At 59.1% G+C, this 115,343-nt stretch carries 91 protein-coding genes and 3 pseudogenes (1 of these 94 running past the window's edge); 39 read left to right on the top strand and 55 right to left on the bottom strand.

The window, feature by feature from the left end:
* Nucleotides 1-620 carry the 3' portion of a TRAP transporter substrate-binding protein gene (locus WA845_RS13735; protein WP_064263026.1) on the top strand. The gene continues 379 nt to the left of window position 1, outside the view, so 620 of the gene's 999 nt are visible here — the last part of the coding sequence; the start codon falls outside the window, past its left edge; the stop codon is at nt 618-620.
* A 54-nt stretch (nt 621-674) separates the two neighbouring features.
* On the opposite strand, the gene WA845_RS13730 is transcribed toward WA845_RS13735, so the two are convergent.
* Nucleotides 675-2,186, bottom strand: a complete 1,512-nt coding sequence (locus WA845_RS13730; RefSeq protein WP_004438778.1) for an aldehyde dehydrogenase (NADP(+)) — start codon at nt 2,184-2,186, stop codon at nt 675-677.
* A gap of 246 nt (nt 2,187-2,432) precedes the next feature.
* On the opposite strand from WA845_RS13730, the gene WA845_RS13725 reads away from it, so the two are divergent.
* On the top strand, nt 2,433-2,783 hold the full coding sequence (locus tag WA845_RS13725; protein ID WP_337322413.1) for an antibiotic resistance protein VanZ: 351 nt from the start codon (nt 2,433-2,435) through the stop codon (nt 2,781-2,783).
* Between the two features lie 26 nt (nt 2,784-2,809).
* Here WA845_RS13725 and uxuA read toward each other — a convergent pair whose 3' ends face one another.
* The 7 genes from uxuA to WA845_RS13690 all read right to left on the bottom strand — a co-directional run bounded on the left by uxuA (nt 2,810) and on the right by WA845_RS13690 (nt 10,004).
* Nucleotides 2,810-4,018 (bottom strand): mannonate dehydratase, encoded by a 1,209-nt coding sequence (uxuA, locus tag WA845_RS13720; protein WP_337322412.1) that lies wholly within the window; start codon nt 4,016-4,018, stop codon nt 2,810-2,812.
* Complete coding sequence (locus WA845_RS13715; protein ID WP_022563701.1) at nt 4,015-5,082, bottom strand: L-idonate 5-dehydrogenase; 1,068 nt, start codon at nt 5,080-5,082, stop codon at nt 4,015-4,017. The genes uxuA and WA845_RS13715 overlap by 4 nt, the downstream gene beginning before the upstream one ends.
* Before the next feature lie 69 nt (nt 5,083-5,151).
* Nucleotides 5,152-6,558, bottom strand: coding sequence for a TRAP transporter large permease (locus WA845_RS13710; protein WP_337322411.1), 1,407 nt, complete (start codon nt 6,556-6,558; stop codon nt 5,152-5,154).
* A gap of 4 nt (nt 6,559-6,562) precedes the next feature.
* Nucleotides 6,563-7,135: a TRAP transporter small permease gene (locus WA845_RS13705; RefSeq protein ID WP_035208172.1), complete on the bottom strand. Its 573-nt coding sequence runs from the start codon at nt 7,133-7,135 to the stop codon at nt 6,563-6,565.
* Between the two features lie 60 nt (nt 7,136-7,195).
* On the bottom strand, nt 7,196-8,170 hold the full coding sequence (locus WA845_RS13700; RefSeq protein WP_337322410.1) for a sialic acid TRAP transporter substrate-binding protein SiaP: 975 nt from the start codon (nt 8,168-8,170) through the stop codon (nt 7,196-7,198).
* A gap of 62 nt (nt 8,171-8,232) precedes the next feature.
* Entirely contained in the window at nt 8,233-8,949 is a 717-nt protein-coding gene (locus tag WA845_RS13695) for a FadR/GntR family transcriptional regulator (protein ID WP_004438798.1), read from the bottom strand.
* A 368-nt stretch (nt 8,950-9,317) separates the two neighbouring features.
* Nucleotides 9,318-10,004 (bottom strand): HAD family hydrolase, encoded by a 687-nt coding sequence (locus WA845_RS13690; protein ID WP_337322409.1) that lies wholly within the window; start codon nt 10,002-10,004, stop codon nt 9,318-9,320.
* A gap of 405 nt (nt 10,005-10,409) precedes the next feature.
* On the opposite strand from WA845_RS13690, the gene minC reads away from it, so the two are divergent.
* Genes minC through minE form a run of 3 tightly spaced genes read left to right on the top strand, consistent with a single transcriptional unit; the run spans nt 10,410 to nt 12,246 of the window.
* Complete coding sequence (minC, locus tag WA845_RS13685; protein ID WP_034498167.1) at nt 10,410-11,138, top strand: septum site-determining protein MinC; 729 nt, start codon at nt 10,410-10,412, stop codon at nt 11,136-11,138.
* A gap of 35 nt (nt 11,139-11,173) precedes the next feature.
* Nucleotides 11,174-11,989, top strand: a complete 816-nt coding sequence (gene minD / locus WA845_RS13680; protein ID WP_004438810.1) for a septum site-determining protein MinD — start codon at nt 11,174-11,176, stop codon at nt 11,987-11,989.
* The gene (gene minE / locus WA845_RS13675; RefSeq protein ID WP_004438814.1) at nt 11,986-12,246 is read left to right on the top strand and encodes a cell division topological specificity factor MinE; all 261 of its coding nucleotides are present in this window, start codon (nt 11,986-11,988) and stop codon (nt 12,244-12,246) included. The genes minD and minE overlap by 4 nt, the downstream gene beginning before the upstream one ends.
* Before the next feature lie 38 nt (nt 12,247-12,284).
* Here minE and WA845_RS13670 read toward each other — a convergent pair whose 3' ends face one another.
* The 3 genes from WA845_RS13670 to WA845_RS13660 form a co-directional block, all read right to left on the bottom strand.
* Nucleotides 12,285-13,187, bottom strand: coding sequence for an amino acid ABC transporter substrate-binding protein (locus WA845_RS13670; protein ID WP_034498166.1), 903 nt, complete (start codon nt 13,185-13,187; stop codon nt 12,285-12,287).
* Nucleotides 13,188-13,269: 82 nt separating this feature from the next.
* Complete coding sequence (locus WA845_RS13665) at nt 13,270-14,163, bottom strand: amino acid ABC transporter substrate-binding protein (RefSeq protein WP_312608516.1); 894 nt, start codon at nt 14,161-14,163, stop codon at nt 13,270-13,272.
* Nucleotides 14,164-14,192: 29 nt separating this feature from the next.
* Complete coding sequence (locus WA845_RS13660; protein WP_337322408.1) at nt 14,193-16,535, bottom strand: sensor domain-containing phosphodiesterase; 2,343 nt, start codon at nt 16,533-16,535, stop codon at nt 14,193-14,195.
* A gap of 301 nt (nt 16,536-16,836) precedes the next feature.
* Here WA845_RS13660 and WA845_RS13655 point away from each other — a divergent pair, with 301 nt between their 5' ends.
* Nucleotides 16,837-18,195: an amidase gene (locus WA845_RS13655; protein WP_337322407.1), complete on the top strand. Its 1,359-nt coding sequence runs from the start codon at nt 16,837-16,839 to the stop codon at nt 18,193-18,195.
* 263 nt (nt 18,196-18,458) lie between these two features.
* Here WA845_RS13655 and WA845_RS25285 read toward each other — a convergent pair whose 3' ends face one another.
* Both WA845_RS25285 and WA845_RS13645 read right to left on the bottom strand, forming a co-directional pair.
* On the bottom strand, nt 18,459-18,887 hold the full coding sequence (locus WA845_RS25285) for a HEPN domain-containing protein (protein WP_443111967.1): 429 nt from the start codon (nt 18,885-18,887) through the stop codon (nt 18,459-18,461).
* Nucleotides 18,888-19,405: 518 nt separating this feature from the next.
* Entirely contained in the window at nt 19,406-20,059 is a 654-nt protein-coding gene (locus WA845_RS13645; RefSeq protein ID WP_337322405.1) for a hypothetical protein, read from the bottom strand.
* 117 nt (nt 20,060-20,176) lie between these two features.
* Between WA845_RS13645 and WA845_RS13640 the strand changes: the two genes are divergently transcribed.
* The gene (locus tag WA845_RS13640; protein WP_197539763.1) at nt 20,177-20,449 is read left to right on the top strand and encodes a helix-turn-helix domain-containing protein; all 273 of its coding nucleotides are present in this window, start codon (nt 20,177-20,179) and stop codon (nt 20,447-20,449) included.
* 957 nt (nt 20,450-21,406) lie between these two features.
* Here the strand turns inward: WA845_RS13640 and WA845_RS13635 are convergent.
* From WA845_RS13635 to WA845_RS13625, 3 genes are read right to left on the bottom strand one after another with little or no spacing between them, the layout of a single operon-like run.
* The gene (locus WA845_RS13635) at nt 21,407-22,048 is read right to left on the bottom strand and encodes a ThuA domain-containing protein (RefSeq protein WP_006697239.1); all 642 of its coding nucleotides are present in this window, start codon (nt 22,046-22,048) and stop codon (nt 21,407-21,409) included.
* Nucleotides 22,049-22,065: 17 nt separating this feature from the next.
* Nucleotides 22,066-23,166 carry a Gfo/Idh/MocA family protein gene (locus tag WA845_RS13630; RefSeq protein ID WP_006697240.1) on the bottom strand — a complete coding sequence of 367 codons (1,101 nt, stop codon included), beginning with the start codon at nt 23,164-23,166 and terminating at the stop codon, nt 22,066-22,068.
* 51 nt (nt 23,167-23,217) lie between these two features.
* The gene (locus tag WA845_RS13625) at nt 23,218-24,417 is read right to left on the bottom strand and encodes an ROK family transcriptional regulator (RefSeq protein ID WP_004438840.1); all 1,200 of its coding nucleotides are present in this window, start codon (nt 24,415-24,417) and stop codon (nt 23,218-23,220) included.
* A gap of 196 nt (nt 24,418-24,613) precedes the next feature.
* On the opposite strand from WA845_RS13625, the gene WA845_RS13620 reads away from it, so the two are divergent.
* The 6 genes from WA845_RS13620 (at nt 24,614) to WA845_RS13595 (ending at nt 31,258) form a co-directional block, all read left to right on the top strand.
* Nucleotides 24,614-25,915: an extracellular solute-binding protein gene (locus WA845_RS13620; RefSeq protein WP_220359962.1), complete on the top strand. Its 1,302-nt coding sequence runs from the start codon at nt 24,614-24,616 to the stop codon at nt 25,913-25,915.
* 66 nt (nt 25,916-25,981) lie between these two features.
* Complete coding sequence (locus WA845_RS13615) at nt 25,982-26,920, top strand: carbohydrate ABC transporter permease (protein ID WP_004438845.1); 939 nt, start codon at nt 25,982-25,984, stop codon at nt 26,918-26,920.
* Entirely contained in the window at nt 26,913-27,761 is an 849-nt protein-coding gene (locus tag WA845_RS13610) for a carbohydrate ABC transporter permease (protein WP_022563716.1), read from the top strand. The genes WA845_RS13615 and WA845_RS13610 overlap by 8 nt, the downstream gene beginning before the upstream one ends.
* A gap of 17 nt (nt 27,762-27,778) precedes the next feature.
* Complete coding sequence (locus WA845_RS13605) at nt 27,779-28,852, top strand: ABC transporter ATP-binding protein (protein ID WP_006697244.1); 1,074 nt, start codon at nt 27,779-27,781, stop codon at nt 28,850-28,852.
* 144 nt (nt 28,853-28,996) lie between these two features.
* A complete protein-coding gene (locus tag WA845_RS13600; RefSeq protein ID WP_004438853.1) occupies nt 28,997-30,049 on the top strand; it encodes a sugar phosphate isomerase/epimerase family protein in 1,053 nt (350 codons plus the stop codon).
* Between the two features lie 21 nt (nt 30,050-30,070).
* Nucleotides 30,071-31,258, top strand: a complete 1,188-nt coding sequence (locus tag WA845_RS13595) for a Gfo/Idh/MocA family protein (protein WP_337322404.1) — start codon at nt 30,071-30,073, stop codon at nt 31,256-31,258.
* Between the two features lie 88 nt (nt 31,259-31,346).
* Here the strand turns inward: WA845_RS13595 and WA845_RS13590 are convergent, their stop codons facing one another.
* The 4 genes from WA845_RS13590 to WA845_RS13575 all read right to left on the bottom strand — a co-directional run bounded on the left by WA845_RS13590 (nt 31,347) and on the right by WA845_RS13575 (nt 34,606).
* Complete coding sequence (locus WA845_RS13590; protein WP_006697246.1) at nt 31,347-31,598, bottom strand: hypothetical protein; 252 nt, start codon at nt 31,596-31,598, stop codon at nt 31,347-31,349.
* A 115-nt stretch (nt 31,599-31,713) separates the two neighbouring features.
* Entirely contained in the window at nt 31,714-32,985 is a 1,272-nt protein-coding gene (locus tag WA845_RS13585; RefSeq protein WP_022563718.1) for a glycerate kinase type-2 family protein, read from the bottom strand.
* Between the two features lie 4 nt (nt 32,986-32,989).
* Nucleotides 32,990-33,343: a DUF1304 domain-containing protein gene (locus WA845_RS13580; RefSeq protein WP_035208332.1), complete on the bottom strand. Its 354-nt coding sequence runs from the start codon at nt 33,341-33,343 to the stop codon at nt 32,990-32,992.
* Nucleotides 33,344-33,667: 324 nt separating this feature from the next.
* Nucleotides 33,668-34,606: an AraC family transcriptional regulator gene (locus tag WA845_RS13575; protein ID WP_006697249.1), complete on the bottom strand. Its 939-nt coding sequence runs from the start codon at nt 34,604-34,606 to the stop codon at nt 33,668-33,670.
* Nucleotides 34,607-34,790: 184 nt separating this feature from the next.
* On the opposite strand from WA845_RS13575, the gene WA845_RS13570 reads away from it, so the two are divergent.
* Nucleotides 34,791-36,008: an MFS transporter gene (locus WA845_RS13570; RefSeq protein WP_022563720.1), complete on the top strand. Its 1,218-nt coding sequence runs from the start codon at nt 34,791-34,793 to the stop codon at nt 36,006-36,008.
* A 65-nt stretch (nt 36,009-36,073) separates the two neighbouring features.
* Here WA845_RS13570 and WA845_RS13565 read toward each other — a convergent pair whose 3' ends face one another.
* The 5 genes from WA845_RS13565 to ytfQ form a co-directional block, all read right to left on the bottom strand.
* A complete protein-coding gene (locus WA845_RS13565) occupies nt 36,074-36,808 on the bottom strand; it encodes a FadR/GntR family transcriptional regulator (RefSeq protein WP_006697251.1) in 735 nt (244 codons plus the stop codon).
* Between the two features lie 17 nt (nt 36,809-36,825).
* Nucleotides 36,826-37,806, bottom strand: coding sequence for a galactofuranose ABC transporter, permease protein YjfF (yjfF, locus tag WA845_RS13560; protein ID WP_006697252.1), 981 nt, complete (start codon nt 37,804-37,806; stop codon nt 36,826-36,828).
* Nucleotides 37,803-38,843, bottom strand: coding sequence for an ABC transporter permease (locus tag WA845_RS13555; protein WP_006697253.1), 1,041 nt, complete (start codon nt 38,841-38,843; stop codon nt 37,803-37,805). The genes yjfF and WA845_RS13555 overlap by 4 nt, the downstream gene beginning before the upstream one ends.
* Nucleotides 38,843-40,366, bottom strand: coding sequence for a sugar ABC transporter ATP-binding protein (locus WA845_RS13550; RefSeq protein WP_022563722.1), 1,524 nt, complete (start codon nt 40,364-40,366; stop codon nt 38,843-38,845). The genes WA845_RS13555 and WA845_RS13550 overlap by 1 nt, the downstream gene beginning before the upstream one ends.
* Nucleotides 40,367-40,666: 300 nt before the next feature.
* On the bottom strand, nt 40,667-41,626 hold the full coding sequence (gene ytfQ / locus WA845_RS13545; RefSeq protein WP_004438884.1) for a galactofuranose ABC transporter, galactofuranose-binding protein YtfQ: 960 nt from the start codon (nt 41,624-41,626) through the stop codon (nt 40,667-40,669).
* Nucleotides 41,627-42,151: 525 nt separating this feature from the next.
* Here ytfQ and WA845_RS13540 point away from each other — a divergent pair.
* Nucleotides 42,152-43,963: an IlvD/Edd family dehydratase gene (locus tag WA845_RS13540; protein WP_004438887.1), complete on the top strand. Its 1,812-nt coding sequence runs from the start codon at nt 42,152-42,154 to the stop codon at nt 43,961-43,963.
* Nucleotides 43,964-44,142: 179 nt separating this feature from the next.
* On the opposite strand, the gene WA845_RS13535 is transcribed toward WA845_RS13540, so the two are convergent.
* The 7 genes from WA845_RS13535 to WA845_RS13505 form a co-directional block, all read right to left on the bottom strand.
* Nucleotides 44,143-44,331 carry a hypothetical protein gene (locus tag WA845_RS13535; protein WP_003506556.1) on the bottom strand — a complete coding sequence of 63 codons (189 nt, stop codon included), beginning with the start codon at nt 44,329-44,331 and terminating at the stop codon, nt 44,143-44,145.
* Nucleotides 44,332-44,495: 164 nt separating this feature from the next.
* Nucleotides 44,496-45,614, bottom strand: coding sequence for a pyridoxal-phosphate-dependent aminotransferase family protein (locus WA845_RS13530; protein WP_282454893.1), 1,119 nt, complete (start codon nt 45,612-45,614; stop codon nt 44,496-44,498).
* A 9-nt stretch (nt 45,615-45,623) separates the two neighbouring features.
* Nucleotides 45,624-46,403, bottom strand: coding sequence for an ABC transporter ATP-binding protein (locus WA845_RS13525; protein WP_006697255.1), 780 nt, complete (start codon nt 46,401-46,403; stop codon nt 45,624-45,626).
* The gene (locus WA845_RS13520) at nt 46,400-47,200 is read right to left on the bottom strand and encodes an ABC transporter ATP-binding protein (protein WP_282454892.1); all 801 of its coding nucleotides are present in this window, start codon (nt 47,198-47,200) and stop codon (nt 46,400-46,402) included. Before WA845_RS13520 ends, WA845_RS13525 begins: the two co-directional genes overlap by 4 nt.
* Nucleotides 47,197-48,027 carry an ABC transporter permease gene (locus tag WA845_RS13515; RefSeq protein ID WP_337322403.1) on the bottom strand — a complete coding sequence of 277 codons (831 nt, stop codon included), beginning with the start codon at nt 48,025-48,027 and terminating at the stop codon, nt 47,197-47,199. Before WA845_RS13515 ends, WA845_RS13520 begins: the two co-directional genes overlap by 4 nt.
* On the bottom strand, nt 48,024-49,013 hold the full coding sequence (locus WA845_RS13510) for an ABC transporter permease (RefSeq protein WP_077986375.1): 990 nt from the start codon (nt 49,011-49,013) through the stop codon (nt 48,024-48,026). Before WA845_RS13510 ends, WA845_RS13515 begins: the two co-directional genes overlap by 4 nt.
* Before the next feature lie 9 nt (nt 49,014-49,022).
* On the bottom strand, nt 49,023-50,630 hold the full coding sequence (locus WA845_RS13505) for an ABC transporter substrate-binding protein (RefSeq protein ID WP_174151555.1): 1,608 nt from the start codon (nt 50,628-50,630) through the stop codon (nt 49,023-49,025).
* 375 nt (nt 50,631-51,005) lie between these two features.
* On the opposite strand from WA845_RS13505, the gene WA845_RS13500 reads away from it, so the two are divergent.
* Entirely contained in the window at nt 51,006-53,705 is a 2,700-nt protein-coding gene (locus tag WA845_RS13500) for a DNA translocase FtsK (protein WP_174151554.1), read from the top strand.
* Between the two features lie 91 nt (nt 53,706-53,796).
* On the opposite strand, the gene WA845_RS13495 is transcribed toward WA845_RS13500, so the two are convergent.
* From WA845_RS13495 to WA845_RS13470, 6 genes are read right to left on the bottom strand one after another with little or no spacing between them, the layout of a single operon-like run.
* Nucleotides 53,797-54,846: a carbohydrate ABC transporter permease gene (locus tag WA845_RS13495; RefSeq protein ID WP_006697261.1), complete on the bottom strand. Its 1,050-nt coding sequence runs from the start codon at nt 54,844-54,846 to the stop codon at nt 53,797-53,799.
* 2 nt (nt 54,847-54,848) lie between these two features.
* Nucleotides 54,849-55,844, bottom strand: a complete 996-nt coding sequence (locus WA845_RS13490; protein ID WP_034498130.1) for a carbohydrate ABC transporter permease — start codon at nt 55,842-55,844, stop codon at nt 54,849-54,851.
* Between the two features lies 1 nt (nt 55,845).
* Nucleotides 55,846-56,949 carry an ABC transporter ATP-binding protein gene (locus WA845_RS13485; RefSeq protein WP_282454891.1) on the bottom strand — a complete coding sequence of 368 codons (1,104 nt, stop codon included), beginning with the start codon at nt 56,947-56,949 and terminating at the stop codon, nt 55,846-55,848.
* A complete protein-coding gene (gene pglB / locus WA845_RS13480; RefSeq protein ID WP_282454890.1) occupies nt 56,949-58,301 on the bottom strand; it encodes a polygalacturonase PglB in 1,353 nt (450 codons plus the stop codon). The genes WA845_RS13485 and pglB overlap by 1 nt, the downstream gene beginning before the upstream one ends.
* A gap of 5 nt (nt 58,302-58,306) precedes the next feature.
* On the bottom strand, nt 58,307-59,401 hold the full coding sequence (gene bglB / locus WA845_RS13475) for a beta-galactosidase BglB (RefSeq protein ID WP_174151551.1): 1,095 nt from the start codon (nt 59,399-59,401) through the stop codon (nt 58,307-58,309).
* A gap of 13 nt (nt 59,402-59,414) precedes the next feature.
* On the bottom strand, nt 59,415-61,937 hold the full coding sequence (locus tag WA845_RS13470) for a hypothetical protein (RefSeq protein WP_337322402.1): 2,523 nt from the start codon (nt 61,935-61,937) through the stop codon (nt 59,415-59,417).
* Nucleotides 61,938-62,132: 195 nt separating this feature from the next.
* Here WA845_RS13470 and WA845_RS13465 point away from each other — a divergent pair, with 195 nt between their 5' ends.
* Nucleotides 62,133-63,413 (top strand): ABC transporter substrate-binding protein, encoded by a 1,281-nt coding sequence (locus WA845_RS13465; RefSeq protein ID WP_337322401.1) that lies wholly within the window; start codon nt 62,133-62,135, stop codon nt 63,411-63,413.
* A gap of 205 nt (nt 63,414-63,618) precedes the next feature.
* Nucleotides 63,619-65,601: a phosphatase PAP2 family protein gene (locus WA845_RS13460; RefSeq protein ID WP_337322400.1), complete on the top strand. Its 1,983-nt coding sequence runs from the start codon at nt 63,619-63,621 to the stop codon at nt 65,599-65,601.
* 55 nt (nt 65,602-65,656) lie between these two features.
* Here WA845_RS13460 and WA845_RS13455 read toward each other — a convergent pair whose 3' ends face one another.
* From WA845_RS13455 to WA845_RS13435, 5 genes are all read right to left on the bottom strand, one after another.
* Nucleotides 65,657-66,880 carry an MFS transporter gene (locus WA845_RS13455; RefSeq protein WP_337322399.1) on the bottom strand — a complete coding sequence of 408 codons (1,224 nt, stop codon included), beginning with the start codon at nt 66,878-66,880 and terminating at the stop codon, nt 65,657-65,659.
* Nucleotides 66,880-69,309, bottom strand: coding sequence for a TonB-dependent siderophore receptor (locus WA845_RS13450; protein ID WP_174151546.1), 2,430 nt, complete (start codon nt 69,307-69,309; stop codon nt 66,880-66,882). The genes WA845_RS13455 and WA845_RS13450 overlap by 1 nt, the downstream gene beginning before the upstream one ends.
* Before the next feature lie 109 nt (nt 69,310-69,418).
* Entirely contained in the window at nt 69,419-70,387 is a 969-nt protein-coding gene (locus WA845_RS13445) for a FecR family protein (protein ID WP_045534443.1), read from the bottom strand.
* Nucleotides 70,388-70,471: 84 nt separating this feature from the next.
* Entirely contained in the window at nt 70,472-70,978 is a 507-nt protein-coding gene (locus WA845_RS13440) for a sigma-70 family RNA polymerase sigma factor (RefSeq protein ID WP_006697272.1), read from the bottom strand.
* 194 nt (nt 70,979-71,172) lie between these two features.
* Nucleotides 71,173-72,321: an ROK family transcriptional regulator gene (locus tag WA845_RS13435; RefSeq protein WP_174151633.1), complete on the bottom strand. Its 1,149-nt coding sequence runs from the start codon at nt 72,319-72,321 to the stop codon at nt 71,173-71,175.
* A gap of 207 nt (nt 72,322-72,528) precedes the next feature.
* On the opposite strand from WA845_RS13435, the gene WA845_RS13430 reads away from it, so the two are divergent.
* Nucleotides 72,529-73,425, top strand: coding sequence for a glycerophosphodiester phosphodiesterase family protein (locus tag WA845_RS13430; protein ID WP_174151545.1), 897 nt, complete (start codon nt 72,529-72,531; stop codon nt 73,423-73,425).
* Between the two features lie 133 nt (nt 73,426-73,558).
* On the opposite strand, the gene WA845_RS13425 is transcribed toward WA845_RS13430, so the two are convergent.
* On the bottom strand, nt 73,559-74,308 hold the full coding sequence (locus WA845_RS13425; RefSeq protein ID WP_337322398.1) for an SDR family oxidoreductase: 750 nt from the start codon (nt 74,306-74,308) through the stop codon (nt 73,559-73,561).
* Between the two features lie 95 nt (nt 74,309-74,403).
* On the opposite strand from WA845_RS13425, the gene WA845_RS13420 reads away from it, so the two are divergent.
* Nucleotides 74,404-75,354: an AraC family transcriptional regulator gene (locus WA845_RS13420; RefSeq protein ID WP_174151543.1), complete on the top strand. Its 951-nt coding sequence runs from the start codon at nt 74,404-74,406 to the stop codon at nt 75,352-75,354.
* A 113-nt stretch (nt 75,355-75,467) separates the two neighbouring features.
* On the opposite strand, the gene WA845_RS13415 is transcribed toward WA845_RS13420, so the two are convergent.
* Nucleotides 75,468-76,601 (bottom strand): ROK family transcriptional regulator, encoded by a 1,134-nt coding sequence (locus tag WA845_RS13415; protein ID WP_108081245.1) that lies wholly within the window; start codon nt 76,599-76,601, stop codon nt 75,468-75,470.
* Nucleotides 76,602-76,889: 288 nt separating this feature from the next.
* On the opposite strand from WA845_RS13415, the gene WA845_RS13410 reads away from it, so the two are divergent.
* From WA845_RS13410 to WA845_RS13395, 4 genes are all read left to right on the top strand, one after another.
* Nucleotides 76,890-77,882 carry an ABC transporter substrate-binding protein gene (locus tag WA845_RS13410; protein WP_337322397.1) on the top strand — a complete coding sequence of 331 codons (993 nt, stop codon included), beginning with the start codon at nt 76,890-76,892 and terminating at the stop codon, nt 77,880-77,882.
* Between the two features lie 109 nt (nt 77,883-77,991).
* Nucleotides 77,992-79,077 carry an ABC transporter ATP-binding protein gene (locus WA845_RS13405; RefSeq protein ID WP_337322396.1) on the top strand — a complete coding sequence of 362 codons (1,086 nt, stop codon included), beginning with the start codon at nt 77,992-77,994 and terminating at the stop codon, nt 79,075-79,077.
* Entirely contained in the window at nt 79,074-80,759 is a 1,686-nt protein-coding gene (locus tag WA845_RS13400) for an ABC transporter permease (protein ID WP_337322395.1), read from the top strand. The genes WA845_RS13405 and WA845_RS13400 overlap by 4 nt, the downstream gene beginning before the upstream one ends.
* A gap of 80 nt (nt 80,760-80,839) precedes the next feature.
* The gene (locus WA845_RS13395; protein WP_337322394.1) at nt 80,840-81,796 is read left to right on the top strand and encodes a hypothetical protein; all 957 of its coding nucleotides are present in this window, start codon (nt 80,840-80,842) and stop codon (nt 81,794-81,796) included.
* Nucleotides 81,797-81,952: 156 nt separating this feature from the next.
* Here the strand turns inward: WA845_RS13395 and WA845_RS13390 are convergent, their stop codons facing one another.
* The 5 genes from WA845_RS13390 to WA845_RS13370 all read right to left on the bottom strand — a co-directional run bounded on the left by WA845_RS13390 (nt 81,953) and on the right by WA845_RS13370 (nt 88,986).
* Nucleotides 81,953-82,516 (bottom strand): flavin reductase family protein, encoded by a 564-nt coding sequence (locus tag WA845_RS13390; protein WP_337322393.1) that lies wholly within the window; start codon nt 82,514-82,516, stop codon nt 81,953-81,955.
* A gap of 11 nt (nt 82,517-82,527) precedes the next feature.
* Nucleotides 82,528-82,863: a ferredoxin FdxA gene (gene fdxA / locus WA845_RS13385; RefSeq protein WP_337322392.1), complete on the bottom strand. Its 336-nt coding sequence runs from the start codon at nt 82,861-82,863 to the stop codon at nt 82,528-82,530.
* 103 nt (nt 82,864-82,966) lie between these two features.
* The gene (locus tag WA845_RS13380; protein WP_004438975.1) at nt 82,967-83,566 is read right to left on the bottom strand and encodes a superoxide dismutase; all 600 of its coding nucleotides are present in this window, start codon (nt 83,564-83,566) and stop codon (nt 82,967-82,969) included.
* A 190-nt stretch (nt 83,567-83,756) separates the two neighbouring features.
* Complete coding sequence (locus tag WA845_RS13375) at nt 83,757-88,244, bottom strand: putative Ig domain-containing protein (RefSeq protein WP_337322391.1); 4,488 nt, start codon at nt 88,242-88,244, stop codon at nt 83,757-83,759.
* 172 nt (nt 88,245-88,416) lie between these two features.
* Complete coding sequence (locus WA845_RS13370) at nt 88,417-88,986, bottom strand: TetR/AcrR family transcriptional regulator (RefSeq protein ID WP_337322390.1); 570 nt, start codon at nt 88,984-88,986, stop codon at nt 88,417-88,419.
* A gap of 47 nt (nt 88,987-89,033) precedes the next feature.
* Here WA845_RS13370 and WA845_RS13365 point away from each other — a divergent pair, with 47 nt between their 5' ends.
* Nucleotides 89,034-89,561: a dihydrofolate reductase family protein gene (locus tag WA845_RS13365; RefSeq protein WP_044459928.1), complete on the top strand. Its 528-nt coding sequence runs from the start codon at nt 89,034-89,036 to the stop codon at nt 89,559-89,561.
* Between the two features lie 40 nt (nt 89,562-89,601).
* Here the strand turns inward: WA845_RS13365 and WA845_RS13360 are convergent, their stop codons facing one another.
* On the bottom strand, nt 89,602-90,669 hold the full coding sequence (locus WA845_RS13360) for a linear amide C-N hydrolase (RefSeq protein WP_337322389.1): 1,068 nt from the start codon (nt 90,667-90,669) through the stop codon (nt 89,602-89,604).
* A gap of 140 nt (nt 90,670-90,809) precedes the next feature.
* Between WA845_RS13360 and WA845_RS13355 the strand changes: the two genes are divergently transcribed.
* The 4 genes from WA845_RS13355 (at nt 90,810) to WA845_RS13340 (ending at nt 100,919) form a co-directional block, all read left to right on the top strand.
* On the top strand, nt 90,810-91,610 hold the full coding sequence (locus tag WA845_RS13355; protein WP_337322425.1) for a hypothetical protein: 801 nt from the start codon (nt 90,810-90,812) through the stop codon (nt 91,608-91,610).
* Nucleotides 91,611-91,988: 378 nt separating this feature from the next.
* Complete coding sequence (locus WA845_RS13350) at nt 91,989-93,899, top strand: ShlB/FhaC/HecB family hemolysin secretion/activation protein (RefSeq protein WP_337322388.1); 1,911 nt, start codon at nt 91,989-91,991, stop codon at nt 93,897-93,899.
* A gap of 18 nt (nt 93,900-93,917) precedes the next feature.
* Nucleotides 93,918-94,370 (top strand): hypothetical protein, encoded by a 453-nt coding sequence (locus WA845_RS13345; RefSeq protein WP_337322387.1) that lies wholly within the window; start codon nt 93,918-93,920, stop codon nt 94,368-94,370.
* Nucleotides 94,371-94,406: 36 nt separating this feature from the next.
* A complete protein-coding gene (locus WA845_RS13340; RefSeq protein WP_337322386.1) occupies nt 94,407-100,919 on the top strand; it encodes a hemagglutinin repeat-containing protein in 6,513 nt (2,170 codons plus the stop codon).
* Between the two features lie 697 nt (nt 100,920-101,616).
* Here WA845_RS13340 and WA845_RS13335 read toward each other — a convergent pair.
* Nucleotides 101,617-101,784, bottom strand: a pseudogene (locus WA845_RS13335) (IS5 family transposase); the annotation flags it as partial.
* Between the two features lie 58 nt (nt 101,785-101,842).
* Here WA845_RS13335 and WA845_RS25280 point away from each other — a divergent pair.
* The 4 genes and pseudogenes from WA845_RS25280 (at nt 101,843) to WA845_RS13320 (ending at nt 103,339) form a co-directional block, all read left to right on the top strand.
* Nucleotides 101,843-102,635: pseudogene (locus WA845_RS25280) on the top strand (IS5 family transposase).
* Nucleotides 102,636-102,651: 16 nt separating this feature from the next.
* Complete coding sequence (locus WA845_RS13325; RefSeq protein WP_174151535.1) at nt 102,652-102,969, top strand: hypothetical protein; 318 nt, start codon at nt 102,652-102,654, stop codon at nt 102,967-102,969.
* A gap of 44 nt (nt 102,970-103,013) precedes the next feature.
* The gene (locus WA845_RS25275; protein ID WP_174151631.1) at nt 103,014-103,139 is read left to right on the top strand and encodes a toxin C-terminal domain-containing protein; all 126 of its coding nucleotides are present in this window, start codon (nt 103,014-103,016) and stop codon (nt 103,137-103,139) included.
* 2 nt (nt 103,140-103,141) lie between these two features.
* Complete coding sequence (locus WA845_RS13320; protein ID WP_044459931.1) at nt 103,142-103,339, top strand: hypothetical protein; 198 nt, start codon at nt 103,142-103,144, stop codon at nt 103,337-103,339.
* Between the two features lie 174 nt (nt 103,340-103,513).
* Here WA845_RS13320 and traA read toward each other — a convergent pair whose 3' ends face one another.
* On the bottom strand, nt 103,514-107,209 hold the full coding sequence (gene traA, locus WA845_RS13315) for a Ti-type conjugative transfer relaxase TraA (RefSeq protein WP_337322383.1): 3,696 nt from the start codon (nt 107,207-107,209) through the stop codon (nt 103,514-103,516).
* Between the two features lie 429 nt (nt 107,210-107,638).
* Here traA and WA845_RS13310 point away from each other — a divergent pair, with 429 nt between their 5' ends.
* The 4 genes from WA845_RS13310 to WA845_RS13295 all read left to right on the top strand — a co-directional run bounded on the left by WA845_RS13310 (nt 107,639) and on the right by WA845_RS13295 (nt 111,849).
* Nucleotides 107,639-108,553 (top strand): nucleotidyltransferase and HEPN domain-containing protein, encoded by a 915-nt coding sequence (locus WA845_RS13310; protein WP_337322382.1) that lies wholly within the window; start codon nt 107,639-107,641, stop codon nt 108,551-108,553.
* Nucleotides 108,554-108,686: 133 nt separating this feature from the next.
* Complete coding sequence (locus WA845_RS13305) at nt 108,687-108,995, top strand: mobilization protein (RefSeq protein WP_337322381.1); 309 nt, start codon at nt 108,687-108,689, stop codon at nt 108,993-108,995.
* A complete protein-coding gene (locus WA845_RS13300; RefSeq protein ID WP_337322380.1) occupies nt 108,992-110,656 on the top strand; it encodes a type IV secretory system conjugative DNA transfer family protein in 1,665 nt (554 codons plus the stop codon). The genes WA845_RS13305 and WA845_RS13300 overlap by 4 nt, the downstream gene beginning before the upstream one ends.
* Nucleotides 110,657-110,898: 242 nt before the next feature.
* Nucleotides 110,899-111,849, top strand: a complete 951-nt coding sequence (locus WA845_RS13295) for a bile acid:sodium symporter family protein (RefSeq protein ID WP_337322379.1) — start codon at nt 110,899-110,901, stop codon at nt 111,847-111,849.
* A gap of 48 nt (nt 111,850-111,897) precedes the next feature.
* Here the strand turns inward: WA845_RS13295 and WA845_RS13290 are convergent.
* Nucleotides 111,898-112,952, bottom strand: a pseudogene (locus WA845_RS13290) (aldo/keto reductase).
* Between the two features lie 184 nt (nt 112,953-113,136).
* Here WA845_RS13290 and WA845_RS13285 point away from each other — a divergent pair.
* Nucleotides 113,137-114,042, top strand: a complete 906-nt coding sequence (locus WA845_RS13285; RefSeq protein ID WP_337322378.1) for a LysR family transcriptional regulator — start codon at nt 113,137-113,139, stop codon at nt 114,040-114,042.
* A gap of 80 nt (nt 114,043-114,122) precedes the next feature.
* Here the strand turns inward: WA845_RS13285 and WA845_RS13280 are convergent, their stop codons facing one another.
* Nucleotides 114,123-114,908 (bottom strand): 2-keto-4-pentenoate hydratase, encoded by a 786-nt coding sequence (locus WA845_RS13280; protein ID WP_337322377.1) that lies wholly within the window; start codon nt 114,906-114,908, stop codon nt 114,123-114,125.
* A 192-nt stretch (nt 114,909-115,100) separates the two neighbouring features.
* On the opposite strand from WA845_RS13280, the gene WA845_RS13275 reads away from it, so the two are divergent.
* Nucleotides 115,101-115,343: AGE family epimerase/isomerase (locus tag WA845_RS13275; protein ID WP_337322376.1), on the top strand; the 243-nt coding region annotated here is incomplete at its 3' end.

The following is a 115,343-nucleotide window of genomic DNA, read 5'->3' as shown; positions in this document are numbered from 1 at the left end:
TGGTAACCGGCGAGACTGGCAACGAGTTGAAGACGAAGCTTGCCGCCCAGCAATTCATCGCTGCCGATTTCATCAATTACGGCGCGCGCCATCTGCTGACCAAGGAACCGGTAACACGCCCCGAGCAGCTGGAAGGCAAGAAGATCCGCGTCATCCAGAGCCCGCTGCACACCAAGCTGTGGAGCGCCTTCGGCACCACGCCGGTCGGTATTCCGATCACAGAGACCTATAATGCGCTGGCGACAGGCGTGGCCGACGCCATGGACCTCACCAAATCCGCCTATGCCGGCTTCAAGCTTTACGAGGTCGTGCCCTATCTGACCGAAACCGGCCACATCTGGGCTTCAGGCGTCGTTTATTATGGCGCGACCTTCTGGAACCAGCTGGATGACGAAGAAAAGAAGGTGCTGTCGGAGGCTTCCAGCGAAGGCGCGAAGTACTTCAACCAGCTGATCGTTGAAGATGAAACGAAGTCCGTTGAGCTTGCGTTGTCCAAGGGTGGCAAGGTGCTGCAGCCGGAAGCGCTGGATGAGTGGCGCAAGGGCGCTCAGGGCGTCTGGCAGGATTTCGCCGGCATTATTGGGGGTATCGAGAAGATACAGGCCGTGCAATCTGCCTGAGACTACGGGTCAGACGAAGAACAGGGGAGGCGTGTGAGCGCCTCCCCTTTTTTATTAGCGAATGTCTTCCGGCAGAACGTCCGAGGGAATATTCTGATAGGAAACCGGGCGCATGAAGCGGCGGATCGACATGGTGCCGACAGAGGTTGCGCCGAAGTTCGTGGAGGCCGGGTAGGGGCCACCGTGAACCATGGCTTCGGAAACTTCCACGCCGGTCGGGAAACCGTTGGCGAGCACGCGGCCGGCCTTGCGTTCCAGGATCGGCAGCAGCTTGCGGGCGAGTTCGGCGTCGCCTGCATCGAGATGCATGGTCGCCGTCAGCTGGCCTTCGAAGCTCTTGGCAACCTCAAGCATTTCTTCGGTGCTATCAACAGTCACGATCAGGCCAAGGGGTCCGAATACTTCTTCAGCAAGCGCATGGTTGGCAACCCAGTCCTTGCCTGCGACCCGATAGAGATACGGCGTTGCATTGCGCAGGTTGCAGGTGGTGGTCAGCACGTCGCGCACGCCGTTGCCGGCAGCGATACGATCACGGCCATCACGATAGGCGGCGGCGATGCCGTCGGTCAGCATGACCTGAGGGCCGACTTCCGACAGGGCCGCACGTGCGGTTTCAGCAACCGCATCCGCCTGCTCGGAGAGAATGACGGCAATGCCCGGGTTGGTGCAGAACTGGCCCGCACCCATGGTGAGCGAACCGGCCCAGCCCTTGGCAATGGCTTCGCCGCGGTTGGCAACGGCTTCCGGCAGCAGGAACATCGGGTTGACCGAACCCAGTTCGCCGAAGAAGGGGATCGGCTCGGGGCGCTGGGCGCAGAGATCGAACAGTGCGCGGCCGCCGGCGAGCGAACCGGTGAAACCGACAGCCTTGATGCGCGGATGCTGCACGAGCGCGGAACCGACATCGCGACGGCCGCCCTGGATCAGCGAGAAGACGCCGGGATGCAGATTGTGCTTCTTGACGGCGGCAAGAACCGCTTCGGCAACGATTTCACCGGTGCCGGGATGGGCGGAGTGACCCTTGACGACAACAGGGCAACCGGCAGCCAGAGCCGCCGCGGTGTCACCACCGGCCGTGGAGAAGGCGAGCGGGAAGTTCGACGCGCCGAAAACGGCGACAGGGCCGATCGGACGCTGCATCAGGCGAATATCCGGGCGCGGCAGCGGCTGGCGATCCGGCAGTGCTTCGTCGTGGCGACGATCGAGATAGTCGCCCTTGCGGATATGCGAGGCAAACAGGCGGAGCTGACCGACGGTGCGGCCGCGTTCGCCCTGCAGGCGGGCAGCGGGCAGGCCAGTTTCGGAGGAACCGATTTCGGTGATGGCGTCGGCGCGGGCTTCGATCTCATCGGCGATGGTGTCGAGGAATGCGGCGCGCTCTTCGCGGGTGGTGTAACCGTAGCTCCAGAAGGCTTCTTCAGCTGCCTCACAGGCGGCATTCACCAGATCGACGGTGCCGACCGAGAAATCGAAAGCTTCGCCATGTGCAGGCTCGCTGCGGAATTTTGCTTCCGTTGCGACCCATTCTCCTGCAACCAGATGTTTGCCGTGCGGCTTGAAACTCATTGTGCTCTTCCCTGAAAACTGATCCTGTGTGGAAAACCCACCCGACACCGTGACGTTGCACCGAAAGGCGACAGCGCAAGCGCCATCAGCCGCGATCCTCGCCCGGTTGCCTTCTGCCTTAGCCCGTGTAGGGCGTGAGCGAAAGCCGGTTTTTCAACTATCTGATCAAAAAGTGTGATTAATTGGGCGAAGCTTGAAAAAGACCTGCTTCCGTTTACGCACACGACGCTCTAATGTGACGCCATGATGACAAACAGATTTCCGAAATATGTTGCCTGGTCGCTTCTTCTGTTGATTGTAACTGTGACTGTCAGCCCCATTGGGCTGAGGCCCCACACATTGACGACGGTCGGCATCGACCGCGCAGGTGCCTTCGCCCTCTGTTCGGCCGCCTTCGTGCTCGCCTATCCGCGTTACTGGCTTGCCATCATCGTCGCGGGCATTGTTGCGGCTTTTGGCATCGAGGCGCTGCAATTCCTGTCGCCGACACGCCATCCGCATCTGACCGACGCAGCCGTGAAGGCCGCTGGGGCTGTTACCGGCGGATTGGCCACCTATTCCTACCTCATGTTTCGGGCGAAGATGGCCGCAGGCTGACACATCCCCTGCGGTCAGATTTCCGATTAGCCATTCCCATTCGCGAGACCGAAGTGGCTGTGTGACAGCGTACGCTCGATGCCGCGCAGCTCAGCCAACCCCTTCAATCGCCCAATGGCGGGGTAACCGGGCTGGGCGCCGCGCGTGAGGTCGTCGAGAATTTCCTGCCCGTGATCCGGCCGCATCGGAATGGTGTGGTCTTCACGGCCCTCCGCTCGCCGGCGGGCTTCTTCGGTGAGGAGGGCGGCAATGACGGCGACCATGTCGGTTCCGCCTTCCAGATGTTCGTCCTCGAAGAAGGAGCAGGGCACCGTGTCCGTGTCGCGCGTCACGTTGCGCAGATGCACGAAATGGATTCGATCTGCAAAACGGCTGGCGATAAAGGGCAGGTCGTTATCCGCGCGCGCACCGAGAGAGCCGGTGCAGAGCGTGACGCCGTTGGCGCGGCTGTCGACCTGCGACAGCATATGGGCGTAATCCGTCTCCGTTGAGAGAATACGCGGCAGGCCGAGAAGCGGCCAGGGCGGATCATCGCCATGGGCGCAGATGTTGATGCCGACGTCTTCGGCAACCGGCGTCACCTCGGAGAGAAAGTCGATCAGGTTCCGCTGCAGCCTTTCGCGATTGACGCCATGGTAGGAACGCAGCTTTTCGATGAGTTCCGGCAGGGTATAACCATCCGCCGAGCCGGGCAGGCCAGCGCCGATATTGCGCGATAGCGCGACGATTTTTGTGTCGGGCATCCCGGTGAACCGCTTTGCCGCATCCTCCAGCAACCAGTCAGGATAATCCCGCGTCGCGTCCGGGCGCTTGAGAATGTGAATATCAAAGGCAGCGAAATCGGTAAGGTCGAAGCGCATCGCTTTCGCGCCGTGTTTCGTTTCCCAGCGCAGGTCGGTGCGGGTCCAGTCCAGCACGGGCATGAAGTTGTAACAGACGGTGCGGATGCCTGATACCGAGAGGCGGCGCAGCGTTTCCTGCCAGTTGGCGATATGGGTTTTCCAGTCGCCCGTCTGGGTCTTGATGTCCTCGGAGACGGGCACGCTTTCCACCACGTCCCAATAAAGCCCGCCGGCCTTGATGGCCTCATGCCGCCTGGTTATTTCGTCCACCGGCCAGACATCGCCGGTGGCGATGTGGTGCAACGCGCTGACAATGCCTTCCGCACCCGCCTGAGCCGCATCCTGAACCGTGACCTTGTCGACCGGGCCGAACCAGCGCCATGTATGTCTCATCTTTCGTCCTCAAAAATTCCGTCTGCGGAAAAAGTCAGTTGCACCTTGCAGGCGGCCGAGCGGTCTCCGGCCTGCTCGAATGCGGCCTTCGCCTCATCAAGCGGGAAGCTGTGGGAAATGATCGGCCGCACATCGATCTTGCGCGTTGAGATCAGCCCGGCGGCGATGGCGAATTCATCATGAAAGCGCTGCGAACCGCGCCAGAGGATTTCTTTGCCAACCAGCGCATTGAGCGGAATGGTAATGTCACCGGTTACGCCCACCTGTACGATGGTGCCGCGCGGGCGCACGCAGGCAAAGGCGGTGCGGAGCGCGGGGGCTGCCGCGGAGCAATCGAAAATGACGTCGAAATAACCCTTGTCATCCTGGTAGGGCAAAAGCGCCTCGGCGTCCTTTGCGACATTGATCGTGCGGCCCGCACCCATGGCTGGTGCGCGTTCCAGCGCCGCATCGGTCAGATCGGTTGCAACGATGAAACTTGCGCCCGCATGGCGGGCGGCGGCGATGGTCAAGAGGCCGATTGGGCCGGCTCCCGTTACCAGCACCTTAGCGCCGGTGAGATCGCCCGCCTGGGCGACGGCATGCAGACAGACTGCAAGCGGCTCGGTGCAGGCCGCTTCAGCAGCTGAGGTATCGGCTGGAAATGGCGCGCATTGTTTGGCTGTAACCACCAGCCGGTCGCGAAACATGCCCTGTTCGTGCGGCAGGCGCATGGCGCTGCCCATGAAGCGCATGTCGAGGCAATGGATCGGCTGGCCCTTCAGGCAGAACTGGCAATGGCTGCAGGGTTGCGAGGGATTAACGGCGACGAGCTGGCCGATGGCGAGCCCGCTGACGCCTTTCCCCAGCGCCCGCACATGGCCGGATGCCTCATGCCCGGAGATGATCGGTTCGCGCACCCTGACCGGGCCAAAACCGCCATCTTGATAATAATGGAGATCGGAGCCGCAGATGCCACCCGCTGCCATGGCGAGCAGCACCTCGCCGGGTCCCGGCTCAGCGAGATTCTCTGTTTCGACGCGAATGTCCTTTTCGCCGTATAGACGTGCCACGCGGGTCTGCATGACCATGCCCTCATGTCTCGATATGGAATGATGACCCCGCGCGGCGAACCGCGCGGGCAGGGTGCCTCTTCAGCGGATCAGGCCCATTTCGGTCGGCAGCCACAGGGTGATTGCCGGAACGAACGTGATCAACAGCAGCGCCACGAATAGCGGCACCAGCCAGGGCAGGATGGCCATGGTCGTGCGTTCGACGGAGAGTTTCGCCACGCGCGAGAGCACGAACAGCACCATGCCGAGCGGCGGATGCAGCAGACCGATCATCAGGTTGAGCGTGATGATGAGGCCGAAATGCACCGGATCGATATGAAACTGCAGCACGAGCGGCAGAAGGATCGGCACGAGGATGGTGATGGCCGCAATCGTATCGAGGAAGCAGCCCACGAACAGCATCAGGAGATTGACCAGCACCAGGAAAATCCATTTGCTGTCCGTGATCGTCAGGATCGCCGCCGACAGAAGCTGCGCTGCCTGGCTAACGGTCAGCAGCCATGCGAAGACCGAGGCCGCCGCAACGATGAAGAGCACCGATGCGGTGGTTTCGATCGTGTCGAAGGTCGATTTCGCCAGCGTCTTGAAGGTCATCGTGCGATAGCGGACGAGGCCGAGGAACAGTGACCAGAGAACGGCCGCGACGGCTGCCTCCGTCGGTGTGAACCAGCCCATGGTCATGCCGCCGATCAGGATCACGGGCGTCATCAACGCCATCACGGCTGAGAAGTCGAAATACCAGTCGCAGGCGAGCAGGATGACCAGCACGATCAGGATCGACAGGTTGAGGGAAAGACCAAGCGACGTGAGGATATAGATGCCGAGCGGCACCATCATCACCACGAAGACTTCAATCGATGCGCCGAAGATCGTTCTGAGGCTGAACGGTGTATCGGAGCCCCAGCCCTTGATATAGGCGAAGACCGCAACCGTGATCATCATCAAAAGCGTCATGACGACGCCGGGAATGATGCCGGCCATGAACAATGCTCCGATGGAGACATTGGCCATCATGCCGTAGATGACGAAGGGCAGCGATGGCGGGAAGATCGGGCCGAGCGTTGCGGAGGCGGCGGTGACGCCGACGGCCGCTTCGACCGGATACCCGTGGTCCTTCATGGCCTTGATCTCGATGGTGCCGATACCGGCCGCATCGGCAAGCGCGGTCCCCGACATGCCGGAAAAGATCACCGAACCGATGATGTTGACCTGGGCGAGACCACCCTTCATCCAGCCGACGAGCGCGACGGCGAAGGAATAGATACGTCCCGTCACGCCGGCCGTGTTCATGAGATTACCGGCAAGGATGAAAAATGGCACGGCCAACAGCGGGAAGCTTTCCACACCCGCGATCAGGCGCTGCGCCGCTATGATATCGGGCGCGACATTATAAAACACGATGTAGAGCAGAGAAGCCGAGGCCATGGAAATGGCGACCGGCAGGCCGATCACCATCAGGAGAAGAAAGGAGCCGATGAGAAGCAGCATGTGATCAATCCCCCGCGCTCTGGAATTCTTCGGGCCGCTCCAGAACGGAATAACCGCGCTGCATATTGGCGATGAAGACCTGTACCGACCGGAAGAACATCAGAACGAAAGCGGCCAGAACCGTATAAAAGACGATGCTGCGCGGCAGGGCGACGGTGACCATCTCCTCATCCGCGACGATTTCCATGTAGCGCCACATCAGCCAAGAGGTGTAGGCGAAGAACAGGATCCGCAGCACATCGACGAGGATCGACATGGCGCGGGCCACCTGCGGCGGCACATAGTGATAAAGCACATCCACCTGGATGTGGCGCGACATGCGCACGCACATGACCGAACCTAAAAAGACGACGCCGATCAGGCAGTTGACGGCGATTTCTTCCGTCCAGGCGTAGCTGTCGTTGAGCACGTAGCGGGTGAAGAACTGAAGGAACACGCAACCTGTCATCAGCCAGAAGAGGCCAAGCGTGACCCAGTCTTCGAATGAATAAACCTTGAGATCGACCTCCGGCGGCGCCTCGTCGAACGTATGGGCGAGTTCCTCAGGCGTGACCTGAGTATGAATTTCCTGCGACATTGAGATATCCCGTCTGGAGAAAAAGGGCGGTGCGGCAAGAGGGCCGCACCGGATCTTGCTTCACTTGACGGCGCGAATGGCTTCCCAGTCGGCCTTGTCGTAACCGAAGTCCTCGAACTTCACTTTTTCGAGGACGTTCTTCTCGAAGTCGGCCTTGTCGACTTCCGCGACGGTCAGGCCGCGCTTCTTGAAGTCTTCGACGAGGCTTTTCTCGCGGCCTTCGATGGTCTTGGTGGTGCGCTCGGCAGCCTGCTGCATGACTTCGGTGAAGATTTTTTTGTCTTCATCTGAGAGCCTGGACCACAGGTTCTTCGAGATCACCGTGTTGAGGTGGTCGACGATATGGCCTGTCAGGACGATGTTCTTCTGCACTTCGAAGAACTTCTTTGCCTCGATGGTGGTGAGCGGGTTTTCCTGCGCATCGACGGTGCCGTTCTGCAGCGCCAGATAGACTTCCGCAAATGCAATCGGGGTCGTGTTCGCGCCGCAGGCGCGTGGCATGGCGAGGTAGGCCGGAACATCAGGCACGCGCATTTTCAGCCCGCCCATGTCGGCGCAGGTGGCAATCGGCTTGTTCGATGTTGTGTGGCGTGTGCCGTAATAGCTGACGGCAGCGATATGGTTGCCGGTCTTGTCTTCGTAACCCTTGGCGAGCCGCTTGAAGATATCGCTTTTGGTATAGGCGATCAGATGGCTCGGATCGCGGAAGATGTAAGGGAAATAGGTGACGCCGATCGGCTTGAAGTCACGCGCGGCAAAGCTCGAGCCGGAAATGATGATATCAACCGTGCCGATCTTCAGGCCCTGATTGATATCGGCTTCCTTGCCGAGCTGCGAGGCCGGAAAGACATCGATCTTGTAGCGGCCATCGGTTCGCTTGGCGATCTCTTCCGCGGCCCAGACCGAATCCGTATGGAACGGCTCCGAGGTCTCGTAGACATGTGCCCATTTCAGTGCGGTCTGCGCCTGCGCCGCAAGCGCCGAGAGCAGGATGGCCGCTGTTGCGCCCATCAAAGTCGACAATCTGATTTTCATTCTTAACTCCTCCCGAATTAAAGCCAGATTTCCGTTTTTCCCGTCGCCGGTTGCGGCGGCGGTTATTCTTCTCCGAGCGTTTCCTCCCCGAAACTTTCGGAAAATCTCTTCTGCGACAGCGTCAGATGCTGCCGCATCGCCTCCCGGGCACCTTCCGGATCGTTCGCGGCAATGGCGTCGCGGATGACCCGGTGTTCCTGCACGGCGAGGTTCCAGGTGTGCGGACCTTCGAAATAGCTGGCGAGCTTTTCGAAAAAGGGTGACAGGCTGCGCTCGTCATAGATCAGGCCGGTAAAGCGGTTGAGCGCCGAGTTGCCGATGATGTCGGCGATGGCGGTGTGAAAGGCCCGGTCGAGATTGAGCGCCTGCGGTGAATTGTCGAGTGCGCCGGCCATGCGCTCGATGATGTCATCAAGTTTGACGATGCATTCCGGCGTGGCGAGCCGTGCGGCTTCCTCCGCGATAGCGCTTTCGATGATGCAACGCGCCTGCAGGATTTCGAAAGGCCCATGCGCATCCGGCACTGTTGGCTTTTCTTTCCCCTGTTTGCCGGTTGCGTTTACATAAACGCCCGAACCCATGCGAATATGGATATGGCCTTCCACTTCAAGAACGATAAGCGCTTCCCGCACCGTGGGGCGTGATACGCCGAAGCGTTCCGCAAGGTCGCGTTCCGCCGGCAGGCGCTGACCGTCCGTCAGTTCCCCGCTTTCGATGAGCAAGCGAATTTGTTCCGCAACCAGCCGGTAAAGGCGGCGCGGCTCAAGAGCCACAAACATGATGTCCTCCCAGCGCGAAAGTCTCCCCCAATCGCGCAAGCGGTAAGATTGTCTTACCAATTTCATTAGGGCGCATTTGGGCGACGCTGTCAATTAGACGTTAATGAAAAATATACGGAGGTCGTCAGGAGGCTCAGCGGGGCGGTATTGTCACGCTCCCCGGGGCTCTGGCTCCCGGGGGTTCTGCCATTTCCTCATTCTGGCCGCGAGCTGGCCGGGCAGCCGGATTCCTTGGGTGGAGAACGACGGCAAAGTCGCAAACTTTGCCTCTCTCAATGTTTTGGATGATGTCGGGGCGCGATGGCTTGCCAGCAGTTCGCGACATCGGCTGGCAAGCGATCGCTTCTTTCCCTTTGAGGGCAGGCTTTTCAGCCCCTGCCCGTCGCCAGCTTCAGGCCGTCTTTACCGTCGATAATTACATTCACCTCACCATAGCCGCCAATGGAAAGGTGTGGCGTCTCGATAGGATGCGAATGGGTGGCGTTGATGACCACCACTGACGCCCCCATGTTTTCCCCCGCCTGGATGCCGGCGGGGGCGTCCTCGAAGACAATGCAGTCTTGCGGTGATACGCCGAGCTTTTCGGCGGCTTTTCGATAGCCTTCAGGATCGGGTTTGCCGTTCACCACGTCTTCCGCACAGATCATGACAGGCGGCGGTGCAATGCCCGCCGCAGCGAGCCGGCGTTCAGCCAGTTCGCGTACGGCCGAAGTCACGATAGCCCACTTGCCCGCCGGCAGCGACTTGAGGAAAGCGCCGGCGCCCGGTATCTGAACAATGCCATCCACATCATCCATCTCTGCACGAAGGATCATTTCGGCCTGCTCATCCACGTCAAGACCCGGAATGGCCTCACGGCGGATAACTTCCGAGGCTCGTATGCCGTGAATGCGCTGCAGGAAGGCATTCGGCTCGATGCCATTCGCCACTGCCCACTCCCGCCATACGCGCTCGACGACGGCGATCGAATTGACGAGTGTGCCATCCATGTCGAACAGGAAGGCCGCAAACTGTTGCGAAAAAATCTGGTTTTGCGGCGGGACTCTGCTGTGCATCTCATTCTTCCGTTGAACTGTCGGCCTCGCCTGTCTCTACAGTATTGTCAGGCATAACGGAATCGTTTTTCAGCCACCAAGGGCCGATGGTCATCTGCCGCGGGTAGGGGATGTTGTCCCGGAATCGGACGCGGTCAGACTCACGCGAGTCGAGGTCGTCGGCAGGCAGGGCGGCGGTGAACAGAGCCACACCGGGAGTCAGCCTGCAGCAAGGATGCGCTGTTATCCTTTGTCTTCATATGTCAGGGAATGGCCAGATTCAAAGGGATAACAGATGTTCTAGAAGGTTCTGCATGAGAGTTTCGAACGCGGAATTTTCTTAACGATTTCCCTCTCTTGAGGGTGGCGTTAACCATTTGTTAACCATATTCGAGGTACCTAATTGTCAACGATTTGTTTACCAAGATGACCAAAGTGCTAACAGACCAGCGTTCCATCCGCATCAAAGGCCGCTCCTTCCTCGCAGTCGTCCTGTCCCCCGAAGCTCCGGTCGATCAATGGCTGGAAAGGCTCGATGATCTCGCGGCGCGTTCGGCGGGCTTCTTCCTGTCGCGGCCGGTGGTCCTCGATGTTTCGGAACTGTCGCTCGACAAGGCGGGTCTGAAGGAACTGCTGGCGGCGCTCAGGGAGCGCAATGTCGGCATCATGGGCATCGAGGGCGTTCGTCCCTCGATGATCGAGCCGGGCATGCCCCCATCGCTGAAGGGCGGAAAGCCGGCTTCCGATGTCGAGGTCGAGCCGGTCGCCGTGGTTGCCGAATTGCCGGAGGAGAAGCCCCGTACATCGGGTGAAATCCGCGCCGTCGTGCAGTCGCTCGTCATCAACGAGCCCGTGCGCTCCGGCCAGTCGATCATGTTTCCCGAAGGTGACGTGACCGTCATCGGCTCGGTCGCCTCGGGAGCGGAGATCATCGCTGGCGGTTCGATCCATGTTTATGGCGCGCTGCGCGGGCGGGCCATGGCCGGTTCGCTCGGCAATGTCTCTGCGCGCATCTTCTGCCGCAAGCTGGAGGCCGAGCTTCTGGCAATCGACGGCGTCTACAAGGTGGCTGAGGACATTGACGACAAGCTGCGCGGGCAACCCGTTCAGCTCTGGCTGGAAGACGATACGATCAAGGCCGCAAAACTCGGCTGATAACAGATAAACACGCACGAACAGGAGAGAGCCATATGGGGAAGGTAGTCGTTGTAACTTCCGGCAAGGGCGGGGTCGGCAAGACCACCTCGACCGCAGCGCTTGGCGCCGCACTGGCGCAGAATAAAGAGAAGGTCGTAGTCGTCGATTTCGATGTCGGTCTGCGCAACCTCGATCTCGTCATGGGTGCTGAACGCCGCGTGGTCTACGATCTCGTCAACGTTATTCAGGGCGATGCCAAGCTGACGCAGGCGCTGATCCGCGACAAGCGCCTGGAGACGCTGTTCCTGCTGCCCGCCTCGCAGACGCGGGACAAGGACAATCTGACGCCGGAAGGTGTCGAATGGGTTATCAACGAGTTGAAGAAGCACTTCGACTGGGTGATCTGCGACAGCCCCGCCGGCATAGAACGCGGCGCGACGCTGGCCATGCGCCATGCGGATGTGGCTGTGGTCGTTACCAATCCTGAGGTCTCCTCGGTGCGCGACAGCGACCGCATCATCGGCTTGCTCGATTCAAAGACGCTGAAGGCCGAGCGCGGCGAGCGCATGGAAAAACACCTTCTCATTACCCGCTATGATTCTGCGCGTGCGGAGCGGGGTGATATGCTGAAGGTTGACGACGTTCTCGAAATCCTGTCGATCCCGTTGATTGGCATCATTCCCGAGAGTTCGGATGTGCTGCGCGCCTCCAACGTCGGTGCGCCGGTCACGCTCGCAGATGCCCGTTGCGCGCCGGCCATGGCCTATTTCGACGCTGCCCGCCGCCTATCGGGGGAAGATATTCCGGTGGTCATTCCGGGCGAAAAGCGTGGCATCTTCTCCAAGATCTTCGCAAGGAGGGCTGCATGAGTCTCTTCAATCTTTTTCGCAAACAGAAGTCGGCACCGCTTGCGCGTGAGCGCCTGCAAGTGCTGCTCGCCCATGAGCGGGCCTCATCGGGCTCTGATCTTGTCGCCATCCTGCGGGAAGAAATTCTCGGCGTCATTGCCAAGCATGTACAGATCGACGGCGACCGTGTGCACGTGAAGATGGATCGCGACGAACATTTCTCGATTCTCGAGATCGACGTCGAAATTCCGCTCGGCGCAGATCTCCGCGCCGCGTGACATAGGCATGAAAGACGCCGCCCCAACCGGGCGGCGTTTTATTGCGCGGTCGTATCCACGGGGTTTCGAAACGCGTCAGCGAGATCGTCCGGAAGCGGGCGCTGAAGGTTCATCCCGTTCGGCGGGATCGGAGCGTTGAACCATTTCTCGTAGATTTTCTCGATTTCACCGCTCGCATAGATTTCACCCAGGGCCTCGTTGACGGCATCTCTGAAACCGGTATCGCCGTGGCGAAGCATCAGGCCGTAGGGTTGGGGTGGCGCAAGATATTCATTTGAAATTGCGTAATCCTCAGGCCTGCCTGTTTCGGCGACGAAGGATCGCAGAAGAATATCGTCCATGACGAAAGCCGAAGCACGGTTTTCCGTCACCATCTCGAAACCGCCTTCGGTGCTGTCATTTTGCAGCACGGCGATGTTTAGCCCCAGTTTGCGATTGAGCACGTTCAACTGGCTGATATTAATGGTTCCCGTCGTTACCACCACGGTGCGCCCGGCAAGATCCGCGACGGTATTCAAGCCGCTCGATTTCAGCGCCACGTATCGCGTACCGGTGATGAAGTGGCTGTAAGAGAACCATACGGCCTTGCGCCGTTCTTCCGTGTTCGTGCTCGCCACACATTCCATGTCGATCGTGCCGTCATTGAGAAGCGTGATGCGATTGCTGGGCGTACGTTTGACGAAGTCGACCTTCAGTCCCGGCAGATCCAGTTTTTCCCTGATGGAATCCACCACCTTGAGGCAAAGCTCGATGCTGTAGCCGATCGGCTCCGGGCCGGTGCCGAGATACGAGAAGGGGATATTGCGATCGGCATAACCCAGCCGGATGATACCGGTTCTAGCAATGGTCTCGAGTGTCGGCGGCTGCACTTCCTGCCCGGCCGCATAAGTGGATAAAAGGCTAAAAATTCCTAATGCAAGCCATAACGTCGATCTCTGCATCGCGCATCTCCAGCTAAAGTATCTGTCAAAACGTGTCTTCATGACGTGTCTTCATGAAAATGGAGGCGGGGGTGCGAGCACCTTAATCCCGATATTCTTTCGGATGTTCGTAGGCCTGTCTCAGAGCTGCTGCCATCGGCAGGTTCAGATTCATGCCGTTTGGCGGAATGGGTCTGGTGAACCATTTTTCATAGAGATCATGAATGGCGGGGCCAGTGAAAATCCGTTTCAGACTGTCGTTGACGACCGCCTTGAAGGCCGGGTCGTCGCGACGGAAGACCAGCCCATAGGGTTCGGGTGCGCTCAGCGTCTCCTCGGAAAGCGCATAAAGATCCGGATTTTCAGAAGTCGCCGCCAGCGCCGCCAGCAGAATACCATCCATCACGAAAGCCGAAGCCTTGCCGGAAACGACGAGGGCGAAGGCTTCCTCGTTGGTTTTCGTCGGCATGACGGAGATATTGAGGTTCTTCTCACGGTTCACGGCATTGAGCTGCTCAATATTGACGGTTCCGGAGGCGGATGTGACTGACCTGCCTGCCAGATCGGCGAGGCTTTTCAGATTGTCCTGCTTGCGCGAGAGAAACTGTGTTGCCGTCATGAAATTCGGATAGGAAAAATCCACGATCCTGCGACGGTCGCTATTATTGGTGGTGGCTGCGCATTCGATATCGATCTGACCGCCGCGGACAAGGATGAAGCGAGTGGCGGGCGTGGCCTTGACATATTCGACGTCGAGCTTGTCGAGTTTCAGGGACTTGCGAATGTCCTCGCTGATCGTCTTGCAGAGATCGGTTGAGAAACCGGTCACCTCTCCGTTCGGCAGCTGATAGGAAAAGGGGGGTTCAGCCTCACGATAGCCGATGCGGATTTTTGCGGTCCTGGCGATCTGCTGAAGCGTGTCGCCTTCACCGGCAGCCTGCAGCGGGGTGAGGGGGGCAAAGCATGTGAGGAAAAGGCAATAGACTGCAATACGCATTTATGTCCTCTTGGCCGGCGGCCGGTTTCTCAAATCGCTTTTTGTGAAGGGCAATAGGTGTCCTGTGTCGGTCGTCCGGCATCGTGGCCCGTCTGCGCGGCTCGATCGGCGATTTCGGTTTTTCCCACTTGGACGATGACCGCACGGCTCCTGAGAATCTGCGCAAGCGGTGCAGGCTCGGCGAAATAATAGCCCTGTGCCTCGTCGCATCCGGAAAGTTTGAGCACCTCGACCTGCTCCCCGTTTTCCACCCCCTCGGCGGTCACCTTCAGGCCGATCTGTTCGGCCATGTCGATGACGGTGTTGACGATAGCCGAACACATGGGATTGGTCGGAAGGCCGGAAACGAATTCGCGGTCGATCTTGATCTTGTCGAAGGCGACGTGGGTGAGCGTGCTGAGCCCCGCATAACCGGTGCCGAAATCATCAAGCGCCAGGCGGACGCCTCTTTCCTTCAGCATTTTTAGGACGCGCGTGCTGCTGTCGCGCTCAAGCATAGCCGTTTCCGTCACTTCCAGCTCAAGCCGTTCCGCCGGGAATCCGGATGCTTCAAGCGCCCGGTCCACAATGGGGACGATATCGTCATTGCAAAGCTGAACGGCGGATAGGTTGACGGCAAGTCTGATATCCTTCGGCCAGGTCATTGCATCCATGCAGGCCTGGGCCAAAACCCACTCGCCCAACGGCCTGATGAAGTTGTTTTCTTCCGCAAGCGCGATGAAGCGGTCCGGAGAGATCAGGCCAAGCTTGCTGTGGCGCCAGCGGGCAAGCGCTTCATAGGCGACGATGCGGCCGCTCTGCAGATTGACCACGGGTTGGTAATGCAGCTCGAACTCATGGTTTTCGAGGGCGGATTTCATATCTATTTCCAGCGCGTGCTTGTGCTGCGCAGCCATGTCCATGCCTGGCTCATAGAAGACGAAATAGCCGCAACCCATGGATTTCGCCCGGTAAAGGCCGAGATCGGCATGTTGCAGCAGCTGCGTGGCCGATGTGCCGTGACCGGGCGCACAGGCGATGCCGATGCTGGTATCGATGCTGATGTCGCTGCCTTCGAGCGCGAAACTGCGCGACACGGCATGCACGACCCGCGCTGCCAGCATCGCCGCATCGCTCTCAAAGTCGCCGCTTGTCGACTGTATGATCGCGAATTCATCGCCGCCCAGGCGGCTCACCATGTCGTTTTCTCCGAGGACGGAGGAGATCCGCGAAGCGACAGCCACCAGCAGGGCGTCGCCGGCCGCGTGCCCGAGCGTGTCATTAACGGCCTTGAAACGATCGAGGTCCAGCAGCATGACATTGAACAGTTGGCCGGACGCGGAGAGATGCTCAAGGCGATTTTCCAGCGTCTTCATCAGCAGCACCCGGTTTGGAAGCCCGGTCAGTGCATCGTGATGGGCCATGTGCTCCATTTGCTGCGCCATGTCGCGTATCTGCCGCAGGCGTCCGCGTTCCAGAACGGCTTCGCGCAGCGTCTCGATGGCGGTTGCCATGTCGCCGATTTCATCCCGTCGATCCTGAAAGGGGGTTGCGACATCGGTTTCCTCGCGGGCGATCCGCAGGGTCGCCTGCACCAGCGCCGGTACGGGTTTCAGGAAATGCCGCGCGATGACCGTTACCAGAACACCTGTCACGGTCAGCACCACGATCAGCGCCATGAGCGAATTGTAGATCAGTTTGCGCTGCGCACCATAAAGCGCATCCGAACCACCGATGCTGACGGCGACCGCGCCGATCGGCTTTTTCGTCTCCGTACTGATGATCGGCAGCAGGCCAATATAGTGGCTGGAGTCGCCTATGGTTGCAAACCCCGTCGCGAAGCGCGCCGCCACGGCATCTCTGGCGAAGATCGGGTCGGTAGCGAGCGGTTTTTCATCATCGTCTGTGGCGTTGTCGAAAGCGGCTGCGATCTGCCTGAAACCGGAATCGTCGTCATCATAGCGGAATAGCCAGACGGCATTTTTCGTCTGGGCGCCTATGAGCGCGAGAACATCGCTTGGATTGAAGCCCGTAACGAGAATGGATTCATCGTCGCCGATAGGCTTGTCGGTCAAAATGCCGTTGACCTGGCCATCGGCATCCGCTGTGACGCTGACATAGGTGTAGATGCTTCGAAGGGTGGCGCTGGCAATCTGGGAGTTGACGCGGGCCTGATTGAGCCACTGTTCGCTGGCGGCGGCAACGAACATGTACCAGCCCACAAGCGCGCCGATGCTGTAGGCGAAGATCACCCCGCCCAGGAAAATCAGGGTTATCTTGCTGGCGAGCGAGCGCCGCCGCGACGACCGGCCCTTTTCCGGCGGCGTCGTTGAGCGAAGCATGTGGCCGGGCTCTACCTGTCTATCCATCCCCCGATAGGCAGTCTCTTCCATTCGCGATAGTCCCCCGCGATGTCGCGTTTTGATTGTTTTATGGAATTTTTATAGGGCATGCACTTCAATGGTGTCTGCTAAATAATTCAACAAAGTTTAGATGCGATTAAGAATTAATCCGTCTTTTTACAGTCGCTGCTTATATAAACGGTCCGTCTTTGCACTTCAGGTTGAGAAATAGACTCTGGCAGCCGAGTTACAGCGGCGGCAACGGCCGTCCGGGAAAACCCGCGACCGGCCTTGCCAAGCCTTGCATAAACGGCATGTTGGGCATGATACGCCGATTTTAGGGAATTTCGTCATGGCTCACAGGGGCAAGAACATCGCGCAGCTTTCCGCTCTCATCCAGGGTGGCCGCCTTGATCCGCGCGCCCTGGTGGAAGAGACAGTCGATGCGATCCGTCAGGAGGCCGATCAGGCCATTTTCATAGGGCTGACGGCGGAGCGGGCCGCCGCCGAAGCGGAGGCCGCATCGACACGCATTCGCGAAGGCCGTTCCCGCGGGCTTCTCGAGGGCATTCCCGTGGCCTGGAAGGATCTTTTTGATCTGGAGGGAACGGTGACCACGGCCGGATCGACCGTGCTTGCGGATGATGAGCCTGCGTCGCGGGACGCTGATGTGGTGACCGCGCTGAAACAGGCCGGCATGATCTGCATCGGCCGAACGAATATGAGCGAGTTTGCATTTTCCGGTCTCGGCATCAATCCGCATTACGGCACGCCTCGCAATCCCCTTTCCACGGATGGACACCGTCTGCCCGGCGGTTCCTCCTCCGGTGCGGGCGTGGCCGTGGCGGCCGGTCTGGTGCCGGTGGCGATCGGCACGGATACGGGCGGATCGGTCCGCATTCCCGCCGCTTTCAATGGCGTGGTAGGCTACAAGGCCAGTCGCGGCCGTTATTCGATGCGCGGCGTATATCCATTGGCGAAGAGTCTCGATTCGCTCGGGCCCCTCACCCGCACGGTTCAGGATGCGGTCTGGGTGGATGCCGCCATGCGGGGTAGGACTGCCGCCGATGTGCAGCGCGTCCCACTTTCCAGCCTCTCGCTTGTTGTGCCCGAGACCGTATTTTTCGACGGAATCGAGGACGAAGTCGCGGTCGCTTTCGAGCAGGCGGTGGACCGTCTTGTCCGCGCCGGTGCCTCGGTGCGACGACAGGCATTCCCGATTTTTTCGGAACTGTTCGAGCTTATCAAGGAAAAGGGTGCGCTGGTGACCGCGGAGGCCTTTGCCCTGCACAAAACCCGGCTGGAAGGTGCTGATGCCGCGCGCATGGACCCGCGCGTTGTCGCACGAACGAAGCTGGGGGCCAATATTTCAGTGCCGGATTACATAGCCATCATCGATGCGCGTGAACGCATGACTGCGGCGTTTTCGGGAATGATCGGGAAAGGCGAACTGCTGATGTCGCCGACATTGCCGCATGTTGCGGCCAGGGTCGCGCCGCTTCTCCAAAGTGACGATGCTTTTTTCGCCATGAATGCAAAAACCCTGCGCAACACGCAGATCGGTAACTTCTTCGATCTCTGCGGTGTTTCGATCCCCTGTGAAACGGGCGACGCAGGCATGCCGGTCGGTTTGCTGCTTTCAGGCCTGGACGGTACGGATGACCATGTGCTGGGGGCGGCGATGGCGGCGGAAGAAATCGTTCGGGTTTGAGGGGTTCATTTCCGGCTTGTTGATAACGTAGAACCTGTCTTTCGTCATCCTCGGGCAGGTTTTGACCGTGACAGATATTTGCTGACTATAGAGACTTAATCCCCTGACGTGCCCTAAGTTCTATCCAGTTTGAGTTCGCTCCAGCGGCTTTGGGTTGCTGTAATCGAGGCGGTAGCGGCTGGTTGCGGTGCGGAGCCTCTCCGGCTGCGCAACACCGCATCACGTCACGTCTCGTCTCGTCTCGTCTCGTCTCGGCTCAGTCTTTACGTCCTTGCGCGGTTGAAAGCATCAAGGTGCGCCGAGCAGATTGCAGCGACAGTTTTCCTCAGAGCCTCCACACGCTCAGTCAGCCAGGCCAGTTCTTCATCGCTGATTTCATAGCCGCGCGAATAGCGGCCCTCCACATAGGCCCGTTCAAGGCGGGTAAAGCATTGCCTCGCAAAACGGCTATCGCTGGGCCAGACCGTAGTGAGCAGGGGGGCGACCCTTTCGGCGTGAGCACGCAGAAATGTCAGCCGGTGGGTTTTGGGGCTATAATGTGCCAGAACCTGCAGGATGCAATGATAAAGCCGTTCAACGGTTTGATGCAGATCGAACGCAGCTTCCCTGCAATAGCCGCGCCCGATCGCCTCCTTCGCTAACTCGAAGCGATGCGAGGCGCTTGGAAACCAATGGTCGAAAACGCCACGCATCTCGGTTTTGGCGACTTTGGGGTCCAGCGCCCTGGGCGTGACGAGCGGAAAGCCCGGCATTTCGTCGAGCATGATGCCGTCGCGGACAATGTCCACGAAGTAGGGGCGGTCGTGCGCGAGATGGTCATTGAGGTCCATAATAGAATGAACGATGAAGTTCACCGGCGTAGCCAGGCGTCCGGTGACCGTCAGTTCTCGTAGGAGGCCTTCTGCAGCATTGTTCCAGAAGCGGGGCGCGGCAAAGTTTTTGGTGTTGACGACCACTAGGAGGTAATATTCATAGCGACAATCGCCCCTGCAGTCTCCCGTGGGCGTTTCCTGTGCGCAGGGGCCAAAGAGAACAAGTTTAAGAATACGGCCACCCTTGTTTTTTGCCGATAGTTTTCCCTTCTGCGCATTAACGAATTCGTCGAAGAGGATTCGTGCGATCCGTTGCAGTTCCCAGCGCCTGTTATCGGGAAGGTGACCGACCCTGTCGCGCAACGTCTCATATTGAAACCCGCATACACCGGGGACGTTCACAGTGCGCCATCTTTGGCGAAGGATTCTTCTAAACGCCTGATGTCGTTGAGCGCAGAGCGTATATGAGGCCATGGAAACTCGGAGCCGTCTTCCCAGATATTGCCTTCGTGCAGCACGGCGTCGAGCTTGGCTGCCACACCCGAAAGTGTTGTGGCAGATGTGGTGGCCATGGCATGGAGCAGGTTTTCTGCCCGGGCACCAGCCTCCCGCTCAGCCTGCACTGCGGCTGAATATCCGATTTCCCGGTCGGCCCTGTCCCACCGCAACTGATGAGCCGCGAACTCGGCTTCAGCTTTGGCGCAGGCTGCAGTCTGCTGAGGCGCGAGACGGAACACATCATGGATTGCCTCGCGGGAATAGGCCGCCAACGGTTCTCCATCGGACAGGTGGATCTTAGCGAAAGGAAAGCCAACGGTCTCTGCAAGCTGCCGTTCGAGGCTCTGCTGCTGGGAACGAAGGCGCTCCGTGAGCTTGTGGGCACCCCGCCACTGGTGCCACAGGGGCACGACAGGATCGAAGGGCGCATCTCCCTTGATTTCGTTGCGGGCGAAGGCGTCGGAATTCAATGCGCCGACTGCAATGGCGCTACCCGCCAGCAACTTCCTGCGGGTGACGCAAGTCAAAGTCGTGCTATTGTCAGAATCAGCCATGATCTGAGCTCCATACAGCTTGGGTCTGGTCAGGCCGAGTGAGATGGAGCAAGCATCTCGCTCGGCTGCGGGCGTTGCTGCACGCAATGTCTGTTAATTTAACAATGATTTGTCAAAATGTCAAAACTGGATCAACATTTGCCTTCGAGTAAAATTTCTGCCGCGCAATGTAGGGGAGCGAGAGCCATGTTGGGCCTAAGCCAAAGTCAGCTAGCCGACGCAGCGAAGGTATCCCGGCCCACCGTCGTTGATTTTGAACGGGGTGTCCGTCTACCCCACGCCAATAACCTTCAAGCGATCCGCACAGCACTAGAAGCTGCTGGAATAGAGTTCATCCCGGAGAACGGTAGTGGGCCGGGCGTACGACTGGCGAAGAAGACCACGCTTTGATGAGTCTGGATTGCAGTCCGTCACAGTATAGATCTTGGCCCGACCAAGGTCCCGGACTCCAGGTTTTCCTTTTTCCGCCATATCTACACCCCTTGCGACGCGGCTAAATATCTTTTGCAAAACGGTAATTTGCTGCCCTGACTGGCTGTGAATGACAGCCCTACGCCGATGCACAGAAAAACTGCGGCAAGACCAATTCTTGAAAGACTTTTTTGCTTGAAAGAAACCGCCCCCTTAAGGCCGCTCCGCTTTCCGCTGTGGCACATCCCGCGCCAGCCTTGACCGGACGGCTCCGTACCGGCACGCCACGTTGCCAAACGATGGAGAAGTCAAATATGACGCGTGTCGCCCTTTCTGCCCGCAATTCCTCTGACACCAGCGTGACGCTTCGATCGAAGACCAGTTGCGCCGGTGTCGCGAACCTGCCGCCCGCGAAGGCTGGACGGTCGTGAAGACCTAGTCCGACCGCGCTATTTTCCGCGCATCTCTCATCCGCTCAGGCATCCAGTGGTTGGCATCGCGCCTGTCCGACCTGCTCACGAAACTGGAGGTCAGACAGGAGAGTCTTGCCACGCGTCTTTCCGATATCCCTGAGACGTTCCCGATCTTCATCCGGGCATCGCGGGAACCTACCGACGCAGGATCGAGCGTTTGACCGAGACGCTGTCCCATCCCGATCAGGCACTCGAGGCTGCCGAACGCATCCGCGAGGTCATCGACCGCATCGCCGTGGCCTAAGCCGACAAGGGGGCGACGATTCCATCATCCTGCAAGGTGAGCGTGGCACTGTCTCGACTGGATCGACCCTACCGGCAAACCCGGCTACAAGCCAAAACCGGACAACGTATGATCCCGTTTGTCGGTCTCGGTAGGTGCTCGGGCCTGTCCCGAGGATTTGCTGCCGATCCTCGGCGCGAGGCCGAGGATGACGTTGCGAGGGAGAGGCTCCCGATAACCTCAACGCGCCGCCCAATGGGCGCCGCGGCGAAACATGGTCTTCATCTGCGGCACGGAAAATTCCTTGGCCTGGTGGCCGAGCGCCGAATAAAACACGCGGCCCTTGCCGTATTTGCGTTTCCACACCACCGGCATCACCACGCCGTCGATCCACCAAGCGTGATCGCCGGTGAACGTCGTTGTCGCCAGAACCTCGTTGGAGGGGTCGACATGCATGTAATATTGCTCTGACGTATAGGGAAAATCGGAAATCCCCTCCATCAGCGGATCGTCAGGGCGGGTGATGTTGACCGTGTAGTCAATGATATTTCCAGGATGGGCGACCCATTGCCCGCCGATCATGAACTGGTATTCCACGCATTCGCGAAAACTGTCGCCCGCGCCACCATGAAAGCCGGCGATGCCGACGCCGTTTTCAACCGCCGCCGTCAGGTTCTTGATTTCTTCCTTCTCGATCTTTGACATGGTCACAATAGGCACAACAAGGCTGAGATCGTGCACCGACGGATCGGCGAAAGCCTCGGTGCTGTGCTCGACATAGACCTTGAAACCGTCCTCCTCCAGAATGTCCTTGACGATGGTGGCGCATTCCTGCGGCTCATGGCCGCTCCAGCCGCCCCAGACGATGAGTGCTTCGCGCATTTATTTCCTCCTCGGGATTATTTGCCGAGCTGGCCGTCGACCAGCGATGTTTCAAGCGGAGCAGGACGTTCCGCCTTGGTGGTGATGGAAACGGTCGTGCCGCTATCTGACGCCGTCTGGAAGGCTTCCATGACTTCCAGCACGTGGAGGGCAAGATCGCCATTGGCGCGGTGCGGACGGTTCTCGCGGATGGCGTAGGCCATGTCGGCGACGCCAATCGAACGGTAATTTCCGTCTGCATAGGGCGAAGACAGGGTCTGCGGCTCGAACTGTCCGCCCTTCTTCAACAATTGCACTTCGCCGCCAAAATGGTTGGGGTCGGGCACGATCAGCGTACCTTCCGTGCCGTAGAGTTCCAGCGGCACATGTTTGTGGCCGGCGACATCGAAGCTCATGCCCACCTGCACAACAGCGCCATTCTCGAAGGCCAGCACGCCGGACACATGGGTGGCGACATGAACGGGGATTTTTTCGCCGTTCTTTGGCTCACTTGTAATGAGGCGTTCGTTGCGGGGCGCAATGGCAAAGCCCGCCACCCTGGCGACCGGTCCAAACAGGTTGACGAGATCGGTAATGTAATAGGGTCCCATATCCAGCATCGGCCCGCCACCAACCTCATAATAGAAAGCTGGGTTGGGGTGCCAGCGTTCATGGCCGGGGCACATGAAGGTGGCGGTGCCGCCCACGGGCTGGCCAAGCACACCCTCGTCGATCAACCGGCGCGCTGTCTGGTGCCCGCCGCCGAGGAAGGTGTCCGGAGCCGAACCGATGCGCAGGCTCTTTGCCTTTGCCGCGTCCGCAAGGCGTTTGCCTTCGGCGAAATTGATGCCCAACGGTTTTTCCGAATAGGCGTGCTTGCCGGCGTCCAGCGCGCGCAGACCCACTTCCACATGCGCCCTGGGGATCGTCAGGTTGACGATGATCTCCACCGAGGGATCGGCGAGAAGTGCGTCGATGCTTCTCGCCTGGAGGCCGAATTCGTCGGCGCGGGCCTTTGCCGCCTGCTCGTTCATATCCGCAAGACCGCGAATGTCGAGAATGGGAAACGAAGCCATGGCCTTGAGATAGGCGCTGGAAATGTTGCCGCAGCCGATGATGCCGATGCCGACTTTGTTCATAAAATCCTCCCGTAAATCAGAAATGCCTTGGCCTGTGCTCACCCCTGCGGGTTAGAGCGCTGGCCCGGTCGTGTTCCATGGCGATTCGTAAAGTTCGTAAAGCGCAACGGCCGCGGCCCCCTGCGCCCACAATTCGTCGCTCGCAACATCGAAAACCAGTTCCGCCACACCGGCCAGAGATGGCGGCACTGCGGCATTGTAGCTGTTGCGAATGCTGGCGATGAACGGCTCGCCAAGTTCGAGGCTGGAGCCGGTGATGATGACCCGCGGCGGTGCAAACAGCGTGACGATATTGGCTAGTGTCAGGCCGAGGGCGGCACCGGCTCGCAAGGCGGCCGTGATGAGGTCGTGATCTTCGGCCGCAATCAGCGCATGAGCATGTTGCATGCCACGGCCGAGCCGGATCGCTTCGGCAAAACGCCCATCCGCCGGGCGGGAGCCCAAAATCGCGTTTTCCCCGGCCTGGCTCGCCAGCCGCACCGTGCCTTCATTGGCAAGGCCGATCACGAGGTCACCCAGATTGTGGCTGAGACCTCCCGCGCCACGGAAGAGCTGGTTCTGGTGCAGCACGCCAAGGCCGAGCGTCTGTTCCAGCGAAATCAGAACCATGTCTTCGAGATCGCGCGCATGGCCGAACCAGTGATGGGCAAGCGTGATCGCGTGGGCGTCACTTTCGATAATGGTCGGCGAATTCAGCCGTGCCGTCATTTCCTCAGCGAAATTAACATTCACTTCCCGCAAAATCGGGCTGCTTCGGATCTTGCCGGTGCGATGTTCGATGACGCCGGGCAGGCCGAGACAGACCATGTCCACATCCTCAAGCGATAGACCGGCATCGACGACGCAACGTCTTACGCCGTCCTCCACGAGATCGGCGATGACGCCGATGGGCTGGCGGTCTACCCGGATCGGCAAGGCAAGGGTGGAGAGTACATTGCCGCAAAAATCGGTGACGACAAAAACCATGCGGTTTGCGGCAATCTTGGCGCCCACAACGCGGGCGGCATCCGGGTTCAGCTCCAGCATCACACGCGGTCTGCCGCGCCCACCTTCGGTGCGGATATCGCCCAGGTGCCGGGTCAGGATGAGCCCGTCATCCAAAAGTGAGGCGGTAATGGCGGAAACGGTCGTGGTGGAAAGCTGGGTGCGTTCGCTGATCTCAACGCGGGAAATGGGCCCATGTCGGCGGATGCTGTCCAGCACGCTCAGCCTGTTGATCGCGCGCATTAGTTCGGGGTCTGCGGTCTTCATGGGGTCCTGCTGCGATCAATGCCGGTTCGAGAGCCGATTTACGTCGGGTTGCGGATTAAATAACGGTGTAGGGGAGGGGTGTGTCAAGCTGTTCGCGCAAAAAATCGGCATAGTGCCTTGACATTGGGCGAGGGCTAATGTGAATTAATCCGTATTGGGGAATAAATGAGGAAATCCCCGAGGGAGGATCACCATCATGACGATTTGGCACGCAGGCGCAAGCCTGAGCGGCAGGCTGACAGGCTTTGCCGCAACGACAAGCATTGCTCTCATGCTCGGCGCAGCAAGCGCCTCGGCCGCGACGGTCGTTAAATGGATGCATGTTGAGCTGGACCCGAAATCCGTGGCTGTCTGGGAAGAAATTGCCAAGGAATACGAGGCCAAGCACCCCGATGTGGATGTTCAGCTGCAGTTCCTCGAAAACGAAGCCTTCAAGGCAAAATTGCCTACCTTGCTGCAATCGAACGATGTTCCGGACTTCTTCTATAGCTGGGGCGGCGGCGTTCTTGAGGAACAGTCCAAAACCGGTGCGCTGAAGGATCTGACCGAGGTTTTCGACGCCGATGGCGGCAAGCTGCGCCAGGCCTATAACGCATCCGCAATTGACGGCCTGTCTTTCGACGGCAAGGTCTGGGCCGTACCTTATCGTGTCAGCCTCGTCAGCTTCTTCTATAACAAGGAGCTTTTCGCCAAGGCCGGTGTAAAGGCCGAAGACATCAAGACGTGGGCTGACTTCAGCGCGACGGTGAAGAAGATCAAAGACGCCGGCATCGTGCCGATTGCAGGTGGCGGCGGTGAGAAATGGCCGATCCACTTCTACTGGAGCTATCTCGTGATGCGCAATGGCGGCCAGGCCGTGTTTGACGCAGCCCGCAAGGGTGAAGGCGAAGGCTTTATGGATCCGACGATCATCAAGGCCGGCGAACAGCTGGCCGAATTTGGCAAGCTGGAACCCTTCCAGCCCGGTTATCTCGGCGCTACCTGGCCGCAGGCTCTTGGCGTCTTCGGGGATGGCAAGGCAGCGATCATTCTCGGCTTCGACAATACCGAAGCGAACCAGCGCAAGAATGCCGGCGACGGCAAGGGGTTGGCCCCTGAAAATATCGGTCGCTTCGCTTTCCCAGTTGTCGAAGGCGGCGCAGGCAAGGCTACAGACACTCTGGGCGGCCTGAACGGCTGGGCGCTCACCAAGAACGCCTCCAAGGAGGCTGTCGATTTCGCCACCTTCCTCACCAGCAAGGAAAGCGAAGAGAAAATGGCGACCGCCGGCATGATCCTGCCGGTTGCCACAGGGGCTGCCGGTGCGGTGAAGAACCCGCTGCTGGCGGATTCCGCCAAGCAGCTTGCTGCTTCCACCTGGCACCAGAACTTCTTCGACCAGACGCTCGGCGCTGCCGTCGGTCGTGTCGTCAACGATATCTCGGTTGAGATCGTTTCCGGCCAGATGACTGCCGAAGAGGGTGCCCAGCAGATTCAGGACGCATTCGAACTGCGCTGATCTGGTTTTCATGGCGGCGCCGCGATGCGCGGCGCTGCTTATCTGCCTCCATGAAAGCGGATAGAGATGACGGATATTTCCATGACTTCTGCGTCCATACCGGCGCGCGGCGCGGCAAAGGCCAGGCGCAAGCAAAGTTCGGTCGCGCATGACCGGGCATTGACCCTTCTGGTCTTCCTGCCGCCCGCACTTCTGCTCTTTACCCTGTTTGTCATCCTGCCCATGGGCGAGGCGGCGTGGTACAGCCTTTACCGCTGGAACGGCTACGGCACGCCGACCGATTTTGTCGGCCTGAAGAATTTCCAGGTGCTTTTCGGCAATGCCGCATTCTCGCAGGCCCTGATCAATAACGGCCTCATCATCCTCATTTCGATCCTGATCCAGATTCCGCTGGCCATCTGGCTCGCCATGATGCTGGCGCACCGCATTCCCGGTGTCGTCGCCTTCCGGCTGGTATTCTTCCTGCCTTACGTTTTGGCTGACGTCGCTGCGGGTCTGATCTGGCGGTTCGTTTATGATGGCGATTATGGCCTGTTTGCCGCCATTTCCAATTTCTTCGGTTTCGCCAATCCCTATGTGCTGGCTGACAAGGACGTGGCGATCTATGCCGTGCTCGGCGTCATCGTCTGGAAATATTTCGGTTTCCACATGATGCTGTTCATCGCCGGCCTTCAATCCGTCGACAAGAACGTGTTGGAAGCGGCCGAAATCGACGGCGCGTCCGGCTGGCAGAAATTCCGTTACGTTACGCTGCCGATGCTGGGCTCCACCGTGCGCCTTTCCGTCTTCTTCGCGGTCATCGGCTCATTGCAGCTGTTCGACATGATCATGCCGCTGACCGGCGGCGGCCCGTCCAACTCCACGCAGACCATGGTCACGTTCCTCTACACCTACGGGGTCATGCGCATGCAGGTCGGGCTTGGCAGTGCGGTTGGCGTCGTTCTCTTCGTCATCTGCGTGACGCTCGCCTTCGGTTACAAAAGGATTTTCATGCGCCATGACTGACACATCCACTTCCGTCCGCATGCCGCTGCAAACCAAGCTTTATCTCTATATTTCATTGAGCCTGATTGCAGCCATCGTGCTCATCCCGCTTCTGACGACGGCGCTCGGCGGCTTCAAGACGCTGGGAGACCTGCGCGTCAACCCGTTCGGAATTCCGGCCGAATGGCAATGGGCCAATTACGGCGATATCCTGCTTGGCAAACGCTACTGGCTGCAGATTTTCAATTCGCTGGTTATCGCGCTGCTGACGGTGTTCCTGACGCTGACAGTTTCGGCCATGGCGGCCTTCACTTTCGCGCATGTGAAATTCTTTGGCTCGTCTTTCCTGCTCAATTATTTCCTGCTGGGGCTGATGTTCCCGGCGGCCACCGCCATCCTGCCGCTTTTCATCCGCATTCGCGATCTTGGCCTGCTCGATACCTATTGGGGCGTGGTGCTGCCGCAGGTGGCCTTTGGCCTCGGCATGAGCATTCTCCTGTTCCGCAACTATTTCCGCAATTTGCCGGATGAGCTGTTTCAGGCGGCCTTTGTGGATGGCTGCGGCTATCTGCGCTTCTTCTGGCATATTTCCGTGCCGCTCTCACGGCCGATCGTGGCGACCGTTGGCATCGTTTCCTTTGTCGGCAGCTGGAACAGCTACATCCTGCCGCTCATCATGCTGAATTCGGAATCGAAATATCCCTGGCCGCTCGGCATCATGGTTTATCGCGGCGAATTCGGCACGGAGTGGCAGCTCGTTCTCGCCTTCATCACGCTGACGATCCTGCCGACCGTCATCGTCTTCTTCCTCGCACAGAAACACATCATCGCGGGCCTGACGGCCGGTGCCGTCAAATCGTGACGTGAAAGGAGCAAAATATGGCTTCCGTCGAACTTAGAGAGATCCGCAAGTCCTATGCCGCGCTCGATGTCATTCACGGCATATCGCTCGATATTGCTGATGGAGAATTCATCGCGCTGGTCGGCCCTTCCGGTTGCGGCAAATCCACCCTGCTGCGCATGATCGCCGGGCTGGAAGAAATCACCGATGGCGATATTCTCATCGGCGACAAGGTGGTCAATGGCATGACCCCGCGTGAGCGCAACATCGCGATGGTGTTCCAGTCCTACGCGCTTTACCCGCATATGACGGTGGCTGAAAACATGGGCTTCAATCTGAAGCTTGCCGGCCAGCCGAAAAACGTCATTGAAGAGCGTGTTGCCGAAGCTGCCCGTATGCTTGATCTCGGCAAGCTTCTGGACCGCAAGCCTTCGCAGCTTTCCGGCGGTCAGCGCCAGCGTGTCGCCATGGGTCGCGCTGTCGTTCGCAACCCCGCCGTCTTCCTGTTCGACGAGCCGCTTTCCAACCTGGATGCCAAGCTGCGCGTGCAGATGCGCAGCGAAATCAAGGCGCTGCACCAGAAGGTCGGCACGACCTCCATCTATGTGACCCATGACCAGATCGAGGCCATGACGCTGGCGGACCGGGTGGTGGTGCTTAATCACGGCCGCATCGAGCAGCAGGGTACTCCGCTTGAGCTTTATAAGACACCCGCCAATCTCTTCGTCGCCGCCTTCATCGGATCGCCGGCCATGAACCTCATCGAAGGTGTGGTCGATGGGGAAGGCGACCAGCCCGCCGCCCGGCTGAAGGACGGAACCGCGATCCGCATTGCCGCCTCCCGCAAGGTCAAGCGCGGCCAGCCCGTGACGATCGGGCTTCGCCCCGAACATATCGGTTCTGCGATTGGGGGAGATATCTCGCTTACCGGCAGAACGGTGCTGGTGGAGCCAACCGGCGCGCAGACCCATGTGGTCTTCGAATTGGCGGGCGATCAAGTTACGGCAGTGGTGGATGGTGAGCAGCCGGTGAAGGTCAACACGCCCTTTGCCGCCACCGTGCACCATGAGCGCGTGCACGTCTTCGACAGGGCGAGCGGACTGGCGCTTTAAGTGCCCAGATGTTCTTGATGAAATGCTGAAATTTTCTTGCCCCTTCGCTTTTGGGGCTTGTCTGAAAATCACGAGCGGTTAGCTTGGCGATTGGGAACAAAGCGGGGTTACCGCGCAACTGTATCGATGCAGGAGGAGATTTTTATGAGAACGATCAAGGGACCGGGTCTTTTTCTCGGTCAGTTCGCCGGTGATGCGGCCCCCTTCAACAGCTGGGACAGCATTACCAAATGGGCGGCGGAAAAAGGCTATGCCGGCGTGCAGGTGCCGACCTGGGCCGGGCAGCTGATCGATCTCAAGAAAGCGGCGGAATCGAAGGACTATTGCGACGAGTTCGCCGGTGTCGCGCGCCAGAACGGTGTGGAAGTGACCGAGCTTTCCACCCACTTGCAGGGCCAGCTTGTTGCGGTTCATCCAGCCTATGACGAGGCTTTTGACGGTTTTGCCGCACCGGAAGTGCGTGGCAACCCGAAAGCGCGTCAGCAATGGGCGGTGGAGCAGGTGAAATTTGCGCTGAAAGCCTCCAGAAATCTCGGCATCAAGGCGCATGCGACCTTTTCCGGCGCGCTCGCCTGGCCTTTCGTCTACCCGTGGCCGCAACGCCCGGCCGGTCTTGTAGAAACAGCCTTTGACGAACTTGCCAAACGCTGGACGCCGATCCTCGATTATGCCGATGAGCAGGGTGTGGATGTCTGCTATGAAATCCACCCCGGTGAAGATCTGCATGATGGCGTCACATTCGAGATGTTCCTGGAACGGGTGAAGAACCACCCCCGTGCCAACATGCTCTACGACCCCTCGCATTACGTGCTGCAATGCCTCGATTATCTCGATAATATCGATATCTACAAAGACCGCATCAAGATGTTCCATGTCAAGGATGCGGAGTTCAACCCGACCGGACGGCAGGGCGTTTACGGCGGTTATCAGGGCTGGGTGGAACGGGCCGGCCGCTTCCGTTCGCTGGGCGACGGGCAGGTCGATTTCGGTGCGATTTTCTCGAAAATGGCCGCCAATGATTTCGATGGCTGGGCTGTGGTCGAGTGGGAATGTGCGTTGAAACATCCTGAAGATGGTGCCCGCGAAGGGGCTGAATTCGTCAAGGCGCATATCATCCGCGTCACGGAAAAGGCCTTTGACGATTTTGCATCTGGTGGCACCGACGATGCGGCCAACCGCCGTATGCTTGGGCTTTGAGAGCATTGCAGAGGAAACATTATGGCTATTGAAGGAAAGACAACCGACAAGGCGAACAAGCGGATTCGCCTCGGCATGGTGGGCGGTGGTTCTGGTGCCTTTATCGGTGGTGTTCACCGCATGGCGGCGCGGCTCGACAATCGTTTCGATCTCGTGGCAGGGGCGCTGTCTTCGACCCCGGAAAAATCCCTCGCCTCCGGCCGTGAACTGGGGCTCGATCCCGAGCGTTGCTACGGCTCGTTCGAGGAGATGGCCGAAAAGGAGGCGCTACGCGAGGATGGCATAGAGGCGGTGGCGATCGTCACGCCCAACCACGTGCATTATCCGGCGGCGAAGGCGTTTCTGGAGCGTGGCATCCATGTCATCTGCGACAAGCCGCTGACCTCCAATCTGGAAGACGCGAAGAAGCTGAAGGACGTCGCCGACAAGGCCGATGCGCTGTTCATCCTGACGCATAATTACACCGGCTATCCGATGGTGCGGCATGCACGGGAACTGGTGGAATCGGGCGCTCTCGGCACGATCCGTCTGGTGCAGATGGAGTATCCGCAGGACTGGCTGGCGGAACCCATCGAGCAGACGGGTGCCAAACAGGCTGTCTGGCGCACCGACCCGGCCCAATCCGGTGCGGGTGGTTCCACAGGCGATATCGGCACGCATGCCTATAATCTCGGCTGCTTCATTTCCGGTCTGGAAGTCGACGAACTGGCGGCAGATGTGCATACCTTTGTCGAAGGCCGCCGGCTGGACGACAATGCGCATGTGATGCTGCGTTTCAAGCCGAAGGGTGGCAAGCAGCCGGCAAAGGGGCTGCTCTGGTGCAGCCAGGTTGCGGTCGGCCACGAAAACGGGCTGAAAGTTCGTGTGTATGGTGACAAGGCCGGCATCGAATGGACGCAGGCCGACCCGAACTATCTCTGGTTCACGAAGCTTGGCGAGCCGAAGCAGTTGATCACCCGCGGCGGTGCCGGGGCAGGGGCTGCCGCAGCACGCGTCACCCGCATCCCTTCCGGCCACCCGGAAGGTTATCTCGAAGCCTTCGCAACGATCTATACCGAGGCGGCGCATGCCATCGAAGCCCGCCGCACCGGCTCGGTGCTCGACAAGGCCGTGATTTACCCGAGCGTCGATGATGGCGTAAAGGGTGTCGCCTTTGTTACGGCCTGCATCGAGTCCGGCAAGAAGAACGGTGTCTGGGTGAAGCTCTGAGGCGAGGTTTCAGCGTATTTCTTCTCCCCGCCCCGGGGAGAAGAAAAAAGCTGATGCGCCAGCCCCTTCGTGGGCGGGGGCACAAGACTTAGTGATAAGCGCTGGACGATATCGACTCCACGCGTTGCGTCACGGGGCAGCCGTCCTGGATTTTGGTCCAGGAGGAAACGTTGAGTTTCATCTCGCAGCGGGCCAGATAGGACCCGCCATCGACTCTTAGGCAGGACGTCTGGCCGAGCTGAAACATGACACCGCGATTTCGGCATTTGCAATTATGGGCATCCGCCAAAGCTGGGATAAGGGCGATGGCCAAGCCAAGTATGAGCACTCCAGGACGCATGGCTGAGGCTCCAAAGGATATCTCGCCAGATTACTCCTGTCCGAGAGCATAGTCAAAACGTGCTCCTCTACGAGCACGTGCCGGAAGCTCAGTGGTCTCTGCCAATGCCCCGCTATCAGCCGATCAAAATCGCCCTGATGTCATTGACATTCGTGAGCGTTGGGCCGGTCACGACAAGATCTCCTGCCGCCCTGAAAGCCGTATAGCTGTCGTGGCTCACGAGTGACTGGCGCGGATCGACGCCGGCTGCGCGCATACGGGCAAGTGTGTCCGGCGTCACCACGGCGCCCGCGGCATCCTCCACTCCATCTATGCCGTCGCTATCGCCGGCAATGGCCCATATGCCATCAGCACCTTTGAGCGTCAGCGCAAGGCTCAGCAGGAATTCCGTGTTGCGGCCGCCCTTGCCGGCCGGCCCCTTGCCGATCGTAACCGTGGTTTCGCCGCCGGAAAGCAAAACGGCCGGGCCTTTGAGTGGCAGGCCCTTGCGGCGGGCGGAAATCGCGATACCGGCCATGACCGCGCCGACATCCCTGGATTCACCCTCCAGCGAATCCCCGAGGATGAGCGGCGTTAAGCCAAGCTTCACCGCCTCATCCGCTGCCGCCTGCAAGGCGAGCGAGGGGGCGGCGATGAGCCGGATATCTTCCGCGATATCGCCGGCCTTCGGGGTTTCCTCGCCCTTTTCCAGCACTTTGCGCACATTTTCGGGAAGATCGAGCGCATAACGGGAAACGATTTCCCGCACGGTTTCAATATCGCTCGGATCGGCGACCGTCGGGCCCGAGGCGATTTCCGAGGGATCGTCGCCCGGCACGTCGGAGATCAGCAGGGAAACGACCCTGGCCGGTTTGGCGGCCAGCGCCAGTCGCCCGCCCTTGATGCGGGAGAGGTGCTTGCGCACGGCGTTCATTTCGGAAATCGTGGCGCCGCTGGCAAGCAAAGCGCGGTTGACCGCCATCTTGTCCGCAAGCGTCATTCCCTCGGCGGGTGAGACCATCAGCGCCGAACCACCGCCGGAAATCAGCGCGATGACCATGTCGTCTGCAGTCAACCCTTCAACGGCGGCGAGAATGCGTTTTGCGGCTTCGGCGCTCCTGTCGTCCGGCACCGGATGCGAGGCTTCGATGATTTCAATGCGCCCGGTCGGGACGGCATGGCCGTAACGCGTCACCACCACGCCGGAAAGATCGACATTTGGCCATGCCGCTTCAAGCGCTGCGGCCATTGCGGCGGAAGCCTTGCCTGCGCCAACCACCACACACCGCCCTCTAGGCGGGGAGGGCAGGTGTTGTTGCAACACTTTAGAGGGATCGGCGCTGGCGACTGCGGTCATGAAGATGCGGTTGAGAGCGTCTCTTGCGGACGTATCGTTCCATGCGGTCATTTGTTCATACTCCGATCCAGAGGAAGCCGAGCGCAAACAATGCCGGCAATGCCTGAATGAACAGGATTTTGATATTGGCTGTCACGGCGCCAAAAATACCGGCCACCAGCACACAGCTCAGGAAGAAGACTTTGAAGTTCAGCCCGTCGTCACCCTGCGTGAGCCCATAGGTCAGCCCCGCTGCGAGAAAGCCATTATAAAGACCCTGATTGGCGGCCAGCACTTTCGTCTGCCGGGCAAAATCCGCGGAAAGACCGAAGGCCTTGCGACCGGCAGGCTTCTCCCAAAGCAGCATTTCCAGGATGACGATGTAAATATGAATTGCCGCGATCACGGCGATCAGAAAGCTGGCGATCATCATCGGTTCCTCCAAACCCTGATGCCCGTCGCCCGGTCTGTCAGGGTAACAGGTGGCAAACGGATCATTCCGTTTTAACGGTGCAACAGATAGCCGCAAGGCCAGAATCCTCTCTTCCCGTACGAACTGGTGAAGAGCGCCAACTGCTGTTTGACTCTTTGCGGCCAATAGGAACAAATCAAGAAAAAAAGATGAATAACCGGATCACCGCACAATCGAGGAAAGACCGCCGCCGGCCGCCCATGAGGAAGACGCGGTGGAGCGGATAAAGATCCTTTCCCATAATTTCCGCCAAGTCTGTGATATCCGCCGAGAGGGCGCGTCTTAAGCCGCATCCTCCAGCCCTGCCGCATCTTTCCTGCGGAACTGGCTGGGTGGTGCGCCGATTACCCGTTTGAAGGCGCGGCTGAAAGAGGCCTCGGAATCGTAACCGAGCTTTTCGGCTGCCTGCGTCACCCGCATTCCCTCTCGCAGCCACAGCCGCGCCTGATGCATGCGGACCCGAACCACATAACGCGCGGGGCTTTCTCCTACCACGCGGGTGAAACGTTCCGCGAAACTTGAGCGGGATGCGCCCATCAGGGAGGCGAGTTCTTCCACGCTCCAGTCCTTTTCGGGGTTGAGGTGAATGGCGGCGAGCACGCGGCCGAGTTCGGGATTGCGCACGGCGGCAAGCCAGCCGCTGGAATCGCCGCAGCCATATTCCACCCAAGTACGGATCAGCGTTGCAGTCAGCACATCGGCCAGCCGCGCCAGAATGCCACCCGCGCCGACGCGGTTCAGCTCGACCTCCCGCGTCATGGCTTCCAGAAGATGGGGAATGGCCGGATCGCTTTTGGCCAGATCGCTGGTCAGCATCACGTCAGGCATCAGCTGCAGCAGCGGATGCAGGTTATCCATGTTGAAACGCATCGAAGCGGTGAAAGCCACGGTATCGCCACCCGCACTTGCGCACTCCATGTCGAAAATGCCCTGACACACTTCCTTCTTGCCGAACCGGTCGAAGGGGGAAGGGGCCACCTTTTCACCGCTCGCCAGCACATGTGCATGCCCGCGCGGCAGAAGCACGGCGTCGCCACATGTCAGGGTCAGCCATTCACCCGAGGGTTTTTGCAATTTCGCCTGCCCCACGCCGATGAAATGAAACCGCGCCGCCTCCTGTTCGGGAAAAGCCGTCGCCCAGGGGGTGGCCATGCGGCAGCGGCCATATTCCACACCGTCAAGCCTAAGGCCACGCAACATTTCCGTCAGGGCATCGTTCATGGTATCTCGCATATTCGGACGATTGGTTAAGGAATGCGGATTTTCTAGCATGGAAACGCCGGGCTGTCACGCATAGCCTGCTTGCATCGATTTGCAGTCGTCGAAGCGGGGCTCCCAACCGGCTTCCTCGCCTTGCCCTTTCCGTTTCACGACGCGTTCCGGGAATGCGCATCAGGAGGTTTTCATGAATAGCCGGACCATAAACGAACTGGAATATACGCCGCGCAGACACGAGCCGGATGCGAAATGGGCCGCTGTGGTTTCACTTTCGCTCGGCGTTTTCGGATTGGTAACGGCGGAATTCCTGCCCGTCAGCCTCCTGACGCCGTTATCGGCCGATCTCTCCATTAGCTCCGGCATTGCCGGACAATCCATAACCGTCACGGCGCTGGTCGCTGCGGTTGCGGGCCCGGGTGTCGTCATCGGCACACGCGGCATTGACCGGCGCTGGACCCTGCTGGGGCTGACCACGCTGCTGATAATCTCCAGCACACTGGCCGCCTTTGCCAATGGGCTTTTCATGCTCTTTGCCTCGCGCGTCCTGCTGGGCATCGGTCTTGGCGGCTTCTGGGCCATGTCGGCGGCGCTGGCGTTGCGGCTCGTGCCGATTGAAAAAATGCCACGCGCCATGGCCATCATCCTTACCGGGGTCTCCGTCGCAACCGTGTGTGCGGCACCGGTGGGCGCGTGGATTGGCGCGACGCTCGGCTGGCGATCGGCCTTCGTCGTTGCCGGCGTGCTCGGCGTCATTGCGCTCGCCGTGCAATTGCTCACCGTGCCTTCGCTGCCGCCGGCCGGTGCCCCCGGCCTTTCCACCATGTTCCGGCTGCTTCAGCGAACGCAGGTCCGGATCGGTCTTTTGACGACGCTATTTATCGTTGCGGGCCACTTTGCCGGCTTCACCTATGTCCGACCGTTCCTGGAAGACGTGCCGCAGCTTGGCGTGGAGGCGATTTCGCTTGTTCTGCTGATTTACGGTATCGGCGGTTTCTTCGGCAATCTTTTCGGTGGTTTCCTTGCAGAAAAGAACACGGCCTGGGCGGTGACCTTCGCCGCAACGCTGATCGCCGCATCGGCTTCCATCCTGGTGATTGCCGGCGCATCTCCCGTTGTTGCGGGCCTTGCCATCGCCTCCTGGGGTTTTGCCTTCGGCGCATTGCCCGTCAGCGTGCAGAGTTTCATCACGCGTGTTGCCTCGGATGAGGCCGAGAGCGCGGGTGCGCTGCTGCTTACGACATTCCAGATCGCTATTTCCAGCGGTGCGGTTCTTGGCGGCCTGCTGATCGATCTCCAGGGCGCAACCATGGTGTTCGTCTTCGTGGCCATCGCAGCTCTTCTCGGCGCCTCGCTGATGGCGTCGCGGCGCGGCGTGGTGCCGCAGGTAGAGGCATCGCAGGGCTGAGGACCTGGCGAGAGGAATGGGCCTGCATTCTTGTGGGCCCGCCTTCGCTACGACTGGTTTCGGGTTTAAACCGTCTTGATCGCCTTCTGCGTCCGGTCCTTGCCCACTTCGATCACATGCCGCATGGCCTTCACCGCCGCATCCGCGTCCCGCGCCGCGATGGCGTGGACAATGCGCAGGTGGTTGGATGCGATCTCCGCGATGGTGCCGGGCGAGGCGGCCGGTGACGAAAGCTGGAATGAGATGGCAAGCGCCGCCTCGATCAGCCCGCTTGCCGAACGCATGAAGGGATTGCCGGACATATGCGCGACGGCAAGATGGAACTCGAGATCCACCTTGGCGATGCTCTCCGGCGTATGCTGCGGATTGTCGAATTTTGCGGCGATGACGTAAAGCGAGACAATGTCTTCATTGGAGGCCTGGAGAGCTGCTGCCGCCGCCGCCGCCGGCTCCAGCGCCAGCCGAATTTCGGCCAGGTGCTTCACAAATTCCTGGTCGATGCCGGCTTCGCAGCGCCAGCCCAGCACATCCGGATCAAAGAAATTCCAGCTCGAACGGTCGAGCACCCGGGTACCCACCTTCGCCTTCGGTTCCACCAGCCGCTTGGCCGCCAGCGTCTTCATGGTTTCGCGCAGCACCGTGCGCGAGACGCCGAAACGCATGGAGAGCTCCGCATCGTTGGGCAGCAGAGAGCCTTCGGCGATCCTGCCCGAGACGATGGCGCTGCCGAGTTCGGAAACCACATGCGCGTGGCTGTTCCGGCGTTTTCGCCCGCTAATCGTCGTTTCGAGCAGCCCCAAGCAAGCCTCCGTTTGCGTTATGCCGGATGCGGTCCGGCCAGTCTCCTGTTTGAATACCAGATGATTGCGCGCTGCAACACGATGAACACGAAAAGCAGCACGCCGATGACGATTTTCGTCCACCAGGAGGACAGGGTTCCATCAAAAACGATGTAGGTCTGGATCAGGCCCTGGATCAAAAGCCCCACAAAGGTTCCCGCAACCAATCCCGTGCCGCCGGTCAGAAGTGTACCGCCGATGACGACGGCAGCGATCGCGTCCAGCTCCACGCCCACCGTCGCCAGCGAGTAACCTGACGAGGTGTAAAGCGTATAAACGATACCAGCGAGGCCGGAGAGAAAGCCGGAAAGTGCATAGATGCCAATGGTGGTGGTCCCGATCGGCACGCCCATCAGCTCGGCAGATTGCGGATTGCCGCCCAGCGCATAGACATTGGCGCCGAAGCGGGTGCGGCTTGCGATCAGCATGCCGGCGGCGAAGACGAGAAGCATGAGCATGGCGAGCGCCGTCAGCCTGCCGCCGCCTGGAAAGCGGAAATAAAAGCCCTGTATCGCATCGATGAAAGGATGTGAGATCGGCACCGACTGGGTGGAGATCAGATAGGCAGCCCCGCGCGCCAGGAACATGCCCGCGAGTGTCACCACAAAAGGCGGGATGGAGAGAAAGCGGATCATCGCGCCCATGAGGCAGCCAAACAGCGTGGAAATCAAAAGCACGATGGCGAAGGCAAGCAGCGGATGGATGTTATAGGTGCCGACCAGGACGGCCACAAAGACGCTGGTGAAGGCAATGACCGAACCAATCGAGAGATCGATGCCGCCTGACAGGATGACGAAAGTCATGCCGACGGCGGCTATGCCGAGAAAGGCGTTGTCGGTAAGAAGATTTCCGATCACCCGCGTCGAAAAGATCGCCGGATATTGCATCACGCAAAGAAGATAGGCGACGACGAAAATCGTCAGCGTGGTGAGGAAGGGCAGGTTGCGGCTGTGGATCATCGCGCGGTTCCTTCCTTGGTCATACCGTTGGTGGCGGTTTTGGCGTGCTGCTTTGGCGCTTTCACGAAACCGAGGACGGCCATGATCGCCGGAGATTGCAGCGTCAGCACCACCATGATGATGCCGGCCTTTATGATGAGGTTGAATTCCGGCGGAAAGCCCGAGACGAGGATGCCGGTATTGATGGTCTGGATGATGAGCGCGCCGATCAGCGATGCGGTGATGGAGAAGCGGCCACCATTTAGTGAAGTGCCCCCGATGACCACCGCCAATATGGCGTCCAATTCCAGCCAAAGACCGGCATTGTTGGCATCCGCACCACGAATATCCGCCGTCACGATCATGCCGGCGATCGCCGCGCAAAGACCGGAAACGGCATAGACGAAGAAAAGCAGAAAGCGCGCCCTTACACCTGCAAGAGCCGCTGCGCGGCGATTGATGCCGGTCGCTTCGATCAGGAAACCGAGTGCGCTCTTGCGAACGAGAAAGCCTATCAGGAGCGCGGCCGTTATCCAGATGATGACGGGCAGGGGCACACCGGCAAATGCGCCGGAGCCGATCGCGGAAAAGCTGTCATTGTTGAACGTGAGGATGACGCCCTCGGTGATGAGCTGCGCGATGCCGCGCCCTGCCACCATGAGGATCAGCGTGGCGATGATGGGCTGTATGTCGAGAAGGGCAACCAGCACGCCGTTCCAGAGGCCACAGACAATTCCCACGCCAAGCGAAATGGCGATGACGGAGGGAATGGAATGTCCATTGCTGATGAGCGTGGCGGCGACGGCGCCGCAGATGGCGATGACAGCACCAATGGAAAGATCGATGCCCTTGGTCGCGATGACCAGCGTCATGCCGATGGTGAGCAGCGCCACGGGGGCGGCGCGCACAAGAATATCCACCAGACTGCCATAGAGCCTGCCATTTTGAAACGACACATTGAGGAAGCCGGGCGAAATGATTGTAATCGCTGCGAGAATGATAAAAAGCGCAGCAAGCTGCGGTGCAAGTCTTCTAAGACGCCGATTGACTGCCGTCATCATGCCGCCTCCGTTCTGGCCGCATCTGCGATCGCACGCATGATATTGTCGGCCGTCACTTCGCCGCCTTTCAGCTCGCTGACATGCCGGCGGTCGGAAAGCACGACGACACGATGCGCCACGGCGGTGAGTTCTTCCAGTTCGGAGGATATGACGACAAGCGACATGCCCTCGCTGCAGAGTTTTTCGATCATTTTGAGAATTTCCGCGTGGGCGCCGATATCGATGCCGCGTGTCGGCTCGTCGAGGATCAGAAGCCGGGGATGGGTGGCCAGCCAGCGGGCCAGGATGGCCTTCTGCTGGTTGCCGCCGGACAGGAACTTGATCGGCCGGTCGGGGTCGGCCGGGCGGATATCGAGGGATTTGATGAAACCTTCCGCCAGCTCCGCCTTTTGCCGGCGCGACAGCGGCCGCGCCCATCCCTGCCGGGCCTGAAGGGCCAGCGCGATGTTGTCGGTAACGGAGAAATCAGCGATGATGCCGTCCGTCTTGCGTTCTTCGGGACAGAAACCGAAACCGGCCGCAATCGCCGCCTCGGGAGAAGAGATCGTCACCGCCTGCCCGTCGATCGTGGCTTTGCCCGTGTCGGGGCGGTCTATGCCGAAGAGCAGGAATGCCGTTTCGGTCCGGCCGGAGCCGAGAAGCCCTGCCACGCCGACGATTTCCCCGGGGCGTATCCCGAGATCGAAGGGAGAGACGCTGCCGCGTTTGCCATATCCTTCGAAGCGAATGCTTGGCTCGCCTTCGGCGATTGTTTCTTCGGTCGCCTGATGGTCATGGGTAATCTGTTGAAGTTCCCGGCCGAGCATCATCGATATCAACTCGGAACGCGGCAGGCTGCCGATTTCGCGTGTGCCGACAAGCCGGCCGTTGCGCAGCACCGTCACCCGGTCGGCGATATCGTAGACCTGATTGAGGAAATGAGTGATGATTACGATACCGATACCGCGCGCCCGCAGCTTTTTCAGTACGCCGAACAGCATTTCAACCTCATGAGCGTCGAGGCTGGCGGTCGGTTCGTCCAGCACCAGCACCTTGCCGGAAAGATCGACGGCGCGGGCGATGGCGATGATCTGACGGATGGCGACGGAATAGCTGGAGAGAAGGGCGTTGACGTCAATGGAGAGCCCGTACTGGGCAAGCAGCGCCTGCGAATTCTTTTGCATCGTGCTGCGGTCGATCAGCCCGAAGCGCCGCGGCTGGCGGCCAAGGTAGAGGTTCTCCGCAACGGTGAGGTTTTCGAGAAGGTTGACCTCCTGATAGACGGTGCCGATGCCAAGGGCCTGCGCCTCACCCACATTGGCGGGCGAGATTTCGCTGCCTTCCAGAAAGACTGATCCGCTGCCGCGGCTGTAGACGCCCGTCAGGATTTTGATCAGCGTCGATTTGCCCGCGCCGTTTTCGCCGAGCAGGGCATGGATTTCGCCGTGCCCAAGCAAAAAGTCGACGCCATCCAGCGCCGTGATCCCCAAAAAGGATTTGCCGATGGCGCGTGCTTCCAGAAGTGGTGCCGTTTCGGACATTGAGCAGTTTCCGTATTGCAATGGGTTTTGGTAGAGCACTCGGCGGGGAGCGGCGTATTTCTTCATCCCCGCCGGGGATAAGGTGGGCCGAAGGGTCGGATGAGGGGGCAAGCTCTCCTGACATCTCCAGGCTTGCCCCCCTCATCCCGCTGCCGCGGACTTCTCCCCGGACGGGGAGAAGAAACAAGTGGCATGTGCTCGCTCCATACGAGATCATTCTGCAGACTGGATCGGAGAGGTTTCGCTCTCCTCAACAGAAAGAGACGGCGCAATCCACGCGCCGTTTCTGCAAAGAATGGCTTAGTAACCCAGGCCCTTCTTCGCCTCGTAGACCTTCATCGGGTCGTCAGATGCCGTGTAGAGCTTGGATTCGGTCTGAATCCACTTCGCCGGAGCCTTCTTGTCTTTCAGATAGGCTTCGAGCGCGTCGAATGCCGGGCCGGCCATGTCGGGCGTCAGTTCCACGGTGGCGTTGGCTTCACCGGCTGCCATGGCCTTGAAGATGTCAGGCACGGCGTCGATCGACACGACCTTGATGTCGGTTCCGGGCTTGAGGCCGGCTTCCTTGATCGCTTGGATCGCGCCAACGGCCATGTCGTCATTGTGGGCATAGACGGCACAGATGTCCTTGCCGCCGCCTTCCGCCTTGATGAAGCTTTCCATCACTTCCTTACCCTTGGTGCGGGTAAAGTCACCCGTCTGCGAGCGGACGATCTTGATATTGGCGTGCGAAGCGATGGCTTGCTCGAAGCCCTTCTTGCGGTTGATGGCGGGCGAGGAGCCGGTCGTGCCCTGCAATTCCACCACCTTGCAATCCTTGGAACCGACGTCCTTCACCAGCCAGTCACCGGCAACCTTGCCTTCGTGGACCTGGTCCGAGGTAACTGCGGTCAGGTAAAGATCATCGGGAGCCTCGATCTGGCGATCGAGCAGGATGACAGGGATTTTCTCTTCCTTGGCTTCCTTCAGGACAGCATCCCAGCCCGTTGCGACGACCGGTGCAATCAGGATTGCGTCGACGCCCTGCGCGATGAAGCCGCGAACGGCCTTGATCTGGTTTTCCTGCTTCTGTTGCGCGTCGGCGAACTTAAGCGTGACGCCGCGCTTCTCGGCCTGCTGTTTGGTAACGGTGGTTTCAGCCGCGCGCCAGCCGGATTCCGAACCGATCTGCGAGAAGCCGACGGTGAGCGATTTGGCGGAAACACTTGATGCAAGGCACAGCGAAACGGCGACAGTAACTGTCGCGAGAGCTTTTCTCATCTTAATCCTCCCAGAGATGATGTCAGCGTGACATGATCACTATGAGCATATAGTAATACTCTTGAAAAGCGATTTTTTAGCCTTTCCGCAATTTGGTTTCGGTGAACTGCGGTGAATATTCGCCATAAAATACGATGAATCAATGGGTTGAACGAAAGAAAGCCTCATTCTTCCGCTTGCGGAACTGGCTTGACGTGGCCTCAGAGGCGACTTGACAGAAGGTGATTGTCTCTAATAGTAATACAAATAAAGAGACTTTATAAAAGGCGGAGCGGGGAGCCGAAGAGCTAGCCGCATTCCCGCAAGGCATGGGAGGGAGAGGCCGTTGCGCGACACCGGTATCACCATAAATACCGAAAAATATTCGGCTAAATCCGAAGAACGGCTTCAGGTCACTCGTCTGGCGCTGCTCTGTCGGTTATGCGTGTTCTCCGAAAGCTGATTCCATTTTCCTTGCGCACAACATAAGCTTGTCGCATTTCGTAATATTTTACCGTTGGCCACTTCCGGCTGGAGACCTGCATCATGACTACATCCGACAAACTGCCTGCAACACAAGGCAAGCTTCGCTCGCGCGCCTGGTTCGACAACCCCGCAAATGCGGATATGACCGCGCTTTATCTCGAGCGTTACATGAACTTTGGTCTGAGCCAGGCCGAGCTTCAGTCCGACCGCCCGATCATCGGCATCGCGCAGACGGGTTCGGACCTTTCTCCTTGCAACCGTCACCATCTGGAACTGGCAAACCGCCTGCGCGAAGGTATCCGTGAAGCTGGCGGCATCGCCATCGAATTTCCGGTTCACCCGATCCAGGAAACCGGCAAGCGGCCGACCGCAGGTCTCGACCGTAACCTCGCCTATCTCGGCCTCGTGGAAGTGCTTTATGGCTATCCGCTCGACGGCGTCGTTCTGACCATCGGCTGCGACAAGACCACGCCTGCCTGTCTCATGGCGGCGGCCACCGTCAACATTCCGGCCATCGCCCTTTCCGTCGGCCCGATGCTGAACGGCTGGTTCCGCGGTGAGCGCACCGGCTCCGGCACCATCGTCTGGAAGGCGCGCGAACTGCTGGCGAAGGGTGAGATCGATTATCAGGGCTTCGTCAAGCTTGTCGCTTCCTCGGCTCCGTCGACCGGCTATTGCAACACCATGGGCACGGCGACGACCATGAATTCGCTTGCCGAAGCGCTGGGCATGCAGCTTCCCGGCTCCGCCGCCATCCCGGCGCCTTACCGTGATCGTCAGGAAGTCTCCTACCTCACCGGCTTGCGTATCGTCGAAATGGTCAAGGAAGACCTGAAGCCATCGGACATCATGACAAAGGATGCGTTCATCAACGCCATCCGCGTCAACTCGGCGATTGGCGGCTCCACCAACGCACCGATCCACCTGAACGGTCTTGCACGTCACGTCGGCGTCGAGCTGACAGTGGATGACTGGCAGACCTATGGTGAAGACGTACCGCTGCTCGTTAACCTGCAGCCGGCCGGTGAGTATCTCGGCGAGGATTATTACCATGCCGGCGGCGTTCCTGCTGTCGTCAACCAGCTGATGACCCAGGGGCTGATCATGGAAGATGCCATGACGGTCAACGGCAAGACCATCGGCGAAAACTGCCGTGGCGCGATCATCGAGGACGAAAAGGTCATTCGCCCCTATGAACAGCCGCTCAAGGAGCGCGCCGGCTTCCGCGTTCTGCGCGGTAACCTGTTCTCCTCCGCCATCATGAAGACGAGTGTGATTTCGGAAGAGTTCCGCAACCGTTACCTTTCCAACCCGAACGATCCCGAAGCTTTTGAAGGACGTGCCGTGGTGTTCGACGGTCCGGAAGACTATCATCACCGCATCGATGATCCGTCGCTGAAGATCGACGCCAACACCATCCTGTTCATGCGCGGTGCCGGCCCGATCGGTTATCCCGGCGCGGCAGAAGTCGTGAACATGCGCGCTCCGGATTATCTGCTGAAGGAAGGTGTCAACTCGCTGCCCTGCATCGGCGATGGCCGTCAGTCAGGCACTTCGGGCAGCCCGTCCATCCTCAATGCTTCCCCTGAAGCAGCAGCAGGTGGCGGCCTTGCCGTTCTGCAGACAGGCGACCGCGTCCGCATCGATGTGGGCCGCGGCAAGGCGGATATCCTGATTTCAGGAGAAGAGCTTGCCAAGCGTTATGAAGCGCTGACGGCTCAGGGCGGTTACAAGTTCCCTGACCACCAGACGCCATGGCAGGAAATCCAGCGCGGCATCGTCAGCCAGATGGAAACCGGCGCGGTCCTGGAACCTGCCGTGAAGTATCAGCGCATCGCCCAGACCAAGGGCCTGCCGCGCGACAACCACTAACAGCCATCACAAGACTATGCGGCCCCGAGGACAACCTGGGGGCCGCTTTCGTTTCTTTTAACGGTAAACTAGAAATATTGAGGTCTATGGACCGACCAACGCTATCATGCGCCCCGCGCCCCCCATCATGAGGCCACGGAGGGTCAATGTGTCGATGGCTTGGAGCGTGCGGCAGACGCTCAGATCACCGGGTAAAGCGACCAGAAAAACAGTTCATATTCCTGATCGCGATCGTCATCATGCGATTCGTCGTCGGGTCTGCGCGGTGTTTTGTCCTGAAACTCGGTCTCCACCCGCTCATTGACGACGGGCATCCTTCGGCCGATGCCAAAGAGGTCAAAGGAGAGCATGTTGAACCCTGCTACCATGGCCGTTTCCCTTCTTCACGCGAGTTAACGTAGCGTTAAGTTTCGCGCGTTGCCATGATTTCGTCAAGATTGGCGGAGGAATTTGTCTACCATTTTTAACAACAATGTCGTGAGCGGCGTTCCATCGCGAGCGGATTTTGCGCAATGAATGTTCTTCGACACCGTTAAACGCCATCCGCAGGTGCGTCTAAATAGGTTTTTTCTGCGGCTTCCAGCGCGAAATCGGTATTTGCAGCGTGGCCGAGGCTTTTCAGGGCGCCGGAGAAGGCCAGGATATTGGCTTTCACGGCATCCCGATGCGCTCTCCGACCGGTGTGATTAAGCCTGATCAACCGTTCCGCGCCGGGGCCGACGCCACCGGAAATGTCCGCGCCTTGCTTCTGGGACACAGCCGCGAGGAATGCCCTGGCTTCGAGGGTATCAGGCAGGATCGCCGTGGAGACGAGGGCGGAAGCGTGCGCCTCTTCCACCCAGGTTGGAATGCCAAGCGCCCTGAGGCCGTTTCGGGTGGCCGTCGCTGCCGTTTTGTGGCGTCGATTGGCGGATGCCAGCCCTTCTGACTCGATCCTGTCGAGGGCGGCCTCCAGCGCGTAAAACTCCAGCGGGGCGGGCGTTCCGGGCAGTGCGCCGCGACCGGCATCGAGCCAGAGTTTTTTCTGGTCCATAAGCGAGAGCATGGAGTTGTCAGGAGCGCCGTCATGCGAAAGAAGCGCCCAGGCCCTTTCGCTGACGGAAATGGCGGAAATGCCGGCCGGGCCGGCCAGCGCCTTTTGCGGGCCGATGACGGCGATATCGATACCTAAACGGTCGACGTCGAAAGCATGTCCGCCAATGGACGCGACGGCATCCACAAGGGTCACGATGCTCCGTTCCCGGGCGAGCGCGGCGATGGCGGGCAGGGGGTTGAGGATGCCGCTTGCCGATTCCGCGTGGACGATGGCGAGAAGGTCGAAATCCGGCCCTTCGTCCAGCGCCCGTTCCACTTCCTCCAGGGTGACCGGCCTTGCCGGGCTGGCGGTCAGATTGCGCACGGTCGCGCCGCCCTTTTCCAGCCAGCCGCCAAACCACGTACCATAAGGGCTGGTGACAATGTTGAGCGCTTTCAGGCCCGGTCGCGCAAGGCTGGTGGCTGCGGCTTCGAGCGCCAGCACGGCTTCCGCCTGTATCAGCAGCACGTCGTTGCTTGTGCTCATCAGCGCGGCCAGCCGGTCGGCAAGGGCAGCATAACGCTCGGCAGGAAAAGCGGGTGGGTCGAGCAGCAATGCATAATCCGGAGCGGGCATGTCTTTTCCTTACGTGGTGATGGTCAGGCGCGGTGCGGCGTCGATCAGGGTTCTGGCGGTCGAGGATTGCGGCGCCGAGACGATATTTCCTGTCGGGCCGATTTCAACGATCCTTCCTGCTTCCATGATAGCGACGCGGTGGCAGACGGCGCGAATGACCGCGAGATCATGGGAGACGAAAATACAGGAAACAGCCGTCTCGCGCTGTATTTCCACCAGCAGTTTAAGGATTTGCCGGCGAACCGAAACATCGAGCGCGGAGACGGCTTCGTCCAGGATGAGAAGTGACGGCTTGAGCGCAATCGCCCGTGCGATCGCGACGCGCTGCCTTTGGCCGCCGGAAAGCTCGAAGACCGAGCGGCCGGAATAGCTGGCGGGCAGGCCAACGCGGTCGAGAAGGCGGCGGACTTCCGCCGCACGCTCGCGTCTTGCGACCGTGCGATGAATGCGCAACGGTTCGCCGATGGCATCTTCGACGCTGGCGCGTGGATTGAAAGCGCCATGCGTATCTTGAAACACCATCTGCATGTGCTGGCGGGCGGCGCGAAGCTTGCCGCCGTCCAGTGTCAGCCAATTGTGGCCTCTGAAAAGGATCGTGCCTTCGTCGGCCGGGATCAATCGCATGAGAATGCGCGCAAGCGTGGATTTTCCGCAGCCGGAGGGACCGGCAAGTCCCAGCGTCTCACCGGGCCGAAGCGAAAAAGAGATGTCGGAGAGCGCCGCCACCCTTCTTGCGCCGGTGCGGTAGGTCTTGGACAAGCCGTCGACGGTGAGCAGGGCATCGTTCATGACGCGGCCTCGCTGACCAGCGGCGGCGTGGACAGATCGAGGTAATCGGCAAGCAGCGCACGCGTATAGTCATGGACGGGTGCGGACAGCACCCGCCTCGTCGGGCCATGTTCCACCAGCAATCCCGCGCGCAGAACGGCAATCTCGTCGGCAAGGCTGGATGCAAGGCCGATATCATGGGTGATGAAGACCAGCGTCTTGTTTTCCTGCCGCACCAGATCGTCGAGCAGCGTGGCGATGGCGGCCTGGCTAACCGTATCGAGCGCGCTCGTGGCTTCATCGGCAATCAGGATTGAAGGACTGGCTGCAATGGCGGCGGCAATCGTCACGCGTTGCCTCTGGCCGCCGGAGAGCTGGTGCGGATAGGCCCGGACGAGGTGGGAAGGGTGCGGCAGCCGAACCCGCTCCAGAAGATCGCGGGCAAGATCGCGCGCTTGCCGCCATGAGAGGCCTAGATGCCGGACAGCCCCTTCCGCCACCTGTTCGCCGATGGCGAGAACCGGATTCAGCGTTGCGCCGGTGTCCTGAAAGATCGTGCCGATATCCCGCCCTGGCAGCGGCCTGCCGTGGAACAGGCTGTCGCGACTCCACGAAATATCACCGGAAACCTTCGCATGTCCGGGAAGAAGCCCCGCAATCGCCTTGCCGAGCGTCGATTTCCCCGAGCCGCTTTCGCCGATGATCGCCAGCCTCTGGCCTTGCCGGATCGTCAGCGAGACATTCTGCAACGCCGGCGCATCTCTTGCCGCATACCAAACGCTGAGGTCGTCGATCCGGCACAGTGCATTTCCGCTCATGGCGCTCGCCTCCCTGTCGCCATCGCCTTGTTGATGCCTTCACCAAGAAGATAAACGCCGAGAACCGTAACCAGAAGGCCGATGCCGGGAATGACCGACAGAAACGCGGCCGAGCGAAGGACATTGCGTCCTTCTGCGATCATCGAACCCCAGGTAACGATATTGGGATCGCCGAGCCCTAGGAAGGATAGGGCGGCTTCGGTCAAAATGGACGCGGCGACGATGATGGCGGCAAGCGCCATGACCGGCGGCAGGGCATTTGGCAGGATCTGCCTGAATGCGATCTCAAGCGGGTGCATGCCGATGGCGCGGGCGGACTGAACATAATCGCGCTCGCGGATGCTCAAGACCTGCGCCCGCATCAACCGCGCCGGATCCGCCCATGCGCCAAGCGCAATGGCGAGTATGACAATCGGCATGGAGGGCCCGATTGTACTGACGAAGGCGAGCGCTAGCAGGAAGTTCGGGACGATCTGGAAGGCGTCGGTGACGCGCATCAATGCTTCGTCCACAACGCCGCCGGCAAATCCGGCAATGGTGCCGATGACGGTGCCGATAATCAGCGCGGCTGTGGCGGCGCCTATGCCGACGAGCAGGGAGGCCTGCGCACCATGGGCGAGCTCGGCCAGCACGTTGCGGCCCAGCCGATCGGTGCCGAGCGGTAGGGCCGCATCCGTAAAAGGTGTAATCAGCGGTTCGCCAACGATAGCCAGCGGGTCACCTGGAAAGACGGCGGGTGCGGCAAGCGCCGTCAGGGAAAGCAGCACCAGTATGACGGTTCCCGTCATGCCTTCGAAACTGCGCAGGAGCCGGAAAGCGAAACTCATGCGCCTTGTTCCCCGCTGCCAATGCGCGGATCGAGCACGGAATGGACAATGTCGACGGAGAGGTTGACCAGGATGACAAAAACCGCGCTCGTCAGGATGATGCCCATCAACAACGGGGCGTCTCGGCCAGTGACGGCCTCCTGCGCCAGCCGACCAAAACCGGGAATGGCAAAAACGCTTTCGATGACCACGCTGCCGCCCAGCATGGTGGCCGCCTGCAGGCCAAGCACGGTGACAAGCGGCAGGGCGGCGTTGCGGGCGACGTGGCGCAGCACGATCCGTCGTTTTGAAAGCCCCTTGGACTGGGCAAAGAGCACGAAATCCAGCGGCCAGATCGCCGCCATGGCGGTGCGCATCACGCGCAGGAAAAGCGCCAGATAGATCAGCCCGAGACTGGCGACCGGCAGTACGAGATGGCGGCCGATATCCATCGCCCTCGCCATGCCGTGCTTGCCCGAAGCGATGGTTTCGATGCCGGAGGTAGGCAGCCATCTGAATTTCACCGCGAAGACGATGGCGAGCACGAGCCCAAGCCAGAAGCCGGGCGTGGCGTAAAGCGCGAGTGAGAGTGTGGAAAGCGCGCGGTCTGTCGCCCCGTCCGGACGCGCGCCCGCCACGATGCCGAGTGCTGTGCCGAGGATGAAGGCAAGCGTTGTCGCACTGCCCATCAGAAGAAGCGTGTTCGGCAGCCTTTCCAGGATCAGCCCCAGCACAGGCCGGTCGAAGGCAAGCGACCAGCCGAGATCAAGCCGCAGCACCGAACTCGCATAGAGCCAGAAACGGGCCAGCACGGAGCCGTTCAGACCATATTGTTCACGCAGCGCATCGCGCAGCCCGGCATCGCCGCCGCCGATGGAAACGAGATAGGCGTCGACCGCGTCACCCGATGCGTTTTCAAGCAGCAGGAAGGTGAAGACGAGCACGATCAGCAGCACCGGAATGGCGGTGAATGCCCTTCGCCGCAGCAATTTCGCCGCACGTCTCACGGTGTTGCCTCAGGTATCCACCGCCGTATCCGCCCAGTTGGACACCGCCCACCGAGGATTACTGGCGACATGTTTGACCGTATCGCGCGCCACAGTGATGAAACCCCACTCGGCGACGTTGATCAGCGGCAGATCGGCCGTGACCTGCTTCTGGAAGTCCTTGTAAAGCGCCGTGCGCGCGGCGGCATCCACTGTTATCGCCGCCTTGTCGATCAATTCGTCCAGCGTCTTGTTCTCGTAGCCGCCCTGATTGGAGAAGCCGACGCCGGCCGGAATGCCGGAACGGACCAGAATCGTGGTCGATATTGCGGGATCACCGCGGAACACCGGCGGGGCGATGGCGAGATCGAAGGCGTGGTCGGTGTAAACGGCCTTCTGGTGCGCCGCGGCGTCATTGTTCACCAGTTCTGCATCAATCCCGATTTCCTGAAGCGCCTGCCGCAGATAAGAACCGAACTGGCGGGTCTCATTGAAGTAGGGCGCGGGCAGAAGCTTCAGCGAAAGACGTGTTCCATTCGCACCACGCGGATAACCCGCCTCATCCAGAAGAGCGTTGGCCTTGGCGACGTCGAAATCATAGGTCTCAACGTCATTCGTGTAAAATTCCGGCGCATTCTTCGGTACGGGGCCGGTCGATGCAGTGGCGTAACCGAGAAAGACCTTGTCGATGACGAATTTCCTGTCGATGGCGTGCGCGATCGCCTTTCTGACCTTGAGATCCGCCAGTTCCTTGCGGCGATGGTTGATTTCCACCACCAGCTGATAGGTCAGTGCCTCATAGCCATCCGCAATAACCTTTATGCCGGGCTCCTTGGCGATGCGGGCGAGATCGGCTAGCGGCACGGCTGAAAACGCGGCAAGCTGGATTTCTTCGGCCTCCAGCGCAGAGGCCGCGCCGGCCCGATCGGGAAGGACGCGATAGATGATTTCCTCGAGCTGCGGCTGACCTTTGCCCCAATAGTTCGGGTTCCGCGTCAGGCGGTAATATTCGCCAGGTTTATATTCGGAAAAGACAAAAGGCCCAGTGCCCACCGGTTTGGTATTGGCCGGATTTGTGGCGATGTCGGTACCTTCATAGAGGTGTTTCGGCACGACGCTGGTAACCACCGGCAGCGCATTGCGGATGAGCTGGAACGGCGTGGGTTTGGAAAAGCGGAAAATCGCCGTGTGGTCATCAGGCGTTTCCACCGTCTGGAGATTGGCAAAGACCAGCCGCCCGAGATTTTGCAGCGGTTTCCAGACGGAAAGCGCCGAAAACGCAACGTCCGCCGAGGTGAATGGCTTGCCGTCATGCCATGTCACACCCTCGCGCAGCTTGAAGGTGGCGCTGAGCCCGTCATCGGCTCCCTGCCATTCCGTCGCAAGTCGTGGCTCCAGCCCATCGGTGCCGTTGAAGGAGGCCTCGGCCAGGGGCTCGACGATCTTGCTGGCGATGTAAAACACGCCGTTGGAGGCAACGATGGCCGGATTGAGGTTTTTCGGTTCCGAATCGGCGGCGACGATCAGTCGCCCGCCGGATTTCTCCTGTGCGACGGTAATTCCCGCCAATCCCGTGGTTGCGGCCAGCGCGAGCGAGGTCTTGAGAAGCGAGCGGCGGGAAAGCTGGACAGGCGACATGAATTTCACTCCGGAATGAGGGCGAGGCGGGCTTTTCCGCTTGGCCCGCGGCGCGCCGATCTTAAGGCTGCAACCTCGGCAGTGTCCACGTTAATTCGCGCCCTTTACAGCAATGATTTTACGTTGCGGAGAGCTTTGCGGAAACAATATGCCCCGTCTCGGAAAATTCGGTTCTCCAGTCCGCCATCAGCGGCGAATTCGCGGCGGAAAACTCGACATAACCGAATGAAACCAAGCGTTTGATATGTGTTTTGCGAGGCAGCGGATGGCGCTGCGAACCTGTGGAGCGTTTGAAAATCCGTCGGTACGACCCCGTTTGGAAAGGGGTAATTAACCTTTATTTTTTATTTCAAGGAGACCGAAATATGTACGTTTATGATGAGTGTGCACGCTGCCATGAGCTTCTCCCGATCCAGATTTCAGAATTCGTCCAATAGCGTAGGGGAGGGGAGCGAAAACGCCCGTCATGCCGGTGTCCAGACGCCTGCGGGGCAGCGGACGATCGTGACAGCTGCAGGTGCAGCGCCGCGGCAGAACGCTGACGTGATCGCAGCCGATGCCATCGAAGGCCGTGCCGAGATGCCCGGCTGGCAGAATGCCTTCGTGCTTGGCCCGAATGTCCGCTTTACCCGCACGCCGGAGAGCGTCTTTAACCGGCGTATGCCGGTGGAGACGCCGAATATCCCGGACGAGGAGGCGCCCGCTGCCTCCGTACCGGCTGCCGCAGAGCCCGAGACGGCGGTTCGCCAGGATGCGCCGGCACCCCAGCCCGCCGCGAAGCCGGCCGAGCAACGCATGGCGCCGCCGCGCATGCCGTTTCTGCCGCAGCCGCCCGACGCCCGCGGTGCTCGCGCCTTGACTTACAAATTGCGGCTGGAGCTTGCCCGTAAACAGGCGGAAGAGGCTGCCGCAGCCGTGCGGGATCCATCTTCATCGACGTCTGCCGCGCCCGATGCGGAACCCGCAGCGCCGCAGACGATTGAGCCGCAACCTGCCGCGCAGCCGGAAGCTGAGACGCAGACTTCCATTCCCGCCTTTGCCGCCCATCTGCCGGATGAGCTGTTCTGGGAAGTGATGACGCTTGATCTGCCCGGCGATGCGGCTGAAGCTCTTACCGCCGAGGTGCGGAGCGCATTTTCCGTTTCCGCGCCCGCAGCTCCGGCGCCTGTAAACACCGTTCTGACAGCGCCTTCATCCGCAGTGGCTGTCGCTCCCGTCTCGCCCGCAGCCGCCCCGGTTGTCCTTTCGACCGAGCCACCTGTCGTCACCGTACCCGGTGGCTCCGCCATCCGGCTCTATCGGGAAATTGGCGTACGGCAGGCATTCATTCCAGCCGCCGGCGTGGCTGCCGAACAGGAGTTCGCGTCGCAGCCGATAGCGGAAGCTGCCATGGCTGTCGCGCCGCAGCAGCTTGCAGAGCAGATTCAGCCGGTCGAAAGGATCGTTGCCGAGCCGCGTTTTACGCCGCGAGCGCCTATCCCGTCTTCTCAGCCCATGTTCCGTGAAGCACCTGTCTTCGCCGATGGGGAATATGAGTATCCTTCGATTGACCTCCTGCAGGAAGCCCGCGTCCAGCAGACCACGACCATGACACCGGAAGCCCTGGAACAGAGCGCCGGTCTACTCGAAAGCGTGCTGGAGGATTTCGGCATCAAGGGTGAGATCATCGATGTCCGTCCTGGTCCTGTCGTCACGCTCTATGAATTCGAGCCCGCCCCTGGCGTCAAGTCCTCGCGTGTCATCGGTCTCTCTGACGATATCGCGCGCTCCATGTCGGCGCTCTCGGCTCGCGTTGCCGTCGTGCCCGGCCGCAATGTCATCGGCATCGAGCTGCCGAACCCGGTGCGCGAGACGGTTTACCTGCGCGAACTGATCGAGGCGCAGGATTACGCCGAGACACGCCAGAAGCTTGCCCTTTGCCTCGGCAAGACCATCGGCGGCGAACCGGTTATCGCCGAACTTGCGAAGATGCCGCACCTTCTGGTCGCTGGCACGACCGGTTCGGGCAAGTCCGTCGCCATCAACACCATGATCCTGTCGCTGCTCTACCGCCTGAAGCCGGAAGAATGCCGCCTGATCATGGTCGACCCGAAGATGCTCGAGCTCTCGGTCTATGACGGTATTCCGCATCTCCTGACGCCTGTCGTCACCGATCCGAAAAAGGCGGTGATGGCGTTAAAGTGGGCGGTGCGCGAAATGGAAGACCGCTACCGCAAGATGTCGCGTCTCGGCGTGCGCAATATTGATGGTTACAATGCCAGGGCCGCTGCTGCCCGTGCCAAGGGCGAGACGGTGTTCTGCAATGTGCAGACAGGCTTCGATCGCGCCACTGGCGAAGCGGTCTATGAACAGGAGGAAATGGACCTGACGGCGATGCCTTATATCGTTGTCATCGTCGATGAAATGGCCGACCTGATGATGGTCGCCGGCAAGGAGATCGAAGGTGCGATCCAGCGTCTGGCGCAGATGGCGCGCGCCGCCGGCATCCATCTCATCATGGCAACCCAGCGTCCCTCGGTCGATGTCATCACGGGCACTATCAAGGCCAATTTCCCGACCCGCATCTCCTTCCAGGTCACCTCGAAGATCGACAGCCGCACCATTCTTGGTGAGCAGGGGGCGGAGCATCTGCTCGGCCAGGGCGACATGCTGCACATGATGGGCGGTGGCCGCATCGCCCGTGTTCACGGCCCCTTCGTGTCCGACGAGGAAGTTGAAAAGGTCGTGGCGCATCTGAAGACGCAGGGTCGTCCGGAATATCTGGGCACGGTCACGGAAGATGCCGAGGAAGCGGAAGAAGAGGCGGAAGAGGATACGGCTGTCTTCGACAAGACCTCGATGGGCGACGACGACAGCGATGACCTCTATGAAAAGGCCGTCAAAATCGTGATGCGCGACAAGAAGTGCTCGACCTCCTATATCCAGCGCCGCCTTTCGGTGGGCTATAACCGCGCCGCCTCGCTGGTGGAGCGAATGGAGCAGGAAGGCATTGTCGGACCTGCCAACCATGTCGGCAAGCGCGCCATCATCGCCGGCGAGCGCGACTCTTACGATACGATAGGCTCCGACGACTGATCATCGCGTCACCAAATGAACGAAGGGAGATGTTGCAACAACATCTCCCTTTTTCTTTGTGTGGCGTTCGTTGCGAATGTCTGCGAAGCCGCTATTTCATTCCCGTTCCGGCGATGCCTGTCGTGATGTAGCGCTGCAGGAACAGGAACACGACCGTGACGGGTGCCAGGCTGAGGAAGGTCATGGCGAGGATATAGTGCCATTGCACCGAGAACTCGCCCTGAAAGGCGTTCAACCCCACCTGCAGCGTGAAATTCTCACGGCTGCTGAGAACGATTAGCGGCCAGAGGAAGTCGTTCCAGCGCCACAAAACCGAGAATATGGCGAGAACCGCGAGCGCCGGGGCCGTCAGCGGCAGGATGATGCGCCAGAAGATGCGGAATTCGCTGGCGGCATCCACACGCGCCGCCTCGATCAGCTCATCGGGAATGGTCAGCATATATTGTCGGAGCAGAAAGACGCCTGTCGGCGTTGCGACGGTGGGAATGATGACGCCCCAGAGATTATCGACGAGACCGACACCGACGATGACGAGATAGGCCGGCACCATCACGACGGTGAGCGGGATCATCAGGGTGGAGATGATCAGCACGAAGATCGCCTTTTCGCCGCGGAAACGGTATTTGGAGAGCGCAAAGGCTGCCATGGCGTTGACGATCAGCGTCAGGACCGTTGCGACGACGGTGACGAAGACCGAGTTCTTGAGGAAGGTCAGGAAGCTGAACTGTGTCAGCGGATCGGTGAAGTTCTCCGTCGCGATGGTCAGCTTCTGAACCGGCGTTATTTCCCGTGTATCGACGCTTGTTGGCGGGCCCGGATTGGCAGGGTCCACCATCTGGGCTTTGAGGCCGATGCGGCGGACCATGGCCATCTCACGCTCTGCGCCATCGACGGTGGCCTTCCACAGGCTGAGCGGCCTGTCGTAGCCCTGAACCTCCACTTGCACGGCAGCGCGCGGCAGGAGGCTTGGCGGAAACCTCGTGATCTCGGCTTCCGGTTTCAGCGATGACATTGCGGCCCAGACAACCGGGATGAGGACAGCGAGTGTGCCGCCGATGAGCCAGACCCAGGAGAGGATATCGGTGAGGCCGATCCGGCCGGGACGGCGGGTGCGCGTGAGGAAAGAGACGGCATTGGACATGGTCAGGACTCCATCTTTTTGCCAAGGCGCAGCTGCACGAGCGTCAGTGCGAGAAGCACAAGGCCCATCAAAACCGACGCGGCGGAGGCAAGGCCAAACAGCCTGAGATCGCTGCCGAAGGCCATCTGGTAGATATATTGCACCACAAACGTATTGGCCGTGCCTGGCCCGCCGCCATTCGTCAGAACCCAGGCTTCATCAAATATCTGCACCGAGCGGATCATCAACAGGATGAGCACGACGAGCAGGTTGGGGCCGAGAAGCGGCAGGGTGATGCGCAAAAGCGTGCGCCGGGGCGAGGCGGCATCGATGGCGGCGGCTTCGTAGAGATCCTTCGGGATGGCCTGAAGGCCGGCGAGCAGGATCAGCGTATAAAAGCCCATGTGGAACCAGACCGAAACGACCACCACGAAAAAGCGCGACCAGCCGACATCCAGCAGGAAGATTTCCGGCGGCACGCCCAGCATCTGGAAGAAGGCGTTGAGCAGGCCGTTGCGGTCCAGAAACCATTTCCAGATGAGGCCGATGACGACGGGCGACAGCAGGACGGGATAAAAGAACATGGCGCGGAAGAAACCGCGCGCGGCTATCGCCCTGTTGAGGATGAGGGCGGTTATGAGCGCGACCAGCAACGTGGCGATGACATTGAAACCGACAAACCAAAGCGTGTTCCAGATTGCCGTCCAGAACAGCGATTCCCGGCAGCTTCCCGGGTCCATATAGCTCTGGCAATCCAGCAGCTTGCCGAAATTCTCCAAACCGACAAAGGGGCGGTCGGTGATCAAAAGTTCGGTGCCGCCGGTGAAGGCATAACCGACCGCAATCGCAATCGGCAGGAAGGTGAAGATGCCAAAAAGAACGAGGTTCGGCATCAGGAAGATATAGGGCATGCGCCTTTTGCCGATCAGCCGCTCGATGAAGTTGAGCGGCACTTCGGCAATCGCCATCACGGCGTCGAGCGCACGGTCGGACAGTCTCGCAAGCGTCGGATTGGCCATGCTACCCCCTCCCTTCGCCCGCAAGGCGCGGCAGCGCCAGTTCGGTGGCGGGATCGAAGACATGGACCTTCTCACGTGCCGGCATGATTTTGAGCACCGCGCCGGAGGCGGGCGCGAAATGGCCGGGCTGATGCACGATGATCTGGTCCTTCTCACCCTTGATATTGCCGTAGAGATAGGTCTCGGTGCCGAGGCTTTCGTGGTATTGCACCTCGAAGGGCAGGCCGGCATCCGCGATGGTGAAATGCGAGGGTCGGATGCCCGCCAGAACCGCCTGTCCGGGGCTGACGGTTGCCGGATCGACGAGGCAGGGGAGCGACACGCCATAGCCGGCATCGATGGAAATGGTGCCGTCGTCGCGCTTGATGATGGTGCCTTTCAGCATGTTCATGCGCGGCGAACCGAGGAAACCGGCAACGAAGAGGTTGCGCGGATTGTCGAAAAGCTCGAGCGGGCTGCCCACCTGTTCGATGCGCCCGGCGCGCAGCACCACGATCTTGTCGGCCATGGTCATGGCTTCCACCTGATCGTGGGTGACATAGATCATCGTCGTCTTGATATCGCGATGCAGCCGGGTGATTTCGGCGCGTGTCTGCACGCGCAGTGCGGCATCGAGGTTCGATAGCGGCTCGTCGAAGAGGAAGATGTCAGGCTCGCGCACGATGGCACGGCCGATGGCGACGCGCTGGCGCTGGCCGCCGGAAAGCTGTTTCGGCTTGCGGTCGAGATAGGGTTCGATGGCGAGCATACGCGCCGCCTCGTTGATGCGGTTTTCGATTTCCGACCGCTTGAAGCGCAGGTTTTCCAGGCCGAAGGCGAGGTTCTTGCGCACGCTCATATGCGGATAAAGCGCGTAGGACTGGAAGACCATGGCGATCTTGCGTTCTGCCGGCGACAGTGCGCTGACATCGCGATTTCCGATGGCGATGCTGCCTGATGTGACGTCCTCAAGACCGGCGATGATGCGCAGCAGCGTCGATTTTCCGCAGCCCGACGGGCCGACGAAAACGACGAATTCGCCGTTTTCGATCTGGAGATCGATATCATGCAGCACATGTACGGCGCCGAACGCCTTGTTGAGGTTTTCGAGTTTCAGACTTCCCATCACCTGCTCCCTTCAACCGAGCTCGCCGTCGCGACGATCTCGTGGTCGTTCCAACCCTCGGGCAAGGGCATTGCTCTTTTGATGGCGACATCGTCAGCCGAAAAACCGTGAACGCCCTTAAGGTAGATCGCGGGCATGCCGCCCGGATAATCCTCCATACCGACGATCCGGCCATGTGCGTCCTGGGTCCAGGCATTGGCGCGGCCGGCCGCATCGGCGCTTGGCGCTATATCGGCATTGGTGGGACGCAGGTCATATTGCAGGCCGGTGCCGAGCTTGCCGGGCTCCTGCGCCAGCGTGATGCGCGCAAGCCTGACATTGTGAATGCCGGCTGCCGAGGTGGAGACGAGGTTGATCGCTCCCTCCATCGAACCGCTCAAATCTTCGATAACAAGATTGTCCACCCTGCCTGCCTGCCGTTCGGGGCGGCGGTCAACGACAGTGACTGTCACTGCTTCGCCAGAACCCCAGAAACCACCCGGCGTCTCATGGCACTCGGCCTCGATGCGTGAAAAGCGGATGTTGCGCATGGCGCCGCCATCACGGGAGAAAAGACCCATGCCGCGATTTGACTGCACCACCTTGCAATCTTCGAACACCACATTAGTGAAATCGCCGAAGGATTCGGTGCCGAGCTTCAGCGCGCAGCTCATGCTGGAAACGGTGCAGCGGCGAACCGCAATATTGGCGCACACGCCCACTGCCTTGCCATCCGGCCCGGCACTGGTCTTGAGGCAGATGCCGTCATCCGCAGTCGAGATGAAGCAATCCTCGATCAGCGCGCGGCGGCAGGCATCCAGCACGATGCCATCCGTATTGGGCAGGCGGCGGTCGTTTTCGATGCGCAAATTGCGGAAATGAAGGTCCTCGCAATTGACCATATGCAGCGTCCACATGGGGGAGCCACTGACGTGCAGGTTTTCGAGGCGCACATTACGGCAGGCTTCCAGCACCATCACGCGCGGGCGTTTTTTTGCCGGGATATAGGTTCCCATGGCCGTGTCATCGCCAATGATGAAGTTTTCACCGCCGGCCTCGATACGGCCCGGACCCGTGACGGCGATGTTGCTTGCGCCTCTTGCAATGATCATGCCGCGATCAGAGTCTTCGGCAATCACAGAAACGCGGGTGAGGGCGTAAGCCTCGTAATCGGAAACGGGGGCGAGTACCGCGTCTTGTGCAAGGTGCAGTTCCACGCCGCTTTTGAGCTGGAGACCGGCGCTGACATGTCGTCCGGCCGAGAGAGAAACGCGGCCGCCGCCTGCTGATGACGCGGCATCGATAGCCTGCTGGATGGTCGCCGTGGCATCGAGGCCACTGGCCGCAACTGTGATGTCCTGATTGATGTTCATGATGCTCACGATGCCTTTGGCCTTTTCAGAAAAACGTCGATCAGAAGCAGCATCGTCAGTGCCTGCCCGTAGGGCGTGGGCAGGTTGGGGATGCGGCGGTAGAAATCGAGATCGTGGCCCATTGGCGTGCCGTCAGAGACGCCGTGAACGACGCCTTCCTCATCGATATTGCCGAGCACCGCTTTCAGCGCACGTTCCGCATGCGGACGGTTCTCGTCGCCGAGAATGCCGGCCTCGATGCCGCGCAGAATGCCATAGGCGATGCCAGCCGTTGCCGATGTCTCGACCGGCGAGGTCGGGTCATCCAGCAGCGTATGGAACATGCCGTCTTCACGTTGATATGTTCTCAGCGACCGCACCTGGCTCGAAAGCACATTGGCGAGGAAGCGTTTGTCCTTTCCAGAGAGTGTCGGTACTAGTTCGAAAAGCTCGGGAATGGCGACGGTGATCCATGAATTGCCGCGCGCCCAGAAAGCGTCCGCGAAATTGTGGCGACCGTTGAAGGTCCAGCCGTGATACCAGAGCCCTGTGACGGGGTCGGAGAGATAGCGCGCATGGATCATGAACTGGTAGACGGCCTCGTCGATCCAGTCCTGCCGTTTGCAGACAACGCCGGCGCGGGCGAGGAACAGACAGGCCATGAACAGCGTGTCGTCCCAGAGCTCCCCCTCATTCAGCCGTTCCTTCACGACATGCTGAAAACCGCCATCTTCGGTTTTTGGCAATTCATGCACCAGCCAGTCGGCCCAGTCCTCAACTAGCGCGCGGAAATCCGGCCGGTCGACATGTTCTGTCAGGATGACGAGTGGCAGCATCGGCGCGGAACTGTTGATCTGGCGCGGCGGCAGGCCACGGTCGATCTGCCACCCGTACCATGTCACGAGGTCATGCAATGCCTTCTGGTCATTGGCGGCGAGCGCCCGGCGTAGGAAACCATAGAGGCCAACACCCACCTCCCAATCCCATTCATCGAACTGGATCTTGCCATCGGAACTGCCGCTGACCAGACCTTCCTGAATGCCTTTGAGGCGGCTGAAGGCGGCGGCGACATTGTCGATGGTCGTCCTGAGAGTGTCTTTTTCCATGCTTGGCTGGTTCATCTGTCAATTCCGCTTAGGAGTAGAAGGGTTTTGCAGCGCTGCCCGAAGCTGGGTCGGCGCTGTCGAAGGTAATATTTGGTTGCGGCTGGTCATGGTCGAAGGCCATGGCCTGTCCGCCGATGGTGAAGGCGCCGTCCCAGTTGAGCGTAAGTTCTGGCCCGCCGGGTGGCGTCACTGCGAGCAGCCGGCTTTCGGCATCGAAGGTGACCCGTGTGGCGAGAATTTTCTCACGGAATCCGGCGAAGGCTTGCGCGTCGCCGCAGCCAATAACGCCGATCCAGCCGGCAAGGCGACCGGGTGATCTGATTTCACGGTTGGCGGTGGCGCCTGCGGTGATGAGTTCAAGTCCGTTCGTCGCGTAAAGGGCGGCAAAGCCTCGGCCGGAACGGGTGATGAGCCAGTTGCCTTCAATCAGCACTTCATCCAGTCCGTCTCGGCCGAGATAGGCGTGGGTCCAGTTATTGCGGTGATCTTCGGTATCGAAGATCAGCATCGCCAGATCGCGGTGGTGTGCTACGCGCGGCAGGATGCCGCTTCCCGCCCAATAGGACGGGCGCTGGCTGCCCCACGGATCGTCTTCACCAGGGTGATTGACCCAGAGCCGCGCCATCGGGTGGCCAGCAAGCTTGATATCAGTGACGTGCTGCTGGTGGCCCTTGCGGCCGGTCTTGTGATCGACAACGGCGGACAGCTGGGCGGCCTCGTTCTTGAACAGTACGAGCTTGCCGGGCTCCAGCCCCTGCGCATAACGCGCTTCGACCACACGGCCGCTTTGCAGCTGGGAGAAGGCAGCAAGATGCGCCGGCGGCAGGTAGTTTCCGCAGCAGAACATCGGCAGCGAGGCGACGCCGTTGTTGAGCCAGCCCTTGCCGAACGCAACCTGCGCAAAAGGCGCCAGTTCTGTCAGCGGCCCGGCGCGCAGCTCCTTGTCATAAGCCCGCCCCTGCGAACCGGAGGGAACGCCGCCCAGTGTGTGCAACGCGATCATTTCGAAAATGAGATCGAGCTGGTGGCGGGCGCGGGCGGCAAGTTCCGGCCCCGCCCAATGTTCGATGGCAAGAAGGCCGATAAAATCCACCGGGTAGTAGGCTGCCGAATTCCACTCGGCCAACCCATGCGCCTCGACGCTGTCGAACCAGCGCGCCAGCCGCTCAGCTGCCAGCGCGGCCTGCTGGCGCCCGCTACGGCCGGACGCGGTGAAGGTGGCGTCCGGCAGATAGTCGCCGGCCAGCAACTGGCTGGTGTGGAAGCAAAGGACGTGGTTTTCACTCCAGAACCACATGACGTCATTGCCCGGCTCGTCCACCCAGTAACGATAACCAAGGATCGAAGCATCGATTTGTGCCCGCATATCTGCAGGCAACCGGTCCCCATGAGCACGCACCAGCCACAGCAGCGGGATCATGATGAAATCCGAGCAGTCTTCGCGCCTGTCTATGGAGTGCAGCGTTGCATCGATGATGCCGCCGATCGTCTCGATGTCATCGCTGCCGGTGGCGACCATGGCAAGCGCGCGGCCGATGCGCCAGGCGCCGAAACGGGCGCTGAAGGAAAGCGCCGCCTTCTTCCGTTCATTGATGTCGTTAGAGGATGCTTCCGGCGCGATATCACGCATGAAGGCGGCGTCGATGACGCGGGTGACAGTGCCGGAACCCGATCCGAGGGTGATCCTGACGCCGTGATACCCGTCGGCAATGCCTATTGTTTCGGGGATCGTCAGTGAGGATTGCCCGGCTTTCAGCACCGTATCCACTTCCGCAAGCGCGGCGCGCTCATGGCCATGGCTTTTGACGGCGATGTGCACCGGCAGATCGCTTGCCGGCGCTGCGCCAAAGACGAGTTCGAGGGCGCTGCCAGAAAACACGTCGCGGGCAGGGTGCACGTCACGTACCAGCGCGGCCAGGCGCTTCGTCTCTTCCCGGTCGAGCGGCACCGGCAACACGACGGTGAGCGGCGCGGGATCAATAACCTCAAGTTCGAAGAACCAGATGATGTCTCGCTCCGCCAGATCCTCGCAGAGTAGCAGGACCTCGTTGTCACCGGCCGCCAGATCGAGCGCGATGTCACGGCTGCTTTCGACATTGCGGATAAAGGGTTCGAAACGGACCTGCTCGATGCCGCCTACCCAGATGCGAACGCCGCCACAGGTTCGCAGCCGGAAATGCGCTTTCCGTGCAGTCTCGCTGCGAAATGTGCCCTTCAGCCAGCGCTGCACATGGGTCGGAACATGCCAGAAGCCGGTGAATTCGACGCGGCGATTGGAACCGGGCAGGTTGAGGTGGGAGACTGGCCAGCCGGTATCGGGGGCTATGCTGCGGCCGATCATGGTCTGCTGGAAGGCCTTGCGGCAGGGAAGGTCGCCGACATCGACAAAACCGTTGATGAAGCGGTAGTTGACCCGATCTTCCGCCGGTGCCGGCGTGCCCGGAAACGATGTTTCGACAAGATCCGACACCATCCAGGCGGTCACCGTTTCGCCGTCCGTGACGGTGTATGTGGGCTGCGACGCGTTTGCCGCAAATGGTCCATCCGTCATAATGGATCGCCTCCCGTCGATCGATAATGAAATTATTTTCACAAACCTGTATTCGCTTTTCCGCTTCGATTTGTGCGATTTCGCCAAGACAAACAGCTTGACGTTTATTCTGTCAAGCCGCAAAACATCATAAATCGAACCAAGCAGAGGAGCTTTCGTTCGATTTATGAAAATCTTTTCATTGGGAGGATGAGCATGATGAAATTGTTTTCGGGTGTCAGCGCCCTGGTATTTGCCTCCGTTGCCGGTCTTTCTGCCGCGCAGGCCGAGACCCGCACGATCACGTTTCTTTTTACCGATGACGATCAGGGTTATGTGCAGCGCATGGCAGCGCTCAGCAAGGAGTTCGAGACGGCCAATCCCGGCGTGAAGATCAATTTCGTATCGTCGGGTTATGATGCCGTTTCCAAGCAGCTGCCGGTGCAGCTGGCGGTGGGCGAGGGTCCCGATATTGCCAAGATCACCGACTGGCAGCTCGCGCCCTATTATCTCGACATGCGGCCCTACATGAAGGATGCGGACGCCTTCGCGAAACTGCATGGTGTAAGCCTCGACCAGCTTCGCCTGCCCAATGTCAACGATCCGAAGTCGATCAATGGCTACATGGCGTCGCAGACGCTAAACCTGCCCTTCGTCAACAAGACGCTGTTCGAGCAGGCCGGCGAACCCTTGCCCGGCCCGACCGCCAAATTCAGCGAGATCGTCGAGGCATCCGCCCGTGTTGCCAAGGCGACGGGCGTGCAAATCCCCTTCACCATGGACCGGTCCGGCCACCGTTTCTCTGGCGGCGCCTTCTCTTACGGCTCCACCTATGTAAAGGACGGCAAGTTCAGTTTCCCCGACGATGCGGCGAAAAAATACATCGCCGATCTCTTCTCATGGACGCAAAACGGCAGCTTCCCCAAGGAAATGTGGGGTGCGGCGGGCGGTTCGCAGTACAAGAACATGGGTGATGAGTTCGTCAACGGCAATGTCGTGACGTATCTCGCCGGCAATTGGATGGTCAATCCGTTCCAGAACAAGATCGGCGACACCTTCGAATGGACCGCGATCAATGCTCCCTGCGGTGATGCGGGATGCTACGCGATGCCTGGTGGCACCGCGATCGTTGGCTTTAAACGCACCAAATACCCTGAAGATGTGGCGCATTTCATCGAATTCCTGGGCTCGGAGAAGGTGCAGCGGGAAATTGCTGAAAACTACGTCATTCTGACGGGTGCGGAGATCGCCAATCCGCAATACAAGCTGAAGAGCGAAAACGCCAAGGCGGCGATGCAGGTCTTCCTCGATAACAAAAAGAACGTGCCGCAGGCCGCGCGTGATTTCGAACGCGCCAAGGGTGGCAGCGCCATGTATCAACAGATCGTGCAGCGCATGAGCCAGCTTATCGTCGGTGAGTTGACGCTCGATCAGACCTACAAGGTTCTGGAAGATGACATCGCCAAGATCAACGAGGCTGTCGCGGTCAAGAAATAAGAGCGCCGCTTCGAGATAAAAAGTCGATCTGCCCGGGGCGACGCGTCGGGCAAATCGCGCCTTCATCTGCCGGCCGCTCTTTCACATGCGATCTATCTTAATCAGCATGCCGAAAAAAAACTGCCATATGCCCGGCTTAAAGCTGACGGCGCGCCGAGGCTTTGCGCGCTCCCCTTTCGTCACGCGTCAAATCACAGGATTCATCATGCCCAAATTGAAGATGTCGTCCATTCCCTCCGCACGCTCGGCACTGCTTGCCTCCGTTGCATTGCTGGTGCTCGTTTCGAGCGCCGAAGCATTCGATAGCAAGGCACCGGCTGGTCAGGGCTATGCCATCGCCGTGACGGAGCCGACTGCGGCCTACCCGCTGCCGCTTGCCGATAATTATCGCAACCAGACGGGCAAGAATGAGAAGGGCGAAAATGTCCGTGCCTATGACGACCATGACAATCCCGTCATCAAAATCCTCTCAGGCTTCAACCGGATCTGGACGCTTGGCGATGAGAAATGGGCCGCTGGTGGCGCCAACGGCGATGGTCCGACGGATTTTAGCCGTGCGAAGGCCGTTAATCCCGCGATCTGGCAGGAAAACATGCGCTATGTGCTGTCTGTGACCGGGGAAAACCGCACGACCGCCGCCGCTTTCAATGCCTACATGAATGATCGGCGCTCGCAGAGCTACAGCGTGATCAACGGCATGGGACCGCTTGCCGATTGGTATCGTGAGGGGTCGGGTGCGACCACCACGATCAACCATACACTTGCAGACTTCGATCCGAACGAGGTGATTACCCGCAAGGAGGAGGACAAGGGTACGGAAGCCGGAACGGCCGAATCCGAGTTAAAGAGCGTCGTGGCCTTGATGAAGGCGATCCGCGGACCGGAAGCCACGACATCGCCCGCGAAATACTTTTATTCCTCGCCGCGCCCGTGGCGGATGAACGATAAGGGTGAGGTTGTCGACAAGGGGACCGAGACCATCGGCGATCGTACCTTCGAAGGCTACGAATCCAGTGCCGGCATTGTTGTCCCGGCGCTGAAATATGCGCGCGAAAATCGCGGCCGTGGCAAGGATGGCGGTTTTCCAAGCGGCCACACCAATGCCGCCTATCTTGCCGCGATTGCCTATGCTTATGCCGTGCCGGAGCGTTTTTCCGAGTTGCTGACGGCGGCTTCGCAACTGGGCGAAAGCCGTATCGTTGCCGGCATGCATTCCCCCGTCGATGTGATCGGTGGCCGCATAACGGCAACTGCGATCGCCGCTGCCGTCTTGCAGGATCCAAAGAACGCAGAGGTCAAAAAGGCGGCGCATTACGACCTGCAGGCCTATTTCGTAAAACGCCTGCCGCAGGGCCAGTCTCTGATCCAGTTCGCCCATAGCGAGGGTCTGGAAAGCGACCCCTATGCCGATGCGGCGAAAAACCAGGCCGATTATCGCCGGCGCATGACCTACTCCTTCAGTCGCAACACGGCTTGGGGCCATGCACCCATGGTGGTGCCGAAGGGCGCCGAGGTTCTGCTCGAAACACGCCTGCCTTATCTTAATGCCGCACAACGTCGCGCCGTGCTGTTTTCCACCGGCATCGAGGCGGGTTATCCGCTGCTCGATGACAGCAACGGCTGGGGCCGCATCAATCTGGTGGCCGCTGCCGGTGGTTATGGTGCCTTTGACGGCGATGTCGAAGTGACGATGGACGCTGCGGCCGGTGGCTTCAATGCGCAAGACCGCTGGACGAATGATATTGCCGGGGCAGGGCGTCTCGTCAAATCCGGCAGTGGGGCGCTCACGCTCAGTGGCAACAATAGCTATGGCGGCGGCACGATTGTCAGGGACGGAACATTGGTTGCGTCTTCCGCCGATGCGCTTGGAACCGGTAATGTGCTGGTCGCGGGCGGCACGCTCTCGCTTGCGGCGGGCAGGGATGTCGTGATCGGCGGTGATTATACGCAGTCGGGCGGCACGCTGGCGGTCGACCCGCAGAAGACTGCGCTTCGGATCAAGGGCAATGCGATGCTAGATGGCGCGACGCTGAAGCTCGCTTTCGATGGCGGCGCGCCAGCCGCCGGCACGCGGCTCGACGTGATCTCTGCCAACGGCCTGACCGGGACATTCGCCACGATAGATGCGGGCAATGTGAGGGTGCGGCCGGTCTATACCGGTTCGGCACTGTCGGTGGTGGTGGAATAGGCCGATGCAAGGGGCCTGCCGGGCGCGGTTTAAGCCGCCGCGCCCAGAGGTTGGTTCAAGAATCCTGCCGCCGCATCAGCAGGAAGATGACCGGTGCGGCGAGCACCGAAACGATGGCGGCAATGATGAAGGAGGCTTGATAGCCGAATTTCTCGGCAATCGCGCCTGCGCCCAGCCCGCCAATCATGCCGACAACGCCATCCATGCACTGGAACAGGGTGAAATCGACCCCGGCCTGCCGGGGGTCGGACCAGCCCATGAAGCAGGCGTAAAGCGCGACGAAGCCGATGGACATGATGCCCGACGAGCTAGCCACCGCAACCGCCATGACGACCCATTGCGAAATATCGCGATGAACGCTGAAATAGGCGAAAAGGCACAACAGCGCAGTCTGCACGAAGATGGCGATGAGCAGGATTCGTGACGCCCCGTAGAGGCGTACCAGCGTTCCGCCGAGCAGCGCGCCGGCGAAACCGACGATCATGCTGCCCACGCCATTCAGTGCGCCGATGGTGGCGAGATCGAAACCGTAATCGACCAGGAACGGGCCGAGCATTGCCAGACCCCATTTCTGCGCCGCGACATAAACGGCCGCTACGAGAAGGCCGGTGCGGACTTCCCGTCGCTTGAGCGCGTTTTTGATCGATGGCAGGTGGTCCCGTGTTTGCGGGACCGTTCTTGCCGCCGGGCCGAGCAGGAAGGGGAGCGCGAGCAGGATGACCAGCCCGGCCATGACCAGCGTGGCGCTCGTCCAGCCGGCGCGGTCCACCAGCACCAGAAACAGGCCGGCGCCGATAGCGGAGCCGAGATAGGAGCCGCCTACCTGTGCGGCGTTGCCCCATCCATGATGCTCTTCCGCCAGCGTTTCGACCGCATAGCCGTCGCAGGCGATGTCGACTGTCGCCGTCACCAGCGCGATTACCGACAGGATGGCGATTGCGACGGAAACCGGCGACGGGCCGGTGAAAGCAAGAACAGCGAGGCCGCAGGCGCAGGCGGCGATGCCCGTGCCGACGATCACCCGCGACCGGTTCCTGCCAACGGGCGGCAGCCGGTAACGCTCCACATGCGGCGACCAGAGGAATTTCAGCGCCCAGGGCAGAACGACGAGATAAAGAAGGCCGATCTGGTCCAGCGGCAGTCCGGCGGTTCTGAGCACCGCCGGCAGGCCGAGAAAGGTCAGCCCGCCAATCACGCTCTGGCCGACATAAAGCCCGCCGACCGCCACGAAGACGGCGGCCGGCGACGGCTTGGTTGTGGCAGGGTTCTGCTGCAGCATCAGAAGCGATACCGGATGCTGCCGACGACCTTGCGGCCTTCGTCATAATAGCAGAAGCCTGTGGTGCAGACCTGTTTCACCTCGTCGAGAAGGTTGGTGGCGTTGATCTGCAATTTCACGCCTTCCAGCGAGGGCAGGGCCTTGCCGAGATCGTAGCGCAGCGAGGCGTCGACGAAGGTGCGGGCCTCATTGTCAAGAATGGGGGTGTGCTGGTTGTCGCCGAAGCTCGATCCGACGTAACGAACGCCCGCGCCGATGCCGAGGCCTTCGAGCGCACCGCTCTGGAACTCGTAATCGGCCCACAGCGAGAAGGTGTGATAGGGCGAGGAATTGAGCTGCTTGCCCACCGTTTCCGACGTCAGTTTGGTAATTTCAACGTCGTTATAGGAATAGGAGCCGATGAGGCTCCAGCCATTGTCGAGCGAGGCCGTGGCTTCGAGTTCCACGCCGCGCGAGCGCAGGTCGAGCTGGCGCAGCAGGTTGATGCCGGACGAGGTCTCATAGACCGTCGCATTGTCCTGATCGAGATTGAAGAAGGCGGCGCTCAGCAGGGCGTTATATTGCGGCAGGGCATATTTCACGCCGAGCTCATATTGCTTGCCGAGCGTCGGCTGCGCCTGTCCCGTTACCGTTCCCGTGGTGATGATGACGCCCGGATTGGCGACGAAGGAGGTGCCGTAGCTGATATAGGGCATCACGCCGCTGTCAAAGACATAACCGAGGCTGGCGCGGCCGGTCGTCTTGGTTTCATCGCCATCATAGATGGGAGCCGCTGCGTCTCCGACGGTCTGGGTCTGATATTCGGTGTCCAGCCAGTCGTGACGAATGCCGGTCGTCAGGCGCCAGCGGTCGATTTCGACCTGATCCTGCGCATAGATGCCGAGCGTGTTCATCCTCTGCTTCAGTATCAGCGACACATCAGGCACATAGGTGAAGGTGTCGGTGAAGGGGCTGGCGCCGCTGCCCTGTTTTGAGGTGTAGGACATGTGGCTGAAGTCGATACCGGTCAGCAGCGTATGTTTCGCCTGGCCTGTGTCGAATTCTGTCTTCAAGTAATTGTCGGCGGAGACGCCTTCATTGTCCTCGATGGTGATGCCGGGATAGTTGGCGAAGACCCATTGCTGGTCGGCCGAAAGGGCCGAATAACGCGCCTTGCTGTAGAAGGTGACGTTGTCGTTGATTTCATGCTCGAACTCATAGCCGATACGCCATTGTTTCTGCTCGAAATCATTAAAACGGGAATCGCCGCCATAAACCCGCGTCGCGCCGATCGACTTGCCGTCGCTGCCGTAATTGTTGATGTATCCCCAGGTGCCGCCGGTGGTGCTGTCCATATATTCGCCGAGCAACGTCAGCTTGGTGCCGGCATCCGGCTGGAAGGTGAAGGCCGGCGCGATGAACAGCCGGTCGTCCTTGATGGCGCTGATCTCGTTGCGGCCGTCGCGGGCCACCCCGGTCAGGCGGTAAAGCATGGTCTTGTCGTCATCGACGGCGCCGGAAAGATCGAAAGCGCCCTGCACGCGGCCGAAGGAGCCATATTGCAGCTCCACCTCGCGCAGCGTCTCTTCGGTCGGGCGTTTCGAGATGATATCGACAATGCCGCCGGAGCTGCTTGCACCATAGATGGAGGCGGCGGGACCGCGCAGGATGGAAACAGCTTCCACGCCATAGGGCTCGAGCCGGGCACTGCCGTTCTGGCTGCTGACCTGCCGCAGGCCGTCGCGGAAGATGCCGGTGGTGCTGAGATCGGTGCCGCGCACCTTGAAGGCGTCGAAACGCGGCTCCGCGCCATATTGGCCGATGCGCGCGCCGGGCGTGTAGTTCAGCGCTTCCGAGAGGTTCTGCGGCTTCAGGTCGTCAAGCTGCTTGCGGCTGACGGTGGTGATCGACTGGGCGGTTTCGGCAACCGGCGTATCGGTCTTGGTGGCGGTGCGGCCGGATTTGCCGACATAGCCATCGCTCTCGATGATGCCCCTGGCGCCTTCAAGGCCGGTGCCCTGCACGGTGATCGGCGCAAGCAGGGTGCTGCCGGCGGCAGCCGAACCGCCGCTTTCGGCGGTCTGGCTGGCGGGATCGAAAATGCGGACGGTATTGCCGCCGGCCAATGCATAGTTCAGTCCCGATCCGGCCAGAAGCCCGCTGACTGCCGCCGATACGCTGAGCGTGCCCTTGACGCCGACCGTGCTGCGACCCCTGGTGATCGCGGAGGGGTAGACCATGCGCTGATTGGCCTGGCGGCCGAAGCTGAGAATGGCGTTTTCCAGCGGCCCTGCGGGAATGGAGACGGTGACGGTGGCGGGTGCGCCGCTTGCGGCGGGCGGTGTCTGCGCGCTGGCGGTCGTGGCGCCCGGACCAGCCGAGACGATGCCCCCGATAATCGCCGTCGTCGTCAGCCAGAACCAGCCGCGTGCCTGCTTACCCAAATTCATGTCATTCCCTCTCACTCGTGATCTCATGCCCCCCGCTGAAACGGGTCCTGATTGCATAGAGTGAAAAGGCGGACCGACTCCTGACGTCGGATCTGCGAAAAAAGCTATTTTATCGCGAGCGGACGAAAACCAGCATTCCGGAAAGCCGCGATACCGAAACGGGAAGGCTCTCTTCGAGAATGGTGAGGGCCTGATCTGTGTCCTTGAGATCGAAGATGCCGGAGACGTGCTGCCTCGCCGCCGCCTCATCGAGGATGACGATGCGGCCCCGGCGATATTGCGAGAGAATATCGAGAACCTCGCGTAGCGGCTGGCCGGAGAAGACGAGCTTGCCTTCGCGCCAGGCCATGCTTTTGGCGACATCCTTGCGGGCGCGCATCAGCCGGCCGTCGCCGCCAAGGGTCACGGCCTCTCCGGGCGTGAGTACGGCGATCTCGGCGCCTGTGGTCACCTCCACCCGGCCTTCCTCCACCTGCACCTCCTGCGGCAGCGCGCCATTGCCGGTGCGCACCGAATAATGGGTGCCGAGCGCTTTTGCCGTCAGCGCTCCATCCTCGACGATGAAGGGCCGCTCCGGGTTTTTGGCGACATCGAAATAGGCTTCGCCGCGAAGAAGGGTGATGCGCCGTTCCTTTTGCGAATAATGAACCGAAATCGCGGTATCGGTGTTCAGGCTGATGCGGCTGCCGTCTTCGAGCGAAAGCAGGCGTGTTTCGCCGATTTCGGTGTAAAAATCCGCCTGCCAGCGGTCCTTCAATCCGCTTTTCTCCGCAACCAGCGCTGCAAGCCCGATGAGGCAGAGACCGGCAACACCCGCCAGCATTGCCCGGCGAGGTCCGCGCCGTTTTCGCTGTTCAACCGGCGCAAGCTCTATATCGCCAAGCTCGCCCCAGAGGCTCTGCATGTCCTCATAGGCGCTGGCATGGGCGGCGTCGGCCCGCAGCCAGACATGAAACGCCTCGCGCTCCGCCTCCGTCGCATCTGCCGATTGCATGCGCGCCACCCAAAGCGCGGCCTCTTCGGCCAGACCGTCATCGGTCAAGCCTTTATCCTTCAGACCGTCCGGGCGCTTGTTCATGTCCTGATCTGCCGTTCGTTGCGTGCTGAGATGTGTCCCCTCTCCCGTATAGAGTGAAAAAGGATGCGAACACCTGATGACGGTCTACATTTTTATTTGCGCGCGGACCTGACGGCAGTGCAGCAGCGCCTTGATGATGTGTTTTTCCACCATATTGCGGGAAATGCCGAGACGGGCGGCGATTTCGCCGTTGGAGTGGCCATGCAGGCGGCTGAGCACGAAGACCTGCTGGCAACGCTTGGGCAGGGCCTCGATGGCCCGTGCCATTAAAATAAGGTGCTGCCGCCCGGCGACGATCCGCTCCTGCCCCGGCTCTTCGCAGGCAACGGCAAAACCCGCTTCGTAGGGTGCGAATAATGGCCGCTCTCGCGACTGGCGAATGGCTGTCAGGCGGGCGACGGACCGGGCGATCTGGAAGAGATAGGCCTGTGGATTGTCGATCAGCGTGGCATGAGAAACCTCCAGCGCCCGCAGCACGGTTTCCTGCATGGCGTCGGCAGCGTCTTCCCGGTTCTGCAGGCGCCGGCGGAAAAACCGCATCAGGCGGCTTTCCTCGTCGGCATCGAGAACCTGTAACAGAGCTTTGCTCATCAATCGACCCGGTGGCGTACTGGCTTGACGCATGAAGCAACAGGATATGCTGCGTCATGTCATAAACATGATAGTTGCAATCATATTTATCGCCCTTGGATGCAAGCTGCCAACCAGTAAAAAACCGGGGGCGAAATCAGGCTCACGTTTCCGTTATGATTGTTGCGGGATTACATCAGGCCGCTTGGGCTGAGTTACAGGAAATAGCGCACCCCGAGCGGCAGCAGCGCCGCACCTATGGCGGATGGATCGCCCTTTGTTTCGCTGAGAACCAGCTTGGCCTCCTTCGGTCCGACGCCATAACGGTGTTCGCGCTGGGAAGGCATGTGCGTGCGCTCGATCATCATCTGGCCAAGTGCGCGCGGCAATTGTCCACCGAAGACGATGGCCTGCGGATCGAGAACCGCGATCAGGCTCGCTACTAGCCTGTCCACCTGCGGCATGGTCTCGTTCAGCCATTCCTCAACGCCCGGCCATGTGGGGTCGAACTGCTGATACAGCGGTTCGATCGAGTGAATGTCGACACCGTTTTTCTGCAGGGTGGCGATCAGATATTGCAGGGCCGGCCGTTTGGGCGATTCATCCGGGCTGTATATGCCGCTGAATTCGCCGGCATTGCCATGGAAGCCGTGGAACGGTTGCCCGCCGAGGATCAAGCCGCCGCCGAAGCCGTAATTGAAGGACAGATAGGCGAAGGTCTGACACCAGGAGCCGACACCTCGAAGGCTTTCGCCGATCGCGCCCGTGGTGGCGTTGTTCTCCAGCCAGACAGGCAGTTGGAACCGTTTCTCAAGGATAGGCTTCAGGTCCATCAGCGACCAGTCGCGAAGAGGTTCAGGCGCGTTGAAGGCGCGGTCCTCCGACACGAAAAAGCCGGACATGGAAAAACCGAGACCAAGCAGTCGCTCGCGCGGAATGCCATGTTCCGCCAGCAGCCGTTCGAGCGCCAACGACAAGGCCGCGAGCGTCTCTTCCCGGTCCTCCGGAAGCATCTTCAGCTTTTCCTCGACAATGACATCGCAACGGAAATCGGCGATGCAGATCACCAGGGAGTCGGTGTTGATGGAAATGCCAAGAGAGTAAGCCGCTTCCGGCACGAGTTCGATGGTCGGGCTCGGCTGGCCGCGTGTGCCCTTGATCGGTGCGCCGGTACGCAGAAGCCCACGCTCCAGCAGGCCCTCGATCAGGCGGTGCACGGATTGCTGGGTCAGGTTCGTGTGGCCGGTGATCGACGCGCGGGCAATGGGCCCCTGGCGGCGCACGATATCCAGAATGAGACGCTCGTTTTCGCTGGCAAGCGGCTGGCGGTCGAAACTCTGGGGCTGGGTCTGATCCATGGTCATCGCTCTGGATAATGGCTGTGCGGGGCGGCTGCAATGCGGACCACCGTGGCTGACATAACTTTTCATGGATCCTGTTATAAATAATACACTATGAGTGTATTAAATCCAGACGCTCAACAACCGGTTCGCAGGAGCCGCCTCGGCCGCGGCACTGGGAAAGTCTGACACCGGCAACCCCGGTAAACACAACGTCTGAAAGTGAAAATCATGCATCAAACCCTTGCCGCCTCTCGAAATACCTCCAGCCCCTGCAATGTCCTTGCGCTCTGCTCGCGCGACAATCCGGCCATTCTGACCATTGCCCATCGCGGTTTCTGGACCGCCACCGCCGAAAATTCGCTGGCTTCCGTCCGTGCCGCGGTTGCAGCGGGGGTAGAGATGATCGAGATCGACACGCAGGCGACGGCCGATGGCCAGCTGGTCGTGATTCACGACGGGACAATCGACCGCACGACGACGGGGAAGGGCGTCGTGAATGCGCTGCCCTTCGAGGTGGTCCGCGCTGCAAGACTGAAGGCCGGTGCGGGTGGCGATGCGGCCGAGGTGACCGATGAATGCGTGCCGACGCTGGAAGAATTGCTGGAAGAGGCGCGCGGCCGGATCGCCGTCAATATCGACACCAAATTCGCCCGCGATCTGCCACTGGTCATGGAAACCGTGCTGCGGCTCGGCATTCAGGATCAGGTGCTAGTGAAGACCGATGTCGACCCGGAAGCCGCCCGTTTCGAGGTGCTGGATGCGCACTGGTTCGGCAAGATCCCACACATGCCGATGTTCCCGGTGCGGAAGGGCAAGTTTGCGGAGGATTTGCGTCGTATCGAGGCGTTGTGTGCGCCGATGATCGAAGTGAAATTCACCGATATAGCCGATCTCGCTGAAGGTCGTGCCGAGATGGAGCGCCAGAACATCCGTCTCTGGATCAACACGCTCGACGTCGCCCATTGCCTTGATTTCAACGACACGCGCGCGCTGGCGGACCCTGAAGCCGTGTGGGGCGCTCTCGCCGGGGCCGGCGTCGGAGCGATCCAGACGGATGAGGTCGAAGCTTTCACCGGCTGGCTAAAGACGGCCCCCGCCGCGACCGGTAGAGCATGGGCAAGATGAGCAAGCGTCTCGAAGCGCCGTCGCCATCGTCCTGGTAAAGTCGATGGCAGATGTGTTGAAACATCTGCCATCTGCATATCAGCCGGCTGAAACGCCGCAACCGAGCAATGTCCGGTCGGGCCGCTATCGGTCGTCAGTTCGCCCGGGACAGCGCAATTGCATCAGGACCTGCGGGAAAACGAAGCTGGCCGGATAGGTCATGGACGGCGCTCCAGATCGCGTCGGCAACATCGCCTTCGCTGCTCGTCATGGCCGGTTTGGCGAAGCCTTCAAGGATTGGTCCTGCAAAATCCATGTAGTCTTTCGGCAGCAGTTGCTCCAGCGGAAGGATGGCGTTTGTCGTGAAGCGGGTGGTCGGGGCATAGCCCGGTTCCACCAGCTTTACCCTGATATTGAAATGACCCAGTTCATGCGCGAGCGAGCCGGAGAAGCCCTGGATTGCCTGCTTGCTGGCAGTGTAGGCGGCGGCGAGCGGGAAAGAGGCGAGCGTGGCGCTGGATGTTACGTTGATGATGGTGCCGGATCTGCGCTTTCGCATCTGCGGGATTATGGCCTGCGTCATCGCCATCACACCGAAACTGTTGGTCTCGAAGATCGTGCGGATTGCCGATATGGGTGTCGCTTCGAAAGCGCCGACCATACCGATGCCGGCATTGTTCACCAGCACATCGACCGGACCTGCCGCATCGATCAGCGCCGCGATGCTTTGTTCGTCCGTCACATCCAGCGGCAGGACGCGCAACCGCGCAGTATCGCCAACGAAGCGGTCGGGATCCGGATGCCGCATGGTGGCAACGACATTCCAGCCACGCGAAAGAAAGAGCTCTGCGGTTGCCTTGCCATAGCCCGATGAGGTGCCGGTGATGAGGATCGTTCTGGTCATCATAATCTCCTTTGTTTGATATGGCCGGAGATAGACGATGTGCTCTGGATGATATATGCTCGTAACACCACAATTTATTATTGATCGTCCAGATAATGGATCCTCTCAGCGATATTATCGATCTTTTGCGGCCGAGCGCGGCCGTTTCGAAGCCGATTTCCGGACGAGGCCGATGGGGCGTGCGTTATCGCGCCTATGACGCCCCGGGCTTTGCCGTCGTGCTGGTCGGTGCGGCATGGCTTATGATCGATGGCCGGGAACCTCTGCGGCTGGCGCGTGGCGATTTCCTGCTTTTGCCGTCAACGCCCGCCTTCTCGCTTTGCAGCGACGGCGACGTCGACTGCATTCCGGTCGAGCCGCAAGATCAGGCGGTGCGGCATGGGCAACAGCATGGGGAACCGGATTTTGTTGCGCTGGGAGGAAGTTTCACGTTCGAGCGGATCAACGCGGCGCTGCTGCTTTCGTTGATGCCCGAGTTGATCCATGTGCCTGCGGGAGAGGGTGGAGCATCCAGGCTGGCGCGTCTGATCGAGTTGCTGGCGGAGGAGTGCGCGCGCGAGGATGTGGGCAAGGATTTGATCATACGGCGCATGCTGGAGGTTTTGCTGGTTGAAGTGCTACGTCGGCCGAACGCCGGTAACGAGGCCATTCCTGCAGGACTGGTGAAGGGAATGCGCTTGCCGGGGCTTGCCCGCGCATTGTCCGCCATGCACGCCGATAGACGTGTGAATTGGACCGTGGCCGAACTGGCTCGCATCGCCGGCATGTCGCGTTCGGCCTTCGCAGCACGATTTAATGAAATGCTAGGCTGCGCGCCGATTGAGTATCTGGCTCGCTGGCGGATGGCGCTGGCCAGGGACGCGCTGATACGCGGGGTGAAGTCCCTCGATGATATCGCGGAGGAGATCGGCTATGAATCCGTCAGTGCATTCAGCACCGCTTTCCGCAGAAGAAGCGGTGTCGCTCCTGGCGTCTTTGCCCGCGCAAATGGCGACAGACGCCGACAGCAGGCAGGATTTTTCCAGCCGTTGCCGGTCATGCGGTAAGGGCCGTCCCGGCTTACCGCGAGGGAGGGGCGGAATAGGCGGGTTCGCTCCACAGTAGGCGCCGCGGATCTTCGGCGGCTCTTATTGGGCAGACGGCTACCGGCTAACAGCGGCTAAGCCCATCCCTTCAGCGCCCTACCTGAATAATAGCTGGGCGTCGTGGCACGGTAGATCGGTATGCTGGCTGCACCGAGATGCGGCAAGTCACTCATCATCGATTTGCGTATTTCGGGGGGCTCCACGAAGAAATCCTCGCCAAGCATTTCCAGCGACCCGATGCGCTCCACGATATGGTCGAGAATCCAATCGGGCAGTGATCCGCCAAAAATGATGGCGCCGGGATCCATCGTGCGGGCGACGGTCAGAGCCAACACCCGCAGCTGGTCCGTTGCCCTTTCAAGCCAGGTAACCACCGCCGGATGGTCGCGATAGCTTTCATCAATATCCCTTAAGCGCCGGACACCCACCCCGTGGGCGGCGAGCGTGTCGCAAAGATCCTGTCCGGAGGGACGAGGATGTGATTTGGGAAACAGGCCACCAAACTCGCCAGCATTTCCGTTCGTGCCGCGATAAAGATGACGCTGCACCACGACGGCGCCGCCGATACCATATGTCAACCAGATCATCGCAAAGTTACGGATACTGCGGCCCGCACCGTAATAAAGCTCTGAGAGAATGACGGTGTTGCCGTCGTTTTCATGAAAGACCGGGAAATCGAAATAGGGTTGGAAGTCCTTTTCGACGTCTATATCGCGCCAGTTCTCGAACTGCCTGATGCGAAACACATGGCCTCGATCGCGCTTGAAGTGGCCCGGAAAGCTGATGCCGCAACCCAGGACATCCTTCTTTCTTATTTTAGCCTTTTCCAGCACTTGGCGGGAAGCCCTTTCAGCCATTTCCATGATGTGTTCGAAACTGTGCCCTTCGAGTTCGGACCGAATTTCCTGCCTGATCGTGCCGTTCAGATCGGCGATACAAACACGCAGATCGTCTGGATTGAAATAGACCCCCAGAGTGAATAGTCCATTCGGGTTTATTTCAATTGCCGTGGAGGGTTTGCCGCGCTTGCCGCCACTGCGAGCTTCCTCCGCCTCGAGGATCAGGCCGGATTCGAGAAGATTTGCGGTCAGGCGTGTTAGGGTCGGTGCAGAAACATCCATCTCGCGTGCCAGCTCGATACGCGACATGCCTCCCTTTCCGCGCAAGATTTCAAGCAGTCGCCGCTCATTGTAGCCGAGGTCGATCAAACCATTCTCCTGCGAGACGTTACGCCGGATGAATAGCGCAAACCAAGCGGTTGTACAGCAAATTTCGATGAGTCAGAGGCATATCGAGCCAGTATGAGGCGAATTGAGTTTCCTTAATTCCCCGTTTTATCAATGAACTAGGGCCTTTAGGAATTTTAGAACCGATCGCCGCTTGACTTATTAATTTACGTAAAGAAAATAAATATCAGACAACGAGCAACGACACCAAAAATAGCAAGAACCTGTCGCAAGTCCTCGTCTGTCAGGGAACAAAAAACGGAGATCCTCATGCGTCAATCATGCACTATTTTCGCGCGCCTTTTTACTGGCGCAGCATTCCTAGCAAGCGCCGCACTCGCCCACGCACAAGGCACTGTCGTGGTGTATTCGGCAGCGCCGCAGCAGCTCATGGACGAGTTGTTGCCAATGTTTGAAAAGAAGACCGGCACCAAGGTGGAGCTTGTTAAAGCTGGATCCGGCGAGCTGATGAACCGCATTAAGGCAGAAAGCGGCAAGGCGGGGGGCGACGTGATCTGGAGCGTTGACGGCACCGTCATCGACTTCTCCGCTGATCTTTTCGAGCCTTACAAGCCTGTCGAAGCGGCCGCGATCAACACAGCTTTTTCGCCGAGTGCGAACTGGGTGCCTTTCACAGCTGTCGTGACAGCCTTCATTGTCAACAAAGAGGCTTTGAAAGGCGCGCCGGTTCCGACGTCCTGGGCCGATCTCGCCAAGCCTGAATATAAGGGCCTGATCTCCTCGGCCCGCGCTGATCAATCTGGTTCAGCATACATCCAGATGGCAACTGTCTTGCAGGACTTCGACAGTGAGGAGAAGGGCTGGGAGATCTATACCGGCATCATTGGTAACTCTGTCCTATCCACCTCTTCCGGCGCCGTTCCACGTTTTGTCAATGATGGCGAGCAGGCCGTAGGCATTACGCTCGAAGATGCCGCTCTGCGTTACAAGCTAGGCAGCGCTCCGGTCGAGATTGTCTACCCACAAGAAGGCACGGCAATAGCGCCCGATGGTATGGCGCTCGTCAAGGGTGCGCCGAACGCCGAGAACGGCAAGGCTTTCATCGATTTCATCGTGTCCAAGGAAGCGCAGGAAGTCGTGGTGAAAGCCGGCCGTCGGTCGGTACGAACCGATGTTCCGGCAAACGCGGCACTTGTTCCGCTCTCGGATGTTCCTGATGCGAAATACGATTTCAAGTGGGCTGCCGACAACCGATCGCGCCTGATGGAAAAATGGAACGAGATACTTCTCGACGTCCAGTAAGAGCATAGGGCGGCGCATCACGCGCCGTCCCCCCTCTACTCGTTCACATCCACATTTTCATTCCGTCCATCGTGGTCGCGCGCCGCGCAGGATATTCTTGGAGCAGCACATGGCCGCCGTTGAGATTAACAGCATCAAGAAAAGCTATCGGGATGTCGTTGCACTCTCCGACATCAGCATCTCAATTCCTTCTGGATCATTTTTCACGCTGCTTGGCCCGAGCGGTTGTGGAAAGACCACCCTTTTGCGCACGATCGCCGGGTTTCACCAACAGGACAGTGGCAGCATCAGCATCGAAAGACAGACGATTGAGCATGTGCCCGCCCATAAGCGTGATGTCGGGATGGTGTTTCAGGATTATGCAGTTTTTCCGCATATTTCCGTGTTCGATAATATTGCCTTCGGTCTGAAGCAACGTAAGGCATCGTCCGGCGAGATCCGCGAACGAGTCGCCAAGATCCTCGATATCGTGCAGCTTGCTCCGTATGCCAAGCGCATGCCGCACGAGCTTTCCGGCGGCCAGCAGCAGCGTGTGGGCCTCGCGCGCGCACTGGTCATTAATCCCAAAGTGCTCTTGATGGACGAGCCGCTATCCAACCTCGACGCCAAACTGCGCGTGGACCTGCGGCGGGAACTGCGTGAAATCCAGCAGGCCATGAACATCACGACGGTCTATGTTACCCATGATCAGGAAGAGGCGCTCGCCATGTCCGATCTGGTTTGCGTCATGTATGGGGGAGTAATTCAGCAGGCTGCGCCACCCTGGGAAGTCTACAATAATCCCTCTAACCGTTTCGTCGCGTCTTTCGTTGGGGCCAATAACTTCCTGACGCTTGATCGCACGGGCGGGCAGATATTCCTGTCAGGCCACAAGGTTGCACTGCCGCAAGCGGATGCGATTTCACCGGAACGGAAGGTCGTCGCAGCGATCCGCCCCGAGGCGATTTCAGTGGGTCCTTCCGCGATCTCTGCTCAAGACCGCATCGACCTGCCCGTGACCATCCGTCAGGTCAGTTTCACCGGACGTGAAATGAACGTGGCGGCCGTACTCTCCTCGGGTGAAGAGATCGAGGCAATCACCAAGCCGTCACCAGAGATCATCGCCCTTGAGCCGAACCAGAAGACAACCTTTTCCTGGCGGGCGGCCGATACTCAGCTTTTCGGTGAAGGTGTGACGGGGGAGCGCTTGTCATGACGGATATGACCGCCACTTCAACGCCTGGAGGTTTCCGCCTGCGGCTGCCGGGTTTCTGGACAAGTGTCACGGCGCTTGCCGTGATCTTGCTGGCAATTTTCCTGATCCTTCCGATATTCAGTGTGTTTTTCATCAGCTTTTTTGATGCGAAGACCGGTGCGTTCGGGCTCAGCAACTACGCGGAGGTGTTCACGCGCCGGTTTTACACCGTGGCCCTCTGGAACACATTGCTGATCGGCGTCCTGGGCATGCTCGGTGCCTGTCTTCTTGGGATCCCGCTTGCATTTTGCACGTCGCGTTATCGCATCAAGGGACGCACATTCATCGCGACCTTTGCAGTTCTTGTTCTCTGCGCACCGCCTTTCATCGGTGCTTATGCCTGGATCATGCTGTTCGGTGCCAACGGTGCGGTCACCAACCTTTTGTCTTTTGCCGGCATCTCATTGCCAACGATTTATGGAATACCCGGCATCGTCATGGTCTTCAGCCTGAAGTTCTTCCCCTATATCTTCCTGATGACGGAAAATGCCCTGAACACCATCAACAAGTCTTATGAGGATGCGGCGGAAAACCTTGGCTGCACGGCGTTTGAGCGTTTCCGCAAAATCACCTTGCCCCTTGTTTTTCCAGCAGTCAGCACAGGTGCGATCATCTGCTTCGTGCTTTCCATCGCCGACTTCGGAACACCCGCCATTCTCGGCAAGGGCATCAGGACGCTGTCGACGATTGCTTATGCGCAATATACCTCCGAAATGGCGGGCACGCCGACCATGGCCGTCACGATTTCAATGGTAATGATCGGGATTTCCATGGCAGCGCTTCTTCTCCAACGGCACATTCTCGCCAAGCGCCGTTACGCCAGCTCCCTGACCAACCGACCCGTTAAGCAGTCGATGCGCCCGCTGAAGTCATTCATCGTTCACGGTTTCTGCTATCTGGTAGTGTTCATTGCCATGCTACCTTCTCTAACGGTCATCTATACATCTTTCCTGGCGACGAACGGCCCCGTCTTTTCCGGTGGCTTCGGGTTTGACAGCTATGCTCGCATCTTGAGGGATTCCCCTCAGGCCATCGCCAACAGCTTTACCTTCGCACTGGCCGCAGTGGTGCTTATCGCGGTCGTCTCCGGACTCCTGTCCTTTATCGTCGTTAGGCGCGATAATGCCGTTTCCGGCTCGCTCGATCTGTTGTTGATGGTGCCGTATCTCATTCCGGGCGTCGTTATGGCGATCGGTTACGTCACGACGTTCCGATATCCTCCTTTCGATATCACCGGGACGGCGCTCATCATCATTCTTCTGGTGTTCATACGCCGGCTGCCCTATGGCGTCCGATCCACGACATCGATCCTCAGGCAGATCAAGCCATCGATCGAGGAGGCGGCGGTTAATCTTGGAGCTTCACCCGCAAAGACATTTCTGTCGGTGACGGTGCCATTGATGTTGCCAGGCCTCATCATCGGTTCGCTGATGAGCTTCATCACCGCCATCAACGAACTTTCCTCGACGCTGATCCTTTATACGGCGCGCACGATTACCATGCCGGTCCTGATCTACATCCAGGTAATCGACGGTGAATTCGGGGCTGCGGCCGCGCTTTCGACCGTACTATTGGTTAGCACCGGGATCTGTGTCTTCGTCGTCTTTCGCCTTTCGGAAGACAAGGAAGCTTCCTTCGTCTGACCTCTTACACCCCAGTAAAGATAATAGCTGCGGTGACCGACGTGTCGCCGTCCGCTCCCCTCTGCAAGGAAATCAACAAAATGAATATCGCGAGCTTTTCGCAATCGAAATACAAGAACGCCGCAACGCCGGGGGACGACGTGGCAGTTCTTCTTCCCGGCCGGGTGCTGGCTGTTTTCGACGGTGCGACCGATCCGACCGGAGCAAGTTACGACGGGCTGAGTTCCGGCCGTATCGCCGCACTTGCCGCAGCAAACGCGGTCGCCGAGATGAGCATAAAGGGCACCTTGCAAAGCTGTGAGGCGGCAGCTCTGTTTCAAAGTATCAGCGACCTCCTGAAATGCGAGGCGAAGCGCATCAATGCAAGCCATCCGCCATCCACAACGCTCGCGATTGTCGCAGATCTGGGTGACAGTTTTCGCCTGCTTCTGGCCGGGGATTCTGGTGTGCGTATCAACGGTACCCGCCTGCTGCAGCACGCCAAGCTGATAGACAAGGTCAGCACGTCGGCGCGAATTCATGTTTTCAAAGGGCTCCTGGCGACACATGGGGACGGCGATGCTGCTGAGGCAAAAACCCGCGCCACCATATTTTCCGGCCTTCACGCTGCTGTTAAAGCTGGCATCATGCCGATGCCGGAAGCCGAAAAAGTCGTCGCCGCCGCGGCTGTCGCAAGCGGCCTTCAAAACGATATGGAAGCGGTCGAAGAGTTTCTGATGGGCGGCATTCGTGTCCAGCCACATTATGCAAACAGGCAGGGCCATGTTCTCGGTTACGCGTCGATCAACGGTGGGCAGGTGATAGGGGAGGGCTTGGTCGATCTATCCCTTGCCAAGGACACGGTCACAAGCCTCGAAATTTTCTCTGATGGTTATCTGTCATTGCCAAGCGGCATCGACGTCGCAGACTGGGAAGCGGAATTTGCCCGCGTCGAGGCAGCAGATTTTCACAAGCTCAGCGACTACCCGTCGGTGAAGGGATCCACAACGGGCGAATTCAGTGACGACAGGACGGTGATATGCCTAAAGGCTCGGTAATAAATCTGCTGCGGCAGGTATTGGGTCGCTGGCTGTGTTCTACCAGGCTGCAAGATCCCATAATTGACTGCCAAGGTCTCGCCACTTTGTGGGAGTGTTAAAGCCGACTGAAAGACGCTGTGTATCTGAGGTCGTCGGGGGGGGAACCCTGGATCGCTAGCCCCTCGTCTCTCTGCCGGTATAGGAGCGATCGCTCCAGAGCAGGGCTTTGCGTGAGGGATCCGGGATCGATTCGGTGATGGCGCCAACGAACAGGATGTGGTCGGCGGCATCAACGGAGCCGACGAGCTCGCAATCAAGGGAGAGTAGCGCCCCGGCAAGCCGAGGGCTTCCTGAAGGCCAGGAATCCCACTGGCCGATCGAAAACCGATCCGGCAGGTTTCCCTTCCCCGCGAAAACGTCGGCGATCTCTTCCTGGCCCCTGGACAGCGCGGCGACAGAAAACCGCCGGCTTGCGGCTACGAGGTCGACCATACGGCTGCTGGCGTCGATGGAGATCATCAGAAGCGGTGGCTCCGCGCTGAGCGGCATGAAGGAGGTGATCGTGCGTCCGATCCGCTCACCCCCATGGGCGGATGAGGCCACCGCGACGGTGAAGGCGAGGGCGCTCATCGCGTCCTTGAACTCACGTGGTGAGACTGCCGGCGTAGTGGAGCCTTTCAGCGGAAGATGCGCGTGATTGACCGCACCGCCATCGATGAGCTTGAGAGTATGAGACATGCGACGCCGGGCTAACCGCCCGCTCCCGGATTCTTCGAAAAAATGGAAAACTTGGCCGCCGCGCCATTCATGATATCGGCATTGTCTGGCGGCGCTCTCTTTTGATGCACGCGCGGCCAAATGCCGGAATAGTGGCGGTTAAGGTCGAGCCAGACGTGCAGTCCCGGCTCCGTATCTGGCCTGATCGCTGCGGCGGGGCACTCTCGCTCGCAAATGCCACAGTCGATACATTGATCGGGATGGATGACGAGCATGTTCTCGCCTTCATAAAAACATTCGACCGGGCAGACGTTCACACAGTCCATATATTTGCAGGCGATGCAGTTTTCGGTGACGACATAGGGCATCTGGGTGCTCGAACGGAATGGCAGCCGGACGGCGGCTGTCCGGCTGCGCCTGAGCCGACAGGCCGCACGAGGTAGCGGCGCCGGCCAGATTGGTTCAATCAGGTCAGAGACGACCGGCGACCGCCTGCCAGTTCACCAGATTATCGAGGAAGTTCTCGATATAGGCCGGGCGCTTGTTGCGGAAATCGATGTAATAGCTGTGTTCCCACACATCGCAGCCAAGAAGCGCCTTCTGTCCGGAGCACAGCGGATTGACCCCGTTTTCAGTGCGGGTAATTTGCAGAGAACCATCGGTATCAACCACCAGCCACGCCCAGCCGGAGCCGAACTGGGAAGCGCCGGCAAGGGCGAAATTCTGCTTGAACAATGCTACCGAGCCGAAGGACTGTGTCAGCGCCTCTTCCAGCACCTTGGGCATCGCATGATGCTCAGGCCCCATGATTTCCCAGAAGAGAGTGTGGTTCCAGTGCTGGGAGGCGTTGTTGAATATGCCGGATTGTGCCACCGCACCCTTCTCATAGGTGCCTCGGACGATCTCTTCGAGGTTCCTGTTTTCCCACTCGGTCCCTGATATCGCCTTGTTGAGATTGTCGACATAGGCTTTGTGATGAAGATCATGATGGAACTTCAGCGTCTCCTCGGACATCCCCGAGGGGGCGAGCGCATCATGGGCATAGGGCAGGTCGGGAAGCTGGAAAGCCATGGGGTATTCCTTTGTCAACTGTTCGCTCAAGAGCGTGAAAGAGCCTTGCGAAATCAAGGTGACAGTACTTCTAGGACCTCTATCGCGGTTGAGGTCAAGTGGTTTTTTGATGTCATGCCAACGGCGTGCCGCCGCGGTGGTGAGGCAGGCCAGCCAACGGGACGGCGCTTCGGTTTACTTGCCTTTGCGCCTAGAATTTCTTGCTGACGCCGAGTTTCGCGCCTGCCGAGGTTTCCCCATCGCCCTCGATGTTGAAAAGGAGTGCTGCATCAAGCGACCAGTTTTCCGCCGTCTCCATGGAAACACCCGTCGCGAGGGAGCCAAATGCGCCAGATCCGTCAAGACTTGAGACGCCGACAGTACCCCCGAATCTCGGTGTGACGATCGAGCCGTTCTCAAGCGCAATCTGACGGGCCACCTCCGCGCCGAGGCTAACGCGGAGCTGTTCTTCGCGGAAACCTTCCAAGTCTATCCTGTCGCCGGCATCATTCCCCACGGCGTAATCGTCAACTGTCTCGGAAAAATAGACGCCACGAAGTTTCGGCGTGAAAGTCGTAACGTCATCAATATCCCATCGACCGGAAATCGACGTGTCGAACAGCCAGCGTGTGGTATCGAACGACCCGTCCCAGAAGGGCGTATCGATGTCATTTGCGGACCCTCCATAAAGAAGGCTACTGCTCCAGAAAATTCCCTTAGCGATTTCGAGCGATGCGTTCGGGCCTAGGAGCCAGCCGTTGCCGGTCAGTTCATTGTCACCGTCGGTGGGGTCGGTCATCCGGTCGAAGTGAAACGAGAAGCCCAGCAGAGCTTTGTCGGAAAGCAGATAGTCCACGCCGGCCGAGACCATGGCGAAACTGCCCCATTTGCTACCCGATTCATCACGATTGTGAACGAGAAACGTACCGTCCAGCCAGATGTTGAAGGCTGGCAGTTCGCTCTCCGTCACTCCATCGGACCTTTCGCGGGCAGCTTCAATCTGGGCGAGGCTGGTGGAAAAGGCGAGGACCATCCCTTCACCGGACGGTGTTGCGCGGGAGGTCACGGCCTCCGTTGCACTGGCCATCTGCCGGCGTTCCAGAAGGCCCGGAACCTTGATGGTTGAAGCAAGAAGATTCTGTCTTGTGCTGACGAAACCGTGCACGAGGCGGTCTATCTCTCGTTCGACCGCATCCTCGTTATATGTTTTGATATCGTACGTGATTGTCGCCTCGTTTGACACTCCTGTTGCGGTTTTCAAACGGAAGCCGACCCTCGCGGCGCCCTTAAACGCAGGGTTCGGTACGAATTTCAGGTATAACCCCGTCGACTGGACCGGGCCAGCCTGCGCGAACTCGCCATATACGATAGACGCCTGCCCGGCACCTTGTGGAGTCACGTACGTCAGATCGGCGCCCGTGAATGGGCCTCCCGTGGCTTTTGCGGTGAGATTGACATTTTTCGGTGCCCCGTCTTTCACCTCGATCAGCTGATCTTCGACACTCACTTCACGTGGGGTCACCTTCAGCGTATAGCCAACAGAAAGCGTGCTTCCGCGCGCATCCCGCACCTGGATGGTAAAGGTGTAATCCCCTTCTGTCTCGGTTTCGAGCGGCCCGGTCAGTTCGCCTGTCGACACGTTGAGCACCATTCCACGTGGCAACGTTCCGCCTGTGAGACCGTAGATGAGCGGCGCGGTGCCGCCAGAGCCAGTTATGGTCTGGCTGTAGGCTTCACCCGCCATCGCATCTTTCAGTGCACCGCCGGCGGGCGAGAGTGAAAGCGCGCCGGGAGGTGGCGTTACCGTCAAGGTAATGGTGGCGGTGGAACTGCCCGACGAATTGCTGACGGTATAGGTGATGCTGTCGGTACCGGAGTAGCCGCTTGCGGGACTGTAGGTGACACTGGTTCCGGCCACCGTTGCCGTGCCGTGTGACGGGCCAGCGACGAGGACCAGCGTGTCGACCCGGCCTCCGGAAAGGTTTAGCGGGACAGAGTTACCGGTACTGTCAGCAGCCACGGTCACTGCGCTATCGGTTGCGACCGGGGCCTGCGCCAGCACGGCGATGTTGTAAATCGCCGACGCTACTACATCATCTGCGTCTCGCACCGTGACACTGAAGCTTGCGACGCCCTCCGCCGTCGGCACGCCAGCGATTTCGCCCGTTGCTGCATTCAAGCTCAAGCCGCTCGGAAGCGTGCCGCCGACTGCGTACTGATAGGGTGCACGTCCACCTGAAACCGAGATGATGGCCGCGTAAGGTACTGCAGTAAAAGCATCGGCCAGTCGTCCGGGAGCGGGCGAGAAAACCAGCGTCGTTGCAGTCACATTGATGTTGACCGTCGCCGGTGCCGACGGACCGCTGACATTGGTCGCAGTGTAGGTAAAGCTGTCGTGGCCGGTATAGCCCGGCGCCGGCGTGTAGCTGATCGTGGTTCCAGTTGCGGTCGCCGTTCCATGCGCCGGTGCAGTCGCAACATTAACCGTGGTCGCTGCGCCGCCCGTTATGTCAAGGGGAAGAACGTTGTTGGACGAATCCGGCAGGATCGTGACCGAAACATCGTTTGCAATGGGCGCCGCTGGGTTGACCGTGAAACTACGCGTGACCTGCGTTGCGGCGAGGTAATCGTCGTTACCTGGCTGATCCGCGTTGATCGTGCACGTGCCGGTCGATACAAATGCCAAGATGCCGGTCGTTGTAACCGTGCAGACGGCTGTGGTGCTGGATGTGAAGACAGGCGTCAGGCCGGAATCGCTTGTCGCTGTCAGAGTGGGCGTTGTACCGAATGTCTGCGTGCCGGGATTGGTGAACGTTATTGTCTGGGCTGCACGCGGCGTAACGCTGTTTGATGACGCCGAGGGAGAGCCGGCCCCCACACTGTTTTCGGCTGTCACCGTAAACGTGTAGCTTTGGCCGTTTGTCAGGCCGTTAACAATGATTGGACTGCTCTGTCCCGTTACGGGCATGACGTCCGCCGGGCTTGCGGTGACTATGTAGGACGAAATAGAGGTGCCGCCGGTTTTCTGCGGAGGCTGGAACGATACCGATGCCTGCGTATCGCCAGCGGTCGCAGAGATGCCTGTCGGGGCATCGGGAACGGTGGGGGCGACGTTGATGGAATAGGCCCGGCTACCTGTTTCGCCATTTGCATCCGTTGCGGTAATGGTGAAGGCCGTATTCTCTGCTGCTAACGGCGTACCGGAGAGCACGCCAGCGGACGACAGTGTCAAGCCATACGGGAGAGTCCCCGTGGTTACTGAAAGGACTAGGGGGAGAGCGCCACCCGAGGCCGTCAGTGTCTGGCTGTAGGCGGTATCGTAGGTTGCCGCGGGAAGACTGGTCGGATTGATTTCGATGACGGGAGCGGCGATCGCCAGCGTATAGGATTGCGAGCCTGTACCGCCCGTGGAATCCGTTGCGGTCACCGTAAATGGGAAATTGCCGCTTCGGGTAGGGGTGCCGCTGAGTTCCCCGTTGGTTGTCAGCGAGAGACCGGGCGGAAGCGAACCAGCCGATACCGCAAAAGTGTGTGGCGCGGTGCCACCACCCGCGGAGAGGGTAATCGGCCCATAGGACTGCTGATAAACAGGGTTTGAAATCGTGACCGGCGTAATTCTTACCGGGTCATAGGTCACACTGTTGTCTGAACTTGTGGACGCTTCGTTTGGAAGCCCCGCGGGCGTCATCACGCTTCCGGCCGGAATGGCTGCAGTGACGGTTCCGGCGCGGCTCATTCCGGTTACCGCAACCCGGTAACTTGGGCCCGAGCCCGTGATCGCGACATTGGTCGCTCCTGCGGTGCCGGAAAGCTGAATGTCGGCTGCGGAAAAACCGACGATCGGCTTGTCAAAAACAACATCAAACAGGATTGGAGAGCGAGAGGTCGGATCTGCCTGAGTGGCGGCCTGATTGATCGTCACCGTTGGATTCGTGTCCACCGTGTGGCTTGAGCCGGAGCCTGTACCCGTGCTGCAACCGCCGCCGCCTGAATAGGATGCGTTTACCTGATAGGTGCCGGACGCAAGGCTAGCGGTGCGAAATGTGGCGGACGACGCTGGGCTGACTGGCCCTGTCGGCGACAGGCCGAGATTTGCAGATTGCGAACCGATGGAAATATTGACGCTGCCTGAAGGGGATTGGCCGGCGTTGCAGCCCATCGAGGAAACCGTCGCGGTCACGGCAACTTCTTGTCCGGGTATTGAAGGATTCGGTGAAGATGTTACCGAAATAATGACTGGTCCGCCATCAACGGCTCGAACGACAGTCGGATTACTTTGGAACGACACAGGGATGCCGCCAAGTCTGAGACCGGTGAATGAGGCTAGTTCCGTGAACTGGCCGGACATGACATCCATAGCATCCACTTGATAAGTAGCCGTGCAGAAAAGCTGCGCTCCGGTTCCTGTTGGGCTGTTGAATGGGTTACAGGAGATGTCCCTTTCCTTGATGGACGTCTTAGCGGGATCTAGCGTTGTTAAACTGTATGAGCCGGTGTCAATGACGAAGTCAAAGCGGACGGTGTCGCCGACCCGAGTGAACGTGTCGGGAGTGGCCGTCATCGAAACAGATTGAGCGAGGCTGGCCGTTACCGAAACGGGAACGAGCGCCAGAGCAAGCCAAGCCGCCGTCAGTATCCCGTGAAAACTCGACGCCGCACCACGGGCAACGTCACTCCACCAACTACGCCCGCTGCCCATATGCCCCCCAGCATTAGAATGTGCGAATATGCGAGACTTTGCTAGAGATGATTGGAGGCGAGAGTCAACCTCTGCTTGAATAAATCACAGGTGCTTCTCGTTATTTGCGGATAGCGTGTCGTTTTTGCCCCATCTGATGACGAAAGGTCGGTGCAACGATGAGGATTTCTGTTCACCGCCCAGCCTGTTCCACCATGTCCACCCAGTCCTTAAGCGCTCTTCGAATTGCCGAATCCGCATCTTCACTGCGGGTGAACGCCCACCACGTGTGCGCGCCCTGCCAGACGGCAGCCATCTGCCAGCCGAGACTGGCTGCGGATTGTTCATCTTTCGAGACCCGGCGCCCCAGCGATTGTGCGAGAAACTTGCCCCAGAGGGCACCTTTCGCCCTGAGTTTCGGATTGCGGATATCTTCTCTAAGCAGCAGGAGCCCGTCACAGGCGTTCTGTTCTGCAGCGTCGCCCGGCATAAGTCGCATCAGCAGGGATATCGCGCCCAGTGGGGTCAACGGCTCCTCCTCGTCCGCTGTCCGCGTCTGCGCCAGCAGGTTGTCCCATGCGCGCATCAGCACGGACTCCACAAGGTCTTCGCGGTTGCCGTAGCGCTGTACCAGCGTAGCGGCAGAGAGGCCACTGGCTTTGGCTGCGGCAGCAAAGGTCAGGCCGTCAGGCCCTGTCTGCAACATCAGCGGCAGCAGGGCGTCAAGTACCTCTTCATCGGAAACAAGCTTGTGTCTTGGCATGAGGATATTTATAAACGAATATTGATTTATAAATCAAGGAGGGTGGAGTGGCAATCATTCGTGGATATATAGCTGCCAGTCTGGACGGCTTGATCGTAGCGGGAGACGGGTCTCTCGACTGGCTCTACAAGTATGACGACATGGACCTCGGCGAGCATGATTATCGCCTGTTCCTGACGGGGATAAGGACCGTGGTCATGGGGCGGGCGACCTACGATTTCATTGCCGGGGAGCAGAGCCCCTGGGCCTATGACGGCCACCGTGTCATCGTCGTCACGTCGCGGCCGATCGAGCAGCCGAAAGGCGCGCTGGAAGTGCGCGCCGACCTGGATTCGCTGATCGAGGAACTGCGTGCTCTCGATGACGGCGATGTCTGGATGCTCGGCGGGGGCCGGCTGCAGATGGCCTTCATGGAGCGCGGCGCGCTGGATGAGATCGAAATATATGTGATCCCGGAAATGCTCGGCTCCGGGCAGCCGCTCTTTCCTCTGACCGGTTATCGGGCAAGCCCGACGCTGATAAGTGCAACAGCAATCGACAAGGGCTGTGTGAGATTGCATTACCGCTTTTCATGACGCTCCGGCGACCATGGAGCCGCAGCGGCCAGGATGAGACTCAAAGCCCCAGAAATTTGAAAGGTTGAGTCTCCTTCAGGCTGTCATTCGCCATGCCGGAATAGATATGGATCTGATTGGGGCCGAGGTCGAGTTTCTTCACTGTACCCGTCTCTTTGGAAAGATCGAGCTTCGTCAGGTCGATCCAGAAAATATTCGGTGTCAGCGCAGATTCGAAGAAATACAGCTTGCGCTTGTGATCGATCACCGTGCGCCAGCGGGTGGAGGATATGTTGGGCTGGTCCGGGGTCGTGATGCCGTAAGGAACGGAGACGTTGCGGATGACACTGAACACGCTTGCGATGGCTTCGACCGGGTTTTCGCTTTTGGGTATTGCGTTTGCGTAAAAGGATGCGCGGGCGAAACGGTCGGACGCGCGGTTCGTGCCCGGCAGCATGACGGTGCCGCCAATCTGCTTCCAGTATTCGTTCAATGCCAACTGATGGTCGAAAGTCGGCGAATTGGTCATCACCTGATACTGGCGGCCGTGATGGATGACCTGCTTGCCATCGATATATTCAACGATCGCACTGTCGCCACTCCCATCGGAGAGCGATAGATGCAGTGTCGCCAGACGCTCTTCGCCGGGGACATTATCAGTCACGATCGTGAACGGGTTTTTCTCGAGCGCACGCACCGCTTCCTCCACGGTCGCGAAATTGTCGAGCACATATTGCGCCCATGCTGCGATGGACAAGCCCGGAGATTTACCGTCATAGACGGGATAACTCGACTCAACGAGCCAGAGAACGTTGGCCGCCAGGCCTGCCTCGTTCACGCCGTCCGTCGTGGAAATGTCGTAACCCGATGCAATGACGCTGCCATATTTCGAGGTCCATTTTATGGAGTTCGGACCGGCCTCACCGGAACGGTCCATGCCGCGGGGGAAAACCCAGATATTTGTCCCCACATCGGTTTTCCAGTCCATCGAACGGGCCGTCATTACCTGATTATTCTCGCCCAAATAAACGAAACGCGTGCAGGCTTCCGCAACTGACGTGGTGAGCGTGGCGATGGACACCATGGCGGCGGTGAAGGCAGAGAAAAGCGGCAGGGTCTTCGGGCGCATTTAAACGTCTCCGGTGCTTTCGGTACAAGATACAGCGTATGATAGAAGATCGGACTTGTTGGCGGGAGTCAAATAGGTTTAGCTACGGGCGATTAGTTGGGGAGAAGGCATTGCTAAAATTATCAGCTTTTGCGGCCCTTATGGCTTTTTCTGCAAGCGCGGCCTCAGCCGCGGATCAACCCGGCTCCCTGCCCGCGAGGGTTGACGGCGCCGATTGGGCGTTTCAGGCAACGGGTTATCTGTGGGCGACGGGTTTGAACGGCAATATCTCGCCGTTCCGGCGGGCGCCGACGCTTCATGTCGAAAAATCCTTCTCTGATTTTATGGAGGATCTCAACTTCGGCGGGTTCTTGAACATCTGGGGCCGTTATGACCGCTTCGTCCTGTCCGGCGATCTAATGTATGTCGACACCACGGACAGCAAGGCGGCCGGGCCGCTGCCGGCGCTGCAAATCCCGGGTTTGCCCACCCTTCCGGCTGGCGCCGCAATCGATGCGAACGTCGATACGCAGGAATTCATGGCGACATTACAGGCCGGTTACCGGATCGTAGATGCAGATGGATTGTCCCTCGACGCCTTGGCGGGAGCCCGCTTCTGGCATATCTCCAACGCGGTGGCGGTCACTGCCAGCCATCCCCTGATCGGCAGCGTATCCGCCACGTATAAGGAAAGCTTCGGGTGGGTTGATCCCGTGATCGGCGCGCGCGCCTTTTTCAACCTCACGGATAAACTCTCCTTGCAGGGACAGGTCGATATCGGCGGCTTTGGAGCGGGATCGGATCTCACCTGGTCTGCGCTCGCGACGGTGAACTACATCTTCACGGACACATTGTCCGTATCGGCAGGTTACAAGGTGCTCGACGTGGATTACTCAGACGACGGTTACGTTTTTGATTCGAGGCTGAGCGGGCCGGTGGTCGGTCTGACCTATCGGTTCTAGCCATTGAATTGCGTTGTCTCGCCACCGTTCATATCCCATCTGAGAAACAATTTTAGTTTCCCCTTAACTTTGGTTTCCATCCGATCTTGCACACCAACGCTTGTTGCAATAACTTCTGGTTGTTGTTTGACTCGCGAAAACGCACGAATGGAGATTGGCGGATCGCGCTTAAAATTCACGGATGAAAAATAATATCCATGCCATGGTGTTGGCAAGATTGATTATTACGTGAATTTTCAGCGTGCGCGGTTCCTTGGGCAAATGACTTGCGACTATCGTTTCGCAAAGAAAGTTACTACTTTAACGCTTCTTGGATCAGATGAACTGGTCTATGCACCCGGTAGGGGATCGACAGCAAGGATAGCTGCAGAGTGAAGCATGGGCGGCATTGCCGCGACAAACTTCATTTCAAATGCAGGCCTCCCAAATATGCTACTTGCTGCTTTCATTCCGGGTTTCCGATGGCTACTCCCTCCTGATTTTTATCTCGCAGTTGCGCCGGCCACTCGAATCTTCGCAACATCCCCGGTCGCCGTGCGGGCAGAGCGGAATGCCTCCGTTAAGTCGACGGACGCTTTCAAGCGGACCTTTGCCATTTCGCTTTTTGCGAGCCTGATCGCATCAGGGCAGGCAAGTGCACAGTCGCCCGCCGATGATTTTTTCCGGCGGCAAGAACAACAAGAACAGTTGCAGCGGCTGGAAAACCTGAAGCAGGTCACGCCTGGTGGCGTCACTAGCCGTGCGGACAGGGCACCAGGAGGCGAGGCGAAGTCCAATGGCCCATGCTTCAATATCTCGCGCGTGGAGATCGAAGGTGCGACACGGCTGTCCGCCGCTGAATTCAGAAAAATTACGCAGCGTTACGACAATCGCTGCATCGGTGTTGCGGATATCGCCACTCTGCTCAAGGCCATCACCGACCTCTATCTCGACAAGGGATTCGTGACGTCTCGCGCCTATGTTCCTCCACAGGATATTGCCGGAACAGAACTGCTGCGATTGGTGGTCGTCGAAGGCACGATCTTGAATATCTACCTTAACGGCCACCCTGTTGCGAGAAACGGTTCATTCGCGACGGCTTTTCCCGGCGTGAAGGGTGAGGTGGCCAATATTCGCGATATTGAACAGGGGCTGGACCAGATCAATCGCCTGTCATCGAACGACGCGAAAACCTCGATGTTGCCGGGCAAGGAAGATGGAACGTCTATCCTCAATGTCGAGAACAAGCCGCGCAAGCGCTGGTATGCGAGCATTTCCAACAACAATCTCGGTCAAGAGAGTACCGGTTACTCCCAGACCAATGTTTCCGTCGGCTTAGACGACCTGTTGGGCATCAATGATCAGTTGGGGTTCTCCTATGGGCGTAGCGGCCCGGACTACCCTTGGGACGACGATGGCCGCGGGCACAGCAACAGCTATTCGGTCAATACAAGTGTACCTTATGGCTACTGGACTTTTTCAACGAATGGCTCCTGGTACGAATATGAGAGCACCATCCCCGGCAATTTTGGACCGATCGAAACATCGGGCAATTCCGGTCAGGTTGGATTTGGCATAGACCGCGTCATTCTGCGCGACAAGGATTCCATCACGACCCTCAGAGGCGGTCTCACCTACAAGCAGACGGACAACTTTCTTCTCGGCAATCGAATTGAGGTGGGAAGCCGTCGATACACGATTGGCAGTCTGGGCTTGTCGCGTTCACAGAGAATTCTGGGTGGCGTCATCGCCCTCGATTTTGCCCTTGATAAGGGCCTCGATCTCTTCGACGCCGTGGAGGCCGGCGAGCCCGGAGCCGGCACGGCCGATCCTCGGTTTCTGAAATTTACCACAACTGTCACCGCAACGCGGCCGTTCGAGGCCGCTGGCCAGCGGTTCGAGTTAACGACGCTCCTCAATGCCCAATATTCGCCCGATAACATGTTTGGCGCAGAACAGATCGGACTTGGTGGCTACAGCAACGTACGCGGCCTGAGGGAAAGCGTCATATTCGGTAACAACGGATTTTTCAGCCGCAACGAACTGGTTTGGCGGACAATGCCATGGGAGGGCACAAGTCTGGCGCCCGTTCTGGGCGAATTACGCCCCTACCTGGGCCTCGATTATGGCCGCGTGTTCTCGCAGCATCGCTTCGATATTCCCGACGGCTATCTCGCGAGTTGGACCGTTGGTGCGAAACTCGTGGGCGGAAACATCAGTGCCGATTTCGGCTACTCCCAGGCATTTTCCAGCAGCGTGAGTGGCGGACGCGGAAATCTCATTTTCGCCAGCGTAACGGCACGCTGGTAGGCTTCAAAAGAGAATATTATGATCAGATCTTCGTTTAACACCTCCAAATTACCTTTCGTATCCGCGCTGGTGGCAACGGCCATTGTCGTTTCCGGTTGCGGTGGTCGGGCGGCGAATCCGGTCTCCTCGACCAACCCGGCCGACAGCGCTTTCGATTGCGCCGGCATAAAGCGCGAATTCGAGGCCAATGAGCGCCAGGTGCTCTCGACGGTGAAAGAACGATCCGATGCGCAGGGTAAGAACGTGGTCCTTGGCGCGACCGGTGTTCTTCTGTTTTGGCCCGCCCTTTTCTTCATGGACCCGAAATCGCCGGAAAAACTGGAGATCGACGCCTTACGTAACCGCAATCAGGTCCTTGCCGAGATCGCCAAAAGCAAAAAATGCCCAGCTCCGCAATCGAAGCTGGCAGATGTCTACAAGAAACTCGACAGCAAGCCATCTACGGCCGACACGAGCAGAAAAGACCGCTAAGCCCCAAATTCCGTCTGCCACGAGAGGCGAGCAACAATGACATCACAGTTTAAGCGTCTTCCACGCAAGACAATCGACCTCGCGTTGTTCGCTGGTGCCGGGACGCTGGCTCAAAAAATCATTGCCACCGTTGTCAGTTTTACGCTCCTGCTTCAGCCAGCGCTTCTTCACGCACAGGACATATCGCCGGAAGTTGGAGGATCTTTTGCAAATCGCCCCGGGATAGGGGCTGCTCCGAACGGAGTGCCGCTCATTGATATCGTCGGACCCAACAGCCAAGGTCTGTCGCACAACAAATACAACAATTTCAACGTCGGCACACCGGGGGTCATTCTCAACAACTTCAATGGTGAGGTGGGCACCTCGAAACTGGGTGGCGTGACACCCGGCAATCCAAATCTGCAAGGTAAAGGCCCTGCGTCCGTCATCCTCAACGAGGTCACGTCGCAAAACCGCAGTTCGCTTCTCGGTCCGACCGAAGTGTTCGGTGGCAGGGCCGATGTCATCATTGCCAATCCGAACGGGATCACCTGCGACGGCTGCGGTTTCATCAACACGCCACGAGCCACGCTGACGACAGGTGTGCCTGACATCGGCAGCGATGGACGTCTCAATGGATTCACGGTCAACGCAGGGGATGTCACTTTCGGCCCTGGGGGTGGGAATTTTGCGCTTGGTGATGGTGCAGTCAGTCTGTTCGATGTCGTGTCCCGTACCATCCAGATCGACGGAACGATCTACGGTGAGGATTTGCGCCTGACTGCCGGCAAGAGCAAGTTCGATTATGCCACCGGGGAGGCAACAGCGCTCGATGCCACCTCCGGAACACCTGAATACGCAATCGATGGTTCAGCACTCGGGGCCATGCAGGCCGGCCGCATCAAGATGGTTGTCACGGAAAAAGGTGCCGGCGTTCGCATGCGCGGCGACATGGCGGCCAATGCCGGGGAGCTTTCGCTGTCGGCAGACGGTAAAATTTCGATCGGCAATACCTCTGGCAATAACGGCGTCAGCATCTCTTCGAAGGGGAGTGTTTCGGCCGGTCGTCTGACCTCGAAAAAATCAGTGTCGGTCAAGGCGGGGAAGGACGCCAGGGTCGCTTCTATCGGTGCAGAAAAGGATATCCTGATCAATGGCGGAGCAGGCTTCATCGATGTCGCCGGTACTCTCGGGGCGAGTGGCGCACTCAACCTTCTGGCAGACGGGCGTATTGCCTTGGCCGACGCGTCGGCTGCCGGACCTGTTTCGCTATGGTCGGGGGCTGGCTCCATTGCCATCAGCGGCACGGCCCAGTCTGGCGCGGCGATGTCACTTACGGCGGCCTCAGGAGCAATCACAGCGGGCTCGCTGCTTTCGAAAGGCGATTTGGCTCTGCTCTCCGGCCTTGATCTGGGGATTTCCGGGCTCGTGCTTGCAGAAGGGAATTTGCAGGCTTCGGCTGGCAGTGACATCCGCTATGACAGTCTGGAGGCAAACGGAGACGTTTTGCTGTCTTCGACAGGTGGTGTCATCAGCTTCGATAAACGCACGGCAGCAGGGGGCGACATCAGGATCAGGCAGCAAAATGCCGATCTTTCAAATAATAGGAGCAGACTTGCCACATCCGGCACGCTCTACATCAATGCCAATAATATCAATCTCACCAACAGCACGCTGACGTCAGGTGGCATTGATCTCACCTCATCTGGAACGACAGATCTGACCGGTGCGCGGCTCAATGCTGTCACCGCGAGCAGCACAGCTCGTTCCGTTCAGGGGTCAGGTGACATCGCGATCCAAGCGGGTAGCCTCACTGCGAATGACGCCACCAATATTCTTGCGGCCCATGATCTGACGCTGTCGCTTTCGCAACTTGCCAACTCCGGTCAGCTGGCTGCTCGCAATGATCTTACCCTCAATATCGCCGGCAACCTGACCAACACCGCCACGGGGCTCATCTATGCCGGTAACGACGCGGCACTTTTCGTGGGCGGCGTGCTGGCTAATGATCAGGGGGCGATTGTCGCAGGTCGTGACCTCACAATTGCTGGAAGTGCTTCTGGCGCGCGCAATTCTGCTACGGTCAACAGTTCAGGTCTAATTTCCGCTAGTCGCAATATCTCGATCCTGACGGCAAATCTGCGTAACGAGAAAAGCGTGGCTCCGACCTATACGAGCCAGCAAATCTCAAACGCACTCGTGTCGGCTTATGACACCTATTATGCACGCGAATGTGGAGATTGTTCATCTCCCGTCTCTTTTGCTGGCAAGCAGTTCGTCATTGGTGCGCCCATTCGCCATGTCTATCGTGATGTGATTGAAGACCGTCTCACATCGGCTGGTAGCCCCGCAGCGACAATCAGGGCGGGCAATACGCTTTTTGTCGATACCGTCGATCTTACCAATGCCTATAGCAACATTGAAGCCGGCTCCGGCATGACACTTGTTGGCTCCGGCACTCTTAACAATCTCGGTTTGCAATTGCAGCGTACCACTTCGCTCAATTGCAACCAACAAGGTGGCTGCCAATATTATCCTGACGTCATCTATGAGTGGCAGGAATCGAAAACAAGCGGCGATACAGGTGGTTGGGAAGGTTCATGGCAGGTCGCCATGCCTGGTCCCAGTCCCTTTGGCACGCGCGATGCGTCAAAGGATATCGGGCCAGGACGGAGTGTAGAAAGCGTCGAGGCGATCGGCGGTGTTCCCGCGGCGATCCGCTCTGGCGGAGCGCTGGGTATTACCGGTTTTGGTACCGTTAACAATACCGCCGCAGCAGGTACGATCGCAGATCATGTCAGCGTAGTAGCGCCTGCGCCGTCGAGCGATCCGACCGGATTGCTCGCTGGCATGACCGCAAGCGGTGCGCTGTTCACTATTGGCTCCGTTGCAGGCCCGCAGTCCGGCGGCTTTGGCGGCACCATTCCCGGTCAGACGTTCCTCTATGAAACGCGTGCCGCCTTCCTCGATGTCTCGAAATTCTACGGATCGAGCTATTTCCTTGGCCGCATCGGCTACCAGCCGGACCGGCAGATCCAGTTCCTTGGAGACGCCTATTTCGAGAACCAATATATTGAGCAGCAGCTCAAACTGGCGACGGGTTCCGGCTTCACCGGGCAGGATTCGATCGCTCAGATAAAGCAATTGCTCGACAACGGAGCCGCCTATCTGGGAGCGCAGCAGCGCCCGCTCGGCGAACCGCTTACGGCCGAGGAGATCGCCAGCCTCACCGAATCCGTCGTCGTATATGAGTGGCAGACGGTGAACGGTACGACCGTTCTTGCGCCGGTACTACATCTCGCCGCCAATGACAGGGAAAGATTGAATTCTGCGGGCGCGCTGATCGCGGGCAATCAGGTGACGATCGATACCGGCCTGCTTGCAACATCAGGGATGGTGGCATCGACCGGCGATCTTAGCGTTTCTGGTTCGTCGATCGCGGCAATCGGCGGCACCTTCACGGCGGGTGGCAATGCCTCGCTGAAGGGTAACGAGAACATTCTGCTCGCCAATGCGAAGGTGACGGCCGGCGGCAATCTCGGCCTGACGTCGAATGGAGACATCAATATCTCCGTCACCGAACGGTCGACGACCAGCACTTTGCGCGACAAGCGGAGTTTTACGACGGTTGTGAGAACCGCCAGCCAGGGTTCCGAGATCACCGCGGGCGGGTCGGTCTCAGCCAATGCAGGTGGCAACCTCAACGTCATCGGCAGCAACATTGCTGCCGATGGAACGGTCGGTCTGAAAGCGACCGGCGATGTGACAATCGCTGAGGCCATCGACACCACCACGATAGATTACACCTATAGGAAAAAGGGCGGTCTGTTCGGCGGAAGCAAACAGACGACGAGCCACACGGAAACGCAGACCGTCGTCGGATCATCGGTTAGCAGTGGGAAGGGCGTGTCCATCATCTCAGGTGGAGATACCGTCGTCTCCGCCTCGAAGGTGACTGCCGGCGACGAGACCGACAAAGCCGATATCAATGTCAGCGCGGGCGGCGATCTGCTGATCGCGTCGGGCAGGAATACGGCGGAGTTCGAGCAGAGCTCCTCATCCAGGGGCTTTCTCTCGAAAAAGAGCTCGACGCAGTACAACTACGACGAAGCCACAGTCAGCTCCGAGCTTTCCGCATCCGGCAACATCAAGCTAAATGCTGGCGGCAACGCTGTCATCGCCGGCTCGAACATAACGGCAGGCGATGCGATCAGCGTCGCGGGTGACAGCGTCGCCATCATCGGAGCCGAGGAGCAGCATGCGCTGGAAAGCAGCAGCAAGAAATCCGGCCTGTTCGCCGGTTCCGGCGGCGGCTTCCTCTCGCTCTGGGGCAAGGAACAGAAAGAAAAGAGCCAATCGTCTACCCTTAATGTCGGCTCCGCGCTGACTGCCGGGACCGATGTTACTCTCACGGCGCGCGAAAACGACGTCAATGTTATCGGTTCTTCTATCATGGCCGGCCGTGACATCGCGCTGGAGGCAGCCCGCGACGTCAATATCACTCCCGGGGCTGAAAGTGCCTCATCGCAGGAGAAGGAAAAACGCTCGGGCTTCGGCATTCAGGTGAAATCTGGCAACGGCAGCGCATCGATCGGTATCGGCTACGGCAAGTCGGTCGATCGGACCAGTCAGTCATCAGAGACTAACGCCAGATCCATCCTGTTTGCCGGTCGTGACCTAATCATATCCGCTGGCCGAGACGCCAACCTGCAGGCCGCTCAGCTATCGGCAGACCGCGATGTCGCCATCCTTGCGGAGCGCAACGTCAATCTGCTTTCCGCGCAGGACAAGTCCAACTACGAAAGCCTGCATGAGGAGTTTTTCGCGGGCGTAAGTCTGTCGGTGGCGACCTCGGTGGTGAACGCGGCTACGAGCGTAAGCGGCGCAGCACAGAAGCTTACGACCATCAATGATGGCTATTCTGCCGCCAATGCTGCCTTTGCCTCGCTGAAAGCCTATGATGCGCTTGATAAGATTGCCAAGGGCGGCAACCTTGTCTCGGCGTCGCTGACCGTGGGATTCAGCTACCAGAAAGAAAGGGAAACCGCGCAATCCTCTGTCCCGGTTCCGACCGAGATACGCGCAGCGCAGTCGGTAACGATTGAGGCCGTCTCCGGGGATTTGACGAGCCATGGCGCACAAATCGCTGCAGGTTACGGTTCAGAAGGACAGATCGTGGTCTCCGACAATGAAAAAGCCGGTGATATTACGCTCAAGGCCGGCAAGGATATCATTCTCGAAAGCGCCCAGGCGACCAACAGCTCATCGACGAGCAGCATGTCAGGCGGTGCAAACTTCGGTGTTTCCGCTGGCGTCGGCATCAACGGTGTCAGCGCCGGATTGACGGGCGGGGCCAATGCGTCCGTCGGCAACTCCAACGCCGATGGGACAAATCAGGTCAATAGTCATGTCAGCGGAACCGGTGACATAACTCTAAAGTCAGGAAACGATACGCGTCTCGCGGGTGCGGTGGTCTCCGGGGACACGGTCACTGCCGATGTCGGTGGTGATCTCACGATCCTGTCCGTGCCAGATACCGGTACAAACTCCAACCACTCCGCCTCGGCCGGGTTCAGCCTCGGCGGAGGCCAGCTTCTGTCCGGCGTGCAAGTTGGCGGTGGCAGCGGTTCTGGAGAAACGAACTGGATCACTGAGCAGTCCGGCCTCGTTTCCAATGGAGCGATGCACGTCACCGTCGGCGGCAATACCCATCTGGGTGCCGGAAAGATCATCTCTGCAACCGGTGACCTCATACTCGATACGGGCACATTGACCCACGACAACTTTGAAGGCCAGAAGGGTTACGAAGGTTTCAGTGTTGATCTTGGTACCGATCTTTCCAGTGGAAAGGACGCAGCCGGTAACGCCACCACCAACCATACGCTGGAAGGTTCCTACCGGCTCGACGACACTCGCCAGACGGTACGCGCCACTGTCGGGCCAGGCGATATTGTCATTCGTGACCAGGAGCAGCAAGCGGTGCTGGAAAAGGACGGTGCTTCTACCATCCCGCTCGACGAACTCAACCGCGATCCAAACAAGGCTTATGAAGTCACCAAAGACAAGCACGTCGATCTCGAGGTCTATATCTCCACCAACAGCTTGAATGCAGCAATTGAGGCAGGCAAGACGGTCACCGAAGTTATCGGCAGTGTCTTTGCAAAGATGGCTTCCGACGGCAATTTGTCATCCACAGATGCCCAATCGGCGACTGCAATCGCCTCTTATCGGGATGATCCTCAGGTTCTGGCTCAGTTGGAACAATGTGGAATACACGGGGGAACATGTCAGATTGAAATAGGTGGCGCAGGCACGTATTTCTTTTCGACATCTGGTGCTTCGATTTCTCTTGAAACATATAAGGCTATAGCCAAAGCTGAGTTACATTTCGTTGGCAAAGGGGGGACACCTGGAAACAATCAGGCCCAAAACAAGCAGGTAGACGATATAGTGCGAATGCTAGGACTAAGCCCAAACCAGCGCAGAAGGCTGCACGACGAGATTACGGGACAAGGCTATTCGTTTCACGAGATAAAGCAAATTGCAGTCGACATGTTTGACTTGAATTAGAGGTATTGCGACTTTGAATGGCGAACTTCTCAAAAATATCTTCCAACCCATAATAGGTGAGCCAGCTTGGCTGGTGCGAATGGGGCACGGAAGCTTCCTAACTTTCGAGTTTGGAAGGGCAGGTATACGGCGTATAGAGCCCACCACGAGGAAAAAGCGGCGAAGTATATCAGTTCACGGGGAATGGCATCTGTGGATTTATTGTTGTCGCTGGCACGTTTTAGATAATGCTGCTCTATTGGCGAGTAGCAATTCAGACCAGTCTCAGATGTCGAGAGCCGCGCATTTTCTCGACGGCCAAATTTTACGTTCGGTCTCTTACATACCAGATACTATGCGATGCCGGTTCGAGTTTGATTTAGGTGGGGTCTTAGAGACGTGGCTCAATACTGATGACCCTGCTGAACAGTGGTTACTTTACCACAATCAAGATGACGTATGGATCCTCAATGCTGCAAATGAACTCGAGGCCGCGCCGTATGATGAGAAGACGAACTAGGTCTTGTTGACAAACTTATCAGTGATAATGCGATAAGATCGCTGACCGACAACGCATGGAGGTGGTCGCATCGGAGGTCATCTCGGATTTTGGTTATGAAACAATAATGACTGTCTTCACGTCTCCACCATCGGATGGACCGCAGGTTCCGGTTGATAGGCGATGGTGGACTTACAAGCGATTTGAGCCATTGCTGGGCTAAAGGCGTTGTGTGAAGTGCGGCAGCCAGATTTTTGCGGCGGCCAGCGAAAGGAACGCTTCGAAGGAAGTTCGGGTCTTGTCGTAACGGGGGGCAATCCGTCGGAACTGTCTGAGCCTGTTGAACATTTGTTCGATGCGGTTGTGGTCTTTATGTACCTTGAAGTCGCAGGGAGGCGGCTCTATCCATAGAGCATGATTCAAGACTGCCTTTTAGGAAGCGATTTTGCCTCGCGGCGACCTGACGGATTTGGAATGGCGGATTGTTGGAGGACTACTGCCCACTGAGCGCGGGAGGAAATCTCGCCCTTCTCACGATAATCGGCAGTATCTCAACGGAATGTTGCATGTTCGCGTGTCGGGTGCCCTTGGCGCGACATGCATGAGCGGTATGGCAAGTGGAATTCCGTCTACGTGCGCTTCCGCCGTTGGGCAGAACAAGGCGTATGGGATGTCCTGCTGGAGACGCTTGTCGAACTGGGCTTGACCGATGACTGGCAGCATATGATTGACAGCACCACGGTTCGCGGCCATTCTCAGGCTGCGGGCGCAAAAGAGGGACTTATAAGGAGGCTTTTGGTCGATCACGCGGCGGCTTTTCTACAAAAATCCACGCCCGTGCGGACTGTCAGGGACGCCCTCTCGGCTTCATCCTGACAAGGCGGTGAAGCTTCGGATTACAATACCGTTCCCGATCTGTTAGCCATGCCGGTTGCCAAGCCGAGGCTGTTTCTCGCTAACAAGGGCTATGACAGCGACGCTCTGCGCGAAGAGTTGCTGATCCACGGGGTCAGGCCCGTTATTCCTCCGAGGGCCAACGGCAAAGACCAACCGCCTGTGACTTCACAGTCTACATGGACCGAAATCGTATCGAGCGGCTGTTCAACCGGCTGAAGCAATTTCGTCGTGTCGCCACCCGATACGATAAAACCCAAAAATCCTTCGCCGCCTTTCTCGTGTTGGCCGCCGCAAAAATATGGTTGCCACACTTGCTCTGGTTCATGAGTTGTGCACCTTAGTTAAGACGGTAACACGTTGCAAAAAAGGAGAAAATTCTTTTATGACTTCAATCATTTAGACCGAATAGCGAAAGACCTGATCGCAACTGGGAAGGCAGCGGACGCGATCAAGATTTATCTTTTCATGGCAGATGGCGACCAGTCGTTGGATGCCGGATATCTCGGGGAGCGGTTGGGAGAGTGTTATGAGAAGATTGGTGACCTGCATGCCGCAAAATATTGGTATGGAAGAGCGGTGGAGGAAAATCCCGACGTCAGGCTGATTTCTGTAGCAGCGCATAAAAGCCTCCACGAAGTCAGCATCGAAGCTTTTTTGGGCGACGCAGAAAAGTAGTTCTTAACGAGCACCTCAAGCTACTTTGTCAACAGAACCTATTCATAACAAGGGATTTGGATGGTCATAATGGAGGCGCTTGGAAGATGGCCGCTTCCGTTAAGGACCTCGGAGGTAAGGGGACGCGCCTCGGAACTTATGACTCAAATCTGAATCGTATAGGGGATTGATAATGAACGTTAAAGACACAGATCATAAGGATTGGGCTAATAGAGGGAAAACCATTGAAGAGTTGATAAAGGAACTTCAGTCCTTTGAAAACCAAGGCTTGCCGGTAGAGATATCCATCGATGGAGGTGATGATGTCCGACCGATCAGTCTTGTAGGAAAAAAGGACGGGAAATGCTTGCTTATCTATCTGAATAAATAGTTTATCAACTCCAACTCGTCCACTACACCCGCACCGGATCAGGACCGATTGCCGAGGAAGACCACAGCCACAACCGGTGAAACATGGCGCGGAATCGGCGAAAAGCTGGCTCGCTTCATGTTCTGGTAATTTGGGGATTATCAAAGCTGACGCCAGTGTTGTTGCCAGCGCACACTATCGGCTCAGCCCAAGCCCCTGAGACCGGGCCAGTTGCTGTTTCAGCGCGTGGTCATGGCTGAGTTCTGCATGGCGTGCACGATGCACCAGGCCGGCGATTGCCTTGATCTGCTCGGCCTGCTTTGCGAGCTCCGGGCGTGTCTCGAGCTCTTCGGCGAACCTGCGAGGATCGGAGCTTCCGAACCGCCGCGTGAGCGCTTCGGCCACCAGCTTGGCCTCATCAAGCGCGGTCAGGCCCTCAGGTAGCGATCGCAGCTCTTTGATGAACTTGCTTCGCCTATCGATCGGCATTTTCTCCACCTGGCTAATGATTTCGGCGCTGCGCGAGGTGAGGCCGGGCACTTCGATCACGTCACGCTGTTCACGCTGCCATTGTTCGCTCTGACGTTCTTCGCCGAGCCGTCGCTCCCATGCCTCGGAGACATAGCCGATATGGGCAGAGAGTGACCTTGCATATTGCAACGCCTCCTTCCGTTCCTTGCTGTTGCCGAACAGACCCGATTTGCCGCGCAGCTCCCCGAAGCGCTCTGGCTGCCCGACCATGGCCTTCGCCATGATCTTGCCATTGCCCTCTTTCTCGATCATCGCGGCGCGCAATCTTGCTGCGACCTCGGCCGGATCACGGAACACGTGCCGCACGAGAGAGTCGACTACATCGAATTGCTGATCGATAACGGACATAGCCTTCATCTGCGCCACCTCTTCGATGCTGCGTTGGTATCGGGTGATGGCTGGCACAAGCGGAGCTGGCTTACCGGGTTCCAGCGACGATTGCTGGCCGACAGCTTCTGTGGGGGCAGGGACGGCGCCGTCTCGCGTCATGAGGTCGGACCACCGGATCCGGCGATATCCTTTATTGTCCTCTGTCCCGTGCGGATCTTCGCGACGAACAGTGCCGGCCAGATCGCCGGCAGGTTCCTCGTAAACCCGCTGACGTTCCGATGGCCGGCCCTGCTGTTCCCGTTGCAGATGGGCCGCGCGGGACAGGACCTCTTGACGCTCATTCCGGTCGGAAGCAAGTTCAATCTCGCTTCTGAGCCCGAGCTGCTCCGCGATGCCCCGCCGCTCGGCAAAGTCCCTGACATAGTCCAGCGTGGTTTCCTTCGCGCCGGAACGCGACAGGCGGCTTGTCAGCTTCTGATAGGCCAGTTCATCACCCTTGACGACGCGCCATGCATTGCGCTCGGCCTTTGTGCCGTCCGGAAGCGAGACAGGCGTGGCGCCTTCATGCTGGAGGAAAATCCTGTCTCCGATTTTTGGCGAGGCCTCTCGCATGGCCCGCTTGAGATCGACGCCCCACACCGTGCGCTGATCGCCCTTGTCATTCTTCAGCGTCACAAAATAGCTTTCTCGCGCCTGGCGATTATGCTCGTAGGGCGCAACGCCGTGATCAACGAGCCGGCCCGCATTTGTGAACTCCTTGATGTCGGCATAGAGCTGCACGCTGTCGCGATGCCTTGTCATGGCGACATAGGTCAGATGCCGGTCCATGGTGCCGGACGCCAGCACGAAGGCGCGATCGACCGTCGCACCCTGGTTTTTATGGATCGTCGTCGCATAACCGTGGTCGATCGCCTGATAGCTGTCGGTCAGAATGCTGACGCTGTCGCCGTCTCGGCCATCGAGCCGAGCAACGATCCGACCCTTCTCGACACGCTCGACGGTGCCAAGCATGCCGTTTTTCACAGCGAGGTCGCGGTTGTTTTCGAGGAAGATGATCCTGTCGCCGGCGGCGAAGGCGCGTTTGCCGTTACTGGTCTGGAAGTTGAGTTCTCCAAGATCCCCGACACCCCCGCGGTCCGCACCGGCGTTCTGCCCGTGGCTGCGCTCCAGGCTTTGCCGGTTCTGAAGCTCGGCTCGGATAGCAACATTGAGCGCGCGCACATCGGCACGGCGGTGCGCCATGGCAACCCGGGTGCCATCCGGATGCTCAGCACTGTCGGCGACATAATCACGCACGATCTGCGCCATCGCTTTGTCGCGGCTTTCTGCAAAGTAGATATCGCCGTGCTCGCGGTAGGCGGCAAGGCCGTCGGCCGTTTTGTGGGTCGCAAAGGCAACCGATGCTTGCCTCTGCCAATCATGACGCTGGCGGCGAATGCCGCAAAGCTCGACATGGCCGATCTGTTCGGCAATCGCCCTGAAGGGAGCACCGGCGCCGATTGCCTGCAGTTGCTCATGGTCACCGACAAGCACGATCTTTGCGCCGCGCTCCTCCGCTTCTCCGATGAACCGGGCAAGCTGACGGCTGCCGACCATGCCGGCCTCATCGATGACGAACACGTCACGTCGGCCGATCAGATCCCGGCCATGGTCCCAGCTGTATGACCATGACGCAAGCGTGCGGCTCTCTATGCCGGAACTTTCCTCAAGCCCCTCGGCTGCCTTTCCGGCTAATGCCGCACCATGGACCTGATAGCCTTGAGCCTCCCACGCCTCGCGAGCGGCTGCCAACATGGTGGACTTTCCGGCGCCGGCAAACCCGACCACGGCCGCAATGCGTTCTCGCCCGGTAATATGCTCGATCGCCTGACGCTGTTCGGCCGACAATCCCGCAGACGGATCGCTCGCAGCCGACGGTCCGCCAGAGCTTGTCCGAAGAGCGTGATCCTGCCTTTCCATCGCGCGCTCGACATGGCGCGGATCGACACCGTGGGACTGCGCCTGATGCAGCCGCTCCGCCGATCGCGCCATTGCGAGTTCCAGATTTATCATGTCCCGCGTCGAATAGCGCGCATTGGAGACGTCGCCCGTCTCAGGATCGATGTGCTCAGCCTGAAGTTCGACAAGCGCTGACGACGCCATGACAGCGGCAAAGGCGTTCCGGAACGTTTGGGCGTCATCGTTGATATAGCGATGCAGGGTTTTGGCAATATCGTGCCGATCGAACACGCTCTTCTCATGGCTGATCAGCGTCAGAACCTGCTCCGGTTTTTGGCGGATCAGCGCGGCGTTCTGCCGTGCCGCCTCGTCATCCAGCCTGCCGCGCTCGACCGTCAATCCTTGCTGCTGCATCTGCGAGGCATGCACGCCCATGTGCTCGGTCGGCGACAACTCAAGACCGCGCTCCACATGTGATCGATGGTCGATGCGAACGTCCAGACCTTCGCGCTGAAGCTGACGGTTGGCGATGCCTTCCCATGCCTGCCGGATATCGCGAAGCTGCATGTCGGTTGTCGCCATGCCATTTTCCAGCAGCCGTGCGTTCTTGTGCTCGAGATAAGTCTTCTCGCCAAGGCGGGTTCTGCCAAGCTGTCGCGTCGTCATCAGCACATGCGCGTGGTAGTTCCTAATATCACCATGCTCGCTTGGCGAATGGATTGCAAAATCCACGGCCGCGCCATAGCGGTTTGCCAGATCCTGGGCGAAGGCGCGTGCAGCTTTCAGTCTCCCTTCTGGCGACAGCTCATGCGGAAGCGCGATTTCGAATTCGCGGGCGACGCGGGCATCCCTGCGCTTTTCTGCAAACTCGGCAGCATTCCACAAGGCAGAACGATCCAGAGCCCAATCGGCAGAAAGACCGTCCGGCAGCACGATCTCTTTATGCTCCACTCCTTCTTTCCGGGTAAAATCATGCACGAGGCCATCGCGATGATTGGTAAGAAGTACCGCACAACGGTAGGCGGCGGATGCCACAGCGCTTCGGCCGGATGAGCGCGAGACAGGTTTGGTGCTGAGATGATAAATCGCCAACCGAAATCTCCGATACGCAAACGGGGAAATTCAGCGCTCAACTGCGGTGCAAGTCGTAAGTGCGCCCTTGTCAGTTTACCGGTGGCGAGGCTAGCAACATCGAACGGCGATTTCGACTACTAAAAGTAGTAGTCGCCAAGTGGCAATTGCTCGTGTTTGAATAGGGACACAAATGCATCAATCAGGTGAGGGGGATGCGCAGGGCGATAGGCGCAGGCTGATAGCCCGGCGGAAGAGGGATAGGCGCCAAAGAGAGCCGGACGAGTGGAAGGAGATATTGCAGGCGCCGCGTGACAAACAGGAGTGGGCGCAGGCAACGCGCGGTCGATAGTTTGGGATACGGGCTGTCGATTGGCGGCTGCCAAAAATCGGAGTTTCAAAGAAGTTTACAATGGACCATACAGGATACCGTCCAGAAACGGAGCAGACATGAAGACCAGCCTTGAACACCTGCCGGAACGAAAGCAACGCGAGCTTGCGCGCGTCGTCGGAATTATCCAGGAAGAGTTTGCTGATCTGGTGGAGCGCTCGAAGTCGGACGCCAAGAAGGACGGACGGATCTTCAAAATCATTCTGTTTGGTTCTTACGCACGTGGCACCTGGGTGGATGAACCGCATACGTCGAAAGGTTACCGCTCGGATTTTGATATTCTCGTCATCGTCAGCAACAAGGAACTTGCCGATCCCAAGTACTGGGACAAGGCAACCGACCGGCTGATGTGGGACAAGGAGATCGAGACACCTGTTGGCCTCATCGTGCATGGCGCGCGCGAGATCAGCAATTTTTTACGTGATGGCCAGTACTTCTTCGTCGACCTCGCCCGCGAAGGTGTTGTTCTTTACGAATTTGACGACAGGCCGCTGGCTGAAGCGAAACCGCTCAGCCCTTCCGATGCACTCAGGGTGGCCGAGGAGCATTTCAGTACCCAGCTTAATAGCGCCAAATTCTTTCGTGAACTCGCTCTATATTCTATCACCCATGATCAGCGAAATCACGCGGCTTTCAATCTTCATCAGGCGGTCGAGACGGCTTACAACTGCTACCTGCTGACACTGACAAACTATTCGCCCGCGTCGCACAATCTCAAATTCCTGCGTGGACTTTCCGAAGGTCGTGATCACCGTCTGATTGACATCTGGCCGCGCGACCGTCAGCGATTTACCACCTGGTACAACATCCTGAATGAGGCCTACGTCAAGGCCCGATATTCGAAGCGTTTCGAGGTTTCTGAAGAGGCGCTGACCTGGCTTCAGGAGCGGACGGTGGAACTTCATAAGCTGGTTGAGACGCTTTGCCACGAGCACATTGAGAAGCTCAAACAGGCCGCGAACGCCAGCGGCTGAGCCTAACCGGAGGGTCCAACCAACTCTCACAATCGCTATGTCGATCTCCTCATAGAAACTGGTCTGTCTTCCAGGAGCAAAGCCGTGGTCAACAACGGCAGTTCCGGTGCGACCGCAATCGAAAGGAATAATCGTGGCAAGGAAAACCATCGAACAGCGCCTGGCTGAACTGGATGCGCAACGGTCCGCGCTCAAGGCCCGGCTTTCAAAAACCGAGCGCAACAACGATATGCGGCGCAAGGTCCTGATCGGCTCGCTCGTCCTTCATCATCTCGAAACTTCAAATGATCAGGAGTTCAGCAAACAACTCGGTGAATGGCTGCGCCGCGAACTGCCGGGCTTTCTGACACGCGACAATGACAAGGCGCTGTTTACCTATCTAATCAGACAAGGACTGACGGACAAGGGACAGGGTGGCGACAGTGGGCAGGGTGCTCTATGACCCGAATACAACTTGCTTGGGCCGCATTCAAGAACATGATGCGCGCCGCCGCGCGGGATCCGCTTTGGGCATTTCTAGCTTTGCTTGCCATGCCTTTCCGGATATGGAAACCGCTTCTCGGATTTATGTTCATGCTCATCATCGTCACGTTCGTGATCGGCATGGGTGGCCGTCATTTCCTCGAGCAAATGGGTTTCGGTCACGGCTCGCCTGTCTACATCATCCCAGGTCTCTTAACCCTGCTGGCGCTTGCCGCCATCACCTTCCGGTTCATCACCGCTCCACTGATTTTGCATTTCGGGGACAGTGACGGTGATACCCATGGCTCCGCCCGCTTTGCGACAGACAAGGAGATAGCCGCTCTCACCTCATCGGGTTCAGGCCTCCTGATTGGTCGTGATACGAAAACGGCCAAGCCCCTGCGCTATGATGGTCCGGCCCATCTCCTCACCATGGCGCCGACGCGCACCGGCAAGGGCGTGGGCACGATCATTCCAAACCTGCTGACCGCCGATCGGTCGGTGATCTGCGTCGATCCAAAAGGCGAAAATGCAAGGATCACCGGCCGTGCTCGTCAGAAATTCGGGCCGGTTCATGTGCTCGATCCTTTCGGGGTCACCGGCAGACGCTCGGCAGCCTTCAATCCCCTCGCCATGCTCCATCCCGACAGCCTCGATGTCGCGGAAGACGCCAGTGCGCTTGCCGACGCTCTTGTGTTCGACGAACCGGGAATGGCGGGCGAGGCGCATTGGAACGAGGAGGCAAAAGCGCTGATTGCCGGATTGCTGCTTGAGATTGTTGCGGCAGAACCTTTGCGACGCCGGCATCTTGCGACACTTCGCGAGTATCTGACCCTTGCTCCGGAACAGTTTGTAGCACTGCTCAAGCGTATGCAGGAGAGCGATGCTGCAGGCGGTCTTGTTGCGCGTGCCGCAAACCGCCACCTCGGAAAATCCGATCGCGAAGCCGCAGGCGTGCTGTCGGCCGCCCAACGCCATACGCATTTTCTTGATTCACCGCGCATGGCGGCCGTGCTCAGCCGCTCTGATTTCCGGTTCGCTGATCTCAAGCGCAATAACATGACGGTGTTCCTCGTTCTTCCGCCTGATCGCCTCTCGACCTATTCGCGCTGGCTGCGCCTGCTTGTCTCGCAAAGCCTGCTCGAAATGGCCCGCGATCCAACCAAGCCGGTGACACCGGTTCTTTATCTGCTCGATGAGTTTGCATCCCTTGGGCATCTGGCGCCGGTCGAACGCGCGATGGGTCTGATGGCGGGTTATGGTGTCCAGCTTTGGCCTGTCCTCCAGGACATCCATCAGCTGCGGGCCGCATATGGTCACCGCGCCGGAACCTTCCTGTCGAACGCCGGCGTGCTGCAGGTTTTTGGCGTCAATGATCATCACAGCGCCCGTCTCATCTCTGATTTGCTCGGACAGGAAACGGTCGTGTTCCAGACGATGGCGAGAGCGCTCGATTCCGATAAGACCGGGATTTCCTATAGCCAACAGCATACCGGCCGGCCGCTACTAACCCCTGATGAGGTGCGCAATCTACCTCCGAACGGACAATTGCTATTACCGGCCGGGCAACGACCAATATTTGCCGAGAAGCTTGCCTACTTTGCCGATCCGGAGTTCAGGGAGATGTTCGACGCGGTCTAACGGTATGCACGACGAAAGGGCAGTCAAGCATCTGAGACCTTGTATGCCCAGCCCTGGAGCTCGCTTCGGCGCAACGGGAAGAGGATAGATGAGTCTTCGTCCAAATTGCAGTCCTCTCGCGACGGCGGGCATCGCGGCGGCCGGATCGTTTTCGACCGCGAGGTCCAGCAGCGGGGTAATGATCTTGACAGGGCACCACAGGAGTCTAGACGGGGTCTCATGATCATCTCGGGAATGTGGAAATGAAAACACTGGCAGCCGTTTCGGCTTTTGTGGGCAAGACTTTTGCCATCTTGGTCATCCTGTTCGCCGTCCTCGGCTTTTTCTTTCCGGATACGTTCAAGCAGATCGCGCCGTGGATCGTCACGCTTCTGTCAATCATCATGTTCGGCATGGGTCTCACACTTTCGGTCGAAGACTTCAGGGAGGTCGTGAAAAGGCCGTTCGATGTGACGATCGGCGTGCTCGGCCAGTTTCTCATCATGCCGCTTCTGGCCGTGCTGCTGACGCTTATCATTCCTATGCCGCCGGAAGTCGCGGCTGGCGTCATTCTGGTCGGCTGCTGCCCGGGCGGCACTTCTTCCAACGTCATGACTTATCTCTCCAAGGGCGATGTCGCGCTGTCCGTTGCCTGCACCTCGGTCACCACGCTCGCGGCGCCGCTGGTGACGCCATTTCTCGTCTGGCTGTTCGCAAGCCAGTTCCTGCCCGTCGACGGTTGGGCGATGTTCCTCAGCATCGTAAAAGTCGTTCTGGTTCCGCTGGCGCTGGGTGCCGCCCTGCAAAAGCTGCTGCCTGGCCTCGTCAGGACCGCCGTACCGGCGTTGCCGCTCGTCAGCGTCATTGGCATTGTCCTCATCGTTTCGGCGGTGGTTGGAGGATCCAAGGCATCTATCGCCCAGTCCGGGCTGATGATTTTTGCCGTCGTGGTCCTGCATAACGGCCTTGGCTATCTACTCGGTTACCTCGCGGCAAAGGCAACGGGCCTGTCGCTTGCCAAGCGCAAGGCCATTGCGATCGAGGTCGGCATGCAGAATTCGGGCCTTGGCGCAGCACTTGCCACGGCCTATTTTTCGCCTCTCGCTGCGGTTCCGAGCGCCATTTTCAGCGTCTGGCACAATATATCCGGCGCAATCCTGGCGAACTGGTTTTCGGGCCGGGTGGACGCAGGCTCCGCCAACAAAGCCGCCTGAAGCTCCGCATTTGTCAGCCGCCTGTAGTTCAGGCGGCCTGACCCTGCCTTAGAACGGCATAGTCTGACGTGCTACGGCAGGTGGATTAAGCCGGGCAAAGCCTTCCTGGCGCTGATACGGGAAATGCGGATAGGGAGCAGTCGTCTCGCTGGCCTCGTCCAGCGTCGCTACCTGTGCCGATGTCAGTTCCCATCCCACGGCATCGAGATTCTGGCGAAGCTGTTCCTCATTGCGCGCGCCGATGATGACCGTGGAAACAGTCAGGCGTCTGAGCAGCCAGTTGAGGGCGACCTGAGGCACGGTCCGGCCTGTCTCCGTCGCAACGGCGTCGATCGCATCGATCACGCGGTAGAGCTCTTCATCATTGACCGGCGGGCCGAAACCGGCGGTTTCGTGCAGGCGGCTGCCTTCAGGCAGCGGCGTGCCGCGGCGGATTTTTCCGGTAAGCCGCCCCCAGCCAAGCGGGCTCCAGACCATGGCGCCAAGACCCTGATCCGCCCCGAGCGGCATCAGATCCCACTCGTAGTCGCGGCCAACAAGCGAGTAATAGACCTGGTTGACGACATAACGCGGCCAGCCATATCGATCGGCGACCGCGAGCGACTTCATGATCTGCCAGCCGGAAAAATTCGAGACGCCGGTATATCGCACCTTGCCCGACCGGACGAGCGTATCGAGCGTCGACAGCACTTCCTCAACCGGCGTGAAGGCATCGTAGGCATGGAGCTGGAGGATGTCGATATAGTCGGTCTTTAGGCGGCGCAGGGCGTCATCCACCGCGCGCAGCAGCCGGAAGCGGGACGACCCGGCATCGTTCGGCCCGTCACCCATCGGCAGGCTGGTCTTGGTTGAGATGAGAACGTGGTCGCGCCTCCCCTTGACAGCTTCGCCGAGTACTTCCTCCGACGCGCCATTGGAGTAGACATCGGCGGTATCGAACAGGTTCACGCCTGCTTCCAGACAGATATCGATCAGGCGTCGGGCTTCTGCCGCATCTGAATTGCCCCAGTTGCTGAAGAGCGGGCCGGAGCCGCCGAAGGTTCCGGTGCCCAACTCACGACCGGCACTTTCAGACCGGATTTGCCAAGCTGGCGATATTCCATGAGACTTTCCTTTGTTGTTTCGAAATGGTCGTGGGCGGCGCGTCGCGGCGTGGCCTTCTGCCCGTCCATTCGTGATCTGACAGATGAAGACTGCGCTGTGTTACAATCGCTGTCGTAAGATAGACGCCTGCTCTTCAATGAAATAGAATGCCGAAACTATTATCACTTGTGAGATGAGGTCATCATGGCGCGATTGGAGATCAACCGGGCAGGGGAGATGGAGATCTTCGTACGGGTCATAGAGCTTGGTGGTTTTTCCCGCGCGGCGGCTGCGGCTAGCATGACGCCTTCCGCCGTGAGCAAGCTGATCGCACGGCTGGAAAGCCGCCTGGGTGCGCGCCTGCTCAACCGTTCCACCCGTCAGCTTCAGATTACTCCGGAGGGCTGCGCCTTCTATGAACGGGCCACCCGTATTCTCGCCGATATTGAAGAGGCCGAACGCGCCGCCGGGGAAGGTGAACGGCCTCTCGGCCGCGTGCGGATCAACACCAGCGCATCCTATGCAGCGCATATTCTTGCACCCATCCTGCCACGGTTTCTGGCGCTCCATCCAGGCATTACGCTTGATATCGTCCAGACGGATCTGGTGGTCGACCTGCTTGCGGAACGCACGGATGTGGCGGTGCGCGCGGGACCGCTGAAAAGCTCAACGCTTGTCGCCCGCAAGCTCGGTGAGACGAGAATGATCATCGCCGCCTCTCCTGATTATCTGGAACGTTATGGCACGCCGCAGACAATAACCGATCTCGAAGATCACAACCGCCTCGGTTTTGGCTACACCCGGTCCGTCGACGGCTGGCCGTTACGGAACGACGGAAAGACCGTCGTCATTCCGGCCACGGGACGCGTGCAGGTGAGCGATGGCGAGGGGCTTCGCCGTCTTGCCCTTGCCGGTGTCGGTCTGGTTCGCCTTGCGGCTTTTACCGTACGGGAGGATATCGCCGCCGGCCGTCTGATACCGGTCCTCGATCATCTCGATACGGGTGAAACGGAGATGTTTCATGCCGTCTATGTCGGCCAACGGGGACCGCTTCCGGCACGTATTCGGGCGCTGCTCGATTTTCTCGGCGAGTATGGGCGGGTGAAGTGACGTTCCGCGTGCCACAAAAGGCGTGAATGGAATTAAGGCCTCAGACTGCCGGAAAACGGTAGCAGCCTGAGGAGCGAAGGCTATAGTTTCGGCCCTGAGATTGTGAAAGCACCAGCCGATTCCAGCTTTATACGCGTCTCGCCCGCAAGTCCGCTTGGTATCGCACCGCAGAGGCTACCCGTCGTCACGACGTTGCCAGCCTTCAGCATGTCGCCGGTGTTGAATTCCGAATTGGCGAAGGCGACAAGCGGCGCAAGCGGATCACCATTTGGATGCTTTGCCCTGGCATCAAACAGCGACAACGGTCCCTCTGTAACGGTGAGCTGCAGCAGGTTCTCACCGTTCCCGGTAAAGACCTCCACGATGCCTTCGTCCAGTTCCGGGCCGATGACGAAGCCGTGGTTGGCGAGGCGATCCGCCAGAAAGAGCGGAAACGGCACCTGGTTTTTCTCCACCAGCCTGTAGCGAAGAAGTTCGGCGCCAAGGTGAACCTTGTCGATAAATCCCGTCAGATCGGCCCTTGTCATCCGCCGAGCGGTTGAAGCAGGGATGTCGGCGGAAAGCGTGAAGCAAATCTCGACTTCGACACCTTCGGTGCAGTCTTCAGGAAAAGAAGCGAGATTGGCGTCGTCGACCCTAACACAATCGAAAATCGGCGCCCCAACAGCCTCACCATCCGGCCGGATCGCCAGTTTCCAGCCGGCGACCGGCTTTGCCCAGTGTTCAGCAAAAGCCCGCTGAACCGCCATGGCGGCAAAAAGGGTGCCGGGAACGAGACCATCGGCCTCAAGCTCCGTCAGAGGAATTCTCGCGCCTTCATGAACCGCCTTCGCGAAGCGCCGTGCTAGTTTTTCGAATGACGTCATTGTCTGATATGTCCCTTCGGTCTGCGTCGCTAATGGTGGCACGATCTGTAGCGGTTAGCCAGCAGTTCGCGCAGATGACCGCGCTTGGACTGAGGGATAGCGGTGCTGCCCCAAAACGACGGTTCTAGCCTTTGTTTTCAGTCTTTCTTGTCGTATGGGTGCCACGGATACATCCCAAGAGAGAGTTACCGCATGACCGTGCAATTTCCGAGTATCGCGCAGACACTTGCCGAGGAGATCGGAACATTACGCAAATGGCTGGATGAGGACGCCCTTCCATTGTGGTGGGAGGCGGGGTCAGCCCGGCCGGATGGCGGCTTTTACGAGCGTCTCGGTCAGGATGCGAAACCGGTTTTTTCCGATGACCGCCGCGCCCGCGTCCAACCGCGCCAGGCTTATTGTTATGCCGCCGCCGGCCAGCATGGCTGGCATGGC

Source organism: Agrobacterium sp. CMT1, from assembly GCF_037203725.1.
In the GTDB taxonomy this organism is placed as follows: domain Bacteria; phylum Pseudomonadota; class Alphaproteobacteria; order Rhizobiales; family Rhizobiaceae; genus Agrobacterium; species Agrobacterium pusense.
The sequence above is the reverse complement of the archived record's forward strand: the minus strand, read 5'-3'. Positions and strand labels throughout refer to the sequence as shown.

Coding starts and splice junctions, on each gene's coding strand:
- WA845_RS13730 (WP_004438778.1), bottom strand. CDS start 2,186: ATGAGTTTCAAGCCGCACGGCAAACATCTGGTTGCAGGAGAATGGGTC.
- WA845_RS13725 (WP_337322413.1), top strand. CDS start 2,433: ATGACAAACAGATTTCCGAAATATGTTGCCTGGTCGCTTCTTCTGTTG.
- uxuA (WP_337322412.1), bottom strand. CDS start 4,018: ATGAGACATACATGGCGCTGGTTCGGCCCGGTCGACAAGGTCACGGTT.
- WA845_RS13715 (WP_022563701.1), bottom strand. CDS start 5,082: ATGCAGACCCGCGTGGCACGTCTATACGGCGAAAAGGACATTCGCGTC.
- WA845_RS13710 (WP_337322411.1), bottom strand. CDS start 6,558: ATGCTGCTTCTCATCGGCTCCTTTCTTCTCCTGATGGTGATCGGCCTG.
- WA845_RS13705 (WP_035208172.1), bottom strand. CDS start 7,135: ATGTCGCAGGAAATTCATACTCAGGTCACGCCTGAGGAACTCGCCCAT.
- WA845_RS13700 (WP_337322410.1), bottom strand. CDS start 8,170: ATGAAAATCAGATTGTCGACTTTGATGGGCGCAACAGCGGCCATCCTG.
- WA845_RS13695 (WP_004438798.1), bottom strand. CDS start 8,949: ATGTTTGTGGCTCTTGAGCCGCGCCGCCTTTACCGGCTGGTTGCGGAA.
- WA845_RS13690 (WP_337322409.1), bottom strand. CDS start 10,004: ATGCACAGCAGAGTCCCGCCGCAAAACCAGATTTTTTCGCAACAGTTT.
- minC (WP_034498167.1), top strand. CDS start 10,410: ATGACCAAAGTGCTAACAGACCAGCGTTCCATCCGCATCAAAGGCCGC.
- minD (WP_004438810.1), top strand. CDS start 11,174: ATGGGGAAGGTAGTCGTTGTAACTTCCGGCAAGGGCGGGGTCGGCAAG.
- minE (WP_004438814.1), top strand. CDS start 11,986: ATGAGTCTCTTCAATCTTTTTCGCAAACAGAAGTCGGCACCGCTTGCG.
- WA845_RS13670 (WP_034498166.1), bottom strand. CDS start 13,187: ATGCAGAGATCGACGTTATGGCTTGCATTAGGAATTTTTAGCCTTTTA.
- WA845_RS13665 (WP_312608516.1), bottom strand. CDS start 14,163: ATGCGTATTGCAGTCTATTGCCTTTTCCTCACATGCTTTGCCCCCCTC.
- WA845_RS13660 (WP_337322408.1), bottom strand. CDS start 16,535: ATGGAAGAGACTGCCTATCGGGGGATGGATAGACAGGTAGAGCCCGGC.
- WA845_RS13655 (WP_337322407.1), top strand. CDS start 16,837: ATGGCTCACAGGGGCAAGAACATCGCGCAGCTTTCCGCTCTCATCCAG.
- WA845_RS25285 (WP_443111967.1), bottom strand. CDS start 18,887: ATGCGTGGCGTTTTCGACCATTGGTTTCCAAGCGCCTCGCATCGCTTC.
- WA845_RS13645 (WP_337322405.1), bottom strand. CDS start 20,059: ATGGCTGATTCTGACAATAGCACGACTTTGACTTGCGTCACCCGCAGG.
- WA845_RS13640 (WP_197539763.1), top strand. CDS start 20,177: ATGTCAAAACTGGATCAACATTTGCCTTCGAGTAAAATTTCTGCCGCG.
- WA845_RS13635 (WP_006697239.1), bottom strand. CDS start 22,048: ATGCGCGAAGCACTCATCGTCTGGGGCGGCTGGAGCGGCCATGAGCCG.
- WA845_RS13630 (WP_006697240.1), bottom strand. CDS start 23,166: ATGAACAAAGTCGGCATCGGCATCATCGGCTGCGGCAACATTTCCAGC.
- WA845_RS13625 (WP_004438840.1), bottom strand. CDS start 24,417: ATGAAGACCGCAGACCCCGAACTAATGCGCGCGATCAACAGGCTGAGC.
- WA845_RS13620 (WP_220359962.1), top strand. CDS start 24,614: ATGACGATTTGGCACGCAGGCGCAAGCCTGAGCGGCAGGCTGACAGGC.
- WA845_RS13615 (WP_004438845.1), top strand. CDS start 25,982: ATGACGGATATTTCCATGACTTCTGCGTCCATACCGGCGCGCGGCGCG.
- WA845_RS13610 (WP_022563716.1), top strand. CDS start 26,913: ATGACTGACACATCCACTTCCGTCCGCATGCCGCTGCAAACCAAGCTT.
- WA845_RS13605 (WP_006697244.1), top strand. CDS start 27,779: ATGGCTTCCGTCGAACTTAGAGAGATCCGCAAGTCCTATGCCGCGCTC.
- WA845_RS13600 (WP_004438853.1), top strand. CDS start 28,997: ATGAGAACGATCAAGGGACCGGGTCTTTTTCTCGGTCAGTTCGCCGGT.
- WA845_RS13595 (WP_337322404.1), top strand. CDS start 30,071: ATGGCTATTGAAGGAAAGACAACCGACAAGGCGAACAAGCGGATTCGC.
- WA845_RS13590 (WP_006697246.1), bottom strand. CDS start 31,598: ATGCGTCCTGGAGTGCTCATACTTGGCTTGGCCATCGCCCTTATCCCA.
- WA845_RS13585 (WP_022563718.1), bottom strand. CDS start 32,985: ATGACCGCATGGAACGATACGTCCGCAAGAGACGCTCTCAACCGCATC.
- WA845_RS13580 (WP_035208332.1), bottom strand. CDS start 33,343: ATGATCGCCAGCTTTCTGATCGCCGTGATCGCGGCAATTCATATTTAC.
- WA845_RS13575 (WP_006697249.1), bottom strand. CDS start 34,606: ATGAACGATGCCCTGACGGAAATGTTGCGTGGCCTTAGGCTTGACGGT.
- WA845_RS13570 (WP_022563720.1), top strand. CDS start 34,791: ATGAATAGCCGGACCATAAACGAACTGGAATATACGCCGCGCAGACAC.
- yjfF (WP_006697252.1), bottom strand. CDS start 37,806: ATGATCCACAGCCGCAACCTGCCCTTCCTCACCACGCTGACGATTTTC.
- WA845_RS13555 (WP_006697253.1), bottom strand. CDS start 38,843: ATGACGGCAGTCAATCGGCGTCTTAGAAGACTTGCACCGCAGCTTGCT.
- WA845_RS13550 (WP_022563722.1), bottom strand. CDS start 40,366: ATGTCCGAAACGGCACCACTTCTGGAAGCACGCGCCATCGGCAAATCC.
- ytfQ (WP_004438884.1), bottom strand. CDS start 41,626: ATGAGAAAAGCTCTCGCGACAGTTACTGTCGCCGTTTCGCTGTGCCTT.
- WA845_RS13540 (WP_004438887.1), top strand. CDS start 42,152: ATGACTACATCCGACAAACTGCCTGCAACACAAGGCAAGCTTCGCTCG.
- WA845_RS13535 (WP_003506556.1), bottom strand. CDS start 44,331: ATGGTAGCAGGGTTCAACATGCTCTCCTTTGACCTCTTTGGCATCGGC.
- WA845_RS13530 (WP_282454893.1), bottom strand. CDS start 45,614: ATGCCCGCTCCGGATTATGCATTGCTGCTCGACCCACCCGCTTTTCCT.
- WA845_RS13525 (WP_006697255.1), bottom strand. CDS start 46,403: ATGAACGATGCCCTGCTCACCGTCGACGGCTTGTCCAAGACCTACCGC.
- WA845_RS13520 (WP_282454892.1), bottom strand. CDS start 47,200: ATGAGCGGAAATGCACTGTGCCGGATCGACGACCTCAGCGTTTGGTAT.
- WA845_RS13515 (WP_337322403.1), bottom strand. CDS start 48,027: ATGAGTTTCGCTTTCCGGCTCCTGCGCAGTTTCGAAGGCATGACGGGA.
- WA845_RS13505 (WP_174151555.1), bottom strand. CDS start 50,630: ATGTCGCCTGTCCAGCTTTCCCGCCGCTCGCTTCTCAAGACCTCGCTC.
- WA845_RS13500 (WP_174151554.1), top strand. CDS start 51,006: ATGATGAGTGTGCACGCTGCCATGAGCTTCTCCCGATCCAGATTTCAG.
- WA845_RS13495 (WP_006697261.1), bottom strand. CDS start 54,846: ATGTCCAATGCCGTCTCTTTCCTCACGCGCACCCGCCGTCCCGGCCGG.
- WA845_RS13490 (WP_034498130.1), bottom strand. CDS start 55,844: ATGGCCAATCCGACGCTTGCGAGACTGTCCGACCGTGCGCTCGACGCC.
- WA845_RS13485 (WP_282454891.1), bottom strand. CDS start 56,949: ATGGGAAGTCTGAAACTCGAAAACCTCAACAAGGCGTTCGGCGCCGTA.
- pglB (WP_282454890.1), bottom strand. CDS start 58,301: ATGAACATCAATCAGGACATCACAGTTGCGGCCAGTGGCCTCGATGCC.
- bglB (WP_174151551.1), bottom strand. CDS start 59,401: ATGAACCAGCCAAGCATGGAAAAAGACACTCTCAGGACGACCATCGAC.
- WA845_RS13470 (WP_337322402.1), bottom strand. CDS start 61,937: ATGACGGATGGACCATTTGCGGCAAACGCGTCGCAGCCCACATACACC.
- WA845_RS13465 (WP_337322401.1), top strand. CDS start 62,133: ATGATGAAATTGTTTTCGGGTGTCAGCGCCCTGGTATTTGCCTCCGTT.
- WA845_RS13460 (WP_337322400.1), top strand. CDS start 63,619: ATGCCCAAATTGAAGATGTCGTCCATTCCCTCCGCACGCTCGGCACTG.
- WA845_RS13455 (WP_337322399.1), bottom strand. CDS start 66,880: ATGCTGCAGCAGAACCCTGCCACAACCAAGCCGTCGCCGGCCGCCGTC.
- WA845_RS13450 (WP_174151546.1), bottom strand. CDS start 69,309: ATGAATTTGGGTAAGCAGGCACGCGGCTGGTTCTGGCTGACGACGACG.
- WA845_RS13445 (WP_045534443.1), bottom strand. CDS start 70,387: ATGAACAAGCGCCCGGACGGTCTGAAGGATAAAGGCTTGACCGATGAC.
- WA845_RS13440 (WP_006697272.1), bottom strand. CDS start 70,978: ATGAGCAAAGCTCTGTTACAGGTTCTCGATGCCGACGAGGAAAGCCGC.
- WA845_RS13435 (WP_174151633.1), bottom strand. CDS start 72,321: ATGACCATGGATCAGACCCAGCCCCAGAGTTTCGACCGCCAGCCGCTT.
- WA845_RS13430 (WP_174151545.1), top strand. CDS start 72,529: ATGCATCAAACCCTTGCCGCCTCTCGAAATACCTCCAGCCCCTGCAAT.
- WA845_RS13425 (WP_337322398.1), bottom strand. CDS start 74,308: ATGACCAGAACGATCCTCATCACCGGCACCTCATCGGGCTATGGCAAG.
- WA845_RS13420 (WP_174151543.1), top strand. CDS start 74,404: ATGGATCCTCTCAGCGATATTATCGATCTTTTGCGGCCGAGCGCGGCC.
- WA845_RS13410 (WP_337322397.1), top strand. CDS start 76,890: ATGCGTCAATCATGCACTATTTTCGCGCGCCTTTTTACTGGCGCAGCA.
- WA845_RS13405 (WP_337322396.1), top strand. CDS start 77,992: ATGGCCGCCGTTGAGATTAACAGCATCAAGAAAAGCTATCGGGATGTC.
- WA845_RS13400 (WP_337322395.1), top strand. CDS start 79,074: ATGACGGATATGACCGCCACTTCAACGCCTGGAGGTTTCCGCCTGCGG.
- WA845_RS13395 (WP_337322394.1), top strand. CDS start 80,840: ATGAATATCGCGAGCTTTTCGCAATCGAAATACAAGAACGCCGCAACG.
- WA845_RS13390 (WP_337322393.1), bottom strand. CDS start 82,516: ATGTCTCATACTCTCAAGCTCATCGATGGCGGTGCGGTCAATCACGCG.
- fdxA (WP_337322392.1), bottom strand. CDS start 82,863: ATGCCCTATGTCGTCACCGAAAACTGCATCGCCTGCAAATATATGGAC.
- WA845_RS13380 (WP_004438975.1), bottom strand. CDS start 83,566: ATGGCTTTCCAGCTTCCCGACCTGCCCTATGCCCATGATGCGCTCGCC.
- WA845_RS13375 (WP_337322391.1), bottom strand. CDS start 88,244: ATGGGCAGCGGGCGTAGTTGGTGGAGTGACGTTGCCCGTGGTGCGGCG.
- WA845_RS13370 (WP_337322390.1), bottom strand. CDS start 88,986: ATGCCAAGACACAAGCTTGTTTCCGATGAAGAGGTACTTGACGCCCTG.
- WA845_RS13360 (WP_337322389.1), bottom strand. CDS start 90,669: ATGCGCCCGAAGACCCTGCCGCTTTTCTCTGCCTTCACCGCCGCCATG.
- WA845_RS13355 (WP_337322425.1), top strand. CDS start 90,810: ATGGCTTTTTCTGCAAGCGCGGCCTCAGCCGCGGATCAACCCGGCTCC.
- WA845_RS13350 (WP_337322388.1), top strand. CDS start 91,989: ATGGGCGGCATTGCCGCGACAAACTTCATTTCAAATGCAGGCCTCCCA.
- WA845_RS13345 (WP_337322387.1), top strand. CDS start 93,918: ATGATCAGATCTTCGTTTAACACCTCCAAATTACCTTTCGTATCCGCG.
- WA845_RS13340 (WP_337322386.1), top strand. CDS start 94,407: ATGACATCACAGTTTAAGCGTCTTCCACGCAAGACAATCGACCTCGCG.
- WA845_RS13320 (WP_044459931.1), top strand. CDS start 103,142: ATGAACGTTAAAGACACAGATCATAAGGATTGGGCTAATAGAGGGAAA.
- WA845_RS13310 (WP_337322382.1), top strand. CDS start 107,639: ATGAAGACCAGCCTTGAACACCTGCCGGAACGAAAGCAACGCGAGCTT.
- WA845_RS13300 (WP_337322380.1), top strand. CDS start 108,992: ATGACCCGAATACAACTTGCTTGGGCCGCATTCAAGAACATGATGCGC.
- WA845_RS13295 (WP_337322379.1), top strand. CDS start 110,899: ATGAAAACACTGGCAGCCGTTTCGGCTTTTGTGGGCAAGACTTTTGCC.
- WA845_RS13285 (WP_337322378.1), top strand. CDS start 113,137: ATGGCGCGATTGGAGATCAACCGGGCAGGGGAGATGGAGATCTTCGTA.
- WA845_RS13280 (WP_337322377.1), bottom strand. CDS start 114,908: ATGACGTCATTCGAAAAACTAGCACGGCGCTTCGCGAAGGCGGTTCAT.